A 115,343-nucleotide genomic window follows, 5' to 3' on the forward strand; every position below is an offset into this window, starting at 1 on the left:
ATGACGAGAAGCTAAGGGAAACGCTGAGTACAAAAAGGGTGAGGATTTGGCTTAGGGTTTTACTTTTACTTTTACTTTTTTAATAACTCTTGAACAACAGAGCGAGTGCATAATAACAGTCTTTGCAGACTTTGCACGCTTTATTTTTGCGACTCTCTTGATGATCTAGGCCGCATCTTGGCTATAGCCATAGCAATCATTGCATTAAGTTGACAGATTGAGTCGTTTTATTTTGGATTTAAATCGCGATAATCGCTGCTGACCTTAAATTAGGGGGACGTGCCTATCTGTTTACCCTTATCTGTATTGATCTTACCTTGTACATCGCGGTAATAGAAAAGCGCGCCAAGTCGTCGACTGAGGCGCGCTTATAGCAAGCAAAATCGTTGCAGGGAAAAAGCCAGCTAATAAGGATATTAGCGTAAATAAAACTAAAGAACTAGTTTGCTACGCCACTCTTCTGGTGCTTGTTCCCTCGTTGGCTTGCATCACCGGTATTAAAGTGCTCGCTCAAAAATCTGACAAATCTCGGCGTGGGTCGCTTGTTTAGGGTTAGTAAAACCACAAGCATCCTTAAGCGCATTATCGGCAAGGGTTGGAATGTCTTCTGCTTTAACACCGAGCTTGCTGAGATTTTCAGGGATCTTCACCGCAACTGAAAGCGCCTTAATCGCATCAATTGCTGCTTGGGCGCCTTGTTCATCATTCATCGAATTAACATTAACCCCCATAGCTTTAGCCACATCTTTTAGGCGAGGCGCTGCCACTTGTGCGTTATAAGCTTGTACATGAGGCAGTAGGAGTGCATTACACACACCATGGGGAAGGTCATAGAAGCCCCCTAGCTGATGCGCCATTGCGTGTACATAACCTAGGCTTGCATTATTAAATGCCATTCCGGCTAGAAATTGAGCGTAGGCCATCTGTTCACGAGCATCGATGCTTTTACCATTTTCAACGGCTTCTACCAGGTTACCCTTGATGAGTTCGATAGCCTTGATTGCGCAGGCATCGGTAATGGGGTTAGCAGCTGTTGATACGTAAGCTTCTACGGCGTGAGTCAGGGCATCCATCCCTGTCGCGGCTGTGAGGCCAGCAGGCTTAAGCAGCATTAACTCTGGATCGTTTACCGATAAGATTGGGGTAGTGTGCTTATCAACAATGGCCATCTTAATGTGGCGCGCTTCATCGGTAATAATACAGAAACGGGTCATTTCACTGGCGGTGCCGGCAGTGGTGTTAATGGCTACCAAGGGCAATTGTGGCTTAGTTGACATGTCTAAGCCTTCATAATCTTTAATGCTGCCACCATTGGTTGCCACTAAGGCGATCCCTTTAGCGCAATCATGAGATGAACCACCGCCTAACGAGATGACAAAGTCACATTTATTGGCGGTAAGTAGCGCGAGACCCGCTTCGACATTGCCTAGTGTTGGATTAGGCTGCACTCCGTCAAATACGGTAGAAGTGATACCTGCGTTTCCGAGTTTTTCAGTTACTTGCCCGACAAGTCCAATATCCATGAGCGGCTTGTCGGTTACGATCAGCGCCCGTTGAAAGCCTAATGTTTTGATATCTCCGATAGCATCGTCAACGGCACCTTGCCCTAACACGTTTACTGATGGGATAAAAAATTTAGCAGCCATTAAAATCTCCTTATTATGGGTTCGTATTTAAACGTTACCTAGGTATGTAAATTTGATATTTAAACGTTCTGGTTTGACTGTCCCTAACCTAACAACCTCACCTGGCTAAAAGCGTGATCTAGATCAAGTAATGGCCAGTGCTAGACCAACTGGGGGGCGAGTATGGCGATAAATACGACAAACAATGTAAATTAATAAAAAAGTAATTTATCCGCTTGTCTTTCAAAGAGTTATTTGTTATCGAAATGTAGGTGAACTAACTGGTTTGGCTATTTTTTGTGTCGAAACGGTACAACTCTACTGCCCTAATGCGCAATGTCAATAACCCGTTTAGTTATTTGTAGAATGGCGGTGTTATCTATGATTCTCTTTAGCGTCGATATCAGCGAATAGAAAAGACGGAGTTTTAAAGCAGCAAGGCTGCATCAATATTATGAAATTGTGCCGCCGCATCAATAAGCCCTTTCGCGGTCAGTTTGGGGACGCCATAAACTTGGGTTTCCAGTCGGTATTTTTGGCTGATGTGTTGTAGCAAAAGGGCAAAATCACCATCACCCGAAAGCAAAATAATGCTATCGACCTCATCAGCTGACTCCATGATATCAATGGTAATACCCACGTCCCAGTCGCCTTTAGCACTGCCATCACTGCGCTGAATAAAGGGCTTAAGTTTCACATCGAAGCCTATGTGTTTGAGCGCATCTTGGAATTTCAGCTGGCCATCGTCACCACGATGGATGGCATAGGCATTAGCGATGACAATATCGCCTTCATAACTTAAATGTTGCCAGAGTTTTCGGTAGTTAAATTGGCGGCCATAAGCTTCTTTACAGGTGTAATAGATATTTTGTACATCGACAAATACGGCGAGTTTTTTCAAGGAGTGTTCCGAAATTGAGCATGATTGCGCCACTATAGCACAAGGATTGCACCACCATAGTGATAACCCTGTATTCCCTTTAATGATTGCACACCGATAGGCAGTACTTTAGTTGTAGCTACTAGCTCTTGTTCAGTGATGAATTATCCGTCTATTGCATCATTAAGAGAGAATTATTTGGTGAGTTAATCATCTGGCTGGTTGTTAAAGTACATCGGCGTGAGGGATTTTCCTTGATTAAAATAACGTCGATGTAATTGCGCTATTTCTACGGGGAACACGCCTTCGGTGCTAAATTGATGTTGGCGATAAAAAGGCTCTAGCTCGGGGAGTGCAAATAAAAAATGGGCGCAGGTATTGAGCTCAGGCGACAGTGAGCGCATTAGGTGATGAGCTAGGCCTTGGTTGCGATGGTCTGGATGAACCAACATGCCAGTCAATAACTGATATGGCCCTATGGCTCTTAACCTTACCGCAGCAATTATTGGTTGTTGAGGATTATCGTTGAAATATTTGACCGCAAGGCGCTCTTTTTTTCGCAGTCGGGCATGAGGCATATAACGCTTGTAAAAAATAAACGCCTGTTGGCGCATCGAAGGGTCGAGCCAATATAGCGTCACGGCTTATCCTATGAAAGTCTTATTCTTGTATGGGGTTCACTAAGCCTAGCAGAATGCGTTGGCGCTCGAAATAGCCAAGTCTTATCTGTTATTTGTCATCTAGGGGAGTCAACGCTTGATATCTTAACCATGGCAATAGCGTGAGCTGGATCAAGTTATTTCTGTGTGAAGTTTGCTCATTTGTCGTTATTGTGTGCCACCTTTGTTTCTGGTTGTGTTATTTGGTTGCTTGTTTGATCTGTTGGCGTTGCTTTTTTGGTGCTGATTTGCGTGCATTTACACTGATTTACCCTATAAACGATGATTTGCCTTTAAAATGACAGCCACTTTCTAATGGACTTTTTAATCGACGAATAATCAATAATGAAAAAACCGCGTTTAACTACCAGCACGATTATTATTTTAAGTTTATCAGCCGCTTTATTGATCCCATTTATACTCAGCCCAAGCCTAGACTCGCAAGCGACAGAGGGGAGTGAGCAAGTGGCTAAAAAAATGCGAGTCATTCCTGTGGTGACATCAGTCGTTGCCCAGCAGGAGTTGAGCCAGCATCTGTCACTGGTTGGCAAGCTTGAGGCTAATCGCTCGGTGCAGATAGCCGCCGAAGTAGCGGGAAAAATCACTCGTATTAATGTGGATGCTAACCAAGCAATAGTCGCGGGTCAGACCTTAGTGGTGCTCGAACACACGCGAGCTAAAGCCAATGTGGCTCAGGCGCAAGCCTATTGGCAAGATGAACAACGCAAGCTAACGGAGTTCCAAAAGCTTATTGGTAATAACGCTATCACTCAAACCGAAATCGATGCCCAAAAAGCCAGTGTCGATATCGCCTTGGCACGCTTGCAAGCGGCGCAAGCCGAGCTGGATCTTCACCTGATCAGCGCACCTTTTTCGGGGACGGCCGGGCTGGTGGATTTTAGTGTTGGTAAGATGGTCAGTGTGGGCAGCGAGCTGCTCAGCTTAGATGATTTGGCTTCAATGCGACTGGATATTCAAGTCCCCGAACTCTATCTGTCACGTTTACAACTCGGCATGTCGGTTACCGCAACGAGTCGAGCCTGGCCAGATGAACGCTTTGTGGGCCACGTTGTGGCAATCGATCCGCGCATCAACCCAGAGACCCTAAACCTTAAGGTGCGAGTTAATTTCGATAACCCGCAGCAGAAGTTAAAACCGGGTATGTTGATGTCTGCCAATATTGGTTTCGCACCCATTAAACAGCCAATCGTGCCAGTGCAAGCACTAGAGTATTCAGGTACTAAGCGTTTTGTTTATATTATCGACAGTGACAATGTTGCGCGTCGAACACAAGTTACCTTAAGTGCACGTATTGACGATAAAGTGCTGATAAGTGAAGGCGTTAATAGCGGCGATAAGATAGTGGTGCAGGGGCTAGTCAATATGCGTGATGGCCTGAAAATTGAGGAGGTTGCCTCAGCCCATTTAAGCACTCAAGAGACCTTGGCCAGCGGTGATGATGTGGGGGTTACGCCTGCAACTCAAGGAGGGCGAGGCTAATGCTATTGTCTGATGTCTCGGTTAAACGCCCGGTGGTTGCCATCGTTTTGAGCCTGCTATTATGCGTGTTCGGTATGGTCTCTTTTTCTAAGTTGGCTGTGCGGGAGATGCCCGACGTTGAAAGCCCTGTGGTGACTGTGATGACCACCTATGAAGGTGCCTCTGCGACCATTATGGAAAGCCAGATAACCACAGTGCTCGAAGATGAACTTACTGGGATCAGTGGTATCGATGAGATCACCTCCACCACGCGTAATGGCATGTCCCGTATTACCGTGACCTTCGATCTTGATTGGGATCTGACCGAAGGGGTCAGTGATGTACGTGATGCGGTGGCCCGTGCTCAGCGCCGCCTGCCTGAAGAAGCAAATGACCCTATTGTATCTAAAGATAATGGCTCGGGTGAACCTTCGGTTTACATTAATTTAAGCTCATCGACCATGGATCGTACTCAGCTGACCGATTACGCGCAGCGGGTGCTCGAAGACAGGTTTAGCCTGATCAGTGGTGTCAGCTCCATCACTCTTTCTGGTGGATTATACAAAGTAATGTATGTGCAGCTTAATCCTGAGCAGATGGCTGGGCGTAACGTCACCACCAGCGATATTATTACCGCGCTGCGTAATGAAAATATTGAAAGCCCTGGGGGCGAGGTGCGCAATGATGTCACCGTCATGACGGTTCGTACCGCTCGTCTGTATCATCAGCCAGAAGATTTTGACTACCTGTTAGTGCGTACGGCAAGCGATGGTACTCCAATTTACCTTAAAGATGTGGCTTCGGTGTTTATTGGCGCCGAAAATGAAAACTCCACCTTTAAGAGTGACGGCGTACCTAACCTTAGTTTAGGCATAGTGGCGCAGTCAGATGCCAACCCTCTCGATGTCGCTAAAAAAGTGCACCTTGAGGTCGATAAGCTGCAAAAGTTTTTACCTGAAGGGACCCAATTGGTGGTCGATTATGACTCGACCATCTTTATCGACCGCTCCATCAACGAGGTATATAACACCTTGTACATTACGGGGGCGCTGGTGATACTGGTGCTGTATATCTTTATCGGTCAGGCTCGGGCCACACTCATTCCTGCCGTCACCGTGCCAGTTTCCCTTATCTCCTCCTTTATTGCGGCGCACTATTTCGGCTTTTCAATTAACTTATTGACTTTGATGGCACTTATTCTCTCTATTGGCTTAGTGGTGGATGATGCCATCGTAGTGGTGGAAAATATCTTCCATCATATCGAAAAAGGCGAACCGCCACTGCTGGCCGCTTACAAAGGTGCCCAAGAAGTGGGCTTTGCTGTGGTGGCGACAACGGCGGTATTAGTCATGGTGTTTTTGCCGATCTCTTTTATGGATGGCATGGTCGGGCGCTTATTTACCGAGTTTTCTGTCATGTTGGCCATGTCGGTGATCTTCTCGTCTATCGTGGCACTCACATTAACCCCAGTGCTTGGCAGTAAAATGCTCAAGGCCAATGTTAAACCTAATGGTTTTAACCGTTTGATGGACAGGATCTTTAGCCGATTAGAGTTGCATTATCGCCGCAGTGTGGCGCAAGCCGTCCAATGGCGTGCTGGGGCTCCGCTGGTGATCTTAGCGTGTATTATCGGCAGTGGTCTCTTGCTGCAGCAGGTACCTGCACAATTGGCACCGCAAGAAGATCGCGGCGTTATTTTTGCTTTTATTAAAGGGGCTGAAGGCACCAGTTATAACCGCATGACTGCCAATGTCGATATTGTCGAACAACGTTTAATGCCGCTGTTAGGCGAGGGGATAGTTAAGTCATTTAGTATCCAATCCCCAGCCTTTGGTGGCCGTGCTGGCGATAACACAGGCTTTGTGATCATACAGTTGGAAGACTGGCAAGATCGCAGCGTTAATGCGCAGCAAGCATTGGCTGTGGTCGCTAAAGCATTAAAAGGGATCCCCGATGTGATGGTGTACCCGCTCTTGCCCGGGTTTCGAGGGCAATCCAGTGAGCCCGTACAATTTGTGCTTGGCGGCGCCGATTATGATGAGTTGTTTAAGTGGGCCAGTATTATGCAACAGGAGGCTCAATTGTCTCCAATGCTCGAAGGTGTTGACTTAGATTATGCGCAAACAACGCCAGAGTTGTTGGTGACTGTTGATAAAGTGCGCGCCGCACAATTGGGCGTCAGCGTCGCCGAAGTGTCGCAAACCTTAGAGGTGATGTTAGGTGGGCGCAGCGAAACTACTTTTATCGATCGCGGTGAAGAATATGATGTCTATCTGCGAGGAGATGAAGACAGCTTTAACAGCATGGCGGATTTAAGCCAAATCTATATGCGCACTGCGACAGGGGAGTTGATCTCGCTGGATGCGATAACGCTTATTGACGAGGTGGCTTCGGCTCATAAACTGAGCCATAACAATAAGCTGAAGTCCATAACCCTAAAAGCCAGTTTAGCTGAGGGCCATACCTTAGGTGAGGCGTTAGACTTTCTCGATGCCAAGGCGATTGAACATTTACCCAGTGACATTTCGGTGAGTTATACTGGCGAGTCGAAAGATTTTAAAGAGAATCAAAGCAGTGTGATGGTGGTGTTCGCATTAGCCTTGCTGGTGGCTTATTTAGTATTGGCGGCGCAATTTGAGAGCTTTATCAATCCACTGGTGGTGATGTTTACTGTGCCTATGGGGGTGTTTGGTGGTTTCCTCGGGTTATACCTTACGGGCCAAGGACTGAATATTTATAGCCAAATTGGCATGATCATGTTGATCGGTATGGTGACCAAAAACGGTATCTTGATCGTAGAGTTTGCCAACCAACTTCGGGATCGTGGTAGCGATATTGAGCAGGCGATTATCGATGCTTCAGCCCGGCGCTTACGGCCGATCTTAATGACCGCATTTACCACCTTAATTGGTGCTGTTCCTTTAATTATGTCAACTGGTGCTGGGGCGGAGAGCCGCATTGCGGTGGGGACTGTGGTGTTTTTCGGTATGGCTTTCGCCACCTTTATCACCCTGTTGGTGATCCCAGCTATGTACCGCTTAATATCGGGTCACACGACTTCACCAGGTTTTGTCGAGGCGCAGTTACAGCAGGCTATCGAGGCTCAGCAACAAGGGACTAAAGCTTGAGGTTAGGGGAAGGTTTTTCAGTCTAGCTTGACTAGGGCCTGTTGATCTTTGTTGGTTGAATGTTGTTCTAGACAAAAACGTGTTAATCGAGGCGAGTGGATTGCAGCCTAGTCATCTAAGCAAAATTCACTTAACAAAGAGTAAAACGTTTTTAGCCGAACCCTTCGGGCAGCGTTTGTTGGGTATTTTTACTGGGTTCTCAGCTTTTTATGTAGAATAACTACACTACAAAGCTTCTGCCTTGTATAAATACCCAGCAATTCGCTGCAAAAACAACCTTGAAAGATCAACAGGCCCTAGCCATACCGCTGTTATTGACAGCGGTATGGCGTATGTATCTGTAATGCCTAACGACAGATACACCACTCTTTTATCATACCAACTAACCGTTTTACTCACTGCGGCTTGCTAGAGGTAAGGTACAGTTACAATATTGAACGCGCGCCATCATAGTGGCCACGGATTAATTGATTATCCTCGATAATCAGTAGTTCACCGGACTCACCCAGTTTGATGCTGCTATCGACCGCGATCACTTGGTTATCAAACAGGCCTAATACTTGTGATTGTGAGGTATGGCCCACCACAATCCGCTTTACGTTAAAGTAGGCCAAGATGTTGTCTAGCTCCTGCTGATTAAAGTTAGCTTTAAAGTAGCCACGGTACCAAGTGGGACCATTGCCGAAAAATAAAAAGTTAAGTAAATCATCTTGCTTCAGTTCGGGCTTAGACTTATCGATATGTTGTCGATATAAGGCATTGACACGGCTTAAGGTTAATTTACGATCGATCCACTCTTGGCTTATGCCACCGTGTAAAAATAGCGTGTCATTAATTTTGACTATGGTGTGCTTACTTCTAAGCCATTGGCCTAGTACTGTGTCATTAGCATAGAGTGCATCATAACTGCGCCCCAGCTGTTCGCTGGCGGTTTGATAGCGCGGATGCACATAGCGGAGGTCACCGCGCATCACCATTTGTTCGTGGTTGCCCATTAACAGATGCAGTTGGCCACCAGCGGCTTGGGCTTGCTGGTTGAGTTGATACATAAACCACAGGACTTCATTGACCTGATGGCCGCGGTCAAACATATCGCCGGTCATTACCAAGTGCGCATCTCCTGCGGCCCAGTGTAGTTGACTATCGATAACCTTATGACGACGCAGCAAGTTAATCAGTACATCGTATTGACCGTGAACATCGCTCAGGGCAATCACTTTGTTTACCCCTTCATAAGTATCGGGCAGCAGCGCTGTCGCATGAGAATTTAATGTGGGCTCAGGCAATTGGGCGCAATCACTGGGGCGGCTTAGCTTGGCTTGCTTAATTGGGGTTTGAGCTAATTGATTGTGGCAGATCCAGTGCGCCGTTTGCGGCTGGGCAGCCCCTGGTTCGATAAACACATAGGGGCCATCATAGATAGGCGTATTGTCTTGGGGCGCCAGTGGAGTGGCAAGCGAACTGTGGCTGAGTAATAACAGCCAAAACAAATGGATAGATTGCAGGGGCTTCAAAGGTCTCTCTCTTTTATTCTGTCGGCGCTCGCGGGGTTTTGGACGTATTGAGCGCGCGAATTCTCGGTTTGTGGCTGTGAGTTGTTGCCAGAGATGTTAGCACTATTTTGCATTGCTGTGTGTGTATTTGTTGGTGTAGCTCCAGGCGATAGGAGCTGTAGGATAGCCAGAGATCTGATGAAACTCACCTCGTTTAAGTCTGTTCATCCCTGCCTCAAACATAAGCCTTAAACTTCTGCGTTAAAATGTCAGTCTCAAACACACGTCATTGAAAATAAGCTCCTTAAATATGCCTAAGTTGATGCTAATAGAAAACGGAGACCCTAAGGTCTCCGTTTGGTCGCTTTAAGCCGTTATCCTATTTACCTGAGCTCGCTAGCATGGGGCTGGCGATTTCGAACGTAAATGAGATCAGCTGATGCGCTTGTATTTTAGGCGATGAGGCTCGATGGCATCGGTGCCTAAGGTCTCTTTTAACCAAGTGGTGTACTCGGTGTAGTTACCTTCGTAGAAGTTGACTTGACCTTCATCGCGATAATCTAAAATATGGGTAGCGATTCTGTCGAGGAACCAACGGTCATGGGAGATAACCATGGCGCAACCTGGGAATTCAAGCAGGGCTTCTTCCAAGGCGCGTAAGGTTTCTACGTCTAAATCGTTGGTGGGTTCATCGAGTAATAGTACGTTACCGCCCGCTTGCAACAGTTTGGCTAAATGAACTCGGTTACGCTCACCACCCGAGAGCGTGCCGATAATTTTTTGCTGATCGCCACCACGGAAGTTAAAGCGACCCACATAGGCGCGACTTGGGATCTCGGTGTTGTTGATCCGCATGATATCTTGGCCGCCGGAGATCTCTTGCCAAACGGTATTTTTATCATTCATCGAATCACGGAACTGATCCACCGAGGCAATCTTCACCGACTCACCAATTTCGATGCTGCCACTATCAGGCTGCTCGGCGCCGGTAAGCATCTTAAACAGGGTCGATTTACCCGCGCCGTTGGCACCGATAATGCCCACGATAGCGCCTTTGGGCACTGAGAAGCTTAAATTGTCGATAAGGACGCGATCGCCATAAGACTTGGTCAGGTTGTTAACTTCAATCACCTTGTCACCCAAGCGGGGCCCAGGTGGAATAAAGAGTTCGTTCGTCTCGTTTCGCTTTTGGTAATCGTTAGTATTAAGCTCTTCAAAACGCGCCATACGGGCCTTGCCCTTAGATTGCCGGCCTTTAGCCCCCTGGCGAACCCATTCAAGTTCTTTGGCAATGGTTTTTTGGCGGGCGTTTTCGGTGGCCGACTCTTGTTTAAGGCGGGCATCTTTTTGCTCAAGCCAAGAAGAGTAGTTGCCTTCCCAAGGGATCCCTTCGCCACGGTCAAGTTCTAAAATCCAACCTGCGGCGTTGTCGAGGAAGTATCTATCGTGGGTAATGGCCACAACGGTGCCAGTGTAATCTTGTAAGAAGCGCTCTAGCCAAGCGACCGACTCGGCATCCAAATGGTTGGTCGGCTCATCGAGCAGCAACATATCGGGTTTTTCGAGCAGTAAACGACACAAGGCCACACGGCGACGCTCACCCCCAGATAAGACTTCAATTTTAGTGTCCCAATCAGGTAGACGCAGCGCATCTGCGGCGCGCTCTAAGATGTTGTCGAGGTTGTGGGCATCTTGCGCTTGAATAATGGCTTCGAGGCGGCCTTGTTCTTTGGCTAACGCATCAAAGTCGGCATCGGGCTCGGCGTACAACGCATAGACTTCATCTAAGCGGGTAAGAGCATTTTTCGCCTCGCTGACCGCTTCTTCAATCGCTTCACGTACGGTTTGCTGTTCATCCAGCTTAGGCTCTTGGGGCAGGTAACCGATTTTAAGGTCCTGCATGGGGCGGGCTTCACCCTCAATGTCGGTATCTAGGCCGGCCATAATGCGCAGTAGGGTCGATTTACCCGAGCCGTTAAGACCCAATACACCAATCTTGGCGCCAGGAAAAAAGCTTAAGGAAATATCTTTTAGGATCTGCTTTTTAGGTGGGACAATTTTGCCCACTCGTAGCATGCTATAAACAAATTGTGCCATAACAAATTTACTCTCCGACAAAACAATGGCGCCAATTCTACTGCAATCGAGTATGAACTTAAATCGTATTTTAGAAGATGGGCGCCGGCGGCGTGTGCATCAATTGCTTTTGGGCTGATTTTTCGGTTTATGCCACCCAAGGTTTATCCTAAAACGAAAACAGTGTTTTTTCTCAAGACTCTGTAAATAAGCACTTTTATGCTTTAAAAAAGAATCCGCTTGCCAAACAACGACTCACTTACGGCATTGGGACGACCGGGGGGCTTGGATGAATATTTCTAAGGCTTAATTACGGCTAATTTCATGTTGCTAATGCTGGGATTGTGATCAATTGCACTGTAGAATACCGCGCAACCCTACTTAAATAAGACTTTAACAGCTGGAGTGACCAATGCTGAAAAAAGAGATGAATATTGCGGACTTCGATCCACAACTGTTTCAAGCGATCCAAGATGAAACTCGTCGTCAAGAGGAGCACATCGAGCTAATCGCCTCTGAAAACTACACCAGCCCTCGTGTTCTAGAAGCGCAAGGTTCTCAGCTGACTAACAAGTATGCCGAAGGCTACCCAGGTAAGCGTTACTATGGTGGTTGTGAGTATGTGGATATCGCCGAAGACTTGGCAATTTCTCGCGCCAAAGAGCTATTTGGCGCCACTTACGCCAATGTTCAGCCTCACTCCGGCTCACAAGCTAACTCAGCGGTATTTATGGCACTACTTCAAGGCGGTGATACTGTTTTGGGCATGAGCCTTGCCCATGGTGGTCACTTGACCCATGGCTCTCACGTGAGCTTCTCGGGTAAATTATACAATGCCGTGCAGTACGGTATCGACGAAACCACAGGCAAGATTGATTACGCCGAAGTTGAGCGCCTTGCCGTTGAGCATCAACCTAAGATGATCATCGCCGGTTTCAGTGCTTACTCTGGTATTATCGATTGGGGCAAGTTCCGCGAAATCGCAGACAAAGTTGGTGCTTACCTGTTTGTCGATATGGCGCACGTTGCAGGTCTAGTGGCTGCGGGTATCTATCCTAATCCACTGCCACATGCACACGTGGTGACCACCACAACCCATAAGACTCTGGCTGGCCCACGTGGCGGCTTGATCTTGTCGGCTTGTGATGATGAAGATATTTACAAGAAGCTAAACTCTGCGGTATTCCCAGGTGGCCAAGGTGGCCCATTGATGCACGTTATCGCGGCTAAAGCGGTGGCGTTCAAAGAAGCATTAGAGCCTGAGTTTAAAACGTACCAAGAGCAAGTGGTTGTTAACGCGAAAGCGATGGCAAACACCTTTATTCAACGCGGTTATGATGTAGTGTCTGGCGGTACCGACAACCACCTATTCCTACTTGATTTGATTGCTAAAGATATCACAGGTAAAGACGCTGATGCTGCACTTGGTCGTGCCAACATCACAGTGAACAAAAACTCAGTGCCTAACGATCCTCGTTCACCTTTTGTGACCTCGGGTCTGCGTATTGGCTCGCCAGCGATCACTCGTCGTGGCTTCAAAGAAGCGCAAGCGGTTGAGTTAACGAACTGGATGTGTGATGTGCTCGATGACATCAACAACGAAGCTACTATCGAGCGGGTGAAAAACCAGGTACTTGATTTGTGCGTTAAGTTCCCCGTTTACGGTTAACCTTAAGGGTTAAATCAGGTAAACTTCGATGGCCGCTATTATAGCGGCCATTTTTGTATCTCTCAGTTGGCTTTCTATGTATGCCAACCGATCTGTTTAAGTGCTTTTATGCTGGAGGCTCAATGTATTGTCCGTTTTGCAGCGCAACCGATACTAAGGTGATCGATTCTCGCTTGGTTGCCGATGGCCACCAGGTTCGCCGTCGCCGTGAATGCCTTGAGTGCCATGAAAGATTCACCACTTTTGAAGGCGCCGAGTTAGTCATGCCACGAGTGGTTAAGCAAGACGGTAGTCGCCAGCCATTCGATGAAGAAAAGCTGCGCGGCGGTATGTTACGCGCAGTCGAGAAACGTCCGGTATCTATGGATGAAATTGAGCAGGCACTAAGCAAGATTAAGTCGACACTGCGCGCCACTGGCGAGCGTGAAGTCACCTCTGAGATGATAGGTAACTTGATGATGGACCACTTGGTCAACCTCGACAAAGTCGCCTATATCCGTTTCGCTTCTGTGTATCGTGCCTTTGAAGATGTGTCCGAGTTTGGTGACGCCATTGCGAAACTGCAGAGTCCTAAGTCGCCCAAATAAACCGATTATTAATCATTAGATTGCATGGATATGGCACATGGTGTGGTCAAAATTTGATATTGAAATGATGGCAAAAGCCATTAAGTTAGCGCGTCAAGGGCGCTATACCACTCGACCCAACCCTAGCGTGGGCTGTGTTATCAGCTTGGCAGGCAAGGTAGTCGGCCAAGGTTATCATATTGCCGCGGGCGGCCCCCATGCCGAAGTGCATGCACTGCGTATGGCAGGCGAGCAAGCCCAAGGAGCAACCGCCTATGTTACTCTAGAGCCGTGTAGCCACTATGGTCGTACCCCGCCGTGTGCACAGGCATTAATCGATGCGCAAGTGGCGCGAGTAGTGGTGGCGGTAACCGATCCTAATCCGCAGGTGTCTGGCCGGGGGATTAAGATGCTGCAGCAAGCAGGCATAGAGGTCGATATCGATCTGCTGCGTGATGAGGCGGCCGCGCTGAATCAAGGCTTTATGAAGCGAATGGCGACTGGATTGCCTTGGGTGAGCATCAAGTTGGCCGCCAGTTTAGACGGTAAAACGGCGCTGTCCAATGGCACATCGAAGTGGATAACCGGTGCCAATGCCCGCCGCGATGTGCAGCGAATGCGTGCGCGTCATTGTGCGGTGCTAACTGGCATCGATAGCGTCTTGCAAGATGATCCCAGCATGAATGTGCGCCATCAAGAGCTCGGTAGCCTAGCCGATTCACTGCCTGTTGAGCTGTTAAAGCAGCCATTGCGGGTGGTGCTCGATAGTCAGGCTCGGCTAGGGAGCCAAGCAACATTATTGGCCATTCCATCACCTATCTTATTGGTGTCTTGCAGGCCTTATAGCCCGTCGATACAGGCCTCATGGCCACCACATGTGAGCCATTTACAGCTTGACGCCCAAGAAGGGCGCGTGCCGCTCGCAGCATTGCTGGCGCATTTAGGCCAAACGTGCAATAGCGTGATGGTCGAAGCTGGCGCCACCTTGGCGGGAGCTTTTATGGCACAGCAACTGGCCGATGAGTTGGTCTTATACCAAGCGCCTAAATTGCTTGGCGGCCACGGGCGTAATTTACTCCTGTTGCCCGACTATACTCAGATGGCGCAACTGCCTAAGTTAGTGTTAACTGATGAGCGCAAGGTCGGTGTCGATACGCGTTTTACATTTAATTTAAGTGCACATTCCTAATCAAGTGCAGAACAACCAAGTAGGTAAAGATGTTTACTGGGATCATTGAGTCAGTAGGAAATCTAAGGAAAATTGAGCGCCGTGGTGACGATATTCGCCTCACCGTGGCCTGTGGTAAGTTGGACTTAAGCGATGTCAAACTTGGTGATAGCATTGCCACCAATGGCGTGTGTCTCACCGTGGTGGAATGTTTGAGCGATGGTTATGTTGCCGATATCTCAGCCGAGACAGTGTCGCTGACCGGTTTTGCTCATTATCAAGTGGGGCAAGCGGTCAATTTAGAAAAAGCCGTTACACCGACCACACGTTTAGGCGGTCATATGGTGAGTGGTCATGTGGATGGGGTCGCTTACGTCGACGACAGGCAATACCGTGGTAAGGCTATCGAATTTTGGTTAACGCCACCTCAAGGCTTAGCGCGTTATATCGCCCATAAAGGCTCCATTACTATCGACGGCGTTAGCCTGACGGTGAATGAGGTGCAAGGCGAACGTTTTCGATTAACCATAGTGCCGCATACCGCGGGTGAAACCACTCTTATCAACTTAAAAACTGGCGATAGCGTCAATATCGAGGTGGATCTGATTGCACGTCATTTAGAGCGTTTAATGACGTATTCGGGGCATAATGCAGATGAAACTGTTAGCAAAGCCCCAGAAGTGACGATGGATCTGTTAGCTCGCTCAGGCTTTTTAAGATAGAGGCTGGTAATGCCCGCTAATAGCAGATTAAATATTTATTACTAGAAGAACATTTCAAGGTCTAACAATGACACTACATAGCATAGAAGCGATTATCGAAGATATTCGTTTAGGCAAAATGGTTATCTTGATGGATGACGAAGATAGAGAAAACGAAGGCGATCTCATCATGGCGGCAGATCTTGTCACCCCTGAGGCGATCAACTTTATGGCCACTTTCGGACGCGGCTTAATTTGCCAAACCATGACGAAAGCGCGCTGTCAGCAGCTGAATTTACCCTTGATGGTCACCAACAATAACGCGCAATTTTCGACTAACTTTACCGTGTCGATTGAAGCTGCTGAAGGGGTGACAACCGGTATTTCTGCTCAAGATAGAGCCGTGACCGTTAAAGCGGCTGTGGCGAAAGATGCTAAGCCGACCGATATTGTGCAGCCAGGGCATATTTTCCCGCTGATGGCCCAAGAAGGTGGCGTTTTAGTGCGCGCAGGTCACACCGAAGCGGGCTGTGATATTGCCCGTCTTGCAGGTTTAGAGCCTTCAGCTGTTATCGTTGAAATTCTTAATGACGATGGCACCATGGCGCGTCGTCCCGATCTTGAGGTTTTTGCCGAAAAGCATGGCCTAAAAATAGGAACCATTGCCGATTTAATCGAATATCGCAATACCAAAGAGACCACAGTGGTGCGCGAGGCTAAGTGCAAATTGCCAACCCGTTTTGGTGAGTTTGAGATGATCACCTACCGTGACACCATAGACAATCAACTTAACTATGCCCTTATTAAAGGTGACGTTAAGCCAGACAGCTTAGTGCGGGTACACCTGCAAAATACCTTTAATGACTTACTTCACTCTGAGCGCGACGAAAAACGCAGCTGGCCACTCGAAAAAGCCATGGCGCGTATTGCCGATGAAGGCGGCGTATTAGTCTTACTGGGTCATCAAGAGCACAGCAGTGAAATTTTGGCCAAGGTCAAAGCATTTGAAGCTCAAGATAAAGGCGAAGCCGCAGCCCCAGCACAATGGCAAGGCACCTCACGCCAAGTGGGCATCGGCTCGCAAATATTGGCCGATGTGGGCGTCACCACGATGCGCCTGCTGAGTTCGCCAAAGCGTTACCATTCGCTGTCGGGCTTTGGGTTAGAAGTCACTGAATATATTGCTGATTAATACTCATGTGAGTAAATTAACTCATTTGGTTTAAATTGCATGGGGATCAACGTCGTGTGCTGTGGTATTATACGGCCTCTTTTTTCCCGTGCCGGGTTTGTTAAAGCTAATTTAGGTAAGATAAATGAACGTAGTTCAAGGTAATATCGAATCGAAAAATGCCAAAGTTGCCATCGTGATCTCACGCTTCAACAGCTTTGTTGTTGAGAGTTTGCTTAATGGCGCGTTAGATACGCTAAAGCGCTTTGGTCAAGTTGCAGATGACAATATCACGATTGTACGTGTGCCTGGCGCTGTAGAGTTGCCTCTTGCGGCTCGTCGTGTGGCGGCAAGCGGTAAATTTGACGGTATCATTGCGCTAGGCGCCGTGATCCGTGGTGGTACTCCCCATTTTGATTTTGTTGCAGGCGAATGTAACAAAGGTTTGGCTCAGGTAGCGCTTGAGTTTGATCTTCCTGTTTCATTTGGTGTGTTGACCACAGATACCATTGAGCAAGCCATTGAGCGCTCAGGTACTAAAGCGGGTAATAAGGGCGGCGAAGCGGCTCTTAGTTTGCTTGAAATGGTCAATGTTCTGCAAGAACTAGAACAGCAGTTGTAAGATTAGGAACAAGAATGAAACCTTCAGAGCGCCGTAAAGCCCGCCGTCTAGCGTTACAAGCTATCTACTCATGGCAGCTAAGCGGAAATAATGTTGCCGATGTGGAGCATGAATTCCTCACTGAGCAAAAAATCGATGGTGTCGATGTTAGCTATTTTCGTGAATTGCTATCGGGAACCACCATCAAGTGCGCCCAGTTAGATGAGTTAATTACCCCTCATATTGAGCGTCCGTTCGATGAGGTTTCACCTATCGAAAAAGCAGTATTACGTCTTGCGACGTATGAGCTGACTTTCCGCAAGGACGTGCCTTTCAAGGTTGCGATTAACGAAGCGATTGAGCTAGCTAAGGCCTTTGGTGCCGAAGATGGTCATAAGTTTGTTAATGGCATTCTCGATAAGATAGTCGGTAGAAAGTGATAGTCGAAACGGTGTCCTAGGATGCCGTTTTTTTTGTTATCATCGCTAGGTTCTGTTGATTTTTCACGCTTGTTTCTGCGCCTTGATGAGTGATGTTGACAAGGTGTGGCTATGACTCGAGTCATGCTTCGCCAGTGGTTTAAACAGCACCATACTCGCTAAGCCCTGCGGCCATAGTGATTTGTTTCAATGCAGCACGCCCTGATGAGCCTTTGGTTTAGCTTTTAAGCCTTATGGCTCAAGCTTTATGATTTAGGCTTTATGATTTAAGTTTTGCTCTTAACCCATTGAGTTCGAACCATCACTAAGCTTGAAAAACAATATTCCCTAGGTGTCGCCTGCATGGATGTGGGGGATGACATTAACTTTATAATGGTTGTCAAACTGTGAAAGAGTTTAACGTAATTGAGCGTTTTTTTGCTGAGCGCGGTCAAGCTCGCCGCGACGTAGAATTAAGTGTTGGCGATGACTGTGCCTTGGTTAATCCCGCTGAACATAAATCTATCGCTATCTCATGCGATACCCTCGTTGAAAATGTCCACTTCTTGGCCGACATGCCCGCTAAGGCATTAGGTTATAAATCGGTGGCCGTTAATCTATCTGATTTAGCCGCCATGGGCGCTGAGCCTGCATGGATGACCTTGGCCATTACCCTGCCTAATATAGATGAAGCATGGCTCGATGCGTTTAGCCAAGGCTTAAATGATGCTGCCGAGTATTATGGCGTTGCTCTGGTGGGGGGCGACACCACGCGTGGACCGAAATCCATCACTATCACCATCAATGGTCAAGTCCCAAAAGGCAAAGCGTTAACTCGCAGTGGGGCGAACAATGGCGATTGGATCTATGTGACAGGCACCTTAGGTGATTCAGCGTTAGGCTTAGCCATTTTACGGGGCGAGCAAACGCTGAGTGGCGATGCCGCGCAGTATTTAATTCAACGGCATTACTATCCAACGCCAAGAGTTTTGGCGGGGCAATCGCTGCGGAATCTCGCCTCGAGTGCCATCGATCTATCCGATGGTTTGGTGTCCGATATTGGCCACATCCTCAAACACTCTAACGTGGGGGCGACTGTCGATGTCGATCAGCTACCGCTGTCGGCAGCCATGAGGGAGTCGGTTGAGTATGAGCAAGCGCTTAGCTATGCCCTGACGGGCGGGGAAGATTATGAATTACTCTTTACCGTGCCTGAATCACAGCGCGGTGCCCTAGAAACATCACTGGCTCATGCTGGGGTCTCTTTTGCTAAAATCGGCCAGATCTCCACAGGCAACAAACTGCGTTTGATGAAAGAGGGCGCCACATTTAAGCCAATCAATTTTAGTTTTGAGCATTTTACATCATGAAGTTACGCTCGACCGATCCACTGCTGCGCAGACTCTCTCTTACTAATCCTATCCACTTTTTGGCGTTGGGCTTTGGCTCGGGTCTACTGGCTAAAGCCCCGGGAACCTATGGTAGTTTGGCGGCCATTCCGCTCTACCTACTGATGAGCTACCTTTCGCTATCTTGGTATCTTGGTGTGACGCTGCTATTGATGCTGGTGGGGTTTTATATTTGTGATAAAGCCTCTAAAGATATGCGTGTGCATGATCACGGCGCCATCGTGTGGGATGAAATTGTTGGCATGTTAATCACCCTGACTGCTGCGCCCGCAGGTTGGGGATGGTTACTGCTGGGATTTGTGCTGTTTCGCTTTTTTGACATCCTTAAGCCATGGCCGATCAAATGGCTCGATGCCAAGGTGCATGGTGGTTTTGGCATCATGATCGATGATGTCTTAGCGGGCGTCTTTGCGTTTTTGTGCCTGCAAGGGGTGGTATACTTTGCCAGTTAGGGGGCGCCTTTAAACTCAGCAGCAGGCACTTTGGCATTTGCTTGAGTCGCCTGCCTAACTCGTACCTTACCCTGCTGTGATGTTATACCCCCACTTGAGTGTTATCCCCCTGTTGCTTTAAGTGATAATAATCGCTCGTTTAATGGCCTTAATGATGCGTGTGTCTGCACCTATTACAGGCCTTTTCGAGAGCATCGTAAGGTTATGAAGTGGAATTAACTCCTTAAATTGGCAAGAATTTCCTTATATATTAATGAACATCATTAACGATATTTCACCTTTAGCACGATATTTCAAGACGTTCTTTAACGATATTTCGTAATTAGTCGATCTCGCTTCAACTTATGCGCCTTTATCCCCCCATTTCCCGCTTTGGCACGTTAGCTGCTGTTAAGTGTTATTGGAATTAGCCAATACGCTATAACACAAGAATAAATTGGGGAAATGATATGAACAAGAAACTGTTAGCGCTTTTAATACCCTCCATATTAATGATGGGATCGGCGCAGGCCGTCGAGATATACAATGATCAAACTAACAGCGTTAATATGATGGGTTGGCTTGGTTTTGCGGCCATCAATGACACAAATGATACTGCTGTGGTTGATAATTTTTCTCGTGTTGGCTTTCGATTCGATCGCACAGAAAAAAATGGTTGGCGCAGTTTCGCTCACACAGAGTGGGGGATTAACATGGTCACAAGTGATGATGCCCTCAATTATACCGGTGGCCAGTTAGGCGCCTCGAAAGATTCAGATTTCTTATTTAACCGTTTAGGTTATGTCGGTCTTAGACATGATAAGTGGGGCAGTTTAACCTTTGGTAAACAGTGGGGCGCCTACTATGATGTGGCTTATACTACGGATGTGCTCAACGTCTATACAGGCTATTCCGTCGGTGCTTACACCTTTGGTGATGGTGGGTTAACGGGCGCTGGCCGTGCCGACTCGGCATTCGTTTACCGTAATTCGTTTGGTAACTTAAGCGTTGCACTACAGTATGCGGCTAAACAAAATGGCGATGTATCGCTATTTGACCGAAATGGTATGGCGATAAATGATGGCTCACACATCAATTTTGATACGAGTTATGGTGCGAGTGTGGCCTATCACTTCAGTGATAAATTCAAAGTCTTAGCCGGTATCAATCGCGGTGATTTTGAAGGTGAGTTAGCCGGTGAGACTGTTGATGACACTAACGAAATCATGGGTGTGGGAGTGCAGTATGGCTCATTCTATCAATATGCACCTAATCGTGAGGCTGACGGGTTATACCTAGGTTTCAATGCGCATAAGAGCAAGCAAAATGAGTTGGTCGCAGGCGAATTATATGACTCAACCGGTGGCGAGTTCTTAGTTGCTTATCAGTATGAAAACGGCTTTGTACCTAGCTTTTTGTTGTCTTATCAAGATTTAGATACCGATGCCTCAACCACTATCCAAGGTGACTGGACCCGTCAATTTGCTGTAGTTGGTCTACATTATCGTTATAGCAACGACACTATTATGTTTGCCGAAGCCAAACTCGACTTCAGCGATATGGACGATGAGAGTTTTGAAAAACTACAAGATAACAGCTACTCGGTTGGTATTCGTTATTTTTTCTAGCCTAGCTCATTACTAAAAAAGCCGAGGTGGCCGAATAACTACAGTATTCATCGACCTTGTGCTCGCTTTGCCATAAGCCTAAAATCACTTTTATGAAAGTCTTTTTAGGCTTTTCTTTTTGGTTTTTTTAATGAGGAAAAGGTTAGCATAACCCCAATTTCTTCATTTTACTCTTGAGGGTGTTGGGGTTGATATCTAACAGCTCCGCTGCACCACCGGGGCCATATAACTTACCGCCAGTGATACGCATAGCATGACCAATGTATTTGCTTATCATGGTGTCCAGCGGCACTAGCTTATCGCTAGCATGGCTAGGATCGATAATAATGGTTTGGCCCACTTGATTAACCACTTGATCCTCGGTTCCCATTTGCAATAAATCAAAGTTTAATGGGCCGTGGGGCTGTTGAATTATGGCTCGTTCAAGCACATTTATCAGTTCACGTACATTGCCCGGCCAACTGTAATGATTTAACACATTCAACTGCTCCGGTGTGACTCTAGGCAACTTCTCTAGATTAAACTTGGCGGCTAAATTTTCAATAAAGTGTTGAACTAACAATGGAATATCGCATCTGCGTTGTCGTAACGCAGGGATTTCTATCGGGAATACAGCTAAACGATACCAGAGATCTTCTCTAAAGGTCTTCTCATGAACCATGGCTTGTAAGTTTCTGTGAGTCGCGGCAATCACACGAATGTTTAGCTCGATACTTTCATAACCGCCGACGCGAGTTATTGAGCTGTTTTGCAATACGCGCAGCAATCTGACTTGCGCCGATAGTGGTAGTTCGCCAATTTCATCTAAAAAAATCGTGCCGCCATTGGCTTGCTCAAAATAGCCTGCTTTGCGTGTTTCTGCGCCGGTGAAGGCCCCCTTTTCATAACCAAACAACTCGGAATCGATTAAAGACTCAGGAATGGCGCCGCAGTTGACCTTAATAAAGGGTTTTCCCGTTCTATTGGACTTAGCGTGAATTGCGTTGGCTATCACCTCTTTGCCGCAGCCGGTTTCTCCCTGCATTAATACGCTGGTGTTGAGTGGCGCAATTGCGGCCACCTTTTCCATGACTTTCTTCAATCCAGCTTCGCTGCCCACTACGCCATCGGCCGAGAATATGGCGCGTTTCAAATTCACATTCTCCTGGCTGAGTGCTCGATTGGCTCTGAGTAAATTTCGACCCCGTAGGTTAAAGGCGGTAATTAAAGAAAAAGTATCCTTGTGCGGTTCGATTAAATCTGCGTGTAGAGGTTTAAACTGACCGATTTTTTTTGAGTAAAAGCCGACCACTCCCAGATGAGTGTTGCTGCTCATCATACGCAGCAGGATAACCGATTGAATATCAGGTACGAGGTGAGGAGCCACAAAATGGGTAACTTTATCGAGATGAATATCATTAATGATACGGATAATGGGGCGGTCATTTTGCTGTAGTACCTCCTCCATTTCGGGTGAAATTTTTACCTGTTTATCTATCGCCGAGGCGTGTGAATCATTGGCATGTGCCAAGAATTGAATGTCACCATGTTCAGGCCGATAGATGTTAAGAAAAATGCCATCGATAGGCAGGTGTTGTTTGACATATTCGTAATAATTTTGCAGAGCATTTTCCAGCGATAAACTGCTGCATAAGCACTGAGTAGCTTGGTAATAGAATTGTTTCTTCATTGATATGTCGAGGTAGTCACGAAGTTTCGTGATAATAAATCATTGTATTTCGTGGTTCTGTGCTCTCGTTCATAGATTGCCTAATCCCCCCCTCTTTTTAGGTAGTTGGCATAGTCACTGCAGTTTTCCCTTTATGTTATCGACCCTTAATCGCTTCGATACATCATTAAAAATAGTAATAGGGAAGCATTGAATATGAACGAAAAAAAATTGGCAAGCCCTGAACGGCGTCAACTGTTAAAAGGTGGTGCTGCCATGGCTGTCGCAAGCTTAGGAGCTGCGATGCCACTGTCTGCCAATGCCGCTTGTATGCCACAAGAAAAAGTTAAGTTCGATGAGATAGTCGACGTGATAGTCGTGGGTAGCGGCTTTGCTGGCATGTCTGCCGCATTACAAGCTAAAGAAGCCGGTGCCAGTGTGATGGTCATCGACAAAATGCCTGTGTTTGGCGGAAACTCCACTATTAACGGTGGTGCAATGGCCGTGGCGGGATCTCCTTTGCAAAAGAAAGAGGGGATTGAAGATTCAGTAGATACCATGGTTGCCGACATGTTGGAAGCGGGCCGTGGTATGAATGATGTCGAAATGCTTAAACTCGTCTGTAACGGGACAGCCGAATCCTGTGAATGGCTCACCAACTACGGTGTGCAATGGAAACCATTTGTACAACATTTCGGTGGACATTCTATTCCTCGGGTGTTGCAAACAGTACAAAGCTCTGGTGCTGGCATTATCCGACCATTAATTAGTGCGGCTAAAAAGCATGGTATCGCCATGCGCAACCAAGCCAAATTAGAGGGTTTTATTAAAGATGATACTGGGCGTGTGATCGGCGTCGAAGTTCGCGAAGGTTATTATTTCCCGAAGGAACGAACAGGTAAAATGGTGAACATTGGTGCGCGTAAAGGAGTGATTATGGCCACAGGTGGCTTTGGTCGTGACATCGAATATCGCCAAATGCAACAGCCAAAACTGACCAGTGAACTGGATTCTACTAACCACGCCGGCGCCACATCTGAAGCCTTAAAGCAGATGATGTTACTCGGTGCAAATCCCATACATTTAGATCAAATTCAACTCGGTCCATGGGCATCGCCAGACGAAAAAGGTTTCGGTACGGCATCGCAGTTTAACACTATCGCGACCTACCCTAGTGGCATCGTGGTCGATGTGCGAACCGGTGAGCGCTTCTTTAATGAGCTTGCCGATCGTAAAGCACGCGCCGATGCCATTATGACTCGTCGTGATGCTGACGGTCAGCCAGTCTACCCCATAGGCTTCACCAACGCTGAGGGGGCAAAAAATGCCCAGACTCTGGATTGGGGCCTTAAATACAAAGTGATCCAAAAAGCCAATAATTTAGATGAGTTAGCCGAACTTTATGGGATCCCAGCCGCGGCGCTCAAAGCACAAGTTGCTCGCTGGAATGATGCCGTCACCCAAGGTAAAGATAATGAGTTTAACCGCCCGATGCAAAAAGCGATGAAGTTAGAGCAGGGCCCATGGTATGCAGTAAGGATGTGGCCCAAAGTGCACTATTGCATGGGGGGCGTAAAAGTGAATACAGCATCGGAAGTGCTGCATTTAGTCAGTAATAAACCTATCCCTGGGCTTTATGCGGCAGGCGAAGCAACCGGAGGTATTCACGGTGCAAGTCGCCTAGGAGCGTGCGCCGTGGCTGAAGGAGTGGTCACGGGACGTAACGCTGGTAGCCACTGCGCGAATAACCAAGCTGCCTCATTACATTTGGCTTAGTTCAGTTGAAATACCCCAATTAACTTCGGTTAGTTCACCTGAACTAGCCTTTAAAATGATGGAATGGATGAATATGAAAGCAACTAAAAATATTGCAATTTCAACATTGGCATTAGCGTTAACAGCCGGCCAAGCCATGGCTGCAGACACGGTCGTGCTCGATGGACAACACTTCACTCAAGAGCAAGCATGGGCGATTGCCGATGGTGCTAAAGTTAAAATAGCGGCTCAGTCTGCTACCGCACTAGTTAAGGCTCATGAACTATTGATGGAGGCGGCGCGTTTAGGTAAACCCGTTTATGGCTTAACCGTAGGGGTTGGTTTAAACAAAGATCACAAACTATTTGATGCGAATGGTCAGTTAAGCCCTGAAGTATTAAAAGCTTCAGAATCATTTAATTATAGTACTCTTAGAGCACATAGTGCCGGTGTTGGCGAACCTATGCCAGTGCGGTTAACGCGTGTGGCTTTAGCGGTGCGCTTAAATACTATTCTCTCGGGGCACACAGGGGTACAGCCTTATGTTGCAGAGCTTTATCAAGCGTATTTAAATCATGATATTACGCCAATTATCCCGTCGAAAGGTACGATCGGTGAGGCCGATATTTTGCTTGCGTCACATGTCGGTCTGGCCATGATCGGTGAGTGGGACGTTATCTATAAAGGTGAACGCATGAGTAGTGTCGAAGCCATGAAAAAAGCAGGGATTAAGCCGTTACAACCGGTAGGAAAAGATGCGCTTTCCATTTTATCGAATAATGCCATCGGTGCCACCTATGCAATGGCAGGTTATCGGGATGCCAAGCATTTACTCGAAGTATCACCAACGGTTTTTGGCCTGAGTCTAGAGGGCTTAAATGGTAATGTGTCGCCCTTCTTACCACAAACCAATGATATCCGCCCATTCCCGCAGTTGCAGCGAGCAACTCAGGATATATTAAATAGCTTATCTGGCAGTTATCTCTGGGACGAAAATAACGAGCGTCCACTGCAAGACCCACTCAGTTACCGCACTACGGCGTACACCTTTGCCAGCGCATATAAGGCGCTTGCCGATCTTGATGAGGTAATCAATATTCAGATAAACCATTCTGATGACAACCCAGGTGTTATTCTTGGTGCTAGTAAAGATTATGGACAGCATTCTCAAGTTGCTAAATACTTGGTTGAAGGAAAGGGTGGCGTATTCCCAACCACTAACTTCGAACCACTCCCTGTCGCACTTGCGGTGCAGCAGTTAAGTATTGCTCTGACGCATGTGTCACATAATAGCGCCATGCGTACGATTCATTTATCGGATAATCATTTTACCCATTTACCGCGCTTTTTAAGTGCACCGGGTAACAATGGTCATGCGTTTGGTGCGATTCAAAAAACCTTTGTTGATATGCAGGTACGTAACCAAGCTTTGGCGATTCCGGTATCGTTTAATGGTATTGCCATTGCGGGTAATATCGAAGACACCTTTACCAACCTAAAGCTTGCATCAGACAACTTAATTCAAATTGTTGACAACATTAACGTGATGTATGGCCTAGAACTGATGCATTCGACTCAAGCCATCGATTTACGTAAACAGACGAACAACCATCTCAAGCAAGGTGAGGCGACAAAAGCGATGTATGATGCTTTCCGTAAACAAGTGCCATTTGTCGATATTGACCGTCCATTTACGCCCGATATTCGTGTCTCAAAAGCCTTTATTGCGCAGTACGAGTAACCTTTATCGGGGAAATGTTGCGCTTGCTGGCTATCGTCAATACCGCTCCCATTGACTTTAGCGAGCAAGCCGCAATTGGCCTGATACATCCTGTAAACCAGTCATCGATTAATCACCGGGCGGTAACAGTTATCGGGTAACAAAGATCAACGTAGTAATAGGAATAAAGATGTTAAGAATACTGACGACAATGTGCATCTTGATGCTGCTGTCAATTCCAGCGGCTAATGCCATGAAAATAAAAGACTATCATAAAGAAGTTATGACGGGGGATAATGGTAAGGTTGAGTGTAGTTTTTGCCACGGAGATGCAAAACGTAAAACGATTCCTCAGGCCAGTGCATGTGAAACTTGTCATGGTACGCCAGATGATGTGGCTGAACTTACTCAGCGTCCATCCGATGCCGATCATGATATAGAGCCAAATCCCCATGACAGTCTGCATTATGGTACAGACTTACCTTGTACTTACTGCCATCAAGAACATAAAGAGAGTCAAGTTTACTGTAATCAATGTCATGAGTTTCAGTACCCTGATATGAAGCGCTGATTGTTAATCTTTGCTCAACTTGCAATAGCTAATGGAGTGTCATTTTAAAGCCTGCTCATGACTGAGCAGGCTTTACCTTATCGAGATAAAGAGTGGCTTAGTGACGTTCGGTGACGATTTCACGTGAGAACACTTTCTCACAGTATTTACATTTTAGTTGTACATCTTGTTTTTTGGCGCTGACACTAAAGCTGCTGTCTACCGGTTCATTATGGGTGATGCAGTTGGTATTTGGGCACTTAAAAATGGCGTTGATCCGCTCAGGTAACGACAGGGTCAGCTTTTTAACGACCTCATAATTTTCAATCTGATTAACCGTAGCGTTAGGGGCGTACAGGGCCAATTGATTCGCCTGTTCTGGGCTGATAAAAACATTTTCAATTTTAATCAGATCTTTAGCGCCCAAAGCAGAAGAGGGCAGATTAAGACCAATCGTGACACGCTGATTGGTTTTATGCATCTGAAACAGCTTTAGCACTTTAATCCCCACATTGGCAGGAATATGGTCGATAACGGAACCATTCTTTATGGCTTCAACTTGTTGCGTTTCCTTGGTCATGGTGATTATCTCCTGCTTAAAGTTGTTCGTTCAGTACTAATGCCAGCAATGCTTCGCGCGCGTAAACGCCGTTTTGCGCTTGCTGGAAGTAATAAGCGTGCTTGGTCTTATCGACATCGACAGTGATTTCGTCAACCCGTGGCAATGGATGCAATACCTTTAGGTTGTCGCGCGCGTCGGCTAGCATGGCTGCATTTAGAATATAAGCGGCTTTCATATGCGCATACTCTGATTCATCAAAACGCTCTTTTTGAACTCGGGTCATGTACAACACATCAAGCTCTGGGATCACCTCTTCCATGGTCGCATGCAGGCTGTAGCTGATCCCCGCTTGGTCTAACTCTTCGCAAATGTAATCTGGCATGGCCAAGATCTCTGGCGCCACAAAGAAGAAATTAATATTGTTAAATTTAGACAGTGCTTGGGCCAGTGAATGAACGGTGCGACCATATTTTAGATCGCCAACGAAGGCGATATTTAAGTTATCTAATCGCCCTTGAGTTTCAAAAATGGAGAAGAGATCCAACAAAGTTTGCGTTGGGTGTTGGTTGGCACCGTCGCCACCGTTAACAATGGGGACGCCATGAGAAAACTCAGAGGCCAAGCGGGCGGCGCCCTCTTGCGGGTGGCGCATCACAAAAGCATCGACGTAAGAGGAGATCACCTGCACTGAATCGGCGAGGGTTTCCCCCTTTTTAGCCAGTGATGTATTGCCACTGTTATCGAAACCAATAACCCTGCCACCTAAGCGTTGTATTGCGGTTTCGAAAGAGAGGCGGGTACGTGTTGAAGCTTCAAAAAAACAGCACGCCACGACTTTATTTTTCAGTAGTTCTGGATTTGGCTCTGCTTTTAATCTTCCGGCAGTTTCAACGATGAGCTCAAGTTCACTGCGGTTTAATTCCGGAATGGAGATGATGTGTTTTTGAAACAACGAGTTCGCCATGGCTTCTCTTCCCTATAAATAGATAACTGATACAAATGGTTTTAAACTTTATCTGTTGCTTACATCTAAGATTGCCATTGAACGGCACGGCTGGCAGATAACCGTTTAAACTTGCCTGACCTTACGCAAAAGGCAGACAAAAAAAAGCCCCCTTATACAAGGAGGCTTTTTTTGAAATCGAAAAACAGAAACATAAAACCAACGCCGATCCTCGACGGTAATGAGTCAAGTTGTGCTTAACTGTCTGGTTCATTGCTGCACTCTGTTTTGAAAAATTCCGAGGGATTATACGCCCATTTCTTGCAAGCGCAAGGGTTCGTATTAACTCGTTATTTTGAAAGCTTGGTGTCGCAGTGAATCAATTAAATGCTGTTTAAGACTTCGGCCTAGCCGTGACTTATATGGTTTTGTTTTTTCTTGCTAGGAGTTATGGAGAGCGCAATTTGCTCATTAAGTACAATGGGATGAGTGAGATTAAATAGTGAATCACCGATATCAAAAAGCGAAGGTATTTCCTTCGCTTTAGGTGTTGTCAGTTTTTAACCTCTGAGTAGTTCTTTGGCGTTGGCTAGGGTGTTACTGGTTATGGTATCACCGCCAAGTAAGCGGGCGAGCTCCTCAATGCGTTGGGTTTTATCCAGCGGCACCATAGAGGTCTCGGTCTGTCCGGCTTTACTCTGCTTATTAACAAACATGTGCTGATGACCATTACCGGCGACTTGAGGCAGGTGGGTTACACATAGCACTTGAGTCGACTCACCCAGTGAGCGTAGCATTTTCCCCACCACGGCAGCCGTTGGCCCCGATATCCCCACATCCACTTCATCGAAGATAAGCGTTGGTGTGGCGACCTTCTTTGCCGTGATCACCTGAATGCCAAGGCCGATACGCGACAGTTCCCCGCCTGATGCGACTTTCGAGATAGGTTGCAGCGGTTGCCCTGGGTTGGTGGTCACTTGAAACTCGATAGTGTCACAACCGTTGGGCGACATGAGCTCTTCGTTAAAGTGAATATCGATAACAAATTTACCCTTAGGCATGCTGAGCTCATGAATCGATTGGGTCACCTGTTTGTCTAGCTCTTTGGCATAACGGCTACGGCTTTGGCTGAGTTTTTTTGCATGGGCAATGAAGCCTTGTTTGCAGCTTTGGAGCTGCTCAGCTATCTCGTCAAGCTTCTCTTCGTCTGAGTCTAAGCTGCTTAGCTCTTGATTTAAGGCTTGATGGTGCTGATAAAGATCTTTGGCGCTTACGTGATGCTTGCGTGCCAACTGCATAATTTTAGAGAGGCGCTGTTCAAGGTAAGCAAAATGGTCGGGATCGAGTTCTAATCCATCGAGGTAGCGTTGCAGCTCACTGCTGCTTTCTTGCACTTGGATTAAGGCATCGTTGAGCATATTGCCAATGCTATTAAGAGCGGTGTCATAGCCCTCAAGCTCTTGAGCTTGATCTATGGCTAAGTTGAGTACCGATTCTACCGCACCTTGCTCGTTGTCTTGCAATAGGAAGAGGGTGTGCTGGCAGGCTTGCACTAAGGCGGTGCCGTTAGCGAGTTTTTTATGCTCGGTTTCTATCTCGTCAAATTCGTGCTCGCCTAAATTAAATTCATTAAGCTCTTCTACTTGATATTGCAGCAGCTGCTTACGGGCGATGCGCTCATGTTGCGATTGTTGTAGCTGTTTAAGCTCTTTTTCAATCAGTTTGTAGCGTTGATAGCTAGCACTGACGCTGTCGAGCAGCATGCGGTGGTTAGCATAGCTGTCGAGCAGTGTTAGTTGATGTTCGCTCTTTAACATGGCGTGATGGGCGTGTTGTCCGTGGATGCCGATCAGTAATTGTCCAAGTGCGCGAAGTTGACTAAGCGGTACTGGATTGCCATTAATGTAGGCGCGTGAGCGGCCATCACTGTTGATGGTGCGTCTGAGTATGCATTCATCATCAAGATCAAGGTCGTTATCTTCGAGCCAGCGCTTTGCCAAGGGAATATCGAGCAGAGAAAAGCGGGCGCTGACCTCGGCTTTATCTGCACCAGGCCTAACGGTACTGGCTTCGGCGCGATTACCCAGACACAGGCCTAGGGCGTCAATAGCGATAGATTTTCCGGCACCGGTTTCACCTGTGATACTGGTCATGCCGGCTTTGAAGTCGAGCTCTAAAAAACGAACAATGGCAAAGTTATTGATGCTGAGCTGGCAAAGCATAATGACATCCTTTTACAAAGTACTGTATTAATGCACAGTATATACTGATTTTTTATACAGTAAATACATGTGTGCTTTTTGTTCGCACATTTTGTTGAATTTAAGGGTATGGCAGCGCTACAGCAAATGATCAAGTAGTGGCAGTACCGCAAAGCTCAGTACTATCCCTAAGCTGATATTTTGCGCGCTGACGGTGGCGTTAGTTTGAAAGCGGTGCGCCAACAGGTAGACGCTGGCTGCGGTGGGTAGTGCCGCTAGCAGCACTGCCATCTTAAGCAGCGGGCCTTCAACGCCAAAGGCTTTACACAGAAGGTAGGCAAACAGGGGTTGTAACACCAGTTTTAATAGGTTGAGCAGGGTGAGTTCGGCGCCGGTAGAAAGCTTGCGAGGGGCATTGCGGCCTTGCTGTTGGTTGGCTTTGCATAACACCATGCCAATGGCGAACAGGGCACAGGGGCTGGATGTCATGCCAAATTGGCGAATGATGCCGCTGATAGGGCTATAAAGGCCAATCTGGGCCGCCGAAATGGCCACGCCTATTAAGCTGCCGATAATGATAGGATTTTGCAGTAATGCCAAAGCCACTGTCTTTAGGGCGCTGTCGGTTTGACCTTGATAAAGCGCGAGTTGGGCTAATACGATAGCAAAGACGGTCACCGAGAGTAGGCTAGCAATGGCTGCTGCAGCCAGTGCTAACTGGTTGTTGGGGTATAACATCATCATTAATGGGATACCGATAAACGACGTGTTACCAAAGGTGGTGTTAAGTGCCCTAATCGCCGCGAGATCGCGCTTCTTGTCGCGCCACAGCGAAATCCCCATAGTCAACAGGTAGATAATGGTCATCGCTAAGCTGTAACCAGCAATAAAGCCCCAGTCGGTGATCTGTTCAATTGGGGTTTCGGCTAATACAATCAGCATGATAGCCGGAAAGGCGATGTAATAGACGTACTGATTGAGTACGTTATCTGTCTCTTGTGGCAAAATACGTGCTTTTTGTACTACGAAGCCTGATAGCATGATGCCAAAGACGATAAACAGAGGTGACAAGATAGGTAGCATACGACAAATTTATCCATAAATTGTGCTGGTGGTTAAACTAAGGGGCTTTCCCTCTCAGGCTGTTTTTATGTGTTGGTGATGAATCGTGGCTCAGTGTTGATGACGCTCAGTGTTGATGACATCGTCATCTGATATTATCCATCCACTGTGGCTCAGTATCTGTGGCTCAGTATCAGCGCCCTAATATTCGTTGCCCTGCATCATAATGATTAAGCCCAACACAAACGTCAGAGACTAGCCGACCCTAGCATGATTACCTGGGGGCGGCTATTGAGCTAAGGTCTAATGTGGCTTAACGTAAAGCCGCTTGACTCAATGTGATGGCATTAATGGGGCGATATTAGGCTAAGCCACTAAAGTCACTAAACCACTTAGCGTCATTGCGTCATTCAGCTAACTGCGCTTATTGGGGCGGCGAGTACCTGTTTGGCGAGTATTAACCTTTGGCGAGCTAGGTTGCGTGTTTCGCTCGGTATCCGCGGTGGGTGCGTTGACTGGTGGCAGCACGCCCAGCTCTTGATAGAAGTGTATCTGACGCCGCAGTTCAAATAGGGAGCCGCTACGGCGTTGCTCCCCTATGCTGAGTGTCCAAGAATCGGTTAAGCCATCGTTGTTGGTTAACAGATAACCTTGGTAGATGAGCTTCTTCATGTGCAGTTACGCGACTGAAATGCCAATATTAGATACACCAGCTTCGATAATTTCTTTACGAAGGCCTTTGACAAAGTCAGCGCTGATCTTCGGATTTTGCTCAATGATATCCAATAATGAGGCCTGCAGCTCTTTTTCTTCGACCATTACGGGATGGTTAAAAATAAACTCATCTAAAGTGACTTCATCCATTTCATCTTCGATTGTGGCTTCAATATAATTGGCGACTGTGCTAGAAGAGAGTTTGCTGATGTTGATAATATCGTCTTCCACCTTACTTTGCAGTGCGCTCAATAGTGAGGTTAATGCGACTGCGGCGTCCATGGCTGGATAGACTCCATAAACGTCAAAGTCACTTGGCTCGGGGGTGTTGAGATCGAGTCGTTCGAGATAGATGTCGATGTTGAGTTTCAATTTTTTGTCATACATTGACTGCCATAACAGATTTAGCGCTGTGTCTAAAACCTGTGGATCACCAAACTCACACACTTCACTAAACAGTTGGTAGTTGGGGTACATGCGCTGACACAGCGCGATAGCAAACAATTTTTTTTGTTCAAGCTCTAACGCTTTTAATCGTTTGAAGAACCCTGGTTTATTACTCATCGATCACATCCATAGATAACTGGGATATTACTTGGTTAGTGGCTGATTCTACCTTAGAAAGCTCATCAAGTAACTCTAGTATTTCAGGTTCTACCTCTTCGACACTGGCGCCATTTTTAAGTGATGACTCTATTTCTTTACATAAGCGCTGGGTCGTGGGTACGCCGCAGTAGCAGCTGGCGCCATGCAGTTTATGCACATGGGCTAGCATGGCTTTGGCATCGAGGGTATCAAGTGCCAAGGTTAGTTGATTACGGGTTTCTGGCAGCGAGTCTAACAACATCTGTAACATCTCCAGTGCCAAGTTCGCTTTTTGATTCGCCTGAGTTAAACACAGTTCCCAATTGAGTGTTTGCTGTTCAAAGTGAGTAAACTTAGGGCGCACCTTCCAACTGTTAATGACCTCTTTGAGCGCCGCCTCGTCGATGGGCTTGGGCAGATAGCCGTTCATGCCGCTTTGATTAATACGTTCACGCTCCTCGGCGATGGCATGGGCGGTGACGGCAATAATAGGAGTGTTGCGATTTAACGAATGCTCACGGATCTGTTTAGTGGCACTAAAGCCATCGATACCAGGCATCTGTATGTCCATAAAGATTAAATCGAAGTGGCGCGATTTTGCAATCTCCACAGCGGCCTTACCGTTGTTGGCGACGGCCACGTGGGTGACTAGCTCGCGCAGCAAGGTGTCGATTAATTTAAGGTTGGCTGGATTATCATCGACCGCCAGTACGCTAAGTGGCTCGCGATTTAATGCTGGCACAACCTGTAATGGCTTTGGTTGTGACTCTGGTGGCGCACGGTAAGGATGGATAAGAGTGTTAGCCAATTCGCGCTCGCCAATAGGCGCATGCACAATTTTGTCGACAGCTGACTGGATCACATCAATATTGGTGGCGCTGTTGTTGCTGTTACACACATAGAGTGAATAATCGCTAATGTGTCTAATCCGAGTCAGGGTATCGAGCAGTAAGGGGCTTTTAGCCAGCTCGTTACAGCTGATAATGGCGTAATCAAACCGCTGTTTTGTGTTATTCATTAACTCATCGAGTTGTTGCAAGGTGGTGATAGGCGTCACCAGCATTTGCCAGTGCTGCAATAACCCCTGATGTACATGACGAGACAGTTTTCTGGGTTCAAACAGCAAGACAGATTTCTGTTTGAGCTTGCCGGTATCTAATGGCTGGCTGATGGGGTATTGACTCAGTTTTAGCGGCAAGGTAAACCAGAATGTCGAGCCTTTATCTGGTGTGGAGTTGCAGCCAATTTGGCCGCCCATCTGATTGATCACCCGTTTGGTGATGATGAGCCCTAAACCTGTGCCGCCAAAGCGACGTGATATGGATGAGTCTGCCTGACCAAATGCTTGAAATAGCTGATGTTGATGATGCTTGTCGATACCTATGCCTGTGTCGGTGACTTCGCAGCGAATAATGATCTTATCGGGCTCGGTGCCAGTAAGGCGCATCTTAAGGTGTACGCTACCTTCATCGGTAAATTTAATCGCATTACCTACTAAGTTAGTGAGCACTTGCCCTACCCTTAAGGCATCGCCAGAGACGTTATCATTGATAGCGGGCTCGATATCGACCACCAGCTCTAACTCTTTCTCTTTGGCGCTGTTAGCCAACATAGAGACGGTATCATCGACCACTTCACGCAAGGCGAATGGCATGTTTTCTAACACCATTTTACCGGCTTCGAGTTTAGAAAAATCGAGAATATCGTTAATGATATTAAGCAGGTTGCTGGCACTTTTTTCGATGGTTTTAATATAGTCTTGCTGGCTGGTGTGTAGCGGGGTTTTTAGCAGTTGCTTAGCAAAGCCGATAACGCCATTGAGCGGGGTGCGCAGCTCATGTGACATGTTGGCTAAGAATTCTGATTTAATTCGGCTAGCCTCTAAGGCGCGTTTTTTGGCTAAGTCGAGCTCGACGTTTTGAATTTCAATTTGCTCTAAGGTTTCGCGCAGATCTGAGGTGGCTTGGTCGATGTTTTGTTGCATCTCTTCATGGTAATCCGACAGCGAGCTGGCCATGGCATTAATGCCACGTTTGAGTAGGTCGAGTTCACCGATAAGATTGCCGTCTACACGCGTATCGAGTTTTCCTTCCCGTATTTTGGCGACTACGCGCACCATATCGGTGATCGGCTGAGTCACATTTTTGACTAATCTAAAGGTAAATAGCAGGTTGAGTTGTACCCCAATTAGCACCATGATAAAAGCCGCCACCGCGGCGCGGTGTTGCTCTAATAGGGCATTTTCTTTATTGAGTAAGACTGCGATATAACCCAGTTTGCCCGAGTTAACTTGAGCGGCATTAGCGTTATTGTCAAACGGACTGACGATAAGTTCACGTTGGCTAGAAAGAATAGGGCTGCGTAAAATAAGGCTATCGCCAAACTGCTCAATTTCAATGCCGTTTAATGAGTCTATGGGTTGGTTGTAACGCATAAACTCGTGACTTTTGTAGTGATGCGAGGTCACGACCACCCGGTTGTTAGTGTCGAAAATGGCGATAAATTGCACCAAGTTTGACTTATTGAGCTGTACCGAAGTAATGAGGCGTTTGGTGGTTTCAAAATTTTTGGTTTCTAGACCTATTTCGGCGGCGATCGCCAAGGGTTCAATGATATTGCTGCCACGTTCAATTAAGCTTTGTTCCAGCTCATAGAAGCGATTTATGGTAAAGTAACTGCCAAGTAAAATACCAACCAAAATAGTGGGGGCTAACGCCAGCACAAGAACCCAGGCTCTTAAGCTGTATTTAGTCATATTGTCGGCACTATTCATGGTGTTGGCTAATTTATAATGTTGTAGCGTATAGGTTACATTAAACTGCCTAACTTTGGGCAGTGTTTACTCCTATTTTTATCGTTTTAGAGGCCTAAATGGCGCAATTTTTTAAAGCTAAACCCAATAAAGCTAAGCAAATGTCGGCGAAGCAGCAATTTAATATCACTCAGCTTGATCATCTTGGGGCTGGTGTCTCTGAGGCGCAAGGCAAGATAGTATTTGTGCCCGGCGCCTTGCCAGGAGAGACGGTCACGGCGCAATTAATTGAGCAAAAGAAACGTTTTGCTAAAGCAAAGTTGCTACGCATCGATGTGGCATCTAACCATAGAGTCGCCAGTGGCTGTGCATTCTATGGCCAGTGCGGTGGCTGCGACCTGCAACACTTAGCGCTGCCAATGCAGCGCGAGAATAAGCAGCAAGCCTTAGTTAATTTGCTCGATAAAATGGGTCAAGCACAGGCGCTGCAGTTGGCTGAACCACTGGTGGGTGAAGCGTGGGGGTATAGGCGCAAGGCAAGGCTTGCCACTCAGTATCAACGCGACAGTAAAACCCTGAGTTTAGGTTTTCGCGCTTTAGCGAGTAATCAGGTGGTCGCTATCGATCAATGCCCTGTGTTGGCGCCAGCATTATCGCAACTCATCGCTCCGTTAACCTTGTGCTTAAATACGCTAGAGGCCAAGCGCAGTTTGGGCCATGTTGAGTTAGTGGCGGTGGAGTCGGCCAATATGGTGGTGCTACGTATTACCCAAGCGCTAAGCGATGCCGATATCGCTCGCCTGCGTGCCTTTGGTGTTGAGCACTGCGTGCGCCTGGTGTTGCTCGATGAACATGGCCACATCGACAACCTAGATGGTGATACTAGCCTGCCGTATTACCGTTTGGATGACGGCAGTCAATTGGGCTTTGCACCGGGGAACTTTATTCAGGTTAATGCCGATGTGAATCGCAATATGGTAAAACAGGCCATTGAGTGGCTTGATATTAAGCCTACTGAGCGAGTGCTGGATCTTTTTTGTGGTGTAGGCAACTTCACCATTGCACTGGCCAAGGCGGGCGCGCAAGTGGTGGGGGTTGAAGGTGTGCCTGCTATGGTGGCAACGGCCAAAGACAATGCGGTTGCCAACGGCGTTAGTGGTGTTGAGTTTTACCACGCCGATTTGAGCGCCGATCTGTCTGAACAACCTTGGCTGGGGCAGATTGATAAACTGCTGCTCGATCCTGCCCGCGCTGGCGCGTTCGAGAGCTTACAATGGCTTAAGCAGATGAAACCTAAGGCGGTGCTGTATGTCTCTTGTAATCCGGTCAGCTTGGCCCGAGACAGTCAACAACTGCTTAAACAGGGTTATCGACTGCAAAAGCTGGGGCTAATCGATATGTTTCCGCAAACACATCATATTGAGGCGATGGCACTATTTGAGCGAGATTAAGGGGTTAAATACGCCTTGAGTGTAAATAACGACGCGAGTCGATTGACAATGTGGGCGTAATCCTCAAGATAGTGGCTTTGGTTTTTAGGTAATAGAATGATATTTCACCGCGAGCTATCCTGCGGTGAGCGCGCGCCGCCAATATCAGCAATAAAGGACAATCATTAGATGGTATCTATTAGAGAAGCACATTTTAATGACAAAGATTTTCAATTAACTGAGTGGGTTAATCGCTACATCGATAACGAGCAAGAGGCTGGTATTCTGCTCGATTTGATGAAAAAAATTGAAGGACTGGTCGTTAAAGAAGGGGCTCAACGCCATTTACTCAATCAGCGCGGCCGCGAGATGATTGAGATCCTAGCTCCGCTCAATATGGATATCGAAACCCTACAAGCCGCGGTTATTTTTGTGGTGTATGACGCCGGACTGATAAGCGCCGAGCAGTTGCCAGAGCTGTTTGGTGAAAAATTAGCGGTCTTGGTAAAAAGTGTCGTGACCATGAATGCCATTGGCGCGCTCAAGGTGAACGAGCAGAGCCGTAATGCCGAGCCGCAAATCGATAATATCCGTCGTATGTTACTGGCCATGGTGGAAGATGTACGCGCCGTGGTGATCAAGCTGGCCGAGCGGATCTGTCTACTGCGAGAAGTGAAAAGTGCTGACGAGGAGACGCGGGTCTTATTGGCGCGAGAAATTGCCGATATCTATGCACCGCTGGCTAACCGCTTAGGGATTGGTCAATTGAAGTGGGAGCTCGAAGATATCTCATTTCGTTACCTGCACCCCGAAACCTATAAAGAAATTGCTAAACAGCTGGATGGTAAGCGGCTCGATCGCGAAAGCTACATCGACAATTTTGTGAAGCAGTTACAGCAACGTCTCGATCAAGACCAAATTCGCGCCAAGGTGTATGGCAGACCCAAACATATTTACAGCATCTGGAAGAAGATGCGCGGTAAAGATCTGACTTTCGATGAGTTATTTGACGTGCGCGCGGTACGTATCGTTACCGACCGCCTGCAAGACTGCTACGGCGCCCTGGGGGTAGTGCATACCCTTTGGCATCATATTCCTAAAGAGTTTGACGATTATGTCGCCAACCCTAAATCGAATGGATATCAGTCAATCCATACCATAGTGGTTGGCCCCGAGGGAAAAACGGTCGAAATCCAAATCCGTACCGAGCAGATGCATGAAGATGCCGAGCTGGGGGTGGCGGCTCATTGGAAATACAAAGAGGGCACCACAGGTAAGCAAAGCGGTTACGAAGAGAAAATCAACTGGCTGCGCAAGATTTTGCAATGGCAAGAAGATGTGGCCGAAAGTGGCAACTTGGTCGATGAGGTGCGCAGTCAAGTCTTCGAAGACAGGGTGTATGTGTTTACCCCAAATGGCGAAGTGATTGACTTACCCATGGGCTCTACCGTACTGGATTTTGCCTATTATATTCATTCCCACGTCGGCCATAAGTGTATTGGGGCCAAGGTCGATGGCCGTATCGTGCCGTTTACTTATCAGGTTGAAACCGGTGAGCGTATTGAGATCATCACCTCGAAAACTCCCAACCCTAAGCGTGACTGGCTTAACCCTAATTTAGGCTATATTCGCACCTCGCGAGCGCGGTCGAAAATTCAGCATTGGTTTAAGCAGCAAGATAGAGATAAAAACATTGTCGCTGGGCGGGAGATGCTCGAAGCCGAATTAGCGCGCAGCAATCTTACCCTTAAAGATGCTAAAACGGCGGTCGAGCGTTTTAACATGGTTAGCATGGACGATCTGCTGGCGGGCATTGGTGGCGGCGATGTGCGTCTTAATCAGGTGGTCAACCATGTGCAGAGCCGGATGCGTATCAATGAGCTGTCAGAAGAGGAAGCCGTTGAGGACTTACTCAAGAAAAATCAATCTCGTACAGACCATAAAAGTAGAGGTCAGGTCGAGGTTAATGGCGTAGGGAACTTGATGAGCCATATCGCTAAATGCTGTCAGCCTGTCCCCGGTGATGATATTTTTGGCTTTATTACTAAAGGCCGCGGGATCTCGGTGCACCGCGCCGATTGCGAGCAAGTGAAAGAGCTGATGCGGGTACACCCCGAGCGCAGCGTGGATGTGGTGTGGGGTAAAAACTACTCCGGTGGCTATAAGCTGCGCTTAAAAGTGTTTGCTAACGACAGAAATGGCTTGTTGCGAGATCTGACCTCAGTGCTGGCCGCCGAAAAATCGACGGTACTGGCGATGAGCTCATCTTTGGATGTTAAAAATCAAACTGTCATCATTGAGCTCGAGCTCGAGTTATACAATTTAGAGGGGCTCTCTCGGGTGATGGCTAAGCTATCGCAAGTCGATGGGGTGATGGAAGCGCGGCGCACCTAATCGTGTCGCCCACAAACAGATAAGAGATAAAGGCGGCGAGAGTCGCCTTTTATTATGAGGTTGTCCGATGAAGGTCAATAACGATATTAACCGTTTACTCGAGATCATGAGTCAACTGCGCGACCCACAAACCGGTTGCCCATGGGATAAAGCACAAACCTATCACACCATAGTGCCATTTACCCTCGAGGAGGCCTATGAAGTGGCCGATACCATTGAACGTGCGGCGTTCGATGAATTACCAGGGGAGCTTGGCGACCTGCTGTTTCAAGTGATTTTTTATTGTCAGTTAGCAAAAGAGCAAGGGTTATTTGATTTTGGTGTGGTGGTAGACAAAATCTGCCGCAAATTAACTGAGCGCCATCCCCATGTGTTTGGTGAATTGCCCTTAACATCGACAGCAGAAGTGAAACAAAGCTGGGAAAGCATAAAGGCCAGCGAGCGTGCTGGGCGGTCATTGCATTCGGTGCTCGATGATATTCCATTAAATCTACCTGCATTAAGTCGCGCGGCAAAGGTGCAAAAACGGGTGGCCAGTGTCGGGTTCGACTGGGATGAATTGGCCCCTGTGGTGGCGAAAATTCACGAAGAGATAGCAGAGGTGCTCGAGGAAGTTAGCGCACCAGAGCAGCAACCGCAAAGGATTAGTGAAGAGATGGGCGATCTGCTATTTGCGGTGGTTAATTTGTCTCGCCATTTAGGCGTGGATCCCGAGCAAGCGCTGCGCCTTGCCAATGGCAAATTCGAGCGACGCTTTCGGGGTGTTGAAGCCTTAGCTAACGCCGCCGAAAAGCCGATGAAGGCGCACTCCTTAGCAGAATTAGACGCTTATTGGGATCAAGTAAAGCGGGCCGAAACGGCAAAAGAGTAAAATATATCGCTTTGTTGTTTGTCGAATCAGCTGGGCTTTGGTATAATATTGCCCCGTCCTAGTGCTTTCATACAAGCACATATTTCCAACTCATTTTCTCAGGTTCAGCATGACTACAAGGTATATCTTCGTTACTGGTGGCGTGGTTTCATCACTAGGTAAAGGCATTGCAGCAGCATCATTGGCAGCAATTTTAGAGGCTCGGGGCCTTAATGTAACCATTATGAAGCTGGATCCTTATATCAACTTGGATCCCGGTACCATGAGCCCGACTCAGCACGGTGAAGTTTTCGTGACTGAAGATGGCGCTGAAACTGACCTCGACTTAGGTCATTATGAGCGTTTTATCCGCACAAAAATGAACCGTCGTAACAACTTTACCACTGGTCGAATTTACGAAGAAGTATTGCGTAAAGAGCGCCGTGGTGATTACCTTGGTGCAACCATTCAGGTTATTCCGCATATTACCAATGCGATTAAAGAGAAGGTACTTGAAGGTGGCGAAGGTCATGATGTGGCAATCGTTGAGATTGGCGGCACGGTAGGTGATATCGAATCATTACCTTTCCTTGAGTCTATTCGCCAGTTAGGTGTTGAGCTAGGACGCGATCGTACCCTATTTATGCATTTGACCTTAGTGCCTTTCTTAGGCGCGGCGGGTGAAGTGAAAACCAAACCGACGCAGCATTCGGTAAAAGAATTACGTTCTATCGGTATCGCACCTGATGTATTGGTGTGCCGTGGCGACCGTGCGATACCAGCTAACGAAAAAGCCAAAATCTCGCTATTTTGTAATGTAGAAGAGCGCGCGGTTATCTCACTGAAAGATGTGGATAGCATCTATAAGATCCCAGCGTTGTTGAAGGCACAAGGCCTTGACGACTTGGTTACCAAGCGCTTTGGTATCGACTGCAAAGAAGCGGATTTAAGCGAGTGGGAAAAGGTGATTTACCAAGAAGCCAATCCAACCGGTGAAGTCACCATTGGTATGGTTGGTAAATATATCGAACTGCCCGATGCTTATAAATCTGTTAACGAAGCACTTAAGCATGCCGGCCTATTTAAGCGTGTGTCGGTCAACATCAAGTATATTGACTCTCAAACGGTAGAAGCCAAAGGTATTGAAGTTCTCGAAGGCCTTGATGGTATTTTGGTTCCAGGTGGTTTTGGTGAGCGTGGTGTTGAAGGTAAGATTTTAGCGGCGCAATATGCCCGTGAAAACAACCTGCCTTACTTTGGTATCTGTCTAGGTATGCAAGTGGCATTAATCGAATTTGCTCGCCATGTTGCGGGACTTGAAGGCGCACATTCTACCGAGTTTAACAAAGAGACTCCTCATCCAGTCGTTGGACTTATTACTGAATGGATTGACGAAGAAGGCAACGTTGAGCAACGCCATGAAGAGTCTGATTTGGGCGGCACCATGCGCCTTGGCGCTCAGCTATGTCACTTAATTGAAGGCACGAAAGCAGCCGAAGCTTACAAAGGCTTGACCTGTGTTGAGCGTCATCGTCATCGCTATGAAGTGAACAACACTTATAGAGAGCGTTTAGAAAAAGCCGGTTTAGTATTCAGTGGACTATCATCCGATCGTCAGTTGGTTGAGATGATTGAATTGCCAAATCACCCTTGGTTTGTGGCGGGTCAGTTCCACCCTGAATTTACATCTACGCCTCGCGATGGTCAGCCATTGTTTGAAGGCTTCATTGGTGCAGCTATCGCCTACCAAAAACGCGATTTAGGCTAAGCTATAGTGAACAGCCGCTTCCGGTTATCGGAAGCGGCTTTTTTGTTCCAGATGATGTAGATTTAACGACAAGAATTTTTTAGTTTTGTATTAACTTTTCATTTTAATCTTAAACTTAAGTCGAGGAAATTATGGCTAAAATTATCAATGTCATCGGTCGCGAGATCATGGATTCACGCGGCAACCCAACGGTTGAAGCTGAAGTGCATTTAGATGGTGGATTTGTTGGTATGGCGGCAGCGCCGTCTGGAGCCTCAACGGGTAGCCGCGAAGCACTAGAGCTACGTGATGGCGACAAGAGTCGTTACATGGGTAAAGGTGTGTTAACGGCCGTCGCGAACATCAATGGTCCAATTCGCGATGCATTGTTGGGTAAAGATGCTGCAGCTCAAGCCGAGCTTGATCAACTGATGATCGATCTTGATGGTACAGAAAACAAAGACAAGCTTGGCGCTAACGCGATTCTGGCAGTTTCTCTTGCTGCGGCTAAAGCTGCCGCTGCTTTTAAAGGCATCCCACTTTACGCACATATTGCCGAGCTAAACGGTACTCCAGGCCAGTACTCTATGCCAGTGCCTATGATGAACATTCTTAATGGTGGCGAGCACGCCGATAACAACGTTGATATCCAAGAGTTTATGGTTCAACCTGTTGGTGCTAAAAGCTTCCGTGAAGCGCTGCGTATGGGCGCGGAGATCTTCCATAATTTGAAGAAAGTGCTGCAAGATAAAGGGCTAAGCACCGCCGTTGGTGATGAAGGTGGCTTTGCACCTAACTTAGCATCTAACGCCGAAGCGTTAGCGGTTATTAAGGTTGCAGTTGAAAAAGCCGGTTATACCTTAGGTGAAGACGTTACCCTAGCGCTTGACTGCGCGGCATCTGAGTTTTACAAAGATGGTCAATATGATCTTGCCGGTGAAGGTAAAAAGTTTGATTCGAACGGTTTCTCTGATTTCTTAAAATCCTTGACCGAGCAATATCCGATTGTGTCTATCGAAGATGGCCTTGATGAGTCAGATTGGGAAGGTTGGGCGTACCAAACACAAATCCTTGGCGACAAGATCCAACTTGTGGGTGACGATCTGTTTGTGACTAATACCAAGATTTTACAACGCGGTATCGACAACAATATTGCTAACTCAATCTTGATTAAGTTTAACCAGATTGGCTCTCTAACTGAGACCCTTGCGGCTATCCGCATGGCGAAAGCGGCTGGCTACACTGTTGTTATCTCTCATCGTAGTGGTGAAACGGAAGATGCAACCATTGCCGATCTGGCTGTGGCGACGGCTGCGGGCCAAATCAAGACGGGTTCACTGTGTCGTAGTGACCGTGTTGCTAAGTACAACCAATTGCTACGCATCGAAGAGCAGCTGGGTGAAAAAGCACCTTATAAAGGTCGCCTAGAGATTAAAGGGCAAGCATAAACGCCACTTTAACCAATAAATTATTAAAAGGTCACCACTTGGTGGCCTTTTTTGTTGTAATATCAGTGCAGAATTTCTAATAGTGATATAGCCATTAAGGATGAAGCGTCTTCTCATTGCCATGACCGTTTTATTTGGTCTACTTCAGTATCGACTCTGGTTTGGGCAAAATAGCCTGCCGGAATCATTTCAGCTGCAAGAGCAGATAGCGCTGCAGCGACAAAGTAATGCCAAATTGATCGAGCGTAATCAAGTTCTCAAAGAGGAGATTAACGATCTTCGCCGTGGGACTGAAGCGCTTGAAGAGCGTGCGCGAAACGAACTTGGCATGGTTAAAAAAGGCGAAACTTTCTTCCGTGTTGTGGGCGAGCCCCAACGTAATGCAGATATTCATCGCTAACCGTATTTTACGAAGTACCTTTAAGGGCTAGGTGAAATCGGATCACCCGTGACATGAGCTTTGATTAATGACACCAATTATTGAACACCTAGTTGCAATTGTTCCCGCTGCTGGCATAGGCAGCCGCATGGGTGCCGATATTCCTAAGCAATACTTGATGTTAGAACATCAACCTATTATTGCTCATACCTTAGATGTATTGTTGCAACATCCTAGGATCGCCCAAGTGATAGTGGCGCTGAGCCCAGATGATACTTTTTTTGAATCCTTGCCTCAGGCGCATCACCCTAAATTAAAAGTGGTACAAGGGGGCAAGGAGCGAGCAGATTCGGTTCTGGCGGGCTTATCGCATGTCGGGCAACGCAGCTGGGCGTTAGTGCATGATGCGGCGCGGCCTTGTTTACACCCAAGTGATATTGATAAGTTAATCAGCGCTGTCGAGCAGCAAGCAGATAGTGCGCCTCAAGGGGCTATTTTGGCCATGCCAGTGCGCGACACCATGAAACGTAGCAATAATGAAGGCAATATTGATACCACTATCTGCCGCAACAACTTGTGGCATGCGCTCACTCCGCAACTGTTTCCCGCCACCTCGCTTAAGGCCAACCTCAGTAACGCGTTAGCACAAGGGGTGAATATCACAGATGAGGCATCAGCGATGGAGTGGGCAGGTGCGGCGCCGCAATTGGTGGTTGGCCGCGCTGACAATATCAAGGTGACTCACCCTGATGATTTACGCTTAGCAGCACTGTTTCTCAACAGTCGTGATTCATTGACGGCTTTCAATCACAAACAATAAGCGTTAATAGCAGTATGATGGGCTGCAACGCGGGGATGACAGGTAAGTATGATGAATATTCGCATTGGTCATGGTTTCGATGTCCATAAATTTGGTGGTGAGCTGCCGTTGATTTTAGGGGGAGTGGAAGTTCCTTACGGTACGGGCCTAGTGGCGCATTCCGATGGGGATGTGGTGTTACATGCGATTAGCGATGCCATTTTGGGCGCGATGGCGTTAGGCGATATTGGTAAGCACTTTCCTGATACCGATGCCGAGTTCAAAGGTGCCGACAGCCGGGTATTACTGCGCCATTGTTACCAACTTGCCATCGATAAAGGCTATCGCCTCGGCAACCTCGATGTCACAGTGATCGCACAGGCCCCTAAGATGCTGCCTCATATTGAAGCGATCCGCGCCTGTTTAGCCGCCGATTTAGACAGTGATATCGACGCGATAAATGTGAAAGCCACTACCACAGAGAAGCTAGGGTTTACTGGTCGAAAAGAAGGTATCGCGGTGGAAGCCGTAGTGCTGATGACGAGCAATAGTTAACAAGAGAATTTTATGAGTTCATTGCATTATTTACATGGTCAGCCGCAAGCGAGCGCCGATCTTCGCACCCACAATCGTGATTTCATTGTTGAGGAGATTTTACCCTTTCTGCCTACTGGAGAGGGCGAACATCACATGCTGCATGTGCGTAAAGAGGGGTTAAATACCGCCGATGTGGCCAAAATGTTGTCTAGTTTTGCGAAGGTTCATCCGAAAGAAGTCACCTTTGCTGGACAAAAAGATAAACATGCGATCACTGAGCAATGGTTTGGGGTCCGTATTCCGGGTAAAGAAACGCCAAAGTGGGATGAACTCAATAGTGAGCAATTGACCATATTAAGCAGCAGTCGCCACAGTAAAAAGCTGCGCACTGGTGCATTGGTAGGGAATCGCTTCACCTTAACCTTACGTGCAGTATCGGATATTGCTGATGTCATTAAACGGATTGAATTAGTTAAGCAAACTGGCGTCCCTAACTATTTTGGCGAACAACGATTTGGTCATGATGGTAAGAATCTCATTTTTGGCCGACAGATGTTGGCTGGCCGCAATGTGAAAGATCGAAACAAACGCAGCATGTATTTATCGGCTGTGCGCTCTAATCTCTATAACGCAGTGGTTTCTGCTCGTTTGGCAAAGTATGGTACCCAAGTGCTTGAGGGCGACTGTGTGATGTTGGCTGGCAGTAAAAGTTATTTTGTAGCCAACCCATGGGACGAGGCGTTGCTTGAACGTTTAGCCCAAAAAGACATTCAATTATCGGCACCATTATGGGGGCGTGGTCAACCGTTGTCACAAGCTGAAGCCTTAGCATTTGAAACCTCCATTTCAGAGCAGTTTGCTGAAGATTGTCATGGACTCGAACAAGCGGGACTCAATCAAGAGCGCCGCACCTTGCTGCTTGAGCCACAACATTTGAGTTATGAAACTGACGAAGATGTGCTAGTGATTAAGTTTATTTTGCCAGCAGGCTGCTTTGCCACATCACTGCTCAGGGAGTTGGTCGATTACCAAGACGTTAATGAGCGAGAGTTTAATGCCAGACGAGCCGCTCGTGCAGAAGGTGTAGCCCAAGATGATTAAGATATTGGTGAGTAATGATGATGGTGTTACCGCGCCAGGTATCGCCGCCTTATCTCAGGCGTTATCTGCACAATATGATGTGATGACTGTTGGGCCCGATCGTAATTGTTCCGGCGCGAGTAACTCCTTAACCTTGACTAATCCATTGCGAATTAATAAGTTAGATAATGGGTATATCTCAGTTAGCGGTACGCCCACCGATTGTGTGCATCTGGCGATTCGCGAGTTGTACGAACAAGAGCCTGATATTGTGGTCTCGGGGATCAACGCTGGTGCAAACATGGGCGATGACACCCTTTATTCTGGCACCGTTGCCGCTGCGATGGAAGGACGTTTTTTGGGATTACCAGCCATTGCCATCTCTTTGGTGGGGCGCGATCTCAATCATTATGACACGGCTGCAGCGGTGGCGTGTAAAATCGTGGCTGGCTTGATTAAGGCGCCGATCGCCCAAGATCAAATTTTAAATGTGAATGTGCCTGACTTACCGCTTGAACACGTTAAGGGGATTAAAGTGACCCGCCTTGGTGCCAGACACAGAGCTGAGGGGATGGTGAGAACCTTAGATCCTGCAGGACGAGAGATATTTTGGCTGGGTCCCCCGGGGCAAGAGCAAGATGCCAGTGAAGGTACCGATTTTGATGCCGTCGCTAAAGGTTATGTATCTGTGACACCCTTGACAGTGGATCTGACCGCTTATGAACAAATTCCAAAAATGAAACAATGGGTTGAGCAACTATGAATGGTGTAGCCACCGCATCGGCATTGAATTTGGCAAACGCTTTGCGAGGTGCAGGTATCGGCGATCAAGCGGTGTTGTCTGTTGTGGCAAAAACGCCAAGAGAGCTATTTCTGGATGCAGCCTTGGGCCATAAAGCGTATGAAAATACAGCCTTGCCTATTGGGCAAGGTCAAACCATTTCGCAGCCCTATATTGTTGCCAAGATGACCGAGCTGTTGCTTGAATCTAAGCCCAAAAAGGTGTTAGAAATCGGTACGGGGTCGGGTTATCAGGCGGCGATACTTGCTCAATTGGTAGATGAATTATGTACCGTAGAGCGGATAAAAAGTCTGCAAATTCAGGCGCGGCAACGCTTAAAACGCCTCGATTTACACAATGTGTCGTTTAAGTACGGTGATGGTTGGAAAGGTTGGGCTAATAAAGGTCCATTCGATGCCATTATGGTCACTGCGGCAGCGGCCAGTATCCCGCAAGACTTATTGGCTCAACTAGGTTCACAAGGCGTGTTGATTATTCCTGTAGGGCAAGAAACACAACAGCTGCTGCGTGTAACCCGTTATGGCGATGACTATCGGTCTGAAACGATCGAAATGGTCAAGTTTGTGCCGCTGGTTAATGGTGACCTGGCCTAATGATAGTACAGATATCATATGCTTAGCCTTAGGCATATCGTGTCTGGCACAGTCGGTATCACCTGCATGTGTCGCGGCAGACTTTCTGTGAGCGCTGGGGGGATACGATACCTGTTATTGCTTATGCTATTGCTGCAGTTAACGGCTTGTAGCTTTCAAGCAGATAGACCTGCACCTGTTGTGACTGTTAATCCGCCTGTTAAAAAACAGTATCAAAAAGGTGGTCTGATCTCTGAGCGTTATCGAGTTAAAAAAGGCGATACCTTGTACTCAATCTCATGGGCCGCTAATAAAGATTTTGTCGATATCGCTAGGCGCAATGGGCTTAAAAAGCCATATACCATCTACCCTGGCCAGGTGTTAAATCTTAAGCTGACAAAACCTGTTACAACTAGAGTTAAAGCTCAAAATTGGAACGCTAACACGCCTAAACCCGCAAAAAAACCAATTAAAGCTGTTATTAAACAGCCAGTTGCAACTTCTTCTGCGAACGGTGCCACGAAAGTCAGCGTCGCAAAAAAATCACTTGATCAGACCTCAAATTCTGCGTACCCTGTACCAACTGGTAAACAATCTGTTAACAATGTTATCCACAAGTCAAAGTCGACCTTGCCACAGAAAGTGCACCGTTGGCATTGGCCCGTAAAAGGAGCGTTGATTGGTAAATTCTCTGCCAAAGAGCAAGGAAATAAAGGAATTAAGATAGCCGGAACGCGTGGTGATCGCATTCAAGCTGCGGCAGATGGACGTGTCGTATATGCAGGAAATGCACTTCGAGGCTACGGTAATCTAGTGATTATTAAGCACAGTGATGATTATTTAAGTGCTTATGCTCATGCGGATAAAATCTTAGTTAAGGAAAAGCAATTCGTAACAGCAGGACAAACTGTTGCGAGTATGGGGAAAACGGGTACCAATCGGGTCATGTTACATTTTGAGATCCGCTACCATGGTAAATCAGTCGACCCACTTAAATATTTGCCTAAAACATAATTTTTTTAGGCGCCATTTTGGCAATTGGAGGATAAAAACGTGCAGTAAATTCAGTGAGTAAAATTTGGGAGAACTATTATGGGTCGTAAAAAAACTACCGCGATAGCGGAGACCTTAGTTGACTTGTCTAAGAACGAGTCTGATGTTTCACTGTTAAATAACAAAGAGAGCGTAAAAGAAGCCGAACTGGAACAGCAAGTACAAGATGATTTGCAAAAAAATTTAGATGCCACACAGCTGTATCTAAGTGAAATTGGATTTTCCCCCCTACTGAGTGCGGAGGAAGAGGTTTATTTTTCACGTAAGTCCCTTAAGGGCTGTGCTAAATCTCGTAACCGTATGATTGAGAGTAATCTTAGACTCGTCGTAAAAATTGCTCGTCGTTACAATAACCGCGGTTTAGCCTTACTCGATCTTATCGAAGAGGGTAATTTAGGCTTGATCCGTGCGGTAGAGAAATTTGACCCAGAACGTGGTTTTCGCTTCTCTACCTATGCCACTTGGTGGATAAGACAAACGATAGAACGTGCCATTATGAATCAAACTCGCACAATTCGTTTGCCCATACATGTGGTCAAAGAACTTAATGTTTATTTACGCACCGCCCGAGAGCTGGCGCACAAGTTGGATCATGAGCCGACCGCCGAAGAGATTGCAGAGAAGCTAGATCTTCCCAGTGGTGATGTGAGTCGTATGTTAAAGTTGAATGAGCGCATTACCTCGGTAGATACCCCGTTAGGCGGTGACAGCGATAAAGCGCTGCTCGATGTATTAGCCGATGATGACAGTGTTGGGCCTGACTATAAAGTACAAGATGAAGATATGTCTAAATCGGTCGTACGTTGGTTGGACGAGCTCAACAGTAAGCAACGTGAAGTATTAGCGCGTCGTTTTGGTTTATTAGGATATGAACCTTCAACCCTAGAAAATGTGGGCAAAGAGATAGGCTTGACTCGAGAGCGAGTTCGCCAGATCCAAGTGGAAGCATTGAAGCGACTCAAGGACTTACTTGGCGCACAAGGATTATCTGTTGAAGCTATTTTTCGTCCATAAGGTCGCAATATTATAGAGTATTGAGGATAACTGCAGAGCCTAGCATTTCAGTATTAACTTATAATTTACTTATAAGTGCGATGAAATGTAGAGAAACAGTTAAGCCTGATAGGCGTTATGATGGACATTGTGACATATAAAAAAGCGCACCAATAATGGTGCGCTTTTTTGCTTGTTCGTTAACGTAATTGCTTCAGTTGATATAGCAAATCCAGTGCTTGTTTAGGCGAGAGTTGATCGGGGTCGATACTGTCTAAGTGTGTAAGTGCTGCTGATTCTGCTGGCGCACTAAAGCTCATGACCTGTTGTGTATCACTTGGCAATCCGTTATCTCGATCGCGGCTCTCTAAGTGATGTAATTTGTGTTTAGCCGCTTGAACCACTTTACTTGGTACTCCCGCTAATGCCGCGACCTGTAGCCCATAACTCTTGCTCGCCGCCCCTTCCTGCACGGCATGCATAAAGGCAATGGTGTCACCATGCTCAATGGCATCGAGGTGGACATTCGCCACATTTTCCAGTAATTCTGGCAACTGAGTTAATTCAAAGTAATGGGTCGCAAATAGCGTCATCGCCTTGAGATTATTGGCCAGGTGTTCAGCGGCAGACCATGCCAAAGATAAACCATCATAAGTCGAGGTGCCGCGGCCTATTTCATCCATTAAGACTAAACTTTCTGGCGTTGCATTGTGCAAAATGTTGGCGGTTTCTGTCATCTCGACCATAAAGGTTGAGCGACCCGAAGCCAGATCATCGGCGGCGCCAATGCGAGTAAAAATACGATCTACCGGCCCAATGGCTGCGCGCTGTGCAGGCACAAAGCTCCCGATATGAGCCATTAGGGTGATCAACGCGACTTGACGCATGTAGGTAGACTTACCGCCCATATTGGGGCCTGTTACGATTAACATGCGCCGCTGCGGGCTTAAGTTAACCGGATTGGCAATAAAGGGTGTTTGGCTAACCTGTTCGACAACCGGATGGCGTCCAGCGTCAATATCAATCCCGTTATGTGCGGTCAGTTCGGGGCGATGGTAATTGAGTAGATCGGCGCGCTCAGCAAAATTGTTGATCACATCTAACTCAGCAGCAGCCCTAGCAAACTGTTGTAGCTCATGCAGTTTAGGCATGAGTAAGTCGAACAACTCGTCCCAGAGTTGCTTTTCGAGCGCCAAGGCCTTGCCTTGGCTCGAGAGCACTTTTTCCTCATGCTCTTTGAGTTCGGCGATAATGTAGCGCTCGGTATTTTTTAATGTCTGGCGGCGTTGATAACTGAGTGGCACTAAGTCAGATTCTCTGCGGCTAATCTCAATGTAATAACCATGTACGCGGTTATAGCCTACCTTGAGGGTCGATGCCCCTGTTGCTTGCTTCTCTCTGGCTTCTAGATCCGCTAGATAATCGGTGGCACCTTGGCTAAGCGCACGCCACTCGTCGAGTTCTTGATGGTAGCCTGATTTTAATACACCACCGTCACGGATCAGCATGGGGGGATTATCGACAATAGCACGGCTCAGTAATGCGTGCTCTTCGGGAAATTCACCCAGCATTATCGCAAGCTTGCTCAGATGCTCACTGTGGCAATTAGCTAACAGTTGTTTGATTGCAGGCAACAAAGATAACGATTGACGTAAGCGCGCAAAGTCGCGAGGACGAGCACTGCGCAGGGCTAAACGGGCGGTGATACGCTCAACGTCTCCCAAAGCTTTTAATTGATCGTGTAAAGTTTCAACGTCGCCTGAGCTGAGTAGTTCTTCGACCGCATCATGGCGGGCTCGGATGATGTGATGATTGCGTAGTGGCTCGTGGATCCAGCGCTGCAACATACGACTTCCCATAGGGGTTGCCGTATTGTCGAGGATGGCGGCTAAAGTGTTATCAAAACCACCTTGCAGGTTTTTAGTTAACTCGAGATTACGGCGTGTGGCCGCATCGAGAATAATACTGTCACACTGATTAAAACGAACAATCGAGTTGATATGGGGTAAGGCGGTGCGTTGAGTGTCTTTAACATACTGCATCAGACAACCCGCGGCTTGAAGCGAGAGCCTAACGTCACCTAACCCAAAGCCATAAAGATCTTTGGTGCCAAATTGTGCCAGCAATAATTGATAGCTAGTATCGTAGTCAAACTCCCATTCTGGGCGCCGACGTTTGCCATTAAAACTGGCAATAATGCCCATCTCACTAAAATCTTCACTGTGTAACAGTTCGGCAGGGTTAGTGCGCTGTAATTCAGCTTCTAACGCTTCTCTGCTGGGAAGTTCAGTGACAACAAAACGTCCAGAGGAGACATCTAGCGTGGCATAACCGAAGCCGACTTTGCCATGATATACCGCTGCCAATAAATTATCTTGCCGCTCTTGTAATAAGGCTTCATCGGTTAAGGTGCCCGGTGTGACGATACGCACCACTTTACGCTCAACAGGGCCTTTAGAGGTCGCTGGGTCGCCCACTTGTTCACAAATGGCCACCGACACACGTAATTGCACCAATTTTGCGAGGTAGCCTTCGACCGCATGATAAGGGATACCCGCCATAGGGATAGGGTCGCCGCCACTCTTGCCACGAGCGGTTAATGAGATCCCCAGCAGCTCAGAGGCTAACTTGGCATCATCATAGAACAACTCATAAAAGTCACCCATACGATAAAACAGTAACATATCTGGTGCTTCGGCTTTTAGCGTCAGATATTGACGCATCATTGGGGTGTGTTTCTCGAGGTTTTGAATATCAACTGCGTTCATGAAGTAACCAAGGTATCCTGCAAAAAAAGCTCAGCATAACAACCCTTGGGTTGCTAGCGTATTATTGGCGCCAATATTAGCAATAATTTCACTTTAACGGGCGTATTTATCCTGCCAAAATTGTATTATTTAAACTCAACTGAGCTCAACCTTAGGGTAAGTGGCTGTTTTAAATTTAGTAAAAAATAATCATCAACAGCACTTGATACTGTATGATTGTACAGTATACTAGTGAGCATATTGAGACACATAAAGCACAGCTCGTTGTAAGCGCTATGCTTTATCCTAACGGATTTACCACAGCGCTACGTCTGTGATAGAGAGGAAAGCACCATGAAGATAGATGCAAATAAAGAGAAAGCCCTTAACGCGGTTCTAGGTCAAATTGAAAAACAATTTGGTAAAGGATCCATCATGAAGTTAGGTGAAAACCGCTCTATGGATGTTGAGACTATCTCTACAGGCTCTCTATCATTAGATGTTGCACTCGGTGCAGGTGGTTTACCCCTCGGCCGTATCGTTGAAATTTATGGCCCTGAGTCATCAGGTAAAACCACATTGACCTTAGAAGTGATTGCGGCAGCGCAGCGTGATGGCAAAGTGTGTGCCTTTATCGATGCCGAGCACGCACTTGACCCGATTTATGCGCAAAAGCTAGGTGTTGATATTGATAACCTATTATGTTCACAACCTGATACGGGTGAGCAAGCGTTAGAGATTTGTGACGCCTTGACTCGCAGCGGCGCGGTTGATGTGATCATTGTCGACTCGGTGGCAGCGTTAACCCCTAAGGCTGAAATTGAAGGTGAAATCGGTGACTCACACATGGGCTTAGCGGCGCGTATGATGAGCCAAGCAATGCGTAAGCTTGCCGGTAACCTTAAGCAATCTAACACGCTACTTATCTTCATTAACCAAATCCGTATGAAAATTGGAGTGATGTTTGGTAACCCAGAAACCACAACAGGTGGTAACGCACTGAAGTTTTATGCCTCGGTTCGTCTTGATATTCGCCGTACTGGTGCGATTAAAGATCGTGATGAAGTTATTGGTAACGAAACTCGCGTTAAAGTGGTTAAAAACAAAATTGCTGCGCCGTTTAAGCAAGCTGAATTCCAAATCCTTTATGGCGAAGGCATCAACCGCACAGGTGAATTAGTAGACCTAGGTGTGGCGCATAAATTGATTGAGAAAGCCGGTGCTTGGTATAGCTACAAAGGTGACAAGATTGGTCAAGGCCGTGCAAACGCAGGCAAATACCTAACAGAAAACCCAGAAATTGCCAAAGAGATTGATACCGCACTGCGTGCCATGCTGCTTGGTGGCTCAAAAGTGGCTGCTGAGCCTGCCGTTAGTGATGAAAATATCGACTTAGAAACAGGTGAAGTGTTTTAAGTATTAACTTGTTATGACAGCTTCTGCTATGCATATCGCGGTTGGGCTTCTTGCTCGCCGCGACTATTCACGCCATCAAATCAAAACTAAACTGCTACAAAAAGGCTTTGAGTTAAGCGAAATTGAGCCTGTGCTCGATCGTTGCATCGACAATGGTTTTTTAGATGATGATCGCTTTGCCGCCTTGTTGCTGCGTTCTCATGTTAGCAAGGGCCATGGCCAAAATCGTATTCGTCAATCGATGGCGCAAAAAGGGCTATCGAAAGAGGTGATTGAAAGGGCACTAAACAATAGTGATTGTGACTGGTTTGAGCTAGCAAAATCAAAAGCCAATAAAAAGTTTGGTGAAACAGTAATATCTGATGCAAAAGATAGGGCCAGACGTTGCCGTTATTTATACGGGCAAGGATTTACGTCTGAGCAGGTTTTTTATGCTTTAGAATAAGGTCATTTATATTAGTAAACCTGACTTATTTTCTGCCTGATATTGTTCAGGTATGGATCTGCTATCTCCCATTTTAAGCTTTGATTCCTCAACGATTAAACTTGCTTGAAAAGTGATCTTACCTTCTCACTCCCCCCTGTCCTTGTGAGAAAAAAGCTAAGTGTCATATCTCTTAAGTACCCTATTAACAGTGGCCGTATAGTTTTATTCTATATTGCGAGTATTAATTTATCGCTATTGATGTTTTTTCATCCCGAGCCATTGCATTAATATTCGGGCTATTTTTGAGCTAAAAGTAGTTCTACAGTTTTGTAAATGTATGATGGGTATAACATGTTATACCCATCAATATCTTGTATTAGTCCGTCTTTGAACCGCAATAAATAGGGTATTTATTGCGGTTAATTGGAGTTGTTAAGATTTAAATCCCGCTGCAGTCATCAATAATTTGAATCCCATAGATATCATGCCTAAGGCAAGCACACTTATTACCCAGATGCTCAGAAGCCATAGCCATTGTTGGAGTGTTCTATTTAGTTTCATTTTAACCTCCGTAATGATTAATTAGTGGTACGCTTCGCCTTCTTTTACTTTTCCGGCAAAGACGTAATAACTCCAAAATGTATAGGCAAGGATCACAGGAATAATGATCAGCGCACCATACAGCATGAAACTGAGGCTCTCTTTGGGGGCTGCAGCTTGCCATATTGAGATGTTCGGAGGAATGATGTTGGGCCATAGGCTGATCCCAAGACCGGCAAAGCCAAGAAAAACAATCATTAATGCCATTAAAAAGGGTGATGTTTCTTTTTGCTTTTTGACCGAATCAAATGTTTTCCAGCACAAAACAGCCGTTAGTAAGGGCACTGGAGCTAATAAGAACAGATTAGGTAGCGTAAACCAACGTTCGGCAATGGATACACTAGTAAGCGGTGTCCAAACGCTCACAACGAGTATTGCAATAATAAGTAAGCAAAGAATTTTAGGCACGAAAGTAAATATAGTCTGTTGCAGCTCGCCTTCGGTTTTTGTGAGCAACCAAGTGCTACCCAGTAATGCATATGCTGCCAACAGACCAAAGCCACAAAATAGTGGGAAGGGAGTGAGCCAGTCCAATTGCCCACCTGCAAATACACGGCCTTCTACAGTAAATCCCTGAACGACAGCCCCCACAACGACACCTTGACAATAGGTGGTAATAATTGAGCCTAGCATAAAGGCGCGATCCCAGAATTTAAGGTGACTAGGTAGTGCTTTAAATCGAAATTCAAAGGCAACGCCGCGAAAAATTAATGCGACTAGCATCAGTGTCAATGGAATGGTTAGTGCTTCAAGAATGATCGAGTAGGCGAGCGGAAAGGCGCCAAATAGCGCCGCGCCGCCCAGTACTATCCATGTTTCATTGCCATCCCAAACGGGGGCAACACTATTAACCATGACATCTTTTTGTGCATTACTTTTAACAAAAGGCATCACAATTCCTATGCCTAAATCAAAACCATCCATGAAGATGTACATCAAGGTAGCAAAGATGATGATACCAAACCAAACAATCGAAAGATCCAATTCCATAATGATTACCTCAAGTCATGCCGTAAATTTAAAGTCGACCAGAAATTGTTGAAATTTCATGGGAGTTAGTATCGTGCGCATCAGCTGGCAGAGGCCCCTGTTTCATTTGGCGCATCATGTAAAAGTAGCCAAAGCCAAAGACGAGGCTGTAAACAATGAAGAAACATAGAAGGCTAATACTCATTTGTAAGTCACTATGAGCCGATACCGCATCTTTGGTTTTCATCAGCCCGTATACAACCCAAGGCTGGCGACCGACTTCGGTGGTAAACCAACCTGCGAGTATGGCAATTAATCCGGATGGCCCCATGAAAAGAGAGAACTTTAGATACCAGCCGGTATCATAAAGGCGCTGTTTTTTACGCAGCCCAAGACTGTAGAAACCTTGTACAATCATGAGTATTCCTAGTGCGACCATGATTCTAAAAGACCAAAACACGACTAGTGAGTTAGGTCTCTCATCCTTTGGAAAGTCTTTTAGTGCTGGAATGGGGTCTACCAAACTGTGTTTGAGTATTAGGCTGCCAAGGACAGGGATGGCAATTGCGTAGTCAGTACGCTCTGTCTCCATATTCGGGAACCCAAACAGAATCAATGGACTTGGGCCACCGTCAGCGTTATCCCAGTGTCCTTCTATCGCTGCAATTTTTGCAGGTTGATGTTCGAGTGTATTGAGACCATGTATGTCTCCTATATAGGCTTGGATAGGTGCAATCAGAGCTAACATCCACATCGCCATCGAAAACATTTTCTTAACAGGGCCAGTTTTGTTGCCCTTGAGCAGGTGCCAGGCGGCACAAGCACCGACAAATACTGCGGTACTGATAAACGCTGCGACGCCCATATGAAGTAATCTGTAAGGAAATGATGGGTTAAAGATGACAGCAAACCAGTCGGTGGGGACCACTTGACCATTGATGATCTCGTAACCCGTTGGAGTTTGCATCCAACTGTTAGAGGCGAGGATCCAAAAAGTGGATAATATGGTTCCAAGTGCCACCATACAGGTGGCAAAAAAGTGTAGCTTATCGCCTACTCGCTGCCAGCCAAAGAGCATAACACCAAGAAAACCCGCTTCTAAGAAAAAAGCGGTTAACACTTCATAAGTGAGTAGCGGCCCGGTAATGCTACCGGCAAAATCAGAGAAACCACTCCAATTGGTTCCAAATTGATAGGCCATGACTAAGCCTGAAACAACACCCATGCCAAAGTTAACCGCAAAAATTTTTGACCAGAAAAGGTAGAGAATTTTGTAGTCAGGGTTGCGTGTTTTGAGACTTAAACCCTCCAAAACCGCCAGGTAGCTCGCCAGCCCAATGGTTATGGCGGGAAAAATAATGTGGAAAGATACAGTAAATGCAAATTGTATCCGTGCTAATAAGAAAGCGTCGAACTCGAACATATGTGCGGGCCTTATTCATTTTTGAGGCTTGCCATATTAATTGACGGGTCAGGAGGTCAGTAGACACAGAAATCAAATCCAAATGTATAACAGATGGTTTGTTTAGGTGTTATAGTGCGATTGGTGTTAATCGTGATGGTGAATTCAAATTGGCAAAGTATGAAGATCTGGTTTATCAACTCAAACGACAGATAAACTCTGGCGTCTGGCGTGCGGGAGATAAATTACCGTCGCTGAGAAAGCAGTCTGAACATAGTGGTCTAAGTTTGATGACGGTGTTGCATGCTTATCAAGTGTTAGAGTCTCAAGGGTACGTGGTTTCTCAAGCGCGTTCAGGCTATAGAGTGACGCCTGAGTTAAAAGCAGCCGAATCTCATCAGCAAGTTGCAGTATCGTTAACTGAAAAAGTTGATATTAACGATTTTGTGTTTGAAGTACTGCAAGCTGGTCGTAATCCGCACATGGTTAATTTTGGTTTCGCGTATCCAGATCCGAGTTTGTATCCACGTCAACAAGTTAATCGTTCGCTAATGTCAGCCGCTCGAAATCTACCTATTTCTAGTACATTCGATAATTTACCGCCTGGTAATGAAGAGTTACGAACGATCCTTGCTAAACGCTATGCGACAAAAGGAATTAACATATCGCCTGAGGAGATTGTGATTACTGCCGGAGCACTCGAAGCATTAAACCTCAGCTTGCAAGTGTGCACTAAACCGGGTGATTGGGTGGTGGTTGAATCTCCCACGTTTTATGGTGCGCTGCAATCATTAGAGCGATTGGGGTTAAAGGCATTGTCGGTAAGAACGGATACAATAACAGGAATAGATCTCGATGCTTTGGAAAAGGCATTTCAATCTCATAATGTAAAGGCATGTTGGTTGATGAGTAATCATCAGAATCCACTGGGTTTTACACTGACATTAGAGAAGAAGCAGGCGTTAAATGATCTGCTCAATCGTTATAACGTGGCCTTGATTGAAGATGATGTTTATGCAGAGCTGTATCAAGAAGGCGCTCCAGTTATGCCGGTAAAACAGTTTGATCACAGCGGAAACGTAATGCTTTGTTCCTCTTTTTCAAAATCTTTGGTGTCGGGGTTCAGAATAGGTTGGGTAGCAGCTGGTAAGCGTGCGTTGCAGATGCAAAAGTTGCAATTAATGAGCACGCTCGCAACCAGTGCGCCAATTCAATTAGCGCTAACTGATTATTTAAGTAAGTGTAATTACGAAACCCATTTAAAGCAGCTCAGAAAAAAACTTCACGAACGCAAAAAAGAGATGGAGTGTTTACTGACTAAGTATTTACCTTCAGGAGTTAATATCACGAGTCAACGGGGGGGATATTTTATCTGGGTAGAACTTCCGTCTAGCATAGATGCCGTGGATGTGTTTCATGCTGCTATAAAACAAAATATCAGCATTGCGCCGGGAAAAATGTTCAGTGTGACCGAACACTACAATCATTGCATGAGATTGAACGCGTCCTTTGAACTGAATGACAAAACAGTGCAAGCAATAATGACATTAGGACAAATAATCAGTGAATGTATGCTGGCGAATGAATCAACAACTTTAAAATAACGCATTCAAGTTATAACCCGCAAGTGCTGATGCTCAATATCTGATATAGCTATAGGCGTCATTTCTGTATCTACTTTCGAATCCCTCTCACTTCTATAATGCCGTTCCTTTATCTGTGTCCAAGGTGTGTAAAGCCTCGGGGATATATTTTTACTACGTATTGGAAATACCAATGAGTAATTTAAAAACAGCTGCACAGCGTGCACTGCATTTGATGGACTTAACAACCTTAAGCGACAGTGATACTGAGGATAAAATTATTGAGTTGTGTAAATTGGCTAAAACCCTTGTCGGTAATACCGCTGGCATATGCATCTATCCGCGCTTCATTCCTATCGCCAAAAAGCAACTGAGATCACAAGATACGCCAAACATTAGTGTAGTCACTGTGACTAACTTTCCTCATGGAAATGATGATGTTGAAATAGCCGTTGCTGAAACAAAAGCTGCAGTTGCCTATGGCGCCGATGATGTCGATGTTGTGTTTCCATATCGCGCGTTAATATCGGGAGATGAGGATGTTTGTTTTGAGCTTATTGAGCAATGTAAAGCTGCTTGCGGTAGTGACATTTTCTTCAAGGTGATTATTGAGTCTGGTGAGCTAAAAACGCCTGCGCTAATTAAAAGAGCCTCAGAAATATCCATTAAAGCGGGGGCTGATATGATCAAAACATCTACGGGGAAAGTGTCCGTCAATGCGACGCCAGAAGCCGCTGAAATTATGTTATCAGTCATCAAACAGATGGGCGTTGAAGATAGCGTTGGATTTAAGGCCTCTGGCGGCGTTCAGACTGCAGAAGAAGCCAAACTATATTTAGATATGGCTGATAATATTATTGGAGAGGGGTGGAGCGAGAACTGTAAGCACTATCGTTTTGGTGCTTCTAGCTTGTTATCTAATCTACTTTATACCCTAGGTGAAACAAAAATAAACGTTGACGCTAAATATTAGATTGATCACTTATGAGCGTTCCGATTCGACAAGATGTTATCGGTAACTCTTCGCTGTGCTAGTAGCAAATCATCGCTATTGACCACAAGCACTTTGACTAAATACTACATAAATCGTGGTGGTTTTTTTGAATAATACCAAGGGCAGTTTTTTTATGGTTGCTTCGATGGCGGCGTTTTCTGTTGAAGATATGCTTATTAAAGCGGCGGCAGAGACGGCATCAATTGGCCAAATTTTAGCATTATTTGGTCTAGGTGGAATGCTTGTGTTTATATTTTTAACTTGGCGTAAGGGCGGGCAAGTTTTTCATCCTGCCATACTCTCTGCACCATTATTACTACGCGCCGTTTGTGAAGTTATTGGTCGATTCTGTTTCGCTTTAGCGATCACGTTAACACCGTTGTCGAGTGCATCGGCCATTCTGCAGGCCACACCATTGATAGCCATGGTTGGTGCCGCTTTATTATTCGGTGAAAATATTGGTGTTAAGAGGTGGCTGGCCGTGGTGGTCGGTTTTGCCGGCGTCTTGATGATTATTCGTCCTGGTTTCGCCGGCTTTGAGGTTAACTCGATATTTGCGGTTGTGGCTACCTTAGGCTTTGCTGGCCGTGATTTGGCGACACGCGCCGCGCCACCTGTGCTTTCTAACACTCAACTAGGGGTATATGGTTTTTTTGTGCTAATTCCAACTGGCTTGGTGATGATGGCGTATCAAGGTGAATCCGTTCAACTTGATTTGATGTTAGCCGCTCAGATCACAGGGGCAATCGTCTTTGGTGTGGTGGCCTATAATGCGTTAACTATCGCTATGCGTACTGGTGATGTGTCTGTGGTTTCTCCGTTTCGCTATTCGCGTTTATTATTTGCTTTAGTCCTTGGTATCTTGATATTTGGCGAGTCTCCAGATTTGGTCACTTTACTTGGGAGCTTACTTATTGTGGTAAGCGGTGGCTATACTCTTATTCAAACTCGTAGGAAAGTACCTGCAAATCTAAGCATCTAACATGCAATAGGCGTAGCTAGCTTATGGCGCCTATTGTCTATCGATTTCAATGCCTACCCATGGGGGATTTAGCTTCCGTCAGATGAGAGAGTGATGGGCTTACTCAGCTGATTAGAGCCTCATTTACTTTTGGTGCTATTTTTCGGTTTCTTTTACAATCCTAGGTTAAACCTCTGGTTGTTCAACAATAGACTGCTTATAATGTTGGGCTAACTATGAGTGTCGGTGAAGTTTCAATTTTCACCGCGAATGTAACCTAATTCAGGATGATTTCATGTATCAAACCACTGCAGCGCTGAGAAGTGCTTTCTTGGAGTTCTTCCGCAGAAATAGTCACCAGGTAGTGGACAGCAGTTCACTGGTACCTGGCAATGATCCGACCTTGTTGTTCACCAACGCAGGTATGAACCAGTTTAAAGATGTCTTTCTTGGTGAAGACAAGCGCGATTACACCAGAGCGACAACCTCGCAACGCTGCGTACGCGCTGGTGGCAAGCACAATGATTTGGATAACGTAGGTTATACCGCGCGTCACCATACTTTCTTTGAAATGCTGGGTAACTTCAGCTTCGGCGATTACTTTAAGCAAGAAGCAATCACTTTCGCTTGGACCTTTCTCACTGAAGAGTTAAAGCTGCCCAAAGAACGTCTGTGCGTCACGATTTATGAAACCGATGATGAAGCCTTCGAGATCTGGAACAAAAAGATTGGTGTTGCGGCTGAAAACATTATTCGTATCGGTGATAACAAAGGCGCTGCTTACGCTTCAGATAACTTCTGGCAAATGGGCGATACCGGCCCTTGTGGCCCTTGTTCTGAAATTTTCTATGATCATGGCGAGCATATCTGGGGTGGCCGTCCTGGTACGCCAGAAGAAGACGGTGACCGCTTCATTGAAATTTGGAACATCGTATTTATGCAGTACAACCGTCAAGCTGACGGTACCATGGAACCACTGCCTAAGCCTTCGGTAGATACCGGTATGGGCATTGAGCGTATTGCCGCCATTATGCAAGGCGTACATTCCAACTATGAAATCGATATTTTTCAAACTCTGATTAAAAAGGCCGCTGAAATTCTGAATGTTAGCGACCTTAACAATAACTCGCTAAAGGTTATTGCCGATCATATTCGCTCTTGCGCTTTCCTGATTGCCGATGGTGTGATGCCATCGAACGAAGGTCGTGGTTATGTATTGCGCCGCATTATTCGCCGTGCCGTGCGCCACGGCAATAAGCTAGGTGCTACCGAATCATTTTTCTACAAGTTAGTTCCGGCACTGATTGATGTGATGGGCGATGCAGCGAAAGGCCTTAAAGAGACACAAGCCATTGTAGAAAAGTCGCTTCAAGCGGAAGAAGAGCAGTTTGCCCGTACCCTTGAGCGTGGTTTAGGCATTTTAGATAATGCGCTTAATGGGCTCGACGGCAAGGTACTTGACGGCGAAACGGCATTTAAACTCTATGATACTTATGGCTTCCCTGTCGATTTGACTGCCGATGTGTGCCGCGAACGTGATATTACCGTAGATGAGGCTGGTTTCGAGGCGGCGATGGCAGAGCAGCGTCGTCGCGCCCAAGCGGCAGGGCAGTTCGACGCCAATTACAATGAAGGGCTGAAAATTGATCAACATACCCACTTCTGTGGTTATAGCGATCTTAATGGCGAAGCCAAAGTGGTAGCCCTGTATCGTGATGGTCAAGCTGTAACTGAACTGTCAGCAGGTGAGGATGCGGTGATTGTGCTGGAAAGCACTCCGTTTTATGGGGAATCTGGCGGACAATGTGGTGACAAAGGCTTACTGAGTGGCGATGGCGCTGAGTTTAGTGTGAGCGACACGCAAAAGTATGGCCAAGCGGTTGGTCATGTCGGTAAACTGCAAGCCGGTACTATCCGTGTTGGCCAAGTGTTATTGGCAGAGGTCGATAAAAAATTAAGACATCGCACCGAGCTAAACCACTCTGTCACGCATCTGTTACATGCTGCGCTGCGCCAAGTACTAGGCAGTCATGTGAGCCAAAAGGGATCGCTGGTTGATCCTGAGCGCCTACGTTTTGATTTTTCTCATTTCGAAGCGGTAAAGCCGGCGGAATTGCAAGCGGTAGAAGACTTAGTGAATACCCAAATCCGTCGTAACCACGAGCTGAAAGCTGAGGTGATGGATATTGAGCAAGCTAAAGCACAAGGTGCGATGGCCTTGTTTGGTGAAAAATATGACTCACAGGTACGTGTTGTGACCATGGGCGATTTTTCTATCGAACTTTGTGGTGGTACCCACGTTGGCCGCACGGGCGATATTGGTCTGTTTAAGATCACCTCTGAAGCTGGTATCGCAGCAGGTATTCGCCGTATTGAAGCGGTAACGGGGGCGGCGGCAATGGCATATGTGCGTGAGCAACAGTCTCAGCTTGAGCTGGCTGCTAGCTTGCTTAAGAGCGACAGTGCTTCCGTGGTGGCCAAGCTTAAGGCGCAACTTGATAAAACCAAGCAGCTTGAAAAAGAGTTGTCACAACTTAAAGACAAGTTAGCGGCCGCAACCAGTGCCGATCTCGCTGGAGAAGCCATCGAGCTTGGCGGCATCAAGGTGCTGGTTAAAAAGCTTGATGGTGTCGATGCGGGGGCGCTACGTGGCTTGCAAGATGAACTTAAGCAGAAGTTACAATCGGGCATCGTGGTGCTTGGTATTGCTGGTGACGAGAAAGTTAATCTGATCGTGGGTGTCACCAAAGACTTAACGGCAAAAGTGAAGGCTGGCGAACTGGTCGGTATGATCGCCTCTCAGGTTGGCGGTAAAGGCGGTGGTCGCCCTGATATGGCTCAAGCCGGTGGTAGTGAACCTGCTAAGCTCGACAGCGCCTTGGCGTCGGTATTGCCTTGGTTAACCGAACGTCTAAGCTAAACTCCAGTGGTGAATAACCCTCTTAAATTAAAAAGCGCTCATTGAGCGCTTTTTTTATCTCTTCGGCGCCTGCATGAAGGTGGCTTACCTCCAATGCGTGGCTAATGAGATAGTAATGAGGTGTGCTTAAGTTGGTTTTGTCATTGTTGATTATGTTTAGGGTTGAAAAATTGAACACTTGACCTGATATTAATGATTGTTGGACTCTGACAAGTGCTTGGGCAAGTGTTTGGCGTTGATGAGCATCGGCCAGCAATTGCAGGAGAAAAACGACAGAGGGTTGCCTATTGCACCATGGCAAGATAGCAAGGGTATTAGGCCGTGATGACGGGGTAAGTGGAAAGAGGGTTGCACTGCGAGTTGATCTTGTCTTTGATCTTTTAGATATGCGGCGTTGTCTATGCCGATATTTTTCTACAAAACGGTAGTAAAAAAAGCAATCCTACGCTAGGGAAAGCATACAAATAACCTAGTCAGGAAAATTTAAATCAATAAAGGTGCAATTAGCAGGGGTTTTTTGACAGAACACTATTAATTTGTACTAAGCTGACCGTATAATAAAGGTTATAACGGATTAGTGCCGTATAAGCAGAATTAGAACCAAAGGAGCAAAAACATGCTGATATTGACTCGTCGTGTTGGTGAAACACTGATGATTGGTGATGAAGTTACTGTCACCGTTTTGGGCGTAAAGGGTAATCAAGTTCGTATCGGTGTTAATGCACCGAAAGAAGTATCTGTTCACCGTGAAGAGATCTATCAGCGTATTCAGTCTGAAAAATCAGGTAACTCTTCTGACGGCGGTAACTTTTAAGCAAAACGCTTAATAAAGTCGACAACGATAAGAGTCAGCATATTGCTGACTTTTTTGTTTTAAGCCGCTAGCTTTTTAAGCGTAATGGCGATATTGCGGACACCTATTACCTATTAAGGCTATGAACTGCTTAAAAACAGTCCAAACAAATTTAGTTTCATAGAAATGGTTTGACTTATTTTCGGCAAACAGTAATATGTGCGCCAAGAAAACGGAGAGGTGGCCGAGTGGCCGAAGGCGCTCCCCTGCTAAGGGAGTATGGGCTTTAAATCCCATCGAGGGTTCGAATCCCTCCTTCTCCGCCATTTCTTAACTGTAAAAAAAACGATGCGCGTGTAGCTCAGCTGGATAGAGTACCTGGCTACGAACCAGGCGGTCGGAGGTTCGAATCCTCCCACGCGCACCATTACAGTAAAATAAGTTATAGAGATAAGATGCGCGTGTAGCTCAGCTGGATAGAGTACCTGGCTACGAACCAGGCGGTCGGAGGTTCGAATCCTCCCACGCGCACCATCTATAGTTTATTGGGATTATGTGTTATTTTGCGCGTGTAGCTCAGCTGGATAGAGTACCTGGCTACGAACCAGGCGGTCGGAGGTTCGAATCCTCCCACGCGCACCATATTCAAATAAATTTGACGGTCAATTCCGTCTTTTTTATGTTTTACGTAAAGTTTTGCGCGTGTAGCTCAGCTGGATAGAGTACCTGGCTACGAACCAGGCGGTCGGAGGTTCGAATCCTCCCACGCGCACCATTTTATGCGGAGAGGTGGCCGAGTGGCCGAAGGCGCTCCCCTGCTAAGGGAGTATGGGCTTTAAATCCCATCGAGGGTTCGAATCCCTCCTTCTCCGCCATTATTAAAACCCGTACTTGTTACGGGTTTTTTTATGCCTGTTTTTCACCGTATACTTTACTTACCCAAGTTACTTACCTAAGTTATTTGGGTAAGTTATTTGCTCAAGTGATTTACCTAAGTTATTTGCTCAAGTGATTTACTTAAGTTATTTGCCCAAGTGACTTACCTAAGTTATTTACTCAAGTGATTTACCTAAGTTATTTGCTCAAGTGATTTACTTAAGTTATTTGCTCAAGTGACTTACCTAAGTTATTTACTCAGGTTGTCCTCAGGCTCGATAGCGCCGCCTCTATAGCATTACACTTCCTTACGCTGCATGAGGACTGCACAATCGTCACCACTCAATCGTTTTATCTCAGTGAGTCTGCATAGTCGGTTTAACTCGATAGCCGTATCGATAGCTTAGTCGTAGTGATAGTTAAACGGCGTTAGTTAATGCCATTTGCCGATGTTGCTTGTCACCTCGAACTGACGCTCTTTAACATGCCGTGCAGATATGAGCCTCTATGTCTTGCCACTATTGATTGAATAACTTTGCATAATCGGTTAATCGGCTTATGTTGATGATGTCTATTTTTATCTGAATGACACGACTTTTTTAATTGATTGCTATTTCAGCTCGCTTTTTTGTCATATCTTCACATTTATCGCCTTTTATTTATTGAATTATCAGCTTGAGTTAGATAGTTTTAATAATTTTGGTATGACCAATTTACATTTTGCTCGTATTTTTGTTATAGATTGGTTATGGTTCTTCTGTGTTTGAAACATTTTGATTGGCTGATGCTAAATAACCACCTCGCGCTTTGAGGTGATTTTTTTTGCTTAAAAATTGAATAAGTAGTAAGTCGCTAGTATTTTTTCTGCATCCACAGAGATTAAGGTTATTCGAAGAGGACAATATGAATTCTATTGCTCAACAAATGAATGATGCATTGATGATTATGGTGTTGGGAATGGGACTGGTGTTTGTGTTCCTGTCGATGCTTATTTTAGCGATAAGCCTAGTGGCATGGAAATTTGGACCAGAGCAATCAACTACTGCCAGTACTGATTGCGATATCCCTGAATCTTCGCAGGCTATCGAGCCTAAATTGGTTGCAGCAATCACCGCGGCGATTCATCAATATCGCGCCAACGCATAATAAATAGTAGGGAGTTTTTATGAGCAAGCCACTTGCATTAACCGATGTTGCCTTACGGGATGCACATCAATCTATCCTTGCCACTCGTCTTCGACTCGAAGATATGCTGCCTATTGCGCCACAGTTGGATAAAATTGGCTTTTGGTCGCTGGAATCTTGGGGCGGTGCCACATTTGATGCCTGTATTCGTTACTTAGGGGAAGATCCTTGGGAGCGCATTAGAGCATTAAAAAAAGCGATGCCAAATACGCCGCAGCAGATGTTACTGCGTGGACAAAACTTGTTGGGCTATCGCCATTACGCCGACGATCTGGTGCAGCGTTTTGTCGAACGTGCCCATGACAATGGTGTCGATGTGTTTCGGGTGTTTGATGCCATGAACGATGTGCGCAATCTTGAAACGGCAATTAAGTCTGTGGTCGAGGTGGGTGGCCATGCCCAAGGCACTATCTCTTACACCACAAGCCCTGTCCATACTTTGTCTACCTGGGTCGATATGGCTAAACGCCTTGAGGATATGGGGTGTCACTCGCTGTGCATTAAAGATATGGCGGGTCTGCTTAAGCCATATGAGGCTTATGATCTCATCAGTCAGCTAAAAGCTCAAACCAACTTAATTGTGTCACTGCATTGTCACGCCACAACAGGCCTTAGTACTGCCACCTACCAAAAGGCGATTGAAGCAGGCATCGATGTGCTCGATACTGCTATCTCATCGATGAGCCAAACGTATGGTCACAGTGCGACAGAAACCTTGGTCGCTATGGTTGAGGGCACCGATAGGGCAACGGGATATGATATGGCGTTGCTCGAAGAGATTGCCGCCTATTTCCGCGAGGTAAGAAAAAAATACGCCGCATTTGAAGGTGAGCTCAAGGGGATTGACTCACGCATTTTACGTGCTCAGGTGCCAGGTGGTATGTTAACCAATATGGAAAACCAATTGCGCGAACAAGGCGCCGCCGACAAATTAGACTTAGTGCTCGAGGAGATCCCGAAAGTTCGCCAAGATCTCGGCTATTTGCCCTTGGTCACGCCCACATCACAAATTGTGGGTAGCCAAGCGGTGATCAATGTATTGACTGGGCAGCGCTATAAATCGTTGACCAAAGAGACCGAAGGGGTGCTTAAGGGCGAATACGGGGCAACTCCCGCGCCCGTTAACCAAGCGCTGCAACAACGTGTACTTGCTGGCGCAGAGGCCATCACATGTCGCCCAGCCGACTTACTTGCGCCAGAGCTAGATAAGCTGCGCAGCGAGTTATCGACTAAGGCTGAGGCCGAAGGGATGACATTGGCAACAGAGCTAGATGATGACGTACTCACTTACGCCTTGTTCCCACAAATTGGCCTTAAGTTCCTTAATAATCGTAATAACCCTGACGCATTTGAGCCAACGCCTCAAGCGCCTAGCAGGCAAGTGGCAAGTGAAGCGGCTATTACATCGCCAAAGGTGAGTGATAAGCGTGGAGCAGAGACCTATACGGTAAATGTTCAGGGTCAAAGTTTTGTAGTTGAAGTGGCCCCTGGTGGTGATATTAGCCAGATAGTGCCTAATGAGAATGTGGTGCCCTTTACGGCACCAACAATCAGCCCAAGCGTCGATGCCGATGCAGCGAAGGCTGCAATGAGTGCACCATTGTCCGGGAATATCTTTAAGGTGAATGTAGCCTTGGGGGATGCCGTCAAGGCGGGCGATGTGGTGATCATTCTCGAAGCCATGAAGATGGAGACTGAGATCCGCGCCGAATTTGACGGCGTGATCTGTCAGGTTTGGGTAAAAGAAGGTGACTCTGTTGCCGTTGGCAATCAATTGCTTGCCATAGCATAGGAGTTCACATGGAAGGATTTCTGGCTTTTTGGGCCGAATCAGGCATTGCCAACTTTAGTGCTGGGCAATTACTGATGATGGCCGTGGGTGGGCTATTGCTGTATTTGGCTATCGCTCGTAGGTTTGAGCCCTTGTTGTTATTACCTATCGGTTTTGGCGCCGTGTTGGCTAATATTCCTAATGGTGGTTTTACCGACGAGGGGGGCTTACTTTATTTTGCCTACCATGTAGGTATTGAAACAGGGGTATTTCCCTTACTTATCTTTATGGGGGTAGGGGCGCTAACCGATTTTGGAGCCTTGATTGCTAATCCTAAGATGCTACTGCTTGGCGCCGCGGCGCAGTTTGGGATTTTTGCCACCTTAATTGGTGCCATTGGCCTTAATTTAGTGCCTGGTTTTGAATTTAGCATGCAAGATGCAGCGGCGATTGCCATTATTGGCGGAGCCGATGGCCCTACTGCAATCTTCTTAGCATCTAAGTTAGCGCCAGATCTGCTTGGGGCTATTGCGGTTGCGGCATACTCTTATATGGCGTTGGTGCCCATTATTCAGCCGCCGATCATGAAGTTACTCACAACCGAGTCTGAACGTCAAATCAAGATGGAGCAACTACGTGAGGTCAGCAAGAAAGAGAAGATCTTTTTTCCGCTGATGGTGCTGGGGTTAACTATCTTGTTTTTACCTGCGGCAACGCCACTTGTGGGCATGTTTTGCTTAGGTAACTTGATGCGCGAGTCTGGTGTGGTCGATAGGCTATCTAATACCGCTCAAAATGAACTTATCAATATTGTCACCATCTTTTTAGGGTTAGCCGTTGGCTCTAAGCTCTCTGCCGATAAATTTTTGCAGCTAGAAACCTTGGGCATATTGGTACTCGGCGCCGTCGCATTTGCCATCGGTACCGCGACAGGGGTATTGATGGCAAAGTTAATGAATAAATTATCCGGCGGGAAAATTAACCCTCTGATTGGCGCGGCTGGTGTCTCGGCGGTACCTATGGCAGCGCGAGTGGTCAATAAAGTGGGTCTCGAAGCGAACCAACAAAACTTCTTATTGATGCATGCGATGGGACCAAATGTGGCGGGAGTGCTTGGCTCGGCGGTCGCGGCTGGTGTGTTACTGGCTGTGCTTGGCTGATAGTGTAAGCGCAGGCAGTGATAAAGATAATGCGGCCTACTGAGTTCAGTAGGCCGTTTTTTTATATCTGCCAAATGATTGTTTCGTCATTGATATCGCCAATGTTAGTGATTGCTTAGTCAAGCTAATGCTTAATCAGTTGATGCAGATCAACAACTCTCTATCTGATCCGTAGTCTGATGATGGTGATGTGCGTCACAAGTATTGTGATTGTTTGAACTGAATGAGGATGACGATGATGGAATTACAAGCTAACTGCCATACGGATCTGTGTGTGAATGGCAAATGGTTTCACTATGATCACGGCGAGGGTTCAGTTTTCATGTTAAACGGTGGTAGCCCCTTAACGTTCGAGCTTGATTCGTTACCGACAACCGAAGCAGAACTTGAGGCTTACCTTAGCATTATCTCGGATCAATTTTGCTGATGTAGCAATGATACTAACAGGCTATCACTGCTAAACCACTTATTGCTTACCACAACATTTTTTGTATTTTTGCCCGCTGCCGCAGATGCAGGGATCGTTGCGCTGTGGTTTTTTCTCCACAGTGGCGGTTTTGGGTTTATTTAAAATCCCCATCAAGGCGCTAATATCTTCAGCGACTTCAGACTTGATGTCGATGTTGGCGACTAGTTGATGTTCATCGACTAATGCCTTCACTTCTGCATACCTAGCTTCACTATTGACGATAAGTGCTAGCGGAAACGCTTCACTGCCAGGTTTAGCGACTCGCTTAGTGTTATAACCATAACTTTCATGTTTTGGCTTAGGCGTTTTACGGCCTTTAAAGAAAAACTTATCAGACATAGCATTTCCAGAGTATTGCCTTCACGGCGTCAAAAGGGCCGTTATCTTACCAGAACTTGCGATGAGCACTAGCGCCTTAGGCAAATTAATATCTCAGATTCTGATCGGCGGTGAGCCAGAGTATAAAGCCCAAAGATAAGATCACCGTCATACTGATCGCGATGATATAGATAAAGCCTTTTTTGCCCTGTTTTAACGGCACGCCAGTTAAATGTAAAAACAGGGTCCAAAATAGGCATAACACAATAGGAAGTAAAAACAGACGAGCCATAAATATCCTAAAAGTAAGCGTAAATATTGCTCAAGTATAATACGCTTTGCGCGCTATCCACATCATTATGTGAATATTTTCCATTAGCGCATTCAAGAGACTCAGGTTTGATAAATATCAGTAGCGCGGCAAAATAGCCATTGTTAAGCGTTAACATAGCGAGGAGTAGAGGATGTGCTCATGTGTAATAATTACGCAGAATAAGCCTACGCCAACGGGCGCTCCCTTGATATATTCGTTTAAGTTAGCCTGTGAAAGAGTATTTACCTCATTAAGGCTAAAATCAGTGTAGGCATAGCTTAATGTCAAAGCATAAAAAAACCGCATTAGCGGTTTTTTTATGGGGTTGCTTTAGGTTAACGGGCGGTTCCTCTTAACCCGCCGCGCTTACTGTGGACTCTTCGTTGTTGTAAAACTGCGCTTCGTCGAGTTGACCTTCAGACTTACCCACCACAACGGCCGTCATCATGTCACCTGTGACATTGGTAGCTGTGCGGATCATATCGATAACGCGGTCAATAGCGGCAATAAAGGCGATACCTTCTAGTGGTAGCCCCACAACGCCTAAAGTGACCGACAGCATCACCATGGCGCTACCCGGTACGCCAGCGGTGCCGACAGAGGCAACAGTGGCCGTAACAGCAATCAACATGTAATCGGTCATATCTAGCGGAATACCGTAGATCTGCGCGATGAATATGGCAGCAATGGCTGGGTAGATACCACCACAACCATCCATATTCATGGTCGCGCCAAGCGGTAGCACAAAGGCGCCATATTTTTTAGAGACGCCCATGGACTCTGTCGCGCGGGTACTGGCGGGTAAGGTGCCAAAGCTTGATGCGGTAGTAAAGGCTACTAGCTGGGCAGGCATCGCTTTACGGAAAAATTGTATTGGGCTTAGCTTAGCGGCAAATTTTATTAATCCGCCGTAAATAAATAGAATGTGAATGACGGCAGCAAGGTAGATAGCAGCAATAAACTTACCTAACGGCAGTAGCATTGATAACCCATATTCGCCCACAACCCAAGCCATTAGGCCAAATACGCCAATAGGAGTCAGCTGCAGTACCATACGGGTGAGTTGAAACATCACCTCGGCGCCTGCTTCTATAGTGCGCTTTAATGGCTCTGCTTTTTCCCCAACCTTATTGATGGCGATACCAATAAGGGCTGCAAACACGATAATTTGAAGCACCTTACCTTCGGCAAGGGAAGCGAACGGATTGACGGGCACCATATCAAGCAGCACCTGAGCAAAACCAGGCACATTACGCTCACGCACCTCTGTTGTCGCCAGCTCGAGCGTGCCACCCATATCAATTAAACTGCCAATGGTTAAACCGATCAATGAGGCGATAGTGCCGGTAAACATAAACATCAATAGGGTTTTAAAGCTCAGACGTTTAAGGCTGACACCGCTCCCTAACGACGTGATACTGACCACAATGGCGCAGAACACCAGCGGCGCGACCAACATCTTAATGGCTGCAATGAACAGGTCACCTAAAGGCTTTAATTGTGTCGCTTGCTCACCTAATACTAAGCCAAAGGTGATCCCTAAAATAAAACCAGCCAGCACCTTTTGCCAAAAGGGGATCTGTTTAATCGTTTGCCACATGGGATAATTTCCAATTTAATGTTGTGTTGAGGATGGAACCGTTGAGTCGGGAAGAGCGCTTGTTTTGCGCAAGTCATCGAGGCTGCTCAACATATTATTTTATTAGGCGTCATTCTATAGCCCCTTGGGCTTGCTTACAAAATTGATTTTGTTATAACTTATTGTCATTAAAAAGAATGTTTTAATATTTTTAAGTTTTAACCTTGGCATAACATGACCAGACACAGGATGTTGTACATAAAAAATTACTTTTTTTCATTAGGTAAGCCAATATGACCGAGTTATGGTTGATGTTTAGTGCGGCATTTATTGCTGCCACCTTGTTACCTGGCGGTTCGGAAGTTTTATTGGTGGCGTTAATCGATAACACGCCTGAGAAGTGGTTACCTTTGGTAATCGTGGCGACGTTAGGTAATGGATTAGGCTCCATTACCAGTTATTATTTGGGCACATTGGGGCGCTTTGCTACGACGCCCGAAGCGATGGCGCAAGGACGATACCGGCACAGTATTGGTTTACTGAAGCGTTATGGCTATTGGAGTCTATTACTGGCGTGGATGCCACTCATTGGCGATCTACTATGCCTGTTGGCAGGCTGGCTAAAGCTGCCAGTGGTGAAGTCGAGTATCATGATTTTTATTGGAAAAGGAATACGTTATCTGCTGGTTGCAGCGTTAACGCTACATTGGTTGTAAGGCACAGGCCTACGAGTTAACACAGGAGTAAAAAATTAATGAAGAAATGGATATTAGCTGCCGCTATCTCGGCAGCGTTGACCGCTTGTTCTGCGTCGAATGTGTCGACCAGTTTGCCGCAAGGGGTTTCGCTAGTTGAAACAGTCACCACCACCGAATCAGGTGTGGGAATTCCCTACAAAAAATATCAGCTGGCTAATGGCTTGACTGTCATATTACACCAAGACAAATCAGATCCTTTGGTGCATGTCGATGTGACGTATCATGTTGGCTCATCTCGCGAGCTGCCTGGGCGCTCAGGTTTTGCTCACCTATTTGAACATATGATGTTTCAAGGCTCAGAGAATGTTGCCGACGAGCAACATTTTAAAGCGGTTACCGAAGCGGGTGGTACGTTAAATGGCACGACTAATACCGACCGAACTAACTATTTTGAGACAGTGCCTAGCAACCAATTAGAAAAAATGTTGTGGCTTGAGTCCGATCGCATGGGATACTTTTTGCCCGCCTTGACAGAAGAGAAATTTGAGGTACAACGCGAGACGGTCAAAAACGAGCGCGCCCAGCGTATCGATAACCAACCCTATGGGCGTATGGGCGAGCGTTTTAACCAAGCGCTATATCCTGCAGGCCACCCCTATTCATGGCCAGTTATCGGCTGGCCCGATGATTTAAATCGTGCCGATGTGAACGATGTTAAACATTTCTTCCAGCGTTGGTACGGCCCCAATAATGCCACCTTGACCATAGGTGGTGATTTCGACGAAGTGCAAACATTGGCGTGGGTGAATAAATATTTTGGCGAGATCCCGCGTGGTCCAGAAGTGACCGCTGCACCTAAGCCGCTGGTGACACTAGATAAGACGCGTTATATCTCGATGGAAGATAGGGTGCACTTACCCCTATTAAGAATGGCGTTTCCTACGGTTTACGCCAGTCATCAAGACGAGGCAGCGCTCGATCTGCTGTCTAATATTATTGGTGGTGGCCCAACCTCGTTAGTCTATAAAAACCTCGTTAAAGACGGCTATGCGGTACAAGCAGGTGTCAGTCATCCTTGTCAGGAGCTGGCATGTCAGTTTTCTATTTACGCCTTAGCTAACCCTGCACGTGGTGGCGAACTGAGCGACATTGAAGCGCGGGTACTTGAGTCGATTGCCGAATTTGAGCAACGTGGCGTGACCGATGACGATCTACAAAAAGCCAAAGTGCAATTTGAAGCCAATACTATTTTTGGTTTACAGAGTGTTAAAGGCAAAGTGTCAACTCTGGCGTTAAATCAAACCTTTTTCGGCAATCCCGATATGATAGCGTACGATTTAACCCGCTACGCCAACGTCACCAAAGAAGATGTGATGCGGGTGTTTAACCGCTACATTAAAAACAAGCCTATGGTGGTGATGAGTGTCGTGCCTGAAGGGCAAACTCAGCTAATTGCCCATGAAGATAACTATGTTGCGCCAGCGCCGCAGATTGCAGAGCAGGCGGTAACCGGTCTTGAGACTGTTGAAGCCGTTGCGCCGTCGTTTGATCGCAGCATTATGCCAACACCTCAAGCTGCGCCGATGATCACCGTGCCTGTGCTATGGACCGACACACTCAGTAATGGCATTGACGTGATGGCCACCACCAGCACCGAAACCCCCACCATTGAGTTGATGATCTACTTAAATGGCGGACACCGTTTGGTGGATGTTAAGCAAGCCGGATTAGCCAACTTAACCGCATCAGTGCTTAATGAGTCGAGCCAATTACGTAGCACTGAAGAGCTGGCGCAGGCGTTAGAGATGCTAGGCAGTACGGTCAGCTTTGGGGCTAGCACCTATCAAAGCTACGTTAAGGTGTCGGCGCTGACGTCACATATTGACGAAACCTTGGCCATAGTACAAGAAAAGCTCTTTAAACCGGGTTTTAACAGTGCCGATTTCGAGCGTGTTAAGCAGCAACATTTGCAAAGTCTGCAACATATGCAGTCAGATCCTAACTATATCGCTAACAGTGGTTTTGATGCCTTGCTCTTTGGCGATAACACCCCTCTTGGGATCAGCAGCGAAGGCACCATTGCCAGTGTATCAGCGCTCACCCTTGATGATGTAAAAGGATTTTACCAGCAGCAGTACCGCGCCGGTAACGCGCAAATCGTGGCGGTGAGCAATTTAATGCAGCCACAACTGCTCAGCAAGTTACAAGGATTATCGAGCTGGCAAGGTGAGTCGAGTGCATTACCTGCCTTAGCGGCAATGCCGGCACTTGAGGCGGGGACTGTCTATATTGTCGACAAGCCGGGAGCGGCGCAGTCGGTGATTAAGATTGGGCAGCGAGCAATGCCGTTTGATGCCACAGGCGAGTATTTTAAATCTTACTTGATGAACTATCCCTTAGGCGGTGCCTTTAACAGTCGTATTAACCTTAACTTACGCGAAGATAAAGGCTACACCTATGGTGCGAGAAGTTACTTCTCTGGCGGCAGTGAGCAGGGGCTATTCCAAGCCACGGCCAGCGTTCGTAGCGATGTTACCGCTCAGGCTCTAGTTGAGTTTGCCAAGGAGATTAACCGCTATCAAGCCAGTGGCATGACAGATCAAGAGCTGGCCTTTATGCGTAACTCTGTCTCGCAAAGTCAAGCGCTCGATTATGAGACGCCTTACCAGAAAGCGGGCTTTATGCGCCGGATCCAGCGCTTTAACCTCGACCCTAATTTTACTCAGACTCAGGCTGATATTATTAGAAATATTCCTAAAGAGGAGCTAAATAACTTGGCGAGCGCTAAACTTCAGCTAGCTGAAATGATAGTATTGATTGTGGGTGATAAAGCCAATATTGAAGCCGACATTAAAGCCTTGGGTTATCCAGTGCGTGCTTTAGCATTGTAATTTGATATTTTTACCCCAATATTAACGATGCGGTGATGCTTGATTTAGCTCACCGCTTTATTTTTTTTGACTTGCCACTAAGCTCGTTCGGGTACTGTTTTTTGGCGAGTGAAATTTATCACGCGTTTTGTAGGTCTAGCCTGCAAATGATCATGTTGAAGCAATAAGAGACACAGATATTGAACTCTTTCACTGAAGTTATTGGCCTGCTTAACGATGAGCAGGGGCGAGATGCGCTAACAGGTATGGTACGTGGTATTGAGCGAGAAGCACTGCGCATTGAACCTTCGGGAGATCTAGCAACGGACAAACATCCAGAGAGCTTAGGTGCCGCGCTAACTAACTCTCGTATCACCACAGATTACAGTGAGTCATTGTTAGAATTTATTACTCCAGTGCATCAAAATATCGACGACCTACTGACCGACTTAACGCAGACACATGCCTTTACTGTACGCAATATAGGCCAACAACAGTTGTGGCCCGTGAGTATGCCTTGTTATGTGGGTGATGTTGCCGATATTCCCATTGCCGATTATGGCAGTTCAAACGTGGGGCAACTCAAGCGTTTATATCGTAAAGGGTTAACCTATCGATATGGCGCCCTGATGCAAATTATTTCTGGGGTACACTTTAACTTTTCGGTGTCGCAAGCCTTGTGGGACCGTCTCTATGAGGCGTCAGATAAACAGCTTAGCCGCGATGAGTTTATTTCAGAGTCCTATTTTGGCCTGATCCGTAATTACCGCCGTCAAGTGTGGGTGTTGCCTTATCTGTTTGGTGCATCCCCGGCCTTATGTAGCTCTTTTATTAAAGATCAACCCACGACTCATCCATTTAAACAGTTGGGTAAAGGCACCTTGTATTTACCGTATGCGACATCACTGCGCATGAGCGATTTGGGCTATACCAATAAAGAACAAGAGCGGTTAAATATAAGCTATAACTCACTGGCTGAATATTTAACCGGTATTCAAGCAGCGATTAAGATGCCCTCGGCGAAATTTGAAGCAATAGGGGTTAAGGTTGATGGTGAATATCGCCAGCTTAATGCCAATGTGCTGCAAATTGAAAACGAGTTTTACTCACCCATACGGGCTAAACGAGTGACTCAAGAGGGTGAAAAACCGTCAGAAGCCTTAGCGCGCGCTGGCGTTGAGTATATCGAAGTCAGAGCTCTTGATGTTAATCCGTTCTCATCTGTGGGGATTGATGCACAGCAGATCCGTTTCTTAGATCTGTTCTTATTGCATTGTTTACTCAGCCCTTCGCCAAAATCGACGCCAGCAGAAGAGGCGGAGATCAGCCAAAATCTAAATGCAGTGATCCTTGAAGGGCGTAAACCAGGCTTAATGTTAAGCCGTCATGGCCAGCCGATTGCGATGCAAAGCTGGTTACACCAACTGTTTGATGAGTTAAGTAGTGTAGCCAAATTACTTGATGGGGGTGAGCAAGGCGATTATCACACCACATTAGCCCATTGGCTTGCGGCTGTTGATGATCCATCAAAAACCTTGTCTGGCCAAATTTTAACTGAGTTGCTATCGACGCAGCGAGATCACAGTTATTGGGTGAAAGATTTGGCGCAAACCTATTATCAAGAGTTGATGGACTACCCATTGGCTGCCGATGTTGAGCAAGCTTATCGACAAGCGGCGAGCGACTCGCTGCAGGCTCAAGCGCAATTAGAGGCGCAATCTACTGTGAGTTTCGATCAGTATGTAAGCGACTATTTTGCCGAGCCTAAGTTAGAGGCTGTCTGATGAGAAAAAGCGCACTATTATTTCCCCTCGTACTGCTATTATCTGCCTGTGCCTCTGGGCCAGATAATAGTGCGCAGTGTGGCACGGTTTCCGGTTACCTAGTGCCAGATAGAGAAGATGAGCTCTACCGGGTTGTGGTGACTCACCTTAATGGCCAGGCTGTTATTTCAAAACCCAATTATCAGCTAGCACCGGGCGTTAATGAGTTCACTGTGGCGGAGCTTATCGATTCGCCGCAGTTAAAAGTGAAGTTGGCTGCAAGAGGAACTAAGACATTGACCATAGATGTTAAACCGAATCGTCGTTATCATTTAGGAGCGCGTTTTAATCAAGATAAAGTCTATCGTGGCTTAGATAGCGATTATTGGCAGCCGATAGTATGGTCAGAAGATGCCCACCAATGTGCATTTTTACCCGCGAGTTAAGGTCGGCATATTCACTTGTTCTTATCCCAACTTCAGCTTATTTACATTGATTCAATTTAACAACAATGTGAAACTATAGCGCTGATTAAATGATAGTTCTGGTATTCCCCATGATGAAGTTTCTTGCCCCTTTGCTCAGCGGCCTGCTGGTGTTATTGCTTAGTGGATGCGTCACCTCTCCCCCAAGAGATCCTGAAAATTTGTGTGCGATTTATCAAGAGCATCGAGATTGGTATAAAGCGGCAGTTAACACCCGTGAAAAGTGGGGCGTACCCGTGCATGTACCACTGGCAATGATGTACCAAGAAAGTTCGTTTAAACACAATGCTGCGCCGCCAATGGAGTACTTTTTAGGCTTTATTCCTATCGGCCGAGCCAGTGATGCTTACGGCTACGCCCAGGCTAAAACCATGACATGGGACGACTATGTCAGAGAAACGGGTAATAGTTGGTCTAGTCGTAGTGATTTCGATGATGCGATGGATTTTATGGGGTGGTTTATTTATAAAACCCACAAAATTAATGGTGTGTCTAAATGGGATGCGCGTAATCAATACCTCAATTACCATGAGGGGTGGGGCGGCTATAAGCGTAAAACCTATCGGCACAAAGCCTGGTTAGTCAAGGTGGCTGATAAGGTTGATGGCCGGGCTAAACGTTATGCAGCCCAATATCGTAGCTGCCAAGAAGATCTTGACTCCTCCTGGTTGTGGCGCCTGTTCTTTGGTTAGTCTAATAATATGAAATCAGCTATTAGCCTCGAGAATATCGGGGCTTTTTCTTATCTATCAAACCGCGAGTACAGTGGGATGTTTTAATATAGGAGCCACATATCATTGGTTTGCAATCAAAAGTCATGTTGAAAGTGGTGCAATTCATCCCTTTGTTAATCTTGCATCGAGTTAAACAATATTTGGCTAATTTATCGTTATGCTGCCCCTGTTATCAGAGGGTAAAAATGACTATAATGCGCCCAAAATAATAGCTCTACCCTACAAAAAAGGATAAAACATGACTAAGCCATTTGTTGCCGTATTAATGGGGTCTGATTCAGATTTGCCCACCATGCAAGCCACCTTAGATGTCCTCAAGACTTTCGGTATTCGCTTTGAAGCTAAAGTAACTTCTGCGCATCGCACGCCAGCGGCGACTCACGCTTATGTGACCGACGCCGAAGCCCGTGGTTGTAAAGTCTTTATCTGTGCCGCCGGCCTTGCTGCCCATCTTGCCGGCGCTGTCGCTGGTATCACCACTCGCCCTGTGATTGGCGTCCCCGTCGACTGCGGCCCGCTTCAAGGCCATGACGCCCTATTATCAACCGTGATGATGCCTGGTGGCGTGCCTGTTGCAACTGTTGCGATTGGCAGCGCGGGCGCGAAAAACGCCGGTTATTTAGCGGCGCAAATGTTGGCCGTGGGTGATGACGAGTTAGCGCAGGCAGTAAAACAAGAACGTGCTAAGTCGGCAGAAGCTGTGCAAGCCAAAGATGCCAAGCTACAGGAAAAATTAGCGGCTCTATAATTACGTATGTCGCCATCAAGGTGCCGTGTGCCTATTACCCTGATGGCAATATGAGTGACTAACTTATCGATTAATGCCGCCAAGGTTAACCTTGGCGGCATTTTTTATACTGTTTATCCATTAGTTTTGTATGATTTATTGCAACACTTTTGTGATTCGTTAACCCTTTTGGTGTCCGGCGACGTGAATATCAATAGGCGCTTGTATCTGAGTCTCTGAATCTAGACAAAAAGCTGCACTCAGTGCAGACTTTAAAACAATATTTAGCCAGATAAACGATTAGGGAGCAGATATTGGACAAGGTGTCTGAAACTGTCATGGCCGCAGAAGTGGACCACAGGTTGATGCAAGAGTTTGCTAATGGGGATCCGCGTGCCTTTGAACTACTCTATCAAAAATATAAAGGCGGGTTATATCGGTATTTTATAAGGCAAATCGGTGACAAACAGCTGGCTGAAGATCTGTATCAAGAAACATGGGCACGGGTGATTAAAGCCGCTGCGGGTTATGAGCGCCGCGCCAAATTTACCACTTGGCTGTATCGTATTGCCCATAATTTGTTAATTGATCATGTGCGGGCGCTCAAACCTGTTGAGCTTTTTAGTGATGCGGCTATTGAGGGGGAACCGATAAACGATGGGCAGCCTTGTATGCAGTACGCTCCCGAGCAACTGACAACGCAGGGGCAAAAAGCCACTATCTTAAAAGAGTGTATTGCATTACTACCTCACGTTCAAAAAGAGGCGTTTTTGCTCAATATGGAGATGGGGTTCACCGCTGTGGTGATTGCCGAGGTCGCGGGCGCAGGACTAGAGGCGATAAAAAGTCGGCTGCGTTATGCGACTCAGTCGCTAAAACAGTGCGTCGAAGGTAAATGGCAGGAACAACACTATGACACAAAATAGCCAAGATGACAGCGTAGATAAGGCGTTGCAACTGCTGTACCGCTCACAGGCAACCGAGCAACCTAGCGAGGCGTTAGACAGCCACATTTTAGCCATGGCGCAAGCATCCAAAATTCATGCGCCTAAGCAGGTGAGTTTCTGGCGCCAATATCGCTGGCCGCTCTCCTCGGCGGCGTCTGTGCTTTTAGTCGTGAGTATATTGCTGCTTAACCCGACCAGCCAAGACCCTTTGTTGATGGAGCCAGCGTTTATTGCGCCACAAGCGCTAGAGAGCCAAGCCGCGCGCGCGCCTCGGGTGATGAGCGCGCCAATGGCTGCCCCTGAAAATGGTGAGCCTGAAATTGTAGGATCTACAGCTGCTGATTCAAATGTTGGCGAGTCAATAGCGAGTGATGCTAGTGCCAACTTGGTAGAGACCAGTAAAATGACTGCCACGAGTCAGGTTAGCACTGAGCCAGCTTCTACTGTGAATGACTCAAACGAAACTACCCAACGCCATAAAGCTCTGGTGAGCACTGAAGGTGCGCCGATATTGCAAGGCAAGAGTGTTAGTTCTTCCCCTACGATTCTCGATAGCAAGGCTGACGCTAGCAACGTAAAGGATAGCGAGCCTAGCGCCGTAGCAGCCAGTGCTGCGGAGACCCGAGAGGCCCAACCGCCTGCCACATTAAAGGGGCAAGCCAAAGCCGTGATATCCGATAAACAAGCGCTTAATCACTTACAACAGCTTGTGAGCACTGAGCAATGGTCTGAAGCGATGGTATTGTTGCAGCGCATTAACCAGCAACGCCCACAATTAGCCGATAAGACGCACCCGTTACATCAAAAGTGGCGCCACTTAAGCCAACAAATCGACGCTCATAGCCAACCGTAGGCTGAGTTATCGACAGGCATAATGTTCACAGCCCGCAGGGGCTGTGGTTAACTTAATTGGACACATTTGCTAATAATTATTTGCTGATAAATTACTGCCTGGCTCGGTAAAGTTTGTTACCTTGTTACCCTAATAAAAACGAGATAAAACAAATAAATGAGCCGAATATGAAATTAAGTCATCTCTTTGCCTCTTGCGTGCTTGCATTAGGCACCTTACACACGACCCCGCTTATCGCTGCCTCCGATGCAGCCTCGAACTTGATTAATCAGGGTTACTATCGCGCCCCTGCTTTAAATGATAATACCTTGGTGTTTACCGCCGAAGGCGATTTATGGACTCAGCACTTAAACGATCCTCAAGCTCGCCGGCTTACCAGCTTGCCAGCAGAAGAACTGGGCGCCGCTATCTCTAAAGATGGTCAATGGGTTGCTTATGTTGCCAATTATGATGGCGCCAGTGAGGTGTACATTATTCCTATTCAGGGCGGTGTAGCCAAGCGGGTCAGTTTTGAGAATAGCCGAGTGCGAGTGCAAGGCTGGACCGCCGATGGCCAGGTGCTTTACGCCACCGACAATGCGTTTGGTCCGGCTAATTACTGGGTCCTTAAAAGTGTCGATCCTGTCAGCTTAACCACTAAAGATCTGCCGTTAGCCGATGCGATTGAAGGGGTTATCGATGATACTGGAGCTACGCTGTATTTCACCCGTTTTGGTCTGCAAACCACAGGCGATAATGCCAAGGTGTATCGTGGCGGCGCCAAAGGCGAGTTGTGGCGCTATACCTTAGGTAGCCAAGATGAAGCAGTAAAGCTAACAGGGACTCATAAAGGCTCGGTGCGTCAACCCATGTTGTGGCAAGAGCGGCTGTATTTTGTTAGTGATGCCAGTGGTAACGATAATATCTGGTCGATGGCCCTAAACGGCGATGACGTACGTCAGCACACACAGTTTAATGACTGGCAAGTGCGTGGTGCCCGTATGGATAATGGCCGTATTGTGTTCCAACAAGGGGCGGACATTCAATTGTATGATATTGCCACTAACCAGATGCAAACCCTCGATATACGGCTGACATCTGATTTTTCACAGCGACGTGAACATTGGGTTACGCAGCCGATGAAGTTTGCCACCGATACCCAGTTATCGCCTGCAGGCGACAAAGTAGTGGTCACTGCGCGAAGCCATGTGGCGATAGCGGGCACGGATGGTTCGCGCTTAGTCGAGTTGGCGTTACCGGGTGATCATCGCGTGCGACACGGGGTCATGAGCCCTGATGGCCGATGGGTGTACGGTATTAGCGATGCCTCTGGAGAGCAGGAGATTTGGCGCTTTGCTGCCGATGGCAGCCGACAAGCGAAGCAATTGACTACCAACGGCCATACTTTACGCATGGGGCTGCATTTATCACCCGATGGGCGCTATATCGCCCACGATGACTACGATGGCAATCTGTGGCTACTCGACATAGAAAAGGGCAGTAACAATAAGATCATCACTCAAGGCCAAGGATTGGGGCCATATCGTGATGTGGTATGGTCAAATGACAGTCGCTTTATGGCCATCACCAAAGATGAACAAGGTCAATTACGGCCGCAAATCGTGCTGTATTCATTAAAAAAAGAGAAAGCACAGGCTCTGACTAGCGATAAATATGAATCCTTCTCACCCGCCTTTAGTGACGACGGTCAGTGGTTATACTTCATATCTAATCGTGCATTTAAAGCGACTCCTACCTCGCCGTGGGGCGACCGTAACATGGGCCCTATGTTCGATAATCGTAGCCAACTGTTTGCCGTGGCGCTAAGCGCAGATGCGCAGTTCCCCTTTAGTAAACCCACTGAGCTGACACCTCAGCCTGATGACGAGCAAGACGATGACATAAAAACGCGTGTCGATTGGCAAGGATTGGCTCAACGTTTATGGCAAGTTCCGGTTGAATCTGGCAATTATAGTCAGCTGCAGGTGACCGAAAAGGGGTTATATGTGCTGTCTCACTCGGCTACACCAGACTCGGCTCCTTCGCTAAAGTGGATTAAATTTGATCCTATTAAGCCTAAAGTTGAGACCTTTGGCGATGATGTCGCCAGCTATAGCTTATCTGCCGATGACAGTAAGCTGTTTATCCGTCGGCACAGTAACGCTGGGCAAGAGATGCTGATCCTCGATACCGCCGAGAAGCTGCCAACAGATATTAGCCGCGCTAAAGTACGTACCGATCAGTGGCAACTGGCGATTTCGCCGCCGCTAGAATGGCAGCAGATGTTTGAAGATGCGTGGCTCATGCACCGAGATTCCTTTTTTGACAAAAACATGCGCGGTCTCGATTGGCAAGCAACGAAAGCTAAATATCAACCATTGTTGGCAAGACTCACTGACCGCCATGAACTTAACGATCTCTTTAAGCAGATGATGGGCGAATTAGACTCGTTACATTCGCAAGTTTATGGTGGCGATCTCCCCGCTGACGCTAAGCAGCCCAAGGCGGCTAATTTGGGGGCACGTTTGGAGCAAACTAAGCATGGGGTTCGTATTAGCCATATTTATCAAAATGATGCCGAGTTACCTAGCCATGCTTCGCCTTTAGGCCGTATAGAGGTTGACGCCGCAGTTGGTGATATCATCAGCGCCATTAATGGTAAATCCGTTAACACGGTGGCCGATGTCGCCAAGGCTTTACGTAATCAGGTCAATAAGCAGGTTTTACTGACGTTAAAGCGTAATAAAAACAGCATTAAAACCGTGGTTGAGCCCATTGATAATCGGACCAATGCCAAATTACGCTATTTAGATTGGGTGAATCATAATAGCCAGAAGGTGAGTGATAACAGCCAAGGTGATATCGGCTACTTGCATCTCTACGCCATGGGCGCCGGTGATATCGCCAGTTTTGCACGTGAATTTTACGCCAACATCGACAAACAGGGATTAATTATCGATGTGCGTCGTAATCGTGGCGGTAACATCGACAGCTGGATCATCGAAAAACTGCTGCGCCGTGCTTGGATGTTCTGGCAGCCCACCCAAGGCACTCCCAATAGCAATATGCAACAAGCTTTCCGTGGTCACATTGTGGTATTGACTGATCAACTGACCTATTCAGATGGGGAGACCTTCTCTGCGGGAGTTAAGGCGTTAGGCATTGCACCATTGATTGGTAAACAAACCGCCGGCGCAGGTGTATGGTTGTCGGGTCGCAACGCGCTTACCGATAAAGGTATGGCGCGTGTTGCTGAGTATCCACAGTATGCCATGGATGGTCGCTGGATTGTGGAAGGCCGAGGTATTAGTCCAGATATTGAGGTCGATAATTTACCGCTCGCGACATTCAATGGCCATGATGCCCAGCTTGAAAAAGCCATTAGCTATTTAAAAGCGCAATTAGTGGAGCAAGTCGTTTCTCCTTTAAAAGCACAGCCAATGCCGACTAGCGGTTTTGCTGATGATGTGAGTTTGCTGCAATAGCTGAGCTCGCGTTAGCGCGTTGATAAATCAGATCAGCGTGATGATGTTTTAGGGGGGTATTCGCCAAGCTGTTCCCAGGTGGATAGCCCCCATTTTTATGGGCTGCATAAAGTTGCGATAGTGATAGCTTGATGCTGAAACTTTAGCCTAACAGGTTCAAAATTCAATGAAGGCAACTAGGTTTGAACCCTGATGTGTATAACGTGAATCTAGTTGAGCGCAAAGGGGCAGATTAATTTTTGTTTAGTTTTATCCGTTTATGAGTGATATAGCTGCTTTATTATCAATATCTAAGCAAACAGGCTTGCTTTTAAACGGTAACGGCGTTACATATGAAGCAGGGCAATGAATGGAGATCTACTGGTTGTTGACCCATGATTAATTGAGGTCAAATTGAAAAAAAACGCATCAGCGACTTGTTTTTCAGCTAGCTGCCCCAAGTTCATTATTGAAGTCATTTTTAAAAGGAAAACCTATGAAAATAAATCTTTCAGGTCACCACGTTGATATTACCGATTCGATCAAAGAACATGTGAATCAAAAGTTTTCCAAAATCGCGACACATTTTCCGACGTTAATTTCACTCGATGTCATTATTTCCAAAGAACATGGCGAGTATCAAGCCGAACTTAGAACAAATTATGAAGGTAGCCGAATCTCAGCTTCAGGTAGTGGTGAAGTGATGTATCCGGCTATAGCGACTGCGGCCAAGAAACTTGATGCAGCGCTCAAGCATAGAAAAGGGCAACTCAAGGCCGATCTGCATGAAAAGCCTGTCAGCACCACGCCAGAAATTGCCCATGAAATCATCCAAGAGATGAAACTGGTATAAGCTTTATTGATAACAAAAACCACCTTAACCGGTGGTTTTTTGTTGCTAGGCCACGCTAAATAATATTAGCTAGATTCATTAACCGATCAGCTTTCTCCATGCTAGAGAACAAAGCCAAACCACTATGTTTTCTGCACAACATCGATTCCCATCACGTCACAATTTAGCTATCACATCGTCAAAACGCTAAGATCGTGGTCTATGTTAGTGGTTCACGGCAAACTCTATTGCACCAGTTTGGTAATGGCTTAGGCACAGAGACTTATCAAATATAATATTCTCAGGTTTGATGATATCGTTGAGCCAATATCTATCGCTGGGCACATTTATTTTAGCTTGAAATTTAGCTTGAAATAGAGTCAAAAGCATATGTTGGAGAGACTGAATAAAATGGGTCAATTAGCTAATATAACGGGGAGAAAACGTCTTTTAAAAGCCCTATAGCTAGAGAGTGGGTATATTAAGTTGTAGCAGCCTGGTTTTAAGTGGTTGATAGTAAAGGTAAACGTGCTCAACGCTTGGGCTTGCACTGAGCACGAGAGTGTTATTTGGCTAACCACTCAATAATAGCTTGGTTAAATTTTCCAGGGGCTTCAGTCATGATCCAATGGCGCGTATCGAAGGCGATAACTTGGTTACCTTCTCTGGCAGCCATTTTTTTAGCCCAAGGTTCAGAATGGAACATGCCTGGCTTGTTTTTGCCGTATAAAAACAGCAGTGGGCATTTAATCTCTAAGGGTAAATGGCCTAAAGGTTTACCTGTTAAGGTGCGGCTCCACTTCCAGTAATAGGAGTAGGTCATCGAAGCGCTGATCAGTTGTTGATCGCCAGGAGCATGCAGCCATGTGGCCATTTTGCGCGTCATGGTATCACCCAAGCCACCACCGATTTTCCAAGCGGTCGCTAACCACATCTGGTAAGCAAACATAAAGGCTTTCACCTTAGTGCTTAATTGGTGCTCCGCAGAGCCAGCATCGCCAATGTCTACGCCAATGATCTTTTCTACTTTCTCTTGATGGCGCATATAAAACTGGTAACCAAAAAAGCATCCCCAATCATGGAGCATGAGCACCACTTTTTGATTGGGACTGACGGCTGTGATAACCGCATCAATAAGGTCAACAATCTGCTCTAACGTATATAAGGTGCGTGATTGGCTGTTTTCATAGCCAGGTAGACTGAATCTGACACAGCGATAGTTCGATTGCAGCACTTTTACTTGGGGATCCCAGAGCCTATAGGTGTCAGGCCAACCGTGAAGCATGACGATGGTCTGTTCGCCCTGGCCTTGGACATGCACTTGGGTTCCGTTTACATCAATTATTTCAACCATTGTGACTCCAGCTATATCGTGAAATGATTAGAGTATATACTCTATTTTTACAATAGGACTAATGAAATAGACTGTCTAGTAAATGTTAATGCATGAGATCAAAGTTTTTGAGTTTTTGTTGTTCAATAGTAAGGGGCGTATTGGTAAGTAGTAGGTTACGCAGTGGTATAAGTTGCAACTAAAACGCTTGTTAAGGTCTACTTCATAACGTCTAAATTCGCGGTAAGCGACCATAGTGGTGATAGGCGATATTGTCGGCCCTAAACTCTTTGCTGTAACCATTAAACAGCAAAAGATCCTAATGATTAGCATACCTATTGAACTAAACGTCGCACCCATGCGTATACTCAGCATGAATAACGTTAATCCTAAAAAATTACTGCATAGTAAATGGACCAAAGTGGTCCCCATGAACCGTGAAAAGCACTTTACCATTGTGGAAGTCGAGTTAGATGAACAGCGCAATATTACCCTGTGTATTATCGAGGCGGTGATAAGTCACAAGCAATACTCCATAAATTGGCGTGAATTAAAAGACAAAGCGGTGTGGCGACTCGGTTGGTGTTGACTAGGCGTGCCTGTTAACCGCTTTTTTCGATAAGGATAATTTCTATTTTGGTACAATGATTGTGCGCAATTAGTTTGCGTGTATTTTATTTTGCGGTTATAAATAAGCTAATCAGTTGCGCACAACCTAGTTGTCGTAGATGTTGAAACTGCAGTTATTTGGCCGTGAGCCAATGGGCTGTGCATTGATAATAATTTTATTCAAGGAGAACATGATGAAAACCTTATATCAAACCAGTGCCACAGCGAGTGCAGGACGCAACGGCCATGTCGCCACCGATGATGGAAATCTAGCTCTCATGCTTAGTTATCCAAAAGAGATGGGCGGCAGCGGCGAAGCCACAAATCCAGAGCAACTGTTTGCCGCAGGTTATAGTGCCTGTTTCTCAAATGCGATTTTACACGTTGCCCGCGAAGCTAAAATCGATTTAACTGCAGCGCCAGTGACGGCCAATGTTGGGATTGGTGCGCGTGTAGAAGGTGGATTTGCCTTAAGTGTAGCGTTGAGCGTGATGCTGGATTTACCACAAGCACAAGCGGTTAAATTAGTCGCCACGGCTCATCAAGTATGCCCATACTCGAATGCGGTACGTAACAATATCGACGTGAGTTTGCATGTTAATGGTCAGCAGTTGTAATAAGTTGGTTAACACTGATTAATGGAGAATCATGTTGAATAATATGGCCCCAATATTTGTCACCATCGGCAGGGTGTTACTGGCACTTTATTTCTTGTTACCTGGGATGATGAAATTCATCAGCTGGGATATGCATGTGGCGCTGATGCAAAAGCACAATATGGTGATGATACCTGTGTTATTAGCCGCTGCGGGTGTGTTCCAAATTACTGCGGCATTAGCGTTAATCTTAAATCGTTACACCGGATTGGCTTCACTGTTATTGGCTGGTTTGGTTATCGTGATTAACTTTAGTTTGCATGACTTTTGGAATTTCAACGGGGTAGAAGGTGCGCATGAGATGCAAAACTTCGTTAAAAACCTTGGGATCTTGGCAGGCTTGTTGGTGTTAGCGGGGACAAATCAAACTGCCGACTCACAAAGAGTAAACGCTTAAGCTTGCGAATATGGTGCGCGATAAAATTGTCAAAGCTTATCTGCCATTGCGTTTGAATTGACATGATGAAGCCTGAATAAGGTTAATTGTGTCAATTCTTTTTTATGTTACTTAGTTTGGCGATTTTTCTGGCCACTCTTGACTATGTCTATCCTGCTGTTGTTTTACTGTACTTATCCGCTAAGTACGCTAGGGCGCACTCTGAGTTAGCGTATGGGCAGCGACGACTACCGTATTGGTTGCAACATGTTGCCATTAGCTTAACCGTGTTGGTCGGTGGTTACTGGCTGGTGGATGCGGTAACAGTGGGAGTGCCTCGCTTGCCGCTTATCGTCATGCGCCATTTTGCAGTAGTATTAGCCATTTTACCTTAATAAATTAGTGCCTTAGTTATTTAAGTCGCTTGGGCTTAACGGCGAATGTACAGGCATCACTGGACAAGCCTGTGTTGGCTTGGCGCTGAGCACGCCAATGGCCACTGCCTTTTGGGTAACCCACTATGCTGTTTATTTGCATTAATGGGTTAGTCTGGTTGTTTTTAGGGCTGCGTCTAAGTGGTATGCTAGCGGCGGTTCAAGCTGCCAGTTGCCATTGATGGTGGGGCTGTTAAACAAAAATGAACAGAGGAAGCGTTAGATGATTAATATCAGGTGTAAAAGGTTAGGGGGGCTAGTTAAGCACTTAAGCTATCGCTGCGATCATAGACATTGTTTCTTGGTATTCGACCACACAATTACGACCCTGCAACTTAGCTTGATACATGGCGATATCAGCTCGTTTCATCATGGGGTCAAGGCTTAAGTCAGTGTCGATATTCGTTGTCACACCAAAGCTGGCGGTTATCACTAAATCACTATAATGTGGTTTAGTATTAATGGCTTCTATTGCCGCACGGCATTGCTCTGCCATATTTAATGCAACATCAGCATCTGCATCAGGAAGAAATAGTGCAAACTCTTCTCCGCCCATACGCACAAACAGATCGCGGCTCTTTAACAATGGACGGACAACTTGAGCCACATGCTTTAAGGCCCAGTCTCCGGTCCCATGACCAAGAGTGTCATTGATGGCTTTAAAATTATCGAGATCAAACATCACCACACTAAACTTTCCCTGTCGGGCTATCACATCGATAAATAAGTTTTCCGCGAGATCTTGTCCGGTTCCTCGATTAAATATACCGGTTAGCTGGTCGAGTTCTGAGACACGTTTGTATTTTCGTTTTTGTAAAAACATGGTAGCGCCGAAAATAATAAAAAACACCGAACACCCTAATGCAACTAAGAGTGCCATACTTTCTTTATAGCGTTGTAGCTCCATCACTTTTTGCTGTGCTGTGTACAAGGCTCTATCTTGATTTAGCATTTTGATTTCACGTGTTTTTTCTACATTATCAAATTTGGCTAATTGATAGGCGTAAGCCTTAGCTTTAGTTTCATTATGTAAATTTTCACTGATCTCTTGATAGCGATTCAAATAGTTATAGGCTGATTCAAATTGGCCTTGTTGTTGCGATAAGGCCGCCAGTACTTTGTAAGCATCTTTTTGGTATTGAAGGTTAATTCCATGGCTGGGTGCAGCAATAACAAGATCAGCATAATATTGAGCTTGCTGTGGCTTGCCTAGGCGGTTATAAGCCATAGCCAATAGTGAATGTATATGGTTAATCTCAATCTGATATTGAAATGGTTCATAGGCCTGTAATGCTTTTTCTAAAAAAATGATGCTAGATTCTACGTTTCCTCGTTTGAGTTCGACATCGCCAATCCCTTTAAGTGACATAGCTTCAATCATCATAAAATTATTATCATGGCAGTAATTCATACTGTCATTAAATTGTTGATAGGCACTATTTAACTGATCTTTTTTCAGTTTGGCGACCGCAATATACAGTAGCCCATAACAATGATTTCTAGGATTTTGACGATTATTAAGGCGCAAGGCCTGATTGGCGTAGGTTTCTATTTCCTCCCAGGCCTCCATTTCAAGAAATAATGCCGCAAGCCGTATATAAGAGCTGGCTTTTAACTGCACATCATCTAAGGACTCTATACGGCTTAAATTCCTCTCCATGACGTCGAGAGCTTGTGAAAAAGCATTTAAGCCGATTAATGCTGTTGCTTTGTACAAATATATCGACGTCAGCATGCTATTGGTGGGCGATAACGCTTCGGCTTGATTTAAGATCTCCAGCGCACTGTTATAGTCAGACTGATAAATATGGTAGACGCTATTAAGCACCCAAAAACGGATCTTTTGTTGCTGTGAATAGTCGTCTAGTTGAGGTTTTAATTGTTGCTGTAGCGCTTCAACATCGGCTGGTTTAGAAGCTACAGCCGCTTCGAGCGCATCCAATGATGCATCAATATTTTGCACCACGTCCGCAACCACGATCTTTGGGAAGATCGTGGTTAATAAGGCTAAGAAAATTAAGGTATAGCGTTTCAATTTAGTTATTATCTTTAGGCGCATATACGACTTGATAAATGACACTCTTTTTACTCGGCCCTACCAGCTGGTCGATGCGTGCTTTATCGCCAGACATAATGGCTTCAATTGCTTCGTCACTTAAACCATTCGCTTTCATCACTCCTTTAGGATCGCGCTTATATGCGTCTAATAATGCAGCATCTGAGCCTAATTGTTCAAAAAACTCATTTATTGTTGCCATCTTTTTTACTCTCCATTTTATGCTGAATTTAATATTTGTAGTTTGTTGCGCCGGCAGTCGCATTATCCTAACTCGGCCGCTGTTATCCCTAATTTTGCCAGTACAGCATGGTTAATCGTTAACGCCTTCGATGGTGGCATCAATAACGTGGTAATTGGTGTTAACATGGCGTTGGATAAATCTTTTAATAACAAAGTCTCTATCCGTGGTTCTTGTATCGGTAAATTAGGCGCTTCGTATAAGACCACTTCATGCTCAAGTGGGTACCACTGACTCAATTGCTCAACCAACACTTGTAGCCTATCGGCGTTGGTGTGAAATTGGGTCATGGTATGTTCACCAGCAATGCCAATTTGCCAAAGTAGCAAATACGCCGTTGGATCGGGCGTATGGCAATAAAACATAAACTGACTTGCCTCGAAACTCTGATGGCCAGAGTTACCGGGATCAATCCCTAAATCGGCCCATAAACAGGCCTCTGCCGAAATTCCGGGTTCCATCTTAGCGCTAAATCCCAATTGTCGAACGTTGGCTATAGCCATGTGTGATACACAAGAAAACACACCAGGATGGCCATAAAGTGCACACACCACTTTTTTGTTGGCGCGCACTTCATCAACAATAGCATCAACCATTTGCTGATAACTGTCGCGGCGGTTTTTTACTTCATCGCCCTGAGCGTAATAACATTGCAATGAACGCACATCATTATTAAGGGACTCAAGCCAAGATTGTGCAAAATGATCTGGCACCAAACAAAACACCACATCTGCCTGTTCAATATGACTTTGACTCATGACACTAATCTGTCCGGCTAGATTGAGCCCTGTGCCAACACACACTAAACTTCCCACATTTATATTAGACTTCATTACTCAATCAATCCCATTATGACGTTAATCATTTACCTTCAGATCCAGTGACGATACCGAATATGGCTGTTTGTCATTGGTACAAGGCGTTACTAACGCTCACAAATCACCGGCTCAACATTTATGACTTAACTTACCACAATTATTAACATTGCAAATACTTGTTAATAACTCGGTTGAGTAAATGTGTAAGCATACAGTCCACTTTACCTAAATTAAGGGGATAGTCGTCATCAACAAGTGTGATGTTCCTCTATTCCAGTTATATTCATTTGTATCTGTTACCTGTAATAGATAGGCGATTAAGGTGTTAATCCTCTGGTTCGTTACACCCATGCTAAGTTTGAGGTAAAGTAATAACGTAATGGATCATTGCTCAAGGGGGGCAATCCTCCCATTTTTAACCGCAATTAAAAAGTGAGGTTAGACAGCCATCAGTAGATTATTCAACTGAGATAAGAAACTTATTGGTTTAATCCCTGTCAGACTGAGCATTCGACTCAAGGGATATTTGATAGTCCATTTTAGCTCAACAGCTTGTTTTAACGGCATGCGTCTTATCTGATTAAATAACGATAGCGCTTGTCAGCATGGTCATAGCTTGGGTATTATGGCTAGCAGATTTTTAGGGAAGTAGCGCATTTCAATGACAATAAAAAAGCACAGCATTACTCTATTCGGCGTTGCCGCATTATCACTTTCACTCAGTGCATGCAGTGTTTTTGACTGGCTGATTTACAAACCTGATGTGCCTCAAGGCAACTATATGGAAACTCAGCAAGTTGAAAAACTCCGTATCGAGATGACCAAAGAACAAGTAGAGTATATTTTAGGACGTCCCGTATTGCGCGATAGTTTCGCAGACGATACTTGGTACTATGTTTACCATTATAAAAGTGGTCGTGACGCTAGCATCATACACAAAGAGTTAGTGCTGCACTTCGAGCAAGATAAACTGACCCAAGTGGTTGGCGACTATGAATTATCACCGGAGTTTGCTACGCCACTGGAGCAAAGCTCTTTACCTGAAATGAGATCTTTGGTTAGTGAGCAAGGTGACTTGGTGCCACTAAACCCGGAACAACGTCCAGATACTAAGCCATTGGTTGAAGAGAAAAAAACGCAAGAGCTGAATAAACAGCAAGAATTTGAATGACACAGTTAAGCTCATTTAACTAAGCTTATTTAAAAAATGAGTGGCGTTTACTTCAATAAAAAGGTTCTTAACGCATAAGCCTAAGAACCTTTTTTATTGCAACCAATTTTACAAGCTTGGTTAGTTTACGCGGCCACCTGTAATTTTATTAGCACGGCCTTCATCTTTGGCTTTCTCGGCACGCTTGCGGCGCACATCCTTAGGATCGGCGATTAGCGGGCGATAAATCTCTACTCGTTGCCCTGGCTGAAGTACCTCATCATGCTTAACCGCACGGCTAAAAATACCTAGCTTGACATTTTTAAGATCTATCTCAGGGAAAAAACGGCATATATCACTCTGTTTAACCGCTTCGATGCACGTAGTGCCTGGAGCCACAGTTACCGTAATACGCTTCTGTTGTGTCGGCAGCGCATAGATCACTTCAACTGCAAAACTCTCTTGTTCTATCATAGTGACTCAACTTCCTTCAGTAAACTAAGATTGATAAACGACTTTTGCTCGGCTAGTAAAAGCCGTGACCATAGATGACATTAACTCCTTAAACACCTTACCAAATGCCATATCTACCATGGGATTGGAAAACTCAAAATTGAGTTCAAAATCGACTTTACAGGCATCTTCAGTTAATGCCGTGAATACCCAACAGCCGTTTAAATGCTTAAATGGACCATTTTCTAGAGCCAGCTCAATACGCTCACCGGGGATAACCTGATTTCGAGTGGTAAAGGTCTTACTTATTCCTGCCTTGGAAACATCGACAGAGGCCACCATGGTCTGACCGTCAAATTCATGCACTGTGCCACCAACGCAGCCAGGTAGAAACTCTTTGTAAGACTCAACATCATTTACTAACTCATACATCTGCATCGCACTAAAGCGCACTAATACACTGCGGGAAATCTTGGCCATATGTTCGCTTTACCTAACACCATCGGGCTGACAAATAAAAATCTGGCGCCAATTTTAACACGACCAGCCATAAGGATCACCTACACTGCACCGCGTAAAACTGGGTGAAAAACCATCAATACGTTCACTGAACCCAACAAAAAACAGAAATAATCTCTTCAGCCAATTCCAAATTAAATCGCCGCGCGTATAATAGCTAGCCTATGGCTAAGAAAAACGCAAAAAACTCAAAAAATCCATCAGCGACGATTGCACGCAATAAACGCGCAACTTTCGATTACAAATTTGAAGAAAAATTTGAAGCTGGTTTGTCCTTAATGGGCTGGGAAGTAAAGTCTATCCGAGTCGGAAAAGTAAACCTGTCCGAGAGCTATGTGTTCTTGCGCAACGGTGAAGCTTATCTTTTCGGTTGTACCATTTCCCCACTTAATACTGCATCAACTCATGTTGTATGCGACCCCATGCGCGACAGAAAGCTACTGCTCAATCGCAAAGAGTTGGACAAACTACAGGGATTAGTCGATCGTCAAGGCTACTCCATAGTGCCCATCTCTATGTATTGGCGCAAAGGTGCCTGGGTAAAAATTGAGATTGGTTTAGGTAAAGGCAAGAAAGAACACGATAAGCGCGACGATACCAAAGAGCGCGAATGGAAGATTGAAAAATCTCGTACGATGAAAAAAGCCGTTCAACAGTAATCCAAGATAATCGACTGTTTTAATAGGTGAAAACGTACAGATAAACAACAATCGATTGTATCTACTGGATTAATCCTTGGTAATAGAGGCATTCACGGTTACAATCATATTGTACTGGGGGCGATTCTGGATTCGACAAGATTCACGAAACCCTAGGAGCATGCCGAGGGGCGGTTGGCCTCGTAAAAAGCCGCACAGTTATAGTTGCAAACGACGATAACTACGCTCTAGCAGCTTAGGCTAGCTAGCCATCTTGCTCACGTTTCTCAAATGGGCAGAGTAATAAGATGGTCACCTTTACATTTGATAGCGAGGGAACCACGTTCAGGGGTGAACCGCGAAACAGTACTGAACTCGCCAATTGCAATCCTGTCTTTCGGAGTGTACTTGGTTAACCAAAAGAGAGACTAAGCATGTAGCGCCGAGGATGTAGGCTTTTTGGACGCGGGTTCGAGCCCCGCCGCCTCCACCAACAAAACCAAGGTTAGCAATAACCTTCAAAAGGCCGCTAAACCCCTACCAGACGGGTTTAGCGGCTTTTTTGTATCTGGTGATCACCCACTTAATAAGTAAATACTTAAACTGAAATTTGACTCCTATGTCCACAATTTGCCCACGTAACTAAGATTTTTGACCACAACTAGTCACTTGTCGCTTTATTGTTTCGCAAGTAAATCAGGTTAATTTCATTTCAGTTTTATTTTTGCGTAATTCACTGTTTTAAAACATTTCGATCATTACCCATAATTTTCACGCCTCACGCAAAAAAACACGGAAACGAGACAAAACCCAGCAACTATGCGGCTTTGGTAATTCCACATGCTCTCACAGCGCCTGTATGGAACTGTAAAACACTGAAAAAAACTTCGATCTTTTCAGATCTTCGATCGCATAAAAGCCCTAGGTGTGGCGCTGGCTGCGCCTATGAACTGCAATAATCTAAAACTGAAAAAAAATTAAGGTATAAAGCGCGCAGGAGGGTGAGGAAGAGTGCGGATTTCGTAGCGCAAGCTCAAGCCCCAGAACATTACCAATACAAGATTAACAATAACCTTCAAAGGCCGCTAAACAGTGAGTAGTCCAGCTTAGCGGCTTGTTATGCCAAGGCTCGGCACTTTAACAGTAAAGGCCAAATACTAGATTTGGCTACTGAACGGTATATAGCTTTTTCATGTGACTATGATCCTATCTACAAATCACCAGGGCTAATTTACTTGTCGAGTTTGGCAATTTTTTCAATGATTTTTACTAACTTTCTTTTTAAAAGCTAGGTTGTTAATGGTTATGGTTTACACCCACTTTAAATCTGCGGTTAATTTACCTCTATATTCACATCTTTGATGTTTGCTCTTTGCTGATGTTCTTTCTGCTTGTGAGGAACTCAGCTTAAAGTCAGAGTCTGCTTTATGTGTTTTTTCCTCATATCATAGGAGTTGTTTATATCTGGTTCATTTAACAATGGGCTACTCACTTAACTAAATATGTATCAAAGTCGATTTTTTATAAAAAAGTGCCGGTTAACCAATGTTTTTTGTGATGTTGATCGACAAACGTTGCGGTTATGTTGCGTAGCGCTGGTTGCGCGATGATTAACCTTTACGTTAACGTAGCTTTAAAACGATCGTTTGATTTTGGTGTGAGGATATTTTCTCTTATTAGTTTGATTTTAAACTCTTTTCGATGATTGCCTATAAGGTTAATCAAAACATACTTGACCCTTTGTAGCTTTTACTGAAGCTTGTTGTTGTGTGTTTTTTTTATTACTCGGTGTAATTAAATTACGTTATAAGTTTCATTGGTGGCAGCTTGGTCAAATTGTCAGACAACTTAAGTTAGCGTTAAGTGATATTTGATTGCCATTAATTAAACTCTTTTATTATCAGCGATCTAGGTTGGTTTTTGTGTTTGGTAATACCAATTTTATAGTGGTGTGAATTGCTCTTATTGTTAATTTTATGTTTAAGTTGACTGTTGCAAATACAACCTTTTGTTAGTAGGTTTTATTCAAAAGGTACATGTAGAAGCGCTTCACTCATGATCATCGCGACATTTAGTCTCTGCGGTTTAGTTAGTGAGTTGTTAATTGTGTTACGTCGTACCTTAGAAACAAACTGCCGCGAATAACGAGTCTCAGCAGGCAGAATCAAATGAATTAGAGCTTACTAAATACATACATTAAGACGCGACGCTATGCACTCGGGAGATATCAGGATGACTGAACCAGTATTAAATAAAGAGCAGACGGACACATCCATTCGCATTACGGGTGAAAGTGTTGAAGGACAAGAAACGGTACTTAATGAGGGGGCACTGAGTTTACTCGAAGTGTTATGTCGTGAGTTTGCCGATGAAGTGCCTAAGTTATTAGCTGCTCGCAAAGCTAAGCAAGCAGTGATTGATGGGGGCAGTTTACCTGACTTTTTGCCTGAAACTCGCGCTATCAGAGATGGCGACTGGCAAATCCGTGGTATTCCTGATGATTTAACCGACCGCCGGGTTGAGATCACTGGCCCAGTTGATCGTAAAATGATCATTAATGCCCTGAATGCTAACGTTAAAGTGTTTATGGCCGATTTTGAGGATTCACTGGCCCCCAGTTGGTCTAAGGTGATTGAAGGTCAAATTAATTTACGTGATGCGGTGCGCGGTGAGATTGAGTTTACCGCTCCGGAAACGGGTAAACATTACGCCTTAAAAGACGACCCTGCTGTATTGGTGTGCCGCGTACGTGGCCTTCACCTTATTGAAAAGCATGTCGAGTTTAACGGTAAGCCTATTCCTGGTTCGCTATTCGATTTTTGTCTCTATTTTTACCATAACTATCGTCAACTATTGGCAAAAGGCAGTGGACCTTATTTTTACATTCCTAAGCTGGAAAGCCATGTTGAAGCGCGCTGGTGGGCCAAGGTATTTGCCTTTGTTGAAGAACGTTTTTGTTTAACACCGGGCACCATCAAATGTACCTGTTTGGTTGAAACTCTCCCTGCTGTGTTTGAAATGGAAGAGATCCTTTATGAGCTGCGCTCAAACATCGTAGCGCTTAACTGTGGTCGTTGGGATTATATCTTTAGCTATATTAAAACCCTTAAAAACCATCCAGATCGTGTATTACCTGATAGACAAGCCGTCACCATGGATAAGCCATTTTTGAGTGCTTATTCTCGACTCTTGATTAAAACATGTCATAAGCGTGGTGCATTAGCCATGGGCGGAATGGCAGCATTTATTCCTGCTAAAGATCCAGCGCAAAATGAAGCGGTACTAGCCAAAGTTCGTGGCGATAAAGAGCTCGAAGCGCGCAACGGTCACGACGGTACTTGGGTGGCACATCCTGGTCTTGCTGATACGGCTATGAGTATTTTTAACGAATATATTGGTGAAGATCATGTCAATCAATTGCATATCACTCGTGATGTCGATGCCCCGATTTTAGCCCGAGATCTGCTATTACCCTGTGACGGTGAGCGAACCGAAGCCGGTATGCGCCTCAATATTCGCATTGCGCTGCAATATATCGAAGCTTGGATCAATGGTAATGGTTGTGTGCCTATTTACGGTTTGATGGAAGATGCTGCGACCGCTGAGATCTCTCGCACCTCTATTTGGCAGTGGATCCAACATAAGCAGAAATTGTCCAATGGCAAACTGGTGACTAAGGATTTATTTAAAGAGATGCTCGTTGAGGAGTTAGCCAACGTCAAACTTGAAGTCGGGCCTGATAGGTTTACCCGTGGTAGTTATACCCAAGCGGCGGTGCTGCTAGAGCAGATCACCACTTCTGATGAGCTGGTCGACTTCTTAACATTACCAGGTTATGAAATTTTAACGCAGGCTGATTAGTTTTATCGATTTAACCTATTAATTTAATTCGAATAAATGGGGTAAATGGGTTACCCCAACTCGCAATATTTAGCGCCTTTGGAATGAAGCAGTATTGATTGGCACTGAATCCTAACACACTTATGGAGATGATTATGACTAAGGCAACTACACAGATTTCACGTCAAGAGCAAATTGATGCGATAAAAAAGGACTGGGCTGAAAATCCTCGCTGGGCAGGCGTTCGTCGTCCTTACACAGCGGAAGAAGTAGTCGCCTTACGCGGATCAATTGTGCCAGAAAATACTCTTGCAACTCGCGGTGCTGCCAAGCTATGGGAGTTGGTTAATGGCGGCGCGAAAAAAGGCTATGTTAACTCGCTAGGTGCTTTAACGGGTGGTCAGGCAGTACAACAAGCTAAAGCCGGTATCGAAGCTATTTACCTTTCAGGTTGGCAGGTCGCGGCCGATGCCAACCTCGCGGGCACCATGTACCCAGATCAGTCGCTATACCCAGCGAACTCAGTGCCAGCAGTCGTACAACGTATCAATAACTCGTTCCGTCGTGCTGACCAAATTCAGTGGAGCAACGAAGTTAATCCAGAAGATGAAGGTTACACTGATTACTTCCTACCGATCGTTGCCGATGCTGAAGCCGGCTTCGGTGGTGTTTTGAATGCTTACGAGCTAATGAAAAATATGATTGACGCAGGTGCGGCCGGTGTTCACTTTGAAGATCAGCTAGCGTCAGTGAAAAAATGTGGTCACATGGGTGGTAAAGTACTAGTACCAACTCAAGAAGCGGTACAGAAGCTGGTCTCTGCACGTCTTGCAGCCGATGTAAGTGGCGTTGAAACCCTGGTTATTGCGCGTACTGATGCCAATGCTGCTGATCTACTGACCTCTGATTGCGACCCATATGATGCTGATTTTGTTACTGGTGAGCGTACATCTGAAGGTTTCTACCGCGTGAATGCAGGTATCGAACAAGCGATTTCGCGTGGTCTGGCTTATGCACCTTATGCCGATCTTATCTGGTGTGAAACCGCTAAGCCCGATCTAGAAGAAGCACGCCGTTTTGCTGAAGCAATCCATGCGCAATACCCAGATCAGTTGCTTGCTTATAACTGCTCACCTTCATTTAACTGGAAGAAAAACTTGGATGACGCCACTATTGCACGCTTCCAGCAAGCGCTGTCTGATATGGGTTATAAGTACCAGTTTATCACTTTAGCCGGTATTCATAACATGTGGTACAACATGTTCGATCTTGCTTATGACTACGCTCGTGGCGAAGGCATGAAGCACTATGTTGAAAAAGTACAAGAAGTGGAATTTGCCGCGGCGAAGAAAGGTTATACCTTCGTGGCGCATCAGCAAGAAGTGGGTACTGGTTATTTCGATAAAGTGACAAATGTTATTCAAGGCGGTCAATCTTCAGTGACTGCACTGACAGGCTCTACCGAAGAAGATCAGTTTTAAGGGTAACCCTTTCGACTTGCTGTAGTTTACAGCGGTTGTTCCTCGCACTGTGTCCTACGTGCAGTGCGAGGTTTTTATTTTCATCCAACTTGGATAGACAATTTAGCGTGTTTTGGCGGCCTACCTTGAGTCGCCTTTTTTATTGCCTCCCTTTCTTTTTAAAACCCTCTGACCGTATTTACTCATACTCGTTTGAAACAATAATCTGTCAGTATTGTATGCAGTTTTTTACATGGGAATCGGCATTAATAGATGCCTTCACTCGCTGTCGGCTAAGTTGTGAAGCCTGTGGTTACTCATTCCCAATGTGCTAAGTAAAATGGTAAAACTGTGATGTAATGCAAAAGTATAAAGTCATGTTTATATGTATCTGTTATGTTAATCTTTTTGTGGGTCTATACTTATGGCTACTTAGTGTGGGTTGTGGCGCTGTGACCCTATTTCATTTCTCTTAGAGTCGAGTAACCATTGAAGGCTATTAATCCAGGTAAAGGCACCGATTATTGGGCCAAACGCATCAGTGAACAAGAGATGCCTGCGCTGTCATCTATGGTCAAATCGTTAGAGAAACTGGCCAAAGATGATACCTCCTCCTTGGCCATTTTAGGTCGTAGTGTGATGCATGATAATGCGCTAACCTCGCGCATATTACGGGTTGCGAATAGTGCGATATACAATAAGGGCATCTCCCATGTCACTACGATCAGCCGCGCAGCTGTGGTATTAGGTTTCGATACTATACGTAATATCTGTATCACCGCTAAACTCCTTAGTAGCCTATTAGATAACAAGGGCTTATCTGAGCCTGTATACCAACGTCTGCTGAGTTTAATGGCGCGCGCTTTTCAGGCGGCAATGTTGGCTAAAATGATGCTTATTGAGCACGATGAAGAGTTACAAGAAGAGGTGTTTGTTGCGGCATTACTTTATCATCTTGGCGAAAGTGCCTTTTGGAGTATGGGCGGAGAGATCACCGAGCGGCTCGACGCCGACTTAACTCTCGCCGAACCTGCATTGCAAAGCGGCCTAGTACGCGAGCATTTAGGCACCTCTTTTAACCAATTGTCGATAGGTATTGCAAGAAGTTGGGGCTTAGGTGATGTATTGGTAAAGTCGTTATCTCACCCCGATGACCGTATGCCGGAGATCAGGGCTATTTTTTTAGCTAATAAGATCAGTGAGCAGATGCAAGCTAATCCTATCGACATGATCATGCTTAATAAGCGGATAAAGCAGGCGGCGGATATGTTAGCTATCGATATAGATGAATTTAAAAATCGTATGCTTAGCTGTAGTGACGCCACCCAAAAGTTAGCCGAAAGTTATGGTGCTCACGTGTTAGTGGATTATTTACCTAGTACTAAGGAGTTGGCATTGCCGATGGAGCAGGCTGCTGCAATGAACCCGTTACGTCAACCGAATGTCGCCGTACAAATGAATAAGCTCCGCCAATTAACCGACTGCGCCATGAGCCGAGCTAACTTTAATGAGGTCATTGGCATTACCTTGGAGGGGATGTTAATGGGTATAGGGCTCGATCGATGTAGTGTCATGTTGTTGTCGCCAAATCGCAAACGCTTGCAACCGCGCATTGTGTTGGGTGATAACGCCGAGTCGATGAAGCATGATTTGCTTATTGAGCTGCTGCCACGTAAAAGTGTCTTTTCTGACTGTATAGATCGCAAATTGTCGCTGTTAATCGATAATCCTTACGCAGATAAATGGCGTTTGCATATTACGAGCGAACTCATTAAGCATACCTCGGCAACGGGGTTTATGTTGGCTCCAGTGATCATCGACAATAAAGTGATTGGTATTTTGTATGCGGATCGCCACAGTTCAGATAGGCCAATTATTCAAGATGACTTTGAGCGTTTTACCCACTTTGCGCAACTTACCAATCTGTGTTTGTCTATGACATTAGGTCATTAGATCCACTTTTAAAGTAAAATCCTATTAATGCCAGTTGACAGGATCGAGTTTAAAAAACTGACTCATCTGCTGATAGAGTGCTGGATGTTGTTGATAAAATGGCTCAGGCTGCTCAAAAAAAGTTTCAGTGACGACCGCAAAAAACTCCGCCGGGTTGGTCGCACCGTAATAGTTAAACAGTGAGGGGAGCCGATGTTCAGCTTGATATTGTAAGGTTGCATATTCCTTACGCATTATCTCAGACCACGTGGCGTAATCTCGGGGTGAGGCTAAAATAGGCGCGCCGTTGGAGTGACCATCCTCTTGGTCTAGCTGGTGGGCAAATTCATGGATAACCACATTATGGCCATTATTAGGCTGAGCGGCATCGTCTTTCGCGGTATCCCATGACAGAACCACCTTGCCAAATTCCCATGACTCTCCCGACAAGACGTTTTGTCCATTCCATACTACGCCGTCGGTATTACGCAGTGAGTTGTTGACGATAAAGAGGCTAGGGTAGACCAATATTTGTTTCAATTTGGGATAGTAGTCTGTATTCCTATTGAGCAAGAGCAGGCATGCTTGTGCTGCAATAGTGACCCTGATTTCATCATCAATCACGATACCTTGGCAGCCAATAAATTGTTTTTCGGCAATAAAAATTTTGATGTGTTGTTTAAGTTGTAACTGTAAGTTACTCGGTAAAGCGCGAAAATAGGGCATACGCCGTTTGATTATGGTGCGCCAATGGCGAGGAAAAGGTTGAGCCTTAATTTTGTGCCGTTTAAACCTGATATATGCTGGCTTGAGCAAAATATAGCTAATGGCTGCGCCGCTAAGCAAGACTATGAGAAAAATTGCCAGCATTTCAATCTCCTTTATTCGATATGATTGATATTTGGGCGCGCAATGGGTTTTCAAGGGCGAGGTGCATTGTCTTTGGTGGTGTGCAATAAGTCACCTTGAGTACCCGAGTCCCAATAAATGCATTACAAGTGCTTGTTACTACAACCTTGTCGTTGGACTGTCATCCGCTAAATTGAAGGTCTTGTCTTGTTTGAATTGTGGTTTGGGAGCCTTGCCTAATTAGGGTAACGGTAGGTTTGCTTTCATGAGATGGTAATCAATACAGTAAAGTGGCTGAAACAAAAAAAAGCTGGCAGCGTGGATGAACTATTTGGGAAAGTTCACTGCCAGAAAAGGTCGGAAGAAATAGGGGCCTTACTGTCTTCGTAAAGTGTATTTTTTCGTATTCAAACGCGAGTTTTGAGTCTCTGTTACGTTATTTGATTGACATTTAGAGTTAATCGACATGCATTGATTGCTCTGTTTGTCGACGTTCGGTGTCATTAAGTGAGTAATGATGTTCAATCAAACAGCGGATTAACTTTGATTTAGCCATATCACAGCCATCGGCTAATTCAGCCAGATGGGCGATAGCGGACTCGCTCAAGGTGAAGGTCGCTTTTCGGTAGGGCGCGACGTTTTTATTACGCTGCGCTACAGCCGCACTTGAGGGTAAGGTTAGTGGCTCGCGTACGCCATTAAAGCCGGTTTCAAGTGCAATGACTTGTGCCGCGGTGCGGCTGTGCTCGGGGCGTCCGCTGGCATAATGGTCGGCATCATTAATGAAGTCATTAATCAATGCATCTAACGAAACCTGTTTAGCCTGTCGCTGACCATTGTTTTGTTCACACTGCGTAGCGTTTTTCTTGAGATCCGCCAGTCCCATAGTTACCTCTTAACTTATCCATCTGCTTTTTGGTGAGACGCTTGCGTATTTCCGTGGCACTGGCAGCTTGCAACATTTCACAGGCAATAGTGCGGATCTCGTCGGCGGCTTTGCTTTTTGGGTCGGTTTCCATAACGGATAAACCTGACTCTTCACTGTCATCATAAATATTACGACTGTAAGTGATCGCATCGAGTACATTAATATCGTAGGTTTTGCAGACTTCTTTGGCTTCGATAATGCGATTGGCCTGATTAGGCAGGCTAGGGCATTGAGTGATAACAAATGAAGCGCGCATGTTAGGGTTAATCATCATACACGTGGCGACGATATCGTCCATATGGCTTACGGTTTTGAGGTCGCGGCGTTTAGGTCTGAGCGGCATCAATACATGAGAGGCCACAGACATACTCGCTCGAAGGGCTAAGTTATCTTGTCCGCCACAATCAACAATCACGAAATCATAATGCTGTTCTAGGCTGAGCAAGTCGTTGCGAATTTTACCGTACAACTGCACGCAGTTAATACTGGCTAAATTGCTATTGTTATTGCGCGCTTGGATCCAGTCTGATGTGGTGCGCTGGGGATCGCAGTCAACCATGATAACCGAGGCGCCACACTCTATCGTTAGAAATACAGCTACGTTTTGGGCTAAGCAACTCTTGCCGCTGCCGCCTTTTTCACCGCCAACTAAAATGATCATTTCGTTCCTCTCGACTGTGAATGATTGCCGATGTTATTGATTTTTAGCTCGTAAATCCCTGAGGGGGACGCTACTTAACGCCTTGCTGAATCGATCTTGTTTGTTAATTTAGGGGCTAATGTGTTATCCGTCAACAGTATGATTTTTGACACTTTTTTTTGATAATGGCAGGCGCCATTATATTGACCTAGATGGATGAGCGGCAAAAAGTTGGCGCTAATCGTCGCAGTGGTTTAATTTTTTATTATATGTTTTTTAACAATGAGTTATATGTTTTGCATGACGTTATGATACGGAACATGACTCGGATGGATATGGCATAGGTAGATAAACAGGGTTGCTTATATGTTAATTTGTTTTGGTGTTTAGGTTTTACATTCAAATTTAATATATCTCTTATGGAGACAGCTGGGTGATTAGGGTGTGACTTAAGACTTAGGGAAGCATCCAAGGCTAGGCAGGGATGGTACTTTATGTTCCAATAGCCCTCCCAAATGGCTCCCAAATGGCTCCCAGATGAGGACACTCAATGGATGACAAGCTGCTGCTCGAAGCAATTAATCAAACCATGCCGTTTGGCAAATATGCCGGACGTAAGTTACTTCAGCTACCCGAACCTTATTTAGTTTGGTTCCATAGCAAAGGATTTCCTGAGGGTAAGCTAGGTCAACAGTTGGCCTTGATGTATGAGATCAAACTCAATGGATTAGAGGAAATGCTTGCGCCGCTATTAGTTCCCAAGCAGTAACCTTAATATTTGGGAATGAGAGCTTGCTCTAAAACTTTAGTATTGCTAGGCAATTTCCCTGAATCGACTAAAGATTTATCACCTAAGGCATGCTTTAATGCAAAGGTGATCTTAAATTAGATAAGGAAAGATGATGATAGCTAAATTAGTACGTTTGGTTGCAGTGGCTACTCTGGCTTTGGGTATTTCGAGCGCATGGGCGGCGGGTATTGTGCATGAAGGTAAAGTGCTCGACACCATGAATGCAGGTGGTTATACCTATGTACAGATTAAACAAGCGGATAAAACCTTTTGGGCTGCTGGCCCTCAGGTCGAATTAACCAAAGGTGATGTCGTTGTCGTGCAAGAGCAGATGTGGATGAATGATTTCACTAGCAAAACACTGAATCGCACTTTTGATGAATTATTATTTGTTGGCCGTATCGATAAAAAATAACCCGTCTGCTTACTATTCTTTTAATAGCACCGATATGCCATTATCGGTGCTATTTTTTTGTCTCGATTTAATGCAAACTAGCGTCACTTTAAGACTACCTTAACTATCTATGTACAGTGTGATCCCTTATCAGGCTGGATATGCCTTGCAAGTCAGTCGACTTTACCACAGTGCAGTGCAACAGATTGCGGAGTGCCATTACAGCGCGGCGCAAAAACAGGCTTGGTCAGCGGCACCAAGATCGGCCTACCATTGGCATAAGCGACTGACGCGGACAGCAGCCTGGCTAATGGTTGATACTGAGCAGTATGTGGGTGAACATTGGCTATGTGTTGGGTTTATTAATGTTGAAACCCATTTTCATAGCCGTGGTTATATCGACAGCTTATATGTGTTGCCTGAATATCAAGGGAAGGGACTTGCAAAGACGCTGTATCAAACCGTTGAGCGATGGGCGTTGCAAACAGGTGTTAACCGTTTGAGTGTCGATGCCTCTAGGCTGTCGCACGCCCTATTTACCTCCCAAGGCTTTAACTTGCATCACAGGCGTTATCAAGAGAAGTGTGGCCAAGTATTCCAAGCCTTTTACTTGTCAAAAACGCTGTCATAATCTTTTGTTAAATTAAATACTAGGGCTAAGCTTAAGGCCAAAGATGGCTGGTGTATTCGACTTGCGGTGTTAATAATCCGTTTAACCCCTGCTGACGTTCCATAAAGCGAATGAATGCGTTAGGTAGGGTTAACTCCTCTAAAGGATGTTGCCACTGCGCTTCGAGCAGCGGATGGTAGCCCTCCTTGCCTGACGCCGTATAGTTTGATGAGACACCATAATAATAGCTATCGAGGCTCACTGGATACCATAACTTTTGCTCATGTTGGATCCTTAACACCTCTAGCGTGAGGATCCGTTCACCTATGGGGCGGCGACCATCATAGCAATAGCGCAAACCATAAGTGTACGGAAAACTACCGGCCCCAGTACCAGAAATACTGTTATTTGTTGCCGAGTTAATCGCCGACTCTATAGTCTGATATAAAAACTTTCCCTGAATTCGGTATTGCACTAATGGTAAGGCGAAGGGCAATAAGCGGCCTAATACATCGGCCATGGTCACCGGACCTTTATTTAACGACTGACGCACACCGCCGGCATTGTGTAGGGCAAAGTCGAGCTCAGTGTTTAACCGCTTGGTTTCATGATAAATGCTTTTACATACCCAAGGGGCGATCTCACTGCCGTGAGGAAGTGCCTTACTGGGCAAGCGGGTATGAACTAAGTTGCGAGGAATAAAACCCAGCACTTGATGTTCCAGCGCGGTGATCGCTGGGCGATATTGCTGCTGAATAACCCTATGTATTTCATCGTCTTGTTCATCCCATAATACATGGGGGTGGTCATCGAGTTGTTGCCACAGCTGCTGATAAACCTCGGGATTGATTTGCTCTTCTGATTCGATGATCAAGTGTTTATCGAGCATAAAATAGTTACTGCCATCAAGGGCGGTAACTTCACCCTGGGCATTAAATTCGATATTACACAGCCCTAATGTTTCGGCGTATTTACCAGCATGCAAAATAGGAGTGTTATTGATGCGCTCACCATAGGGGAGGGCATTAATGCCTAGACTGGCAAAATCACCCTGCAGGGTATGGGAGTGGCCGCCCACGATAAGGCTGATGCCATCAACTGACGCTGCCAGTTGCTTGTCCATGTCCCAACCCAAATGGCTCAGCACAATTATGTGCTTTATCCCTTGGCGGTGTAATGCATTAACGGTATTTCGCGTGGTGTCGATGGCATTGGCAAATAGCGTGTCGTCATCGGGGCGCGCGATCAACTTCATTTGATCTAGGGTTATCCCCATGATCGCCATTTGAGTATTGCCAAGCGGTTTAAGTAAAGTTTTGGCTATCTTCTCTTGGTGAGCATAGTCAAATAGGCGTGGATGATTTCTCAGTGGCGCCTCTTTATTAGCCTCTTCCTGGCTCAGATCCATGTTACCCGCTAATAGCGGGAAGTCGATAGCGTCGAGAAAGTCTTTTACTGGGCCGTTGCCCGCATCAACTTCATGATTGCCTAGCACCATAGCATCTGGGCTAAGCCGTCTTAATAGGTCGGCATTGGCCACACCTTTAAATTGATTAAAATAAAGAGTGCCCTGAAAGCTATCGCCGCCATGGAGAAATAAGAAGGATTGCCGCGAGGCTTTTGCCTGCTTACGCGCGTGTTCAACGTGATAGCCAATGCGCGCATAACCACCACTATGGCCATACACTTCATACTGCTTTTGTTGCTCAGTAAGTAAAAATTGCACCCGAGAAGGGTCGAAATGTGAATGGGTGTCGTTAATGTGCGCAAGCTTAAGGGTATATCTTATTGTCATGTAGGCCTCTTGTTTCAAAGAAGGATTATAACGCACCAAACTAAAATGAAAAAGGGAAGCCGAAGCTTCCCTTTAAAATGCTATATTATCTAACGGAGCGTGTTGAGGCTCCGTTATGTCAGTTAGGCTTATTTAATGACAATATCTTGTTGTTTATCGTCGCCAATATGGTCGTTACTGGTATCGTCGTCGAAGGCGCCTTCATCAGAGATGCGGATACCTTTATGGGTCATTCGACGTTTCCATAACTTACGCGCCAGTTGCTGCATATCGGTAACCGGATCATTGCTGTCAACGATTTCAAGTCCCAGTAGCGACTCAATAATGTCCTCTAAGGTCACCAAACCTTGGTTACTGCCGTATTCATCGACGACCATGGCAATTTTGGTGCTGCGTTTAATCATCAATTCAAATAACGGTAATATTTTTGCTGTTTCAGGGACGATCAGCAAGTTACGCTTCAGTGCCGAAATTGGGGCGTCGGGCGTATTACGCTCAGACAGCAATATCGCGTTACGGTTGATGTAACCTATGATGTTATCGCGATCATCCTCGAATATGGGGATGCGAGTAAACGGACTTTTTTGGTGTCTTTTCGCAAAGTCTTGTTGAGTCATATTGCCGTCCAAGCTGAACATCACCGTTCTGGGGGTCATGATCGCAGTAACTGGCATCTCTTTAACCGATAACATCTGGGTTAAAATTTTAGACTCTTGCTCGTCGAGCTCACCTGACTCATGCCCAATCTTGGCCATCGCACTCAACTCTTGGCGTATGTAGGCACCGTCATCACCCTTACCCATTAATTGGGTCACTTGCTGCGACATCCAGATTAAAGGTTTGGTAATACGTTCCATCCAGACTAAGGCCAGCGATACGCTAGGGGCTAGGCTGCGCCAATAGTTTGCGCCTAATGTTTTCGGAATAATTTCTGAAAAGAACAGAATTAAGAACGTCAGTACACCAGAAAATATACCTAACATTTCATCGCCAAAGACTTTTGCAGCTTGTGCGCCCGCCACCGCGGCACCGACAGTATGAGCTATGGTGTTGAGCGTTAGAATCGACACCAGAGGTGACTCAACATTAGCCTTTTGCTGACTTAAACGTTCAGCTGCTGCAGGATTAGTCTCTTTCAAATTAGCAATGTAGCTAGGTGTGACAGATAATAGTACTGCTTCAAATACGCTACAGAGAAACGAGACTCCAATAGCGACCAAGATAATCACAATAAGGGTTATCATAGTGGGGTTAAAATAACTCCGAGTAACAAGCCAATATTAGCTCAGCGGCAATAATATCATAGTCTATTTCGTTGCTGGCTAAAATTTGCAGGTGTCTGTATAATTCGCCGCCCTGTGGCAGGTATTTGGTGTTGAGGTTAGTCAAAATGAGTGAGAAAAAGATCAATTTATTGGATCTTGACCGTAAAGGGTTAAGAGCATTGTTTTCCGAGATGGGTGAAAAGCCGTTTCGTGCCGATCAATTGATGAAGTGGATTTATCATTTTGGCGTGAGTGACTTCGAAGAGATGACCAATATCAACAAGGTGCTGCGTGGCAAGCTTGCCGAGCGCTGTGAAATTGTTGCTCCTGAGATCTCTAATTACCAAAAATCTGCTGACGGCACCATCAAGTTTGCCATCAACGTAGGTAACGGCCAAGAAGTGGAAACGGTATATATTCCTGAAGAAGACCGTGCCACCTTGTGTGTATCGTCGCAAGTGGGTTGTGCGCTAGAGTGCACCTTCTGTTCAACGGCGCAGCAAGGGTTTAACCGTAACTTGACGGTGTCAGAGATTGTCGGCCAAATCTGGCGTGTGTGTCATTTTTTAGGTTTTCAAAAAGAGACGGGTGATCGTCCGATTTCAAACGTGGTGATGATGGGAATGGGTGAGCCGCTGCTCAACCTGAAAAACGTCATGCCTGCTATCGATATCATGCTTGATGATTTTGGTTTTAGTTTATCTAAGCGCCGGGTCACGGTATCTACCTCTGGTGTAGTGCCCGCATTAGATATACTTGGCGATAATTTAGATGTGGCGCTGGCGGTCAGTATTCATGCCCCTAACGATGAACTGCGTGATGTGCTCGTTCCCGTTAATAAAAAGTATCCTTTGGAAGACTTCTTAGCGGCTATTCGTCGTTACTTAGCCAAGTCAAATGCCAACCGTGGCCGAGTGACGGTTGAGTATGTGATGCTTGATCACATTAATGACAGCACAGAGCAAGCCCATGAATTGGCCCAATTGATGAAAGACACCCCGTGTAAAATCAATTTGATCCCTTTTAATCCGTATCCAGGTTCGCCTTATGGTCGCTCGTCAAATTCACGTATCGACAGATTCTCTAAGGTGTTGATGGAATATGGCTTGACTGTTATTGTGCGTAAGACTCGCGGCGATGATATTGACGCGGCTTGTGGGCAGTTAGCCGGTGATATTCGAGACAGAACTAAACGTTTAGCGAAAAAACGCATGCAAGATAGTCAGATTTCAGTCACAATAAACTAACTTATTGTATCTGCTAATAGTATAGGCTTGCGAATCATGCTCAAAAAGCCAAAAATGGTGTTGTTGATTAGCCTGACATCCTTAATGATGTCAGGTTGTGTGACCGAACGAACCTATAGCGGCACCGATGTGCCGGTTACTGAGCGTGCCTTTGATAATGTCTCAGCTGCGCGTCAGCGAGTTCAACTGGGGTTGACCTATCTACAAAAGGGCAACAGCGAGCAAGCCAAGTATAACCTTGATAAAGCATTAGAATTCGCTCCCAATCTCGAAGATGTCCACGTGGCGCTCGCCTACTATTATCAGGCTGTTGGTGAAATTGAACTGACCGAAAAAGCCTATCGTCAAGCGATTAATGCTAGCGATGCTACGGGAGACTCGATGAATAACTTCGGCGTCTTCTTATGTCAGCAGAAAAAGTATGACCAAGCTGAACAAATGTTCCTTAAAGCGGTCAAAATGCCCAAATATACCCGTTCTGCAGCCAGCTATGAAAACTTAGGGATCTGCAGCCGTGAGTCGGGTGATTTAAAAAAAGCACAACGTTACTTTGGCATGGCGCTTAATTACGATCCTCGCCGTGCAACTTCATTATTAGAACTGAGTGAAATAGATTTTGAGCTCGGTCACTATCAAGCGGCCAAAGATGGATTAGCTCGTTATCATAGAGTTGTAGCTGAGTCCGCTCAAAGTCTAGCGTTGGGAATTAAAATAGAGCAAGGCCTCAATAATACGGAAGCGATGAAGAAATTTGGTATTTTATTACTGGCTAAATTTCCTAGCTCTGATGAGGCTAAGCAGTATCGAGAAAGTATGTACTAATGACAGATGATAAAATCGATATGCTCAATAGCGATGATAATAGCACTCATCCGGCCCCAAAACTTGGCGAGCTGCTCAAGCTAGCGCGAGAAAAACAGGGGTTAAGTGTGGCACAAATGGCAGATTTACTGCATTTACGCCCCTCCATTGTTATCGATATTGAAGCTGACAATTTTGATAATATCGCTTCGGTAACCTACGCCAAAGGTTATATTAAAAACTATGCCCGTATCGTTGGTTTAAACAAGCAGGAGCTTGACGAGGCGTTGGCGCATCATTTTCCGGTGATCAATGCACCAACTATGCAGAGTTTTTCACGAAAAACTACCCGTCAAGCCAGAGATGGCCGCCTGATGATGGTCACCTACTTTATTATTTTCGTCTTATTGGCTTTACTCGTGCTTTGGTGGGTACAAAAGTCAGATATGGCAGCGGTTGATCTGTCACAGTTAACTGCAGAGGAGGTCGCTGATATATCCCTTGAAGCATCGGCCAACCCGACGGGTACGCTGTTTGATGCTGGTCAGCAATTGATTAAAGCTGATGAAATAGCAGAAGATGTGGTTACCCCTGAAGAACTCAATGCTCCAAGTTCCAGTGTTGCTCAATCTATGGTATCTGGGGCTAATGATTCTGGAACTGCAGTAACAGAGACAGAAGGGATGACTGAACGTGCTAGCGAGACCGCTATCGCCCCCCCCGCTGCAATTATCCAAACTCCAGTAAGCAGCTCAAACAGCCAAGGTGCTTCAACTGCGTCGGCTGTGGCGATGAACTTAAGTGATGATTGCTGGATTAAGGTTACCGATGCGCAAGGCAAAACCTTAGTTAACGGTTTAAAGAAGGCTGGGAGTCAGTTGAATGTCTTTGGGCAGGAACCGTTTAAGGTTATATTAGGTGCGCCGCAATCGCTGACCTTGAGTATCAATGGCAAAAACATCGATTTGGCCAAGTTCCCTAAGGGGCGAGTGGCGAGATTGACATTAACTAGCTCAGCCAATCTTTGACGTAGAAGAGTAAATTAAGATGTACAACGAGTCTCCAATCATTAGACGCCCATCGACACGTATTTATGTGGGTGATGTTCCTATCGGTGATGGCGCACCTATTGCTGTGCAATCGATGACCAATACTCGCACTACCGATGTTGACGCTACCGTGGCTCAAATTCGAGCCTTAGAAAAAGTCGGCGCCGATCTGGTGCGTGTTTCTGTGCCCACCATGGATGCCGCCGAAGCCTTCAAGTTGATTAAACAGCAGACCAATATTCCGCTTATTGCCGACATTCATTTTGATTATCGTATTGCCCTTAAAGTGGCTGAATACGGCGTTGACTGCCTGCGTATCAACCCTGGCAATATAGGTAATGAAGAGCGTATTCGCAGTGTGGTTGAATGTGCTAGAGACAAAAATATTCCTATTCGTATCGGTGTTAATGGCGGTTCATTAGAGAAAGATCTAATGGACAAATACAAAGAGCCCACACCCGAGGCGCTGCTTGAGTCAGCCATGCGGCATGTGGATATTCTCGATCGCCTCAACTTCGATCAGTTTAAAGTCAGTGTTAAGGCGTCCGATGTGTTTTTAGCCGTCGAGTCTTACCGTTTACTGGCTAAGCAGATTAAACAACCACTGCACCTTGGTATCACCGAAGCAGGTGGCGCCCGCGCGGGCTCGGTAAAGTCTGCCGTTGGTTTAGGCATGTTATTGGCAGAAGGCATAGGCGATACCCTGCGTATTTCACTAGCCGCCGATCCAGTTGAAGAGATTAAAGTTGGCTTTGATATTTTAAAGTCACTGCGCATTCGCTCTCGTGGGATTAACTTTATCGCTTGTCCATCGTGTTCTCGCCAAGAGTTCGATGTGATTGCTACCGTTAACGCTCTCGAGCAACGCCTCGAAGATGTGGTTACCCCTATGGATGTGTCAATTATTGGATGCGTGGTCAATGGACCCGGTGAGGCGCTAGTCTCAGATATCGGTCTGACCGGTGGCCATCGTAAGAGTGGCTATTATGCCGATGGTGTTCGTCAAAAAGAGCGTTTCGATAATGAACATATTGTCGATCAGCTCGAGGCGAAAATACGCGCTAAAGTGGCGGCAGTTAATGCCCGCATCCCGGCGAGCGATATCAGTAAGTAACCCCATTTTTTGGTGTCACAGTCGCGGTAATGTCCGCCACTGTGGCATAGCTCACTGGCGCTAGTCGCCAGTTTTGCGTTTATGCATGATGCGCCTATAATGCGAGGCGCTTTTTTATTTTTACAGCTAATTTCGGACGAGTTGAACAGTGGCCAAACAGATCCAAGCGATACGCGGAATGAACGACATTCTGCCAACCCAAAGCCCTTTATGGCAAAAACTAGAAGCAGTGTTACGCGATACCGTTGCTGCCTATGGATATAGCGAAATTCGAACGCCAATTGTTGAAAGTACCGATCTTTTCAAGCGCTCTATCGGCGAAGTAACTGATATTGTTGAAAAAGAGATGTATACCTTTGCCGACCGCAATGGTGATTACTTAACGTTGCGCCCAGAAGGGACTGCGTCAACAGTGCGCGCGGGTAACGAGCATGGTTTGCTGTATAACCAAGAGCAACGTTTATGGTACATGGGGCCCATGTTTCGTCATGAACGTCCGCAAAAAGGACGTTATCGCCAATTCAACCAGTTTGGTGTCGAAGTCTACGGCATAGGCTCTGCCGATGTGGACGCCGAAGTGTTAATGATGTCGGCGCGTCTGTGGCAAAAACTGGGCATTAGCCAGCATGTAAAGCTTGAGCTTAACACCCTTGGCGATCCGGCTGAACGTGCGGTATATCGCGATGCACTTATTGCCTTTCTTGAGCAGTACAAAGAGCAACTGGACGAAGATAGCCAGCGCCGCATGTACACCAATCCACTACGGGTACTGGACACTAAAAACCCAGAGGTACAAGCCTTACTGGTTAATGCGCCAGAATTGATGGATTACCTAGGTGAAGAGACCAAAGCGCATTTTTCACATTTATGTGAACTACTTGACGCTGTTGGTATCCAATACACGATTAACCCTCGCTTAGTCCGTGGTTTAGATTATTATAATCGTACGGTATTTGAGTGGGTTACAGACAGTCTCGGCGCCCAAGGTACCGTACTTGCTGGTGGTCGTTATGATGGCCTTGTTGGCCAGTTAGGTGGCAAAGACACGCCTGCTGTTGGGTTTGCAATGGGGCTTGAGCGCATCGTATTGATGCTAGAAACCCTTGAGTTAACTGACGATGTACGTGGTCCAGTGGATGTGTATGTCACGGCGATGGGGGATAATTGCCGCGTTGAAGCCATTAAGATTGCGCAACAACTACGCGATATCCCGGGACTTAAAGTGATGAGCCATTGTGGTGGCGGTAACTTTAAAAAACAGATGAAGCGCGCCGATAAAAGCGGAGCGACAGTGGCTATCTTGATTGGCGAGAATGAACTGGCGAATGAACAAGTGGCCGTCAAATATCTGCGTGAAGATAAAGAACAACAATTAGTTGCACGTGATGCGTTAGCAACTTACATTGCAGAACTCATTTAAGGGGAAGTTGAACGTGGAAATTTATAGCACAGAAGAACAACAAGTCGATGCTATCAAACAGTTTTGGAAAGATTACGGTAGCTCTATCGTTATCGGTGCCGTTGTCGGTCTCGGTGGCCTCTATGGTTGGAACTACTATTCAGATTATCAAGTGGCACAGTCGCAAGCCGCCTCTGAAGTGTTTCAAACCGTCAGCGCCTCGGTTACCTCTGACACCAGTATGTTAGCCGCCGCAGAAAGTTTTGCTAAAGAGCATGCAGGACAAACAGGCTACCAAGCCTTGCTAGAACTTATTGTCGCTAAGGCGGCAGTTGAAGCCGGCGATTTAGATAAAGCCGAGCAGTCGCTAAAACAAGTCGTTGCGACTCAAGCTGACGAAGGCTTAGTGGCGGTTGCGACTCTGCGTCTTGCC

Annotated in this window: 97 protein-coding genes, 6 tRNA genes and 1 other RNA gene (1 of these 104 running past the window's edge); 73 read left to right on the forward strand and 31 right to left on the reverse strand. The window is 46.0% G+C overall.

Annotation, left to right across the window (positions count from 1 at the left end):
* Nucleotides 1–497: 497 nt before the first annotated feature.
* The 3 genes from yiaY to DVO77_RS03680 all read right to left on the reverse strand — a co-directional run bounded on the left by yiaY (nucleotide 498) and on the right by DVO77_RS03680 (nucleotide 3,146).
* Nucleotides 498–1,646, reverse strand: coding sequence for an L-threonine dehydrogenase (gene yiaY, locus DVO77_RS03670; protein ID WP_119977385.1), 1,149 nt, complete (start codon nucleotides 1,644–1,646; stop codon nucleotides 498–500).
* 406 nt (nucleotides 1,647–2,052) lie between these two features.
* Nucleotides 2,053–2,526, reverse strand: coding sequence for a LabA-like NYN domain-containing protein (locus DVO77_RS03675; protein ID WP_119977386.1), 474 nt, complete (start codon nucleotides 2,524–2,526; stop codon nucleotides 2,053–2,055).
* A 185-nt stretch (nucleotides 2,527–2,711) separates the two neighbouring features.
* Nucleotides 2,712–3,146, reverse strand: coding sequence for a GNAT family N-acetyltransferase (locus DVO77_RS03680; RefSeq protein WP_119977387.1), 435 nt, complete (start codon nucleotides 3,144–3,146; stop codon nucleotides 2,712–2,714).
* Between the two features lie 363 nt (nucleotides 3,147–3,509).
* Here DVO77_RS03680 and DVO77_RS03685 point away from each other — a divergent pair, with 363 nt between their 5' ends.
* Complete coding sequence (locus DVO77_RS03685) at nucleotides 3,510–4,664, forward strand: efflux RND transporter periplasmic adaptor subunit (RefSeq protein WP_119977388.1); 1,155 nt, start codon at nucleotides 3,510–3,512, stop codon at nucleotides 4,662–4,664.
* Nucleotides 4,664–7,771, forward strand: coding sequence for a multidrug efflux RND transporter permease subunit (locus DVO77_RS03690; RefSeq protein WP_119977389.1), 3,108 nt, complete (start codon nucleotides 4,664–4,666; stop codon nucleotides 7,769–7,771). Before DVO77_RS03685 ends, DVO77_RS03690 begins: the two co-directional genes overlap by 1 nt.
* A 425-nt stretch (nucleotides 7,772–8,196) precedes the next feature.
* Here DVO77_RS03690 and DVO77_RS03695 read toward each other — a convergent pair whose 3' ends face one another.
* Together DVO77_RS03695 and ettA are read right to left on the reverse strand one after the other, a co-directional pair.
* Nucleotides 8,197–9,252, reverse strand: a complete 1,056-nt coding sequence (locus tag DVO77_RS03695) for a metallophosphoesterase (protein WP_249038106.1) — start codon at nucleotides 9,250–9,252, stop codon at nucleotides 8,197–8,199.
* Nucleotides 9,253–9,696: 444 nt separating this feature from the next.
* A complete protein-coding gene (gene ettA / locus DVO77_RS03700; protein ID WP_119977391.1) occupies nucleotides 9,697–11,361 on the reverse strand; it encodes an energy-dependent translational throttle protein EttA in 1,665 nt (554 codons plus the stop codon).
* A gap of 391 nt (nucleotides 11,362–11,752) precedes the next feature.
* Here ettA and glyA point away from each other — a divergent pair, with 391 nt between their 5' ends.
* The 10 genes from glyA (at nucleotide 11,753) to DVO77_RS03750 (ending at nucleotide 21,103) form a co-directional block, all read left to right on the forward strand.
* The gene (gene glyA / locus DVO77_RS03705; protein WP_119977392.1) at nucleotides 11,753–13,009 is read left to right on the forward strand and encodes a serine hydroxymethyltransferase; all 1,257 of its coding nucleotides are present in this window, start codon (nucleotides 11,753–11,755) and stop codon (nucleotides 13,007–13,009) included.
* A 122-nt stretch (nucleotides 13,010–13,131) separates the two neighbouring features.
* The gene (gene nrdR, locus DVO77_RS03710) at nucleotides 13,132–13,596 is read left to right on the forward strand and encodes a transcriptional regulator NrdR (protein ID WP_110456799.1); all 465 of its coding nucleotides are present in this window, start codon (nucleotides 13,132–13,134) and stop codon (nucleotides 13,594–13,596) included.
* A 37-nt stretch (nucleotides 13,597–13,633) separates the two neighbouring features.
* The gene (gene ribD / locus DVO77_RS03715; RefSeq protein ID WP_119977393.1) at nucleotides 13,634–14,764 is read left to right on the forward strand and encodes a bifunctional diaminohydroxyphosphoribosylaminopyrimidine deaminase/5-amino-6-(5-phosphoribosylamino)uracil reductase RibD; all 1,131 of its coding nucleotides are present in this window, start codon (nucleotides 13,634–13,636) and stop codon (nucleotides 14,762–14,764) included.
* Nucleotides 14,765–14,793: 29 nt separating this feature from the next.
* A complete protein-coding gene (locus tag DVO77_RS03720) occupies nucleotides 14,794–15,465 on the forward strand; it encodes a riboflavin synthase (RefSeq protein WP_119977394.1) in 672 nt (223 codons plus the stop codon).
* 67 nt (nucleotides 15,466–15,532) lie between these two features.
* Complete coding sequence (gene ribBA / locus DVO77_RS03725; RefSeq protein ID WP_119977395.1) at nucleotides 15,533–16,636, forward strand: bifunctional 3,4-dihydroxy-2-butanone-4-phosphate synthase/GTP cyclohydrolase II; 1,104 nt, start codon at nucleotides 15,533–15,535, stop codon at nucleotides 16,634–16,636.
* 124 nt (nucleotides 16,637–16,760) lie between these two features.
* Complete coding sequence (gene ribH / locus DVO77_RS03730) at nucleotides 16,761–17,237, forward strand: 6,7-dimethyl-8-ribityllumazine synthase (RefSeq protein WP_110456511.1); 477 nt, start codon at nucleotides 16,761–16,763, stop codon at nucleotides 17,235–17,237.
* Between the two features lie 14 nt (nucleotides 17,238–17,251).
* Nucleotides 17,252–17,656, forward strand: coding sequence for a transcription antitermination factor NusB (gene nusB, locus DVO77_RS03735; protein WP_119977396.1), 405 nt, complete (start codon nucleotides 17,252–17,254; stop codon nucleotides 17,654–17,656).
* A gap of 386 nt (nucleotides 17,657–18,042) precedes the next feature.
* The gene (gene thiL / locus DVO77_RS03740; RefSeq protein WP_119977397.1) at nucleotides 18,043–19,005 is read left to right on the forward strand and encodes a thiamine-phosphate kinase; all 963 of its coding nucleotides are present in this window, start codon (nucleotides 18,043–18,045) and stop codon (nucleotides 19,003–19,005) included.
* Nucleotides 19,002–19,496 (forward strand): phosphatidylglycerophosphatase A family protein, encoded by a 495-nt coding sequence (locus DVO77_RS03745; protein WP_119977398.1) that lies wholly within the window; start codon nucleotides 19,002–19,004, stop codon nucleotides 19,494–19,496. The genes thiL and DVO77_RS03745 overlap by 4 nt, the downstream gene beginning before the upstream one ends.
* 449 nt (nucleotides 19,497–19,945) lie before the next feature.
* Complete coding sequence (locus tag DVO77_RS03750) at nucleotides 19,946–21,103, forward strand: porin (protein ID WP_119977399.1); 1,158 nt, start codon at nucleotides 19,946–19,948, stop codon at nucleotides 21,101–21,103.
* Between the two features lie 142 nt (nucleotides 21,104–21,245).
* Here the strand turns inward: DVO77_RS03750 and DVO77_RS03755 are convergent, their stop codons facing one another.
* Nucleotides 21,246–22,772 (reverse strand): sigma-54-dependent Fis family transcriptional regulator, encoded by a 1,527-nt coding sequence (locus tag DVO77_RS03755; RefSeq protein WP_119977400.1) that lies wholly within the window; start codon nucleotides 22,770–22,772, stop codon nucleotides 21,246–21,248.
* A 195-nt stretch (nucleotides 22,773–22,967) separates the two neighbouring features.
* Between DVO77_RS03755 and DVO77_RS03760 the strand changes: the two genes are divergently transcribed.
* From DVO77_RS03760 to DVO77_RS03770, 3 genes are all read left to right on the forward strand, one after another.
* Nucleotides 22,968–24,527: a flavocytochrome c gene (locus DVO77_RS03760; protein ID WP_119977401.1), complete on the forward strand. Its 1,560-nt coding sequence runs from the start codon at nucleotides 22,968–22,970 to the stop codon at nucleotides 24,525–24,527.
* Between the two features lie 67 nt (nucleotides 24,528–24,594).
* Nucleotides 24,595–26,247: an HAL/PAL/TAL family ammonia-lyase gene (locus tag DVO77_RS03765; RefSeq protein ID WP_119977402.1), complete on the forward strand. Its 1,653-nt coding sequence runs from the start codon at nucleotides 24,595–24,597 to the stop codon at nucleotides 26,245–26,247.
* A gap of 169 nt (nucleotides 26,248–26,416) precedes the next feature.
* Nucleotides 26,417–26,797: a cytochrome c3 family protein gene (locus DVO77_RS03770; protein ID WP_119977403.1), complete on the forward strand. Its 381-nt coding sequence runs from the start codon at nucleotides 26,417–26,419 to the stop codon at nucleotides 26,795–26,797.
* A 97-nt stretch (nucleotides 26,798–26,894) separates the two neighbouring features.
* Here the strand turns inward: DVO77_RS03770 and pyrI are convergent, their stop codons facing one another.
* The 7 genes from pyrI to barA all read right to left on the reverse strand — a co-directional run bounded on the left by pyrI (nucleotide 26,895) and on the right by barA (nucleotide 35,598).
* A complete protein-coding gene (gene pyrI / locus DVO77_RS03775; RefSeq protein ID WP_119977404.1) occupies nucleotides 26,895–27,356 on the reverse strand; it encodes an aspartate carbamoyltransferase regulatory subunit in 462 nt (153 codons plus the stop codon).
* Between the two features lie 16 nt (nucleotides 27,357–27,372).
* The gene (gene pyrB / locus DVO77_RS03780; RefSeq protein WP_119977405.1) at nucleotides 27,373–28,302 is read right to left on the reverse strand and encodes an aspartate carbamoyltransferase; all 930 of its coding nucleotides are present in this window, start codon (nucleotides 28,300–28,302) and stop codon (nucleotides 27,373–27,375) included.
* Between the two features lie 539 nt (nucleotides 28,303–28,841).
* The gene (recN, locus tag DVO77_RS03785) at nucleotides 28,842–30,503 is read right to left on the reverse strand and encodes a DNA repair protein RecN (RefSeq protein WP_119977406.1); all 1,662 of its coding nucleotides are present in this window, start codon (nucleotides 30,501–30,503) and stop codon (nucleotides 28,842–28,844) included.
* A gap of 117 nt (nucleotides 30,504–30,620) precedes the next feature.
* Complete coding sequence (locus tag DVO77_RS03790; protein ID WP_119977407.1) at nucleotides 30,621–31,565, reverse strand: AEC family transporter; 945 nt, start codon at nucleotides 31,563–31,565, stop codon at nucleotides 30,621–30,623.
* Between the two features lie 393 nt (nucleotides 31,566–31,958).
* The gene (locus DVO77_RS03795) at nucleotides 31,959–32,216 is read right to left on the reverse strand and encodes a DUF3319 domain-containing protein (RefSeq protein ID WP_119977408.1); all 258 of its coding nucleotides are present in this window, start codon (nucleotides 32,214–32,216) and stop codon (nucleotides 31,959–31,961) included.
* A gap of 6 nt (nucleotides 32,217–32,222) precedes the next feature.
* Nucleotides 32,223–32,822 (reverse strand): YjaG family protein, encoded by a 600-nt coding sequence (locus DVO77_RS03800; RefSeq protein ID WP_119977409.1) that lies wholly within the window; start codon nucleotides 32,820–32,822, stop codon nucleotides 32,223–32,225.
* Nucleotides 32,815–35,598 (reverse strand): two-component sensor histidine kinase BarA, encoded by a 2,784-nt coding sequence (barA, locus tag DVO77_RS03805; protein ID WP_428842884.1) that lies wholly within the window; start codon nucleotides 35,596–35,598, stop codon nucleotides 32,815–32,817. Before barA ends, DVO77_RS03800 begins: the two co-directional genes overlap by 8 nt.
* 116 nt (nucleotides 35,599–35,714) lie before the next feature.
* On the opposite strand from barA, the gene rlmD reads away from it, so the two are divergent.
* From rlmD to rpoS, 13 genes are all read left to right on the forward strand, one after another.
* Complete coding sequence (gene rlmD, locus DVO77_RS03810) at nucleotides 35,715–37,046, forward strand: 23S rRNA (uracil(1939)-C(5))-methyltransferase RlmD (RefSeq protein ID WP_110456495.1); 1,332 nt, start codon at nucleotides 35,715–35,717, stop codon at nucleotides 37,044–37,046.
* A 168-nt stretch (nucleotides 37,047–37,214) separates the two neighbouring features.
* Nucleotides 37,215–39,419, forward strand: coding sequence for a GTP diphosphokinase (gene relA, locus DVO77_RS03815; protein WP_119977411.1), 2,205 nt, complete (start codon nucleotides 37,215–37,217; stop codon nucleotides 39,417–39,419).
* 67 nt (nucleotides 39,420–39,486) lie between these two features.
* Nucleotides 39,487–40,290 (forward strand): nucleoside triphosphate pyrophosphohydrolase, encoded by an 804-nt coding sequence (mazG, locus tag DVO77_RS03820; protein ID WP_110456493.1) that lies wholly within the window; start codon nucleotides 39,487–39,489, stop codon nucleotides 40,288–40,290.
* 109 nt (nucleotides 40,291–40,399) lie between these two features.
* Nucleotides 40,400–42,037 (forward strand): CTP synthase, encoded by a 1,638-nt coding sequence (pyrG, locus tag DVO77_RS03825; protein WP_110456492.1) that lies wholly within the window; start codon nucleotides 40,400–40,402, stop codon nucleotides 42,035–42,037.
* A gap of 131 nt (nucleotides 42,038–42,168) precedes the next feature.
* A complete protein-coding gene (gene eno, locus DVO77_RS03830) occupies nucleotides 42,169–43,464 on the forward strand; it encodes a phosphopyruvate hydratase (RefSeq protein WP_119977412.1) in 1,296 nt (431 codons plus the stop codon).
* Between the two features lie 100 nt (nucleotides 43,465–43,564).
* A complete protein-coding gene (ftsB, locus tag DVO77_RS03835) occupies nucleotides 43,565–43,864 on the forward strand; it encodes a cell division protein FtsB (protein ID WP_119977413.1) in 300 nt (99 codons plus the stop codon).
* A gap of 67 nt (nucleotides 43,865–43,931) precedes the next feature.
* Nucleotides 43,932–44,663 (forward strand): 2-C-methyl-D-erythritol 4-phosphate cytidylyltransferase, encoded by a 732-nt coding sequence (gene ispD / locus DVO77_RS03840; RefSeq protein WP_119977414.1) that lies wholly within the window; start codon nucleotides 43,932–43,934, stop codon nucleotides 44,661–44,663.
* A gap of 51 nt (nucleotides 44,664–44,714) precedes the next feature.
* Complete coding sequence (gene ispF / locus DVO77_RS03845; RefSeq protein WP_110456488.1) at nucleotides 44,715–45,197, forward strand: 2-C-methyl-D-erythritol 2,4-cyclodiphosphate synthase; 483 nt, start codon at nucleotides 44,715–44,717, stop codon at nucleotides 45,195–45,197.
* Between the two features lie 12 nt (nucleotides 45,198–45,209).
* Nucleotides 45,210–46,280: a tRNA pseudouridine(13) synthase TruD gene (gene truD, locus DVO77_RS03850; protein WP_119977415.1), complete on the forward strand. Its 1,071-nt coding sequence runs from the start codon at nucleotides 45,210–45,212 to the stop codon at nucleotides 46,278–46,280.
* Nucleotides 46,273–47,022, forward strand: a complete 750-nt coding sequence (gene surE, locus DVO77_RS03855) for a 5'/3'-nucleotidase SurE (protein WP_119977416.1) — start codon at nucleotides 46,273–46,275, stop codon at nucleotides 47,020–47,022. Before truD ends, surE begins: the two co-directional genes overlap by 8 nt.
* The gene (locus DVO77_RS03860; protein ID WP_119977417.1) at nucleotides 47,019–47,654 is read left to right on the forward strand and encodes a protein-L-isoaspartate(D-aspartate) O-methyltransferase; all 636 of its coding nucleotides are present in this window, start codon (nucleotides 47,019–47,021) and stop codon (nucleotides 47,652–47,654) included. Before surE ends, DVO77_RS03860 begins: the two co-directional genes overlap by 4 nt.
* Before the next feature lie 123 nt (nucleotides 47,655–47,777).
* Nucleotides 47,778–48,647, forward strand: a complete 870-nt coding sequence (locus DVO77_RS03865) for a peptidoglycan DD-metalloendopeptidase family protein (RefSeq protein ID WP_119977418.1) — start codon at nucleotides 47,778–47,780, stop codon at nucleotides 48,645–48,647.
* A gap of 78 nt (nucleotides 48,648–48,725) precedes the next feature.
* Nucleotides 48,726–49,700 carry an RNA polymerase sigma factor RpoS gene (gene rpoS, locus DVO77_RS03870; RefSeq protein ID WP_110456483.1) on the forward strand — a complete coding sequence of 325 codons (975 nt, stop codon included), beginning with the start codon at nucleotides 48,726–48,728 and terminating at the stop codon, nucleotides 49,698–49,700.
* Between the two features lie 179 nt (nucleotides 49,701–49,879).
* Here rpoS and mutS read toward each other — a convergent pair whose 3' ends face one another.
* Complete coding sequence (gene mutS, locus DVO77_RS03875; protein WP_119977419.1) at nucleotides 49,880–52,447, reverse strand: DNA mismatch repair protein MutS; 2,568 nt, start codon at nucleotides 52,445–52,447, stop codon at nucleotides 49,880–49,882.
* A gap of 333 nt (nucleotides 52,448–52,780) precedes the next feature.
* Here mutS and recA point away from each other — a divergent pair, with 333 nt between their 5' ends.
* Entirely contained in the window at nucleotides 52,781–53,842 is a 1,062-nt protein-coding gene (gene recA, locus DVO77_RS03880; protein ID WP_110456481.1) for a recombinase RecA, read from the forward strand.
* Between the two features lie 13 nt (nucleotides 53,843–53,855).
* Entirely contained in the window at nucleotides 53,856–54,287 is a 432-nt protein-coding gene (locus tag DVO77_RS03885) for a regulatory protein RecX (RefSeq protein WP_373317379.1), read from the forward strand.
* Between the two features lie 414 nt (nucleotides 54,288–54,701).
* On the opposite strand, the gene DVO77_RS03890 is transcribed toward DVO77_RS03885, so the two are convergent.
* The 3 genes from DVO77_RS03890 to DVO77_RS03900 are packed head-to-tail and all read right to left on the reverse strand — an operon-like array spanning nucleotide 54,702 to nucleotide 57,261.
* On the reverse strand, nucleotides 54,702–54,830 hold the full coding sequence (locus DVO77_RS03890; RefSeq protein WP_110456480.1) for a DUF2474 domain-containing protein: 129 nt from the start codon (nucleotides 54,828–54,830) through the stop codon (nucleotides 54,702–54,704).
* 21 nt (nucleotides 54,831–54,851) lie between these two features.
* Nucleotides 54,852–55,859, reverse strand: coding sequence for a cytochrome d ubiquinol oxidase subunit II (gene cydB / locus DVO77_RS03895; protein ID WP_119977420.1), 1,008 nt, complete (start codon nucleotides 55,857–55,859; stop codon nucleotides 54,852–54,854).
* Nucleotides 55,860–55,887: 28 nt separating this feature from the next.
* Nucleotides 55,888–57,261 carry a cytochrome ubiquinol oxidase subunit I gene (locus DVO77_RS03900; RefSeq protein ID WP_119977421.1) on the reverse strand — a complete coding sequence of 458 codons (1,374 nt, stop codon included), beginning with the start codon at nucleotides 57,259–57,261 and terminating at the stop codon, nucleotides 55,888–55,890.
* A gap of 149 nt (nucleotides 57,262–57,410) precedes the next feature.
* Between DVO77_RS03900 and DVO77_RS03905 the strand changes: the two genes are divergently transcribed.
* The 14 genes from DVO77_RS03905 (at nucleotide 57,411) to DVO77_RS03975 (ending at nucleotide 69,483) form a co-directional block, all read left to right on the forward strand.
* Nucleotides 57,411–58,844, forward strand: coding sequence for an aminotransferase-like domain-containing protein (locus DVO77_RS03905; RefSeq protein WP_119977578.1), 1,434 nt, complete (start codon nucleotides 57,411–57,413; stop codon nucleotides 58,842–58,844).
* A gap of 172 nt (nucleotides 58,845–59,016) precedes the next feature.
* Entirely contained in the window at nucleotides 59,017–59,796 is a 780-nt protein-coding gene (deoC, locus tag DVO77_RS03910) for a deoxyribose-phosphate aldolase (protein ID WP_119977422.1), read from the forward strand.
* 127 nt (nucleotides 59,797–59,923) lie between these two features.
* Complete coding sequence (locus tag DVO77_RS03915) at nucleotides 59,924–60,799, forward strand: DMT family transporter (RefSeq protein WP_308444027.1); 876 nt, start codon at nucleotides 59,924–59,926, stop codon at nucleotides 60,797–60,799.
* 274 nt (nucleotides 60,800–61,073) lie between these two features.
* Nucleotides 61,074–63,698 carry an alanine--tRNA ligase gene (gene alaS / locus DVO77_RS03920; RefSeq protein WP_119977423.1) on the forward strand — a complete coding sequence of 875 codons (2,625 nt, stop codon included), beginning with the start codon at nucleotides 61,074–61,076 and terminating at the stop codon, nucleotides 63,696–63,698.
* 616 nt (nucleotides 63,699–64,314) lie between these two features.
* Nucleotides 64,315–64,512 (forward strand): carbon storage regulator CsrA, encoded by a 198-nt coding sequence (gene csrA / locus DVO77_RS03930; RefSeq protein ID WP_110456474.1) that lies wholly within the window; start codon nucleotides 64,315–64,317, stop codon nucleotides 64,510–64,512.
* Between the two features lie 213 nt (nucleotides 64,513–64,725).
* Nucleotides 64,726–64,817: transfer RNA gene (locus DVO77_RS03935), tRNA-Ser, on the forward strand.
* A 24-nt stretch (nucleotides 64,818–64,841) separates the two neighbouring features.
* Nucleotides 64,842–64,918 (forward strand) — tRNA-Arg (locus DVO77_RS03940).
* A gap of 30 nt (nucleotides 64,919–64,948) precedes the next feature.
* Nucleotides 64,949–65,025 (forward strand) — tRNA-Arg (locus DVO77_RS03945).
* Between the two features lie 31 nt (nucleotides 65,026–65,056).
* Nucleotides 65,057–65,133, forward strand: a tRNA-Arg gene (locus DVO77_RS03950).
* A 56-nt stretch (nucleotides 65,134–65,189) separates the two neighbouring features.
* Nucleotides 65,190–65,266: transfer RNA gene (locus DVO77_RS03955), tRNA-Arg, on the forward strand.
* Between the two features lie 8 nt (nucleotides 65,267–65,274).
* Nucleotides 65,275–65,366, forward strand: a tRNA-Ser gene (locus DVO77_RS03960).
* 904 nt (nucleotides 65,367–66,270) lie between these two features.
* Nucleotides 66,271–66,513 (forward strand): OadG family protein, encoded by a 243-nt coding sequence (locus tag DVO77_RS03965; protein ID WP_110456473.1) that lies wholly within the window; start codon nucleotides 66,271–66,273, stop codon nucleotides 66,511–66,513.
* Nucleotides 66,514–66,532: 19 nt separating this feature from the next.
* Nucleotides 66,533–68,344, forward strand: coding sequence for a sodium-extruding oxaloacetate decarboxylase subunit alpha (gene oadA / locus DVO77_RS03970; protein ID WP_119977424.1), 1,812 nt, complete (start codon nucleotides 66,533–66,535; stop codon nucleotides 68,342–68,344).
* A gap of 8 nt (nucleotides 68,345–68,352) precedes the next feature.
* Complete coding sequence (locus DVO77_RS03975; RefSeq protein WP_119977425.1) at nucleotides 68,353–69,483, forward strand: sodium ion-translocating decarboxylase subunit beta; 1,131 nt, start codon at nucleotides 68,353–68,355, stop codon at nucleotides 69,481–69,483.
* Nucleotides 69,484–69,949: 466 nt separating this feature from the next.
* On the opposite strand, the gene DVO77_RS03985 is transcribed toward DVO77_RS03975, so the two are convergent.
* The 3 genes from DVO77_RS03985 to DVO77_RS03995 all read right to left on the reverse strand — a co-directional run bounded on the left by DVO77_RS03985 (nucleotide 69,950) and on the right by DVO77_RS03995 (nucleotide 72,183).
* Complete coding sequence (locus DVO77_RS03985) at nucleotides 69,950–70,291, reverse strand: PBPRA1643 family SWIM/SEC-C metal-binding motif protein (protein ID WP_110456470.1); 342 nt, start codon at nucleotides 70,289–70,291, stop codon at nucleotides 69,950–69,952.
* An 85-nt stretch (nucleotides 70,292–70,376) separates the two neighbouring features.
* On the reverse strand, nucleotides 70,377–70,562 hold the full coding sequence (locus tag DVO77_RS03990; protein WP_110456469.1) for a hypothetical protein: 186 nt from the start codon (nucleotides 70,560–70,562) through the stop codon (nucleotides 70,377–70,379).
* 373 nt (nucleotides 70,563–70,935) lie between these two features.
* Nucleotides 70,936–72,183 carry a dicarboxylate/amino acid:cation symporter gene (locus DVO77_RS03995; RefSeq protein ID WP_119977427.1) on the reverse strand — a complete coding sequence of 416 codons (1,248 nt, stop codon included), beginning with the start codon at nucleotides 72,181–72,183 and terminating at the stop codon, nucleotides 70,936–70,938.
* Between the two features lie 272 nt (nucleotides 72,184–72,455).
* On the opposite strand from DVO77_RS03995, the gene DVO77_RS04000 reads away from it, so the two are divergent.
* The 10 genes from DVO77_RS04000 to hpf all read left to right on the forward strand — a co-directional run bounded on the left by DVO77_RS04000 (nucleotide 72,456) and on the right by hpf (nucleotide 85,535).
* On the forward strand, nucleotides 72,456–72,878 hold the full coding sequence (locus tag DVO77_RS04000; RefSeq protein ID WP_110456467.1) for a YqaA family protein: 423 nt from the start codon (nucleotides 72,456–72,458) through the stop codon (nucleotides 72,876–72,878).
* Nucleotides 72,879–72,916: 38 nt separating this feature from the next.
* Nucleotides 72,917–75,751 (forward strand): M16 family metallopeptidase, encoded by a 2,835-nt coding sequence (locus DVO77_RS04005; protein ID WP_119977428.1) that lies wholly within the window; start codon nucleotides 72,917–72,919, stop codon nucleotides 75,749–75,751.
* A gap of 179 nt (nucleotides 75,752–75,930) precedes the next feature.
* The gene (gene gshA, locus DVO77_RS04010; RefSeq protein WP_119977429.1) at nucleotides 75,931–77,514 is read left to right on the forward strand and encodes a glutamate--cysteine ligase; all 1,584 of its coding nucleotides are present in this window, start codon (nucleotides 75,931–75,933) and stop codon (nucleotides 77,512–77,514) included.
* Entirely contained in the window at nucleotides 77,514–77,939 is a 426-nt protein-coding gene (locus DVO77_RS04015) for a hypothetical protein (protein ID WP_119977430.1), read from the forward strand. The genes gshA and DVO77_RS04015 overlap by 1 nt, the downstream gene beginning before the upstream one ends.
* A gap of 113 nt (nucleotides 77,940–78,052) precedes the next feature.
* On the forward strand, nucleotides 78,053–78,670 hold the full coding sequence (locus DVO77_RS04020; RefSeq protein ID WP_110456794.1) for a transglycosylase SLT domain-containing protein: 618 nt from the start codon (nucleotides 78,053–78,055) through the stop codon (nucleotides 78,668–78,670).
* A gap of 280 nt (nucleotides 78,671–78,950) precedes the next feature.
* Nucleotides 78,951–79,460: a 5-(carboxyamino)imidazole ribonucleotide mutase gene (purE, locus tag DVO77_RS04025; protein WP_110456463.1), complete on the forward strand. Its 510-nt coding sequence runs from the start codon at nucleotides 78,951–78,953 to the stop codon at nucleotides 79,458–79,460.
* A gap of 317 nt (nucleotides 79,461–79,777) precedes the next feature.
* A complete protein-coding gene (locus DVO77_RS04030) occupies nucleotides 79,778–80,365 on the forward strand; it encodes a sigma-70 family RNA polymerase sigma factor (protein ID WP_119977431.1) in 588 nt (195 codons plus the stop codon).
* A complete protein-coding gene (locus DVO77_RS04035) occupies nucleotides 80,352–81,239 on the forward strand; it encodes a hypothetical protein (protein ID WP_119977432.1) in 888 nt (295 codons plus the stop codon). The genes DVO77_RS04030 and DVO77_RS04035 overlap by 14 nt, the downstream gene beginning before the upstream one ends.
* A gap of 167 nt (nucleotides 81,240–81,406) precedes the next feature.
* On the forward strand, nucleotides 81,407–84,703 hold the full coding sequence (locus tag DVO77_RS04040; protein WP_119977433.1) for a S41 family peptidase: 3,297 nt from the start codon (nucleotides 81,407–81,409) through the stop codon (nucleotides 84,701–84,703).
* A gap of 475 nt (nucleotides 84,704–85,178) precedes the next feature.
* On the forward strand, nucleotides 85,179–85,535 hold the full coding sequence (gene hpf / locus DVO77_RS04045; RefSeq protein WP_110456460.1) for a ribosome hibernation-promoting factor, HPF/YfiA family: 357 nt from the start codon (nucleotides 85,179–85,181) through the stop codon (nucleotides 85,533–85,535).
* A gap of 544 nt (nucleotides 85,536–86,079) precedes the next feature.
* Here the strand turns inward: hpf and DVO77_RS04050 are convergent.
* A complete protein-coding gene (locus DVO77_RS04050) occupies nucleotides 86,080–86,868 on the reverse strand; it encodes an alpha/beta fold hydrolase (RefSeq protein ID WP_119977434.1) in 789 nt (262 codons plus the stop codon).
* Nucleotides 86,869–87,220: 352 nt separating this feature from the next.
* On the opposite strand from DVO77_RS04050, the gene DVO77_RS04055 reads away from it, so the two are divergent.
* The 4 genes from DVO77_RS04055 to DVO77_RS04070 all read left to right on the forward strand — a co-directional run bounded on the left by DVO77_RS04055 (nucleotide 87,221) and on the right by DVO77_RS04070 (nucleotide 88,883).
* A complete protein-coding gene (locus DVO77_RS04055) occupies nucleotides 87,221–87,436 on the forward strand; it encodes a TIGR02450 family Trp-rich protein (protein ID WP_119977580.1) in 216 nt (71 codons plus the stop codon).
* Between the two features lie 214 nt (nucleotides 87,437–87,650).
* Complete coding sequence (gene ohr, locus DVO77_RS04060) at nucleotides 87,651–88,073, forward strand: organic hydroperoxide reductase Ohr (protein WP_110456458.1); 423 nt, start codon at nucleotides 87,651–87,653, stop codon at nucleotides 88,071–88,073.
* A 31-nt stretch (nucleotides 88,074–88,104) separates the two neighbouring features.
* Nucleotides 88,105–88,509 carry a DoxX family protein gene (locus tag DVO77_RS04065; RefSeq protein WP_373317378.1) on the forward strand — a complete coding sequence of 135 codons (405 nt, stop codon included), beginning with the start codon at nucleotides 88,105–88,107 and terminating at the stop codon, nucleotides 88,507–88,509.
* Nucleotides 88,510–88,625: 116 nt separating this feature from the next.
* Entirely contained in the window at nucleotides 88,626–88,883 is a 258-nt protein-coding gene (locus DVO77_RS04070) for a hypothetical protein (protein ID WP_162924139.1), read from the forward strand.
* Between the two features lie 307 nt (nucleotides 88,884–89,190).
* On the opposite strand, the gene DVO77_RS04075 is transcribed toward DVO77_RS04070, so the two are convergent.
* From DVO77_RS04075 to DVO77_RS04085, 3 genes are all read right to left on the reverse strand, one after another.
* On the reverse strand, nucleotides 89,191–90,957 hold the full coding sequence (locus DVO77_RS04075) for a GGDEF domain-containing protein (protein WP_162924140.1): 1,767 nt from the start codon (nucleotides 90,955–90,957) through the stop codon (nucleotides 89,191–89,193).
* Nucleotide 90,958: 1 nt separating this feature from the next.
* Nucleotides 90,959–91,180, reverse strand: a complete 222-nt coding sequence (locus DVO77_RS04080; RefSeq protein ID WP_110456456.1) for a hypothetical protein — start codon at nucleotides 91,178–91,180, stop codon at nucleotides 90,959–90,961.
* A gap of 62 nt (nucleotides 91,181–91,242) precedes the next feature.
* Nucleotides 91,243–92,034: an SAM-dependent methyltransferase gene (locus DVO77_RS04085; protein ID WP_211328771.1), complete on the reverse strand. Its 792-nt coding sequence runs from the start codon at nucleotides 92,032–92,034 to the stop codon at nucleotides 91,243–91,245.
* Nucleotides 92,035–92,698: 664 nt separating this feature from the next.
* On the opposite strand from DVO77_RS04085, the gene DVO77_RS04090 reads away from it, so the two are divergent.
* Entirely contained in the window at nucleotides 92,699–93,208 is a 510-nt protein-coding gene (locus DVO77_RS04090) for an outer membrane protein assembly factor BamE (protein ID WP_110456454.1), read from the forward strand.
* 120 nt (nucleotides 93,209–93,328) lie between these two features.
* Here DVO77_RS04090 and DVO77_RS04095 read toward each other — a convergent pair whose 3' ends face one another.
* Entirely contained in the window at nucleotides 93,329–93,661 is a 333-nt protein-coding gene (locus tag DVO77_RS04095; protein WP_110456453.1) for an RnfH family protein, read from the reverse strand.
* Nucleotides 93,662–93,685: 24 nt separating this feature from the next.
* Nucleotides 93,686–94,120 (reverse strand): type II toxin-antitoxin system RatA family toxin, encoded by a 435-nt coding sequence (locus DVO77_RS04100; RefSeq protein ID WP_110456452.1) that lies wholly within the window; start codon nucleotides 94,118–94,120, stop codon nucleotides 93,686–93,688.
* A gap of 203 nt (nucleotides 94,121–94,323) precedes the next feature.
* On the opposite strand from DVO77_RS04100, the gene smpB reads away from it, so the two are divergent.
* The 5 genes from smpB (at nucleotide 94,324) to DVO77_RS04125 (ending at nucleotide 102,050) form a co-directional block, all read left to right on the forward strand.
* A complete protein-coding gene (gene smpB, locus DVO77_RS04105; protein ID WP_110456451.1) occupies nucleotides 94,324–94,818 on the forward strand; it encodes an SsrA-binding protein SmpB in 495 nt (164 codons plus the stop codon).
* A gap of 116 nt (nucleotides 94,819–94,934) precedes the next feature.
* Nucleotides 94,935–95,290, forward strand: a transfer-messenger RNA (tmRNA) gene (gene ssrA / locus DVO77_RS04110).
* A gap of 1,739 nt (nucleotides 95,291–97,029) precedes the next feature.
* Nucleotides 97,030–98,658 carry a malate synthase A gene (gene aceB / locus DVO77_RS04115; RefSeq protein WP_162924141.1) on the forward strand — a complete coding sequence of 543 codons (1,629 nt, stop codon included), beginning with the start codon at nucleotides 97,030–97,032 and terminating at the stop codon, nucleotides 98,656–98,658.
* A gap of 134 nt (nucleotides 98,659–98,792) precedes the next feature.
* On the forward strand, nucleotides 98,793–100,118 hold the full coding sequence (aceA, locus tag DVO77_RS04120) for an isocitrate lyase (RefSeq protein WP_119977439.1): 1,326 nt from the start codon (nucleotides 98,793–98,795) through the stop codon (nucleotides 100,116–100,118).
* A gap of 531 nt (nucleotides 100,119–100,649) precedes the next feature.
* Nucleotides 100,650–102,050 carry an HDOD domain-containing protein gene (locus DVO77_RS04125; protein WP_119977581.1) on the forward strand — a complete coding sequence of 467 codons (1,401 nt, stop codon included), beginning with the start codon at nucleotides 100,650–100,652 and terminating at the stop codon, nucleotides 102,048–102,050.
* A 24-nt stretch (nucleotides 102,051–102,074) separates the two neighbouring features.
* Here the strand turns inward: DVO77_RS04125 and DVO77_RS04130 are convergent, their stop codons facing one another.
* From DVO77_RS04130 to DVO77_RS04140, 3 genes are all read right to left on the reverse strand, one after another.
* Entirely contained in the window at nucleotides 102,075–102,899 is an 825-nt protein-coding gene (locus DVO77_RS04130; protein WP_119977440.1) for a M90 family metallopeptidase, read from the reverse strand.
* Nucleotides 102,900–103,335: 436 nt separating this feature from the next.
* Nucleotides 103,336–103,764: a CopG family transcriptional regulator gene (locus DVO77_RS04135; protein WP_110456446.1), complete on the reverse strand. Its 429-nt coding sequence runs from the start codon at nucleotides 103,762–103,764 to the stop codon at nucleotides 103,336–103,338.
* Nucleotides 103,724–104,467: an AAA family ATPase gene (locus tag DVO77_RS04140; RefSeq protein WP_119977441.1), complete on the reverse strand. Its 744-nt coding sequence runs from the start codon at nucleotides 104,465–104,467 to the stop codon at nucleotides 103,724–103,726. The genes DVO77_RS04135 and DVO77_RS04140 overlap by 41 nt, the downstream gene beginning before the upstream one ends.
* Nucleotides 104,468–104,996: 529 nt before the next feature.
* On the opposite strand from DVO77_RS04140, the gene DVO77_RS04145 reads away from it, so the two are divergent.
* The 3 genes from DVO77_RS04145 (at nucleotide 104,997) to DVO77_RS04155 (ending at nucleotide 106,261) form a co-directional block, all read left to right on the forward strand.
* Nucleotides 104,997–105,215: a DUF3820 family protein gene (locus tag DVO77_RS04145; RefSeq protein ID WP_110456444.1), complete on the forward strand. Its 219-nt coding sequence runs from the start codon at nucleotides 104,997–104,999 to the stop codon at nucleotides 105,213–105,215.
* A 133-nt stretch (nucleotides 105,216–105,348) separates the two neighbouring features.
* Nucleotides 105,349–105,651 carry an NrfJ gene (locus tag DVO77_RS04150; protein ID WP_110456443.1) on the forward strand — a complete coding sequence of 101 codons (303 nt, stop codon included), beginning with the start codon at nucleotides 105,349–105,351 and terminating at the stop codon, nucleotides 105,649–105,651.
* 145 nt (nucleotides 105,652–105,796) lie between these two features.
* Nucleotides 105,797–106,261 carry a GNAT family N-acetyltransferase gene (locus DVO77_RS04155; protein ID WP_308444026.1) on the forward strand — a complete coding sequence of 155 codons (465 nt, stop codon included), beginning with the start codon at nucleotides 105,797–105,799 and terminating at the stop codon, nucleotides 106,259–106,261.
* 31 nt (nucleotides 106,262–106,292) lie between these two features.
* On the opposite strand, the gene DVO77_RS04160 is transcribed toward DVO77_RS04155, so the two are convergent.
* Nucleotides 106,293–108,035 (reverse strand): bifunctional metallophosphatase/5'-nucleotidase, encoded by a 1,743-nt coding sequence (locus tag DVO77_RS04160; RefSeq protein ID WP_119977443.1) that lies wholly within the window; start codon nucleotides 108,033–108,035, stop codon nucleotides 106,293–106,295.
* A 128-nt stretch (nucleotides 108,036–108,163) separates the two neighbouring features.
* Complete coding sequence (locus DVO77_RS04165) at nucleotides 108,164–109,279, reverse strand: CNNM domain-containing protein (RefSeq protein ID WP_110456440.1); 1,116 nt, start codon at nucleotides 109,277–109,279, stop codon at nucleotides 108,164–108,166.
* 146 nt (nucleotides 109,280–109,425) lie between these two features.
* Between DVO77_RS04165 and rlmN the strand changes: the two genes are divergently transcribed.
* From rlmN to DVO77_RS04195, 6 genes are all read left to right on the forward strand, one after another.
* Complete coding sequence (gene rlmN, locus DVO77_RS04170) at nucleotides 109,426–110,547, forward strand: dual-specificity RNA methyltransferase RlmN (protein ID WP_119977444.1); 1,122 nt, start codon at nucleotides 109,426–109,428, stop codon at nucleotides 110,545–110,547.
* Between the two features lie 36 nt (nucleotides 110,548–110,583).
* Nucleotides 110,584–111,369 (forward strand): type IV pilus biogenesis/stability protein PilW, encoded by a 786-nt coding sequence (gene pilW / locus DVO77_RS04175; RefSeq protein ID WP_119977445.1) that lies wholly within the window; start codon nucleotides 110,584–110,586, stop codon nucleotides 111,367–111,369.
* Nucleotides 111,369–112,376, forward strand: a complete 1,008-nt coding sequence (rodZ, locus tag DVO77_RS04180) for a cytoskeleton protein RodZ (protein WP_119977446.1) — start codon at nucleotides 111,369–111,371, stop codon at nucleotides 112,374–112,376. The genes pilW and rodZ overlap by 1 nt, the downstream gene beginning before the upstream one ends.
* Nucleotides 112,377–112,395: 19 nt before the next feature.
* Nucleotides 112,396–113,511, forward strand: coding sequence for a flavodoxin-dependent (E)-4-hydroxy-3-methylbut-2-enyl-diphosphate synthase (ispG, locus tag DVO77_RS04185; RefSeq protein WP_119977447.1), 1,116 nt, complete (start codon nucleotides 112,396–112,398; stop codon nucleotides 113,509–113,511).
* A 148-nt stretch (nucleotides 113,512–113,659) separates the two neighbouring features.
* On the forward strand, nucleotides 113,660–114,931 hold the full coding sequence (gene hisS, locus DVO77_RS04190; RefSeq protein ID WP_110456435.1) for a histidine--tRNA ligase: 1,272 nt from the start codon (nucleotides 113,660–113,662) through the stop codon (nucleotides 114,929–114,931).
* Nucleotides 114,932–114,944: 13 nt separating this feature from the next.
* A protein-coding gene (locus DVO77_RS04195; protein ID WP_119977448.1) for a YfgM family protein crosses the window boundary here: on the forward strand, nucleotides 114,945–115,343 show its 5' portion. Its footprint extends 225 nt past the window's final position; only the first 399 of its 624 coding nucleotides appear in the window; its start codon is at nucleotides 114,945–114,947; its stop codon lies beyond the right edge, outside the window.

Origin of the sequence: Shewanella algidipiscicola, assembly GCF_003605125.1 — a bacterium.
Classification (GTDB): Bacteria; Pseudomonadota; Gammaproteobacteria; order Enterobacterales; family Shewanellaceae; genus Shewanella; species Shewanella algidipiscicola.

Bases quoted from the DNA above. Each gene is read 5' to 3' on its own strand.
- yiaY (WP_119977385.1), bottom strand. From the start codon at position 1,646: ATGGCTGCTAAATTTTTTATCCCATCAGTAAACGTGTTAGGGCAAGGT.
- DVO77_RS03685 (WP_119977388.1), top strand. From the start codon at position 3,510: ATGAAAAAACCGCGTTTAACTACCAGCACGATTATTATTTTAAGTTTA.
- DVO77_RS03690 (WP_119977389.1), top strand. From the start codon at position 4,664: ATGCTATTGTCTGATGTCTCGGTTAAACGCCCGGTGGTTGCCATCGTT.
- ettA (WP_119977391.1), bottom strand. From the start codon at position 11,361: ATGGCACAATTTGTTTATAGCATGCTACGAGTGGGCAAAATTGTCCCA.
- glyA (WP_119977392.1), top strand. From the start codon at position 11,753: ATGCTGAAAAAAGAGATGAATATTGCGGACTTCGATCCACAACTGTTT.
- nrdR (WP_110456799.1), top strand. From the start codon at position 13,132: ATGTATTGTCCGTTTTGCAGCGCAACCGATACTAAGGTGATCGATTCT.
- ribD (WP_119977393.1), top strand. From the start codon at position 13,634: ATGGTGTGGTCAAAATTTGATATTGAAATGATGGCAAAAGCCATTAAG.
- DVO77_RS03720 (WP_119977394.1), top strand. From the start codon at position 14,794: ATGTTTACTGGGATCATTGAGTCAGTAGGAAATCTAAGGAAAATTGAG.
- ribBA (WP_119977395.1), top strand. From the start codon at position 15,533: ATGACACTACATAGCATAGAAGCGATTATCGAAGATATTCGTTTAGGC.
- ribH (WP_110456511.1), top strand. From the start codon at position 16,761: ATGAACGTAGTTCAAGGTAATATCGAATCGAAAAATGCCAAAGTTGCC.
- nusB (WP_119977396.1), top strand. From the start codon at position 17,252: ATGAAACCTTCAGAGCGCCGTAAAGCCCGCCGTCTAGCGTTACAAGCT.
- DVO77_RS03745 (WP_119977398.1), top strand. From the start codon at position 19,002: ATGAAGTTACGCTCGACCGATCCACTGCTGCGCAGACTCTCTCTTACT.
- DVO77_RS03750 (WP_119977399.1), top strand. From the start codon at position 19,946: ATGAACAAGAAACTGTTAGCGCTTTTAATACCCTCCATATTAATGATG.
- DVO77_RS03755 (WP_119977400.1), bottom strand. From the start codon at position 22,772: ATGAAGAAACAATTCTATTACCAAGCTACTCAGTGCTTATGCAGCAGT.
- DVO77_RS03760 (WP_119977401.1), top strand. From the start codon at position 22,968: ATGAACGAAAAAAAATTGGCAAGCCCTGAACGGCGTCAACTGTTAAAA.
- DVO77_RS03765 (WP_119977402.1), top strand. From the start codon at position 24,595: ATGAATATGAAAGCAACTAAAAATATTGCAATTTCAACATTGGCATTA.
- DVO77_RS03770 (WP_119977403.1), top strand. From the start codon at position 26,417: ATGTTAAGAATACTGACGACAATGTGCATCTTGATGCTGCTGTCAATT.
- pyrI (WP_119977404.1), bottom strand. From the start codon at position 27,356: ATGACCAAGGAAACGCAACAAGTTGAAGCCATAAAGAATGGTTCCGTT.
- pyrB (WP_119977405.1), bottom strand. From the start codon at position 28,302: ATGGCGAACTCGTTGTTTCAAAAACACATCATCTCCATTCCGGAATTA.
- recN (WP_119977406.1), bottom strand. From the start codon at position 30,503: ATGCTTTGCCAGCTCAGCATCAATAACTTTGCCATTGTTCGTTTTTTA.
- DVO77_RS03790 (WP_119977407.1), bottom strand. From the start codon at position 31,565: ATGCTACCTATCTTGTCACCTCTGTTTATCGTCTTTGGCATCATGCTA.
- DVO77_RS03795 (WP_119977408.1), bottom strand. From the start codon at position 32,216: ATGAAGAAGCTCATCTACCAAGGTTATCTGTTAACCAACAACGATGGC.
- DVO77_RS03800 (WP_119977409.1), bottom strand. From the start codon at position 32,822: ATGAGTAATAAACCAGGGTTCTTCAAACGATTAAAAGCGTTAGAGCTT.
- barA (WP_428842884.1), bottom strand. From the start codon at position 35,598: ATGACTAAATACAGCTTAAGAGCCTGGGTTCTTGTGCTGGCGTTAGCC.
- rlmD (WP_110456495.1), top strand. From the start codon at position 35,715: ATGGCGCAATTTTTTAAAGCTAAACCCAATAAAGCTAAGCAAATGTCG.
- relA (WP_119977411.1), top strand. From the start codon at position 37,215: ATGGTATCTATTAGAGAAGCACATTTTAATGACAAAGATTTTCAATTA.
- mazG (WP_110456493.1), top strand. From the start codon at position 39,487: ATGAAGGTCAATAACGATATTAACCGTTTACTCGAGATCATGAGTCAA.
- pyrG (WP_110456492.1), top strand. From the start codon at position 40,400: ATGACTACAAGGTATATCTTCGTTACTGGTGGCGTGGTTTCATCACTA.
- eno (WP_119977412.1), top strand. From the start codon at position 42,169: ATGGCTAAAATTATCAATGTCATCGGTCGCGAGATCATGGATTCACGC.
- ftsB (WP_119977413.1), top strand. From the start codon at position 43,565: ATGAAGCGTCTTCTCATTGCCATGACCGTTTTATTTGGTCTACTTCAG.
- ispD (WP_119977414.1), top strand. From the start codon at position 43,932: ATGACACCAATTATTGAACACCTAGTTGCAATTGTTCCCGCTGCTGGC.
- ispF (WP_110456488.1), top strand. From the start codon at position 44,715: ATGAATATTCGCATTGGTCATGGTTTCGATGTCCATAAATTTGGTGGT.
- truD (WP_119977415.1), top strand. From the start codon at position 45,210: ATGAGTTCATTGCATTATTTACATGGTCAGCCGCAAGCGAGCGCCGAT.
- surE (WP_119977416.1), top strand. From the start codon at position 46,273: ATGATTAAGATATTGGTGAGTAATGATGATGGTGTTACCGCGCCAGGT.
- DVO77_RS03860 (WP_119977417.1), top strand. From the start codon at position 47,019: ATGAATGGTGTAGCCACCGCATCGGCATTGAATTTGGCAAACGCTTTG.
- DVO77_RS03865 (WP_119977418.1), top strand. From the start codon at position 47,778: ATGCTATTGCTGCAGTTAACGGCTTGTAGCTTTCAAGCAGATAGACCT.
- rpoS (WP_110456483.1), top strand. From the start codon at position 48,726: ATGGGTCGTAAAAAAACTACCGCGATAGCGGAGACCTTAGTTGACTTG.
- mutS (WP_119977419.1), bottom strand. From the start codon at position 52,447: ATGAACGCAGTTGATATTCAAAACCTCGAGAAACACACCCCAATGATG.
- recA (WP_110456481.1), top strand. From the start codon at position 52,781: ATGAAGATAGATGCAAATAAAGAGAAAGCCCTTAACGCGGTTCTAGGT.
- DVO77_RS03885 (WP_373317379.1), top strand. From the start codon at position 53,856: ATGACAGCTTCTGCTATGCATATCGCGGTTGGGCTTCTTGCTCGCCGC.
- DVO77_RS03890 (WP_110456480.1), bottom strand. From the start codon at position 54,830: ATGAAACTAAATAGAACACTCCAACAATGGCTATGGCTTCTGAGCATC.
- cydB (WP_119977420.1), bottom strand. From the start codon at position 55,859: ATGGAATTGGATCTTTCGATTGTTTGGTTTGGTATCATCATCTTTGCT.
- DVO77_RS03900 (WP_119977421.1), bottom strand. From the start codon at position 57,261: ATGTTCGAGTTCGACGCTTTCTTATTAGCACGGATACAATTTGCATTT.
- deoC (WP_119977422.1), top strand. From the start codon at position 59,017: ATGAGTAATTTAAAAACAGCTGCACAGCGTGCACTGCATTTGATGGAC.
- alaS (WP_119977423.1), top strand. From the start codon at position 61,074: ATGTATCAAACCACTGCAGCGCTGAGAAGTGCTTTCTTGGAGTTCTTC.
- csrA (WP_110456474.1), top strand. From the start codon at position 64,315: ATGCTGATATTGACTCGTCGTGTTGGTGAAACACTGATGATTGGTGAT.
- DVO77_RS03965 (WP_110456473.1), top strand. From the start codon at position 66,271: ATGAATTCTATTGCTCAACAAATGAATGATGCATTGATGATTATGGTG.
- oadA (WP_119977424.1), top strand. From the start codon at position 66,533: ATGAGCAAGCCACTTGCATTAACCGATGTTGCCTTACGGGATGCACAT.
- DVO77_RS03975 (WP_119977425.1), top strand. From the start codon at position 68,353: ATGGAAGGATTTCTGGCTTTTTGGGCCGAATCAGGCATTGCCAACTTT.
- DVO77_RS03985 (WP_110456470.1), bottom strand. From the start codon at position 70,291: ATGTCTGATAAGTTTTTCTTTAAAGGCCGTAAAACGCCTAAGCCAAAA.
- DVO77_RS03990 (WP_110456469.1), bottom strand. From the start codon at position 70,562: ATGGCTCGTCTGTTTTTACTTCCTATTGTGTTATGCCTATTTTGGACC.
- DVO77_RS03995 (WP_119977427.1), bottom strand. From the start codon at position 72,183: ATGTGGCAAACGATTAAACAGATCCCCTTTTGGCAAAAGGTGCTGGCT.
- DVO77_RS04000 (WP_110456467.1), top strand. From the start codon at position 72,456: ATGACCGAGTTATGGTTGATGTTTAGTGCGGCATTTATTGCTGCCACC.
- DVO77_RS04005 (WP_119977428.1), top strand. From the start codon at position 72,917: ATGAAGAAATGGATATTAGCTGCCGCTATCTCGGCAGCGTTGACCGCT.
- DVO77_RS04015 (WP_119977430.1), top strand. From the start codon at position 77,514: ATGAGAAAAAGCGCACTATTATTTCCCCTCGTACTGCTATTATCTGCC.
- DVO77_RS04020 (WP_110456794.1), top strand. From the start codon at position 78,053: ATGAAGTTTCTTGCCCCTTTGCTCAGCGGCCTGCTGGTGTTATTGCTT.
- purE (WP_110456463.1), top strand. From the start codon at position 78,951: ATGACTAAGCCATTTGTTGCCGTATTAATGGGGTCTGATTCAGATTTG.
- DVO77_RS04030 (WP_119977431.1), top strand. From the start codon at position 79,778: ATGGCCGCAGAAGTGGACCACAGGTTGATGCAAGAGTTTGCTAATGGG.
- DVO77_RS04035 (WP_119977432.1), top strand. From the start codon at position 80,352: ATGACACAAAATAGCCAAGATGACAGCGTAGATAAGGCGTTGCAACTG.
- DVO77_RS04040 (WP_119977433.1), top strand. From the start codon at position 81,407: ATGAAATTAAGTCATCTCTTTGCCTCTTGCGTGCTTGCATTAGGCACC.
- hpf (WP_110456460.1), top strand. From the start codon at position 85,179: ATGAAAATAAATCTTTCAGGTCACCACGTTGATATTACCGATTCGATC.
- DVO77_RS04050 (WP_119977434.1), bottom strand. From the start codon at position 86,868: ATGGTTGAAATAATTGATGTAAACGGAACCCAAGTGCATGTCCAAGGC.
- DVO77_RS04055 (WP_119977580.1), top strand. From the start codon at position 87,221: ATGAATAACGTTAATCCTAAAAAATTACTGCATAGTAAATGGACCAAA.
- ohr (WP_110456458.1), top strand. From the start codon at position 87,651: ATGAAAACCTTATATCAAACCAGTGCCACAGCGAGTGCAGGACGCAAC.
- DVO77_RS04065 (WP_373317378.1), top strand. From the start codon at position 88,105: ATGTTGAATAATATGGCCCCAATATTTGTCACCATCGGCAGGGTGTTA.
- DVO77_RS04080 (WP_110456456.1), bottom strand. From the start codon at position 91,180: ATGGCAACAATAAATGAGTTTTTTGAACAATTAGGCTCAGATGCTGCA.
- DVO77_RS04090 (WP_110456454.1), top strand. From the start codon at position 92,699: ATGACAATAAAAAAGCACAGCATTACTCTATTCGGCGTTGCCGCATTA.
- DVO77_RS04095 (WP_110456453.1), bottom strand. From the start codon at position 93,661: ATGATAGAACAAGAGAGTTTTGCAGTTGAAGTGATCTATGCGCTGCCG.
- DVO77_RS04100 (WP_110456452.1), bottom strand. From the start codon at position 94,120: ATGGCCAAGATTTCCCGCAGTGTATTAGTGCGCTTTAGTGCGATGCAG.
- smpB (WP_110456451.1), top strand. From the start codon at position 94,324: ATGGCTAAGAAAAACGCAAAAAACTCAAAAAATCCATCAGCGACGATT.
- aceB (WP_162924141.1), top strand. From the start codon at position 97,030: ATGACTGAACCAGTATTAAATAAAGAGCAGACGGACACATCCATTCGC.
- aceA (WP_119977439.1), top strand. From the start codon at position 98,793: ATGACTAAGGCAACTACACAGATTTCACGTCAAGAGCAAATTGATGCG.
- DVO77_RS04125 (WP_119977581.1), top strand. From the start codon at position 100,650: ATGCCTGCGCTGTCATCTATGGTCAAATCGTTAGAGAAACTGGCCAAA.
- DVO77_RS04130 (WP_119977440.1), bottom strand. From the start codon at position 102,899: ATGCTGGCAATTTTTCTCATAGTCTTGCTTAGCGGCGCAGCCATTAGC.
- DVO77_RS04135 (WP_110456446.1), bottom strand. From the start codon at position 103,764: ATGGGACTGGCGGATCTCAAGAAAAACGCTACGCAGTGTGAACAAAAC.
- DVO77_RS04140 (WP_119977441.1), bottom strand. From the start codon at position 104,467: ATGATCATTTTAGTTGGCGGTGAAAAAGGCGGCAGCGGCAAGAGTTGC.
- DVO77_RS04145 (WP_110456444.1), top strand. From the start codon at position 104,997: ATGGATGACAAGCTGCTGCTCGAAGCAATTAATCAAACCATGCCGTTT.
- DVO77_RS04150 (WP_110456443.1), top strand. From the start codon at position 105,349: ATGATAGCTAAATTAGTACGTTTGGTTGCAGTGGCTACTCTGGCTTTG.
- DVO77_RS04160 (WP_119977443.1), bottom strand. From the start codon at position 108,035: ATGACAATAAGATATACCCTTAAGCTTGCGCACATTAACGACACCCAT.
- DVO77_RS04165 (WP_110456440.1), bottom strand. From the start codon at position 109,279: ATGATAACCCTTATTGTGATTATCTTGGTCGCTATTGGAGTCTCGTTT.
- rlmN (WP_119977444.1), top strand. From the start codon at position 109,426: ATGAGTGAGAAAAAGATCAATTTATTGGATCTTGACCGTAAAGGGTTA.
- pilW (WP_119977445.1), top strand. From the start codon at position 110,584: ATGCTCAAAAAGCCAAAAATGGTGTTGTTGATTAGCCTGACATCCTTA.
- rodZ (WP_119977446.1), top strand. From the start codon at position 111,369: ATGACAGATGATAAAATCGATATGCTCAATAGCGATGATAATAGCACT.
- ispG (WP_119977447.1), top strand. From the start codon at position 112,396: ATGTACAACGAGTCTCCAATCATTAGACGCCCATCGACACGTATTTAT.